Source organism: Congregibacter litoralis KT71, assembly GCF_000153125.2.
GTDB classification, from domain to species: Bacteria; Pseudomonadota; Gammaproteobacteria; order Pseudomonadales; family Halieaceae; genus Congregibacter; species Congregibacter litoralis.
The window spans coordinates 2,802,928-2,918,270 of sequence record NZ_CM002299.1 but is presented as its reverse complement, the minus strand read 5'-3'; the positions used below and the strand labels follow the sequence as shown (position 1 = coordinate 2,918,270).

The 115,343-nt window shown below is 56.9% G+C and carries 100 protein-coding genes and 2 pseudogenes (1 of these 102 running past the window's edge); 71 read left to right on the top strand and 31 right to left on the bottom strand.

The features are described from left to right. From recA to tnpC, 5 genes are all read left to right on the top strand, one after another. On the top strand, positions 1-749 hold the 3' portion of the coding sequence (gene recA / locus KT71_RS13300) for a recombinase RecA (RefSeq protein ID WP_008294857.1). 295 nt of this gene lie to the left of the window's left edge; only the last 749 of its 1,044 coding nucleotides appear in the window; its start codon lies off the left edge, out of view; the stop codon is at positions 747-749. 94 nt (positions 750-843) lie between these two features. Beyond that, the gene (locus KT71_RS13295) at positions 844-1,329 is read left to right on the top strand and encodes a regulatory protein RecX (protein WP_008294858.1); all 486 of its coding nucleotides are present in this window, start codon (positions 844-846) and stop codon (positions 1,327-1,329) included. A 577-nt stretch (positions 1,330-1,906) separates the two neighbouring features. Next, positions 1,907-2,266: a transposase gene (locus tag KT71_RS21395; RefSeq protein WP_008292793.1), complete on the top strand. Its 360-nt coding sequence runs from the start codon at positions 1,907-1,909 to the stop codon at positions 2,264-2,266. Continuing rightward, positions 2,242-2,625, top strand: coding sequence for an IS66 family insertion sequence element accessory protein TnpB (gene tnpB, locus KT71_RS13285; RefSeq protein ID WP_084566948.1), 384 nt, complete (start codon positions 2,242-2,244; stop codon positions 2,623-2,625). The genes KT71_RS21395 and tnpB overlap by 25 nt, the downstream gene beginning before the upstream one ends. Positions 2,626-2,704: 79 nt before the next feature. Next, on the top strand, positions 2,705-4,327 hold the full coding sequence (tnpC, locus tag KT71_RS13280) for an IS66 family transposase (protein WP_023659918.1): 1,623 nt from the start codon (positions 2,705-2,707) through the stop codon (positions 4,325-4,327). Here the strand turns inward: tnpC and KT71_RS13275 are convergent. The 4 genes from KT71_RS13275 to KT71_RS13260 form a co-directional block, all read right to left on the bottom strand. Further along, positions 4,317-5,306, bottom strand: a complete 990-nt coding sequence (locus KT71_RS13275) for a tyrosine-type recombinase/integrase (protein ID WP_008294862.1) — start codon at positions 5,304-5,306, stop codon at positions 4,317-4,319. The genes tnpC and KT71_RS13275 overlap by 11 nt on opposite strands. Positions 5,307-5,410: 104 nt before the next feature. After that, a complete protein-coding gene (locus KT71_RS13270; protein WP_008294863.1) occupies positions 5,411-5,935 on the bottom strand; it encodes a hypothetical protein in 525 nt (174 codons plus the stop codon). Continuing rightward, positions 5,928-7,931, bottom strand: coding sequence for a site-specific integrase (locus tag KT71_RS13265; RefSeq protein WP_023660049.1), 2,004 nt, complete (start codon positions 7,929-7,931; stop codon positions 5,928-5,930). Before KT71_RS13265 ends, KT71_RS13270 begins: the two co-directional genes overlap by 8 nt. Positions 7,932-7,935: 4 nt before the next feature. Next, positions 7,936-9,753: a hypothetical protein gene (locus tag KT71_RS13260; protein WP_008294865.1), complete on the bottom strand. Its 1,818-nt coding sequence runs from the start codon at positions 9,751-9,753 to the stop codon at positions 7,936-7,938. Positions 9,754-10,361: 608 nt separating this feature from the next. Between KT71_RS13260 and KT71_RS13250 the strand changes: the two genes are divergently transcribed. From KT71_RS13250 to msbA, 9 genes are all read left to right on the top strand, one after another. Further along, positions 10,362-11,437, top strand: a protein-coding gene (locus KT71_RS13250) for an IS3 family transposase (RefSeq protein ID WP_152025238.1) whose coding sequence is annotated in 2 segments (ribosomal slippage) — positions 10,362-10,608 and positions 10,608-11,437 — 1,077 coding nt in all. Because the reading frame shifts where the segments join, the coding sequence is not laid out codon by codon here. Between the two features lie 521 nt (positions 11,438-11,958). Next, positions 11,959-12,477: a DNA-binding protein gene (locus tag KT71_RS21390; RefSeq protein WP_008294868.1), complete on the top strand. Its 519-nt coding sequence runs from the start codon at positions 11,959-11,961 to the stop codon at positions 12,475-12,477. A 696-nt stretch (positions 12,478-13,173) separates the two neighbouring features. Then, the gene (locus tag KT71_RS13240; protein WP_008294869.1) at positions 13,174-14,526 is read left to right on the top strand and encodes a type II toxin-antitoxin system HipA family toxin; all 1,353 of its coding nucleotides are present in this window, start codon (positions 13,174-13,176) and stop codon (positions 14,524-14,526) included. Positions 14,527-14,735: 209 nt separating this feature from the next. Beyond that, a protein-coding gene (locus tag KT71_RS13230; RefSeq protein WP_152025237.1) for an IS3 family transposase occupies positions 14,736-15,820 on the top strand; the annotation gives its coding sequence in 2 pieces (ribosomal slippage) (positions 14,736-14,997 and positions 14,997-15,820; 1,086 coding nt in all). A gap of 226 nt (positions 15,821-16,046) precedes the next feature. Beyond that, positions 16,047-18,272, top strand: coding sequence for a TonB-dependent receptor plug domain-containing protein (locus KT71_RS13225; RefSeq protein WP_023660046.1), 2,226 nt, complete (start codon positions 16,047-16,049; stop codon positions 18,270-18,272). 392 nt (positions 18,273-18,664) lie between these two features. Then, positions 18,665-19,456 (top strand): MlaA family lipoprotein, encoded by a 792-nt coding sequence (locus tag KT71_RS13220; protein ID WP_023660045.1) that lies wholly within the window; start codon positions 18,665-18,667, stop codon positions 19,454-19,456. 405 nt (positions 19,457-19,861) lie between these two features. Continuing rightward, positions 19,862-20,224, top strand: a complete 363-nt coding sequence (locus KT71_RS13215; RefSeq protein WP_008294874.1) for a secreted protein — start codon at positions 19,862-19,864, stop codon at positions 20,222-20,224. 26 nt (positions 20,225-20,250) lie between these two features. Continuing rightward, positions 20,251-20,556 carry an outer membrane protein gene (locus KT71_RS13210; protein WP_023660044.1) on the top strand — a complete coding sequence of 102 codons (306 nt, stop codon included), beginning with the start codon at positions 20,251-20,253 and terminating at the stop codon, positions 20,554-20,556. Positions 20,557-20,861: 305 nt separating this feature from the next. Then, the gene (gene msbA / locus KT71_RS13205) at positions 20,862-22,703 is read left to right on the top strand and encodes a lipid A export permease/ATP-binding protein MsbA (protein ID WP_008294876.1); all 1,842 of its coding nucleotides are present in this window, start codon (positions 20,862-20,864) and stop codon (positions 22,701-22,703) included. A 161-nt stretch (positions 22,704-22,864) separates the two neighbouring features. On the opposite strand, the gene KT71_RS13200 is transcribed toward msbA, so the two are convergent. Together KT71_RS13200 and KT71_RS13195 are read right to left on the bottom strand one after the other, a co-directional pair. Beyond that, positions 22,865-23,908: a FecR family protein gene (locus KT71_RS13200; protein WP_023660043.1), complete on the bottom strand. Its 1,044-nt coding sequence runs from the start codon at positions 23,906-23,908 to the stop codon at positions 22,865-22,867. A 5-nt stretch (positions 23,909-23,913) separates the two neighbouring features. Next, complete coding sequence (locus KT71_RS13195) at positions 23,914-24,540, bottom strand: RNA polymerase sigma factor (RefSeq protein ID WP_008294878.1); 627 nt, start codon at positions 24,538-24,540, stop codon at positions 23,914-23,916. A gap of 132 nt (positions 24,541-24,672) precedes the next feature. On the opposite strand from KT71_RS13195, the gene KT71_RS21385 reads away from it, so the two are divergent. From KT71_RS21385 to KT71_RS21375, 8 genes are all read left to right on the top strand, one after another. Then, positions 24,673-25,512, top strand: a complete 840-nt coding sequence (locus KT71_RS21385; protein ID WP_084566987.1) for an FkbM family methyltransferase — start codon at positions 24,673-24,675, stop codon at positions 25,510-25,512. A 44-nt stretch (positions 25,513-25,556) separates the two neighbouring features. Beyond that, positions 25,557-26,561, top strand: coding sequence for a glycosyltransferase (locus KT71_RS13185; protein ID WP_238549423.1), 1,005 nt, complete (start codon positions 25,557-25,559; stop codon positions 26,559-26,561). Continuing rightward, a complete protein-coding gene (locus KT71_RS13180; protein WP_008294881.1) occupies positions 26,562-27,578 on the top strand; it encodes an ELM1/GtrOC1 family putative glycosyltransferase in 1,017 nt (338 codons plus the stop codon). Positions 27,579-27,623: 45 nt separating this feature from the next. Further along, the gene (locus KT71_RS13175) at positions 27,624-28,859 is read left to right on the top strand and encodes an O-antigen ligase family protein (protein WP_023660041.1); all 1,236 of its coding nucleotides are present in this window, start codon (positions 27,624-27,626) and stop codon (positions 28,857-28,859) included. After that, a complete protein-coding gene (locus tag KT71_RS21380) occupies positions 28,856-29,680 on the top strand; it encodes a glycosyltransferase family 25 protein (protein WP_023660040.1) in 825 nt (274 codons plus the stop codon). The genes KT71_RS13175 and KT71_RS21380 overlap by 4 nt, the downstream gene beginning before the upstream one ends. 18 nt (positions 29,681-29,698) lie before the next feature. Further along, on the top strand, positions 29,699-30,430 hold the full coding sequence (locus KT71_RS13170; protein ID WP_333782692.1) for a class I SAM-dependent methyltransferase: 732 nt from the start codon (positions 29,699-29,701) through the stop codon (positions 30,428-30,430). 154 nt (positions 30,431-30,584) lie between these two features. Further along, a complete protein-coding gene (locus KT71_RS13165; protein ID WP_008294884.1) occupies positions 30,585-31,451 on the top strand; it encodes a lysophospholipid acyltransferase family protein in 867 nt (288 codons plus the stop codon). Positions 31,452-31,624: 173 nt separating this feature from the next. Next, positions 31,625-32,344, top strand: coding sequence for a class I SAM-dependent methyltransferase (locus KT71_RS21375; protein ID WP_008294885.1), 720 nt, complete (start codon positions 31,625-31,627; stop codon positions 32,342-32,344). Positions 32,345-32,672: 328 nt separating this feature from the next. Here the strand turns inward: KT71_RS21375 and KT71_RS13155 are convergent. Together KT71_RS13155 and KT71_RS13150 are read right to left on the bottom strand one after the other, a co-directional pair. Further along, positions 32,673-33,404, bottom strand: a pseudogene (locus KT71_RS13155) (Tn3 family transposase); the annotation flags it as partial. A 36-nt stretch (positions 33,405-33,440) separates the two neighbouring features. Then, positions 33,441-34,525 (bottom strand): IS3 family transposase gene (locus KT71_RS13150; protein ID WP_434780714.1). Its coding sequence is split into 2 segments (ribosomal slippage): positions 33,441-34,270 and positions 34,270-34,525, totalling 1,086 coding nucleotides; the frame shifts between segments, so codons are not numbered across the junction. Between the two features lie 231 nt (positions 34,526-34,756). On the opposite strand from KT71_RS13150, the pseudogene KT71_RS13140 reads away from it, so the two are divergent. Both KT71_RS13140 and KT71_RS13135 read left to right on the top strand, forming a co-directional pair. Then, a pseudogene (locus KT71_RS13140) lies at positions 34,757-35,329 on the top strand (recombinase RecA family protein); the annotation flags it as partial. A 238-nt stretch (positions 35,330-35,567) separates the two neighbouring features. After that, positions 35,568-36,032 (top strand): regulatory protein RecX, encoded by a 465-nt coding sequence (locus KT71_RS13135; RefSeq protein WP_008294890.1) that lies wholly within the window; start codon positions 35,568-35,570, stop codon positions 36,030-36,032. Here the strand turns inward: KT71_RS13135 and KT71_RS13130 are convergent. The 7 genes from KT71_RS13130 to ppdK form a co-directional block, all read right to left on the bottom strand. Further along, positions 36,029-39,364, bottom strand: coding sequence for a mechanosensitive ion channel domain-containing protein (locus KT71_RS13130; RefSeq protein ID WP_023660037.1), 3,336 nt, complete (start codon positions 39,362-39,364; stop codon positions 36,029-36,031). The two genes, KT71_RS13135 and KT71_RS13130, sit on opposite strands and share 4 nt — an antisense overlap. A gap of 10 nt (positions 39,365-39,374) precedes the next feature. Further along, positions 39,375-40,295: a DUF3014 domain-containing protein gene (locus KT71_RS13125; protein WP_008294893.1), complete on the bottom strand. Its 921-nt coding sequence runs from the start codon at positions 40,293-40,295 to the stop codon at positions 39,375-39,377. 324 nt (positions 40,296-40,619) lie between these two features. Continuing rightward, positions 40,620-41,249, bottom strand: a complete 630-nt coding sequence (locus KT71_RS13120; RefSeq protein WP_008294894.1) for a flavin reductase family protein — start codon at positions 41,247-41,249, stop codon at positions 40,620-40,622. Continuing rightward, positions 41,236-41,712 carry a thiol-disulfide oxidoreductase DCC family protein gene (locus KT71_RS20145; RefSeq protein WP_008294895.1) on the bottom strand — a complete coding sequence of 159 codons (477 nt, stop codon included), beginning with the start codon at positions 41,710-41,712 and terminating at the stop codon, positions 41,236-41,238. The genes KT71_RS13120 and KT71_RS20145 overlap by 14 nt, the downstream gene beginning before the upstream one ends. A 113-nt stretch (positions 41,713-41,825) precedes the next feature. Beyond that, on the bottom strand, positions 41,826-42,068 hold the full coding sequence (locus tag KT71_RS13105; RefSeq protein WP_023660036.1) for a YgaP family membrane protein: 243 nt from the start codon (positions 42,066-42,068) through the stop codon (positions 41,826-41,828). Positions 42,069-42,161: 93 nt separating this feature from the next. Beyond that, entirely contained in the window at positions 42,162-43,100 is a 939-nt protein-coding gene (locus KT71_RS13100; protein ID WP_008294897.1) for an NAD(P)H-dependent flavin oxidoreductase, read from the bottom strand. A 108-nt stretch (positions 43,101-43,208) separates the two neighbouring features. Further along, positions 43,209-45,815 carry a pyruvate, phosphate dikinase gene (gene ppdK, locus KT71_RS13095; RefSeq protein WP_008294898.1) on the bottom strand — a complete coding sequence of 869 codons (2,607 nt, stop codon included), beginning with the start codon at positions 45,813-45,815 and terminating at the stop codon, positions 43,209-43,211. A 173-nt stretch (positions 45,816-45,988) separates the two neighbouring features. Between ppdK and KT71_RS13090 the strand changes: the two genes are divergently transcribed. From KT71_RS13090 to KT71_RS13065, 6 genes are all read left to right on the top strand, one after another. Beyond that, on the top strand, positions 45,989-48,385 hold the full coding sequence (locus tag KT71_RS13090; protein WP_008294899.1) for a TonB-dependent receptor: 2,397 nt from the start codon (positions 45,989-45,991) through the stop codon (positions 48,383-48,385). A gap of 270 nt (positions 48,386-48,655) precedes the next feature. Beyond that, positions 48,656-49,855, top strand: coding sequence for a tyrosine-type recombinase/integrase (locus KT71_RS13085; protein ID WP_008294900.1), 1,200 nt, complete (start codon positions 48,656-48,658; stop codon positions 49,853-49,855). Positions 49,856-49,991: 136 nt separating this feature from the next. Further along, positions 49,992-50,366 carry a type II toxin-antitoxin system RelE/ParE family toxin gene (locus tag KT71_RS13080; RefSeq protein WP_008294901.1) on the top strand — a complete coding sequence of 125 codons (375 nt, stop codon included), beginning with the start codon at positions 49,992-49,994 and terminating at the stop codon, positions 50,364-50,366. Then, entirely contained in the window at positions 50,356-50,661 is a 306-nt protein-coding gene (locus tag KT71_RS13075; protein ID WP_008294902.1) for a helix-turn-helix domain-containing protein, read from the top strand. The genes KT71_RS13080 and KT71_RS13075 overlap by 11 nt, the downstream gene beginning before the upstream one ends. A 25-nt stretch (positions 50,662-50,686) precedes the next feature. Beyond that, positions 50,687-51,505, top strand: a complete 819-nt coding sequence (locus tag KT71_RS13070; protein ID WP_023660035.1) for a TIGR02391 family protein — start codon at positions 50,687-50,689, stop codon at positions 51,503-51,505. A gap of 11 nt (positions 51,506-51,516) precedes the next feature. Further along, entirely contained in the window at positions 51,517-52,833 is a 1,317-nt protein-coding gene (locus tag KT71_RS13065) for a hypothetical protein (protein ID WP_023660034.1), read from the top strand. 45 nt (positions 52,834-52,878) lie between these two features. Here KT71_RS13065 and KT71_RS13060 read toward each other — a convergent pair whose 3' ends face one another. Both KT71_RS13060 and KT71_RS13055 read right to left on the bottom strand, forming a co-directional pair. Beyond that, on the bottom strand, positions 52,879-53,667 hold the full coding sequence (locus tag KT71_RS13060; RefSeq protein ID WP_008294905.1) for a hypothetical protein: 789 nt from the start codon (positions 53,665-53,667) through the stop codon (positions 52,879-52,881). Between the two features lie 6 nt (positions 53,668-53,673). Beyond that, positions 53,674-54,576 (bottom strand): BrxR family helix-turn-helix transcriptional regulator, encoded by a 903-nt coding sequence (locus tag KT71_RS13055; protein ID WP_008294906.1) that lies wholly within the window; start codon positions 54,574-54,576, stop codon positions 53,674-53,676. Between the two features lie 88 nt (positions 54,577-54,664). Between KT71_RS13055 and mblB the strand changes: the two genes are divergently transcribed. The 4 genes from mblB to radC all read left to right on the top strand — a co-directional run bounded on the left by mblB (position 54,665) and on the right by radC (position 60,097). Beyond that, positions 54,665-55,852, top strand: a complete 1,188-nt coding sequence (gene mblB / locus KT71_RS13050; RefSeq protein ID WP_008294908.1) for an anti-phage 6A-MBL system MBL-fold protein — start codon at positions 54,665-54,667, stop codon at positions 55,850-55,852. Beyond that, the gene (gene cap2-3, locus KT71_RS13045; protein WP_008294909.1) at positions 55,849-58,104 is read left to right on the top strand and encodes an anti-phage 6A-MBL system cap2_3 protein; all 2,256 of its coding nucleotides are present in this window, start codon (positions 55,849-55,851) and stop codon (positions 58,102-58,104) included. The genes mblB and cap2-3 overlap by 4 nt, the downstream gene beginning before the upstream one ends. A gap of 45 nt (positions 58,105-58,149) precedes the next feature. Further along, on the top strand, positions 58,150-59,220 hold the full coding sequence (locus KT71_RS13040) for a ComEC/Rec2 family competence protein (protein WP_008294910.1): 1,071 nt from the start codon (positions 58,150-58,152) through the stop codon (positions 59,218-59,220). A 367-nt stretch (positions 59,221-59,587) separates the two neighbouring features. Further along, positions 59,588-60,097: a RadC family protein gene (gene radC / locus KT71_RS13035; protein WP_008294911.1), complete on the top strand. Its 510-nt coding sequence runs from the start codon at positions 59,588-59,590 to the stop codon at positions 60,095-60,097. Positions 60,098-60,259: 162 nt separating this feature from the next. On the opposite strand, the gene KT71_RS13030 is transcribed toward radC, so the two are convergent. The 4 genes from KT71_RS13030 to KT71_RS13015 all read right to left on the bottom strand — a co-directional run bounded on the left by KT71_RS13030 (position 60,260) and on the right by KT71_RS13015 (position 65,102). Continuing rightward, positions 60,260-61,423 (bottom strand): DUF3800 domain-containing protein, encoded by a 1,164-nt coding sequence (locus tag KT71_RS13030; protein ID WP_008294912.1) that lies wholly within the window; start codon positions 61,421-61,423, stop codon positions 60,260-60,262. A gap of 289 nt (positions 61,424-61,712) precedes the next feature. Beyond that, the gene (locus tag KT71_RS13025; RefSeq protein ID WP_238549422.1) at positions 61,713-63,503 is read right to left on the bottom strand and encodes an ATP-binding protein; all 1,791 of its coding nucleotides are present in this window, start codon (positions 63,501-63,503) and stop codon (positions 61,713-61,715) included. An 8-nt stretch (positions 63,504-63,511) separates the two neighbouring features. Continuing rightward, entirely contained in the window at positions 63,512-64,687 is a 1,176-nt protein-coding gene (locus KT71_RS13020) for an SIR2 family protein (protein ID WP_008294914.1), read from the bottom strand. 127 nt (positions 64,688-64,814) lie between these two features. After that, complete coding sequence (locus tag KT71_RS13015) at positions 64,815-65,102, bottom strand: helix-turn-helix domain-containing protein (RefSeq protein ID WP_008294915.1); 288 nt, start codon at positions 65,100-65,102, stop codon at positions 64,815-64,817. A 285-nt stretch (positions 65,103-65,387) separates the two neighbouring features. On the opposite strand from KT71_RS13015, the gene KT71_RS13010 reads away from it, so the two are divergent. The 9 genes from KT71_RS13010 (at position 65,388) to KT71_RS12970 (ending at position 72,771) form a co-directional block, all read left to right on the top strand. Continuing rightward, positions 65,388-65,717, top strand: coding sequence for a DUF2958 domain-containing protein (locus tag KT71_RS13010; RefSeq protein ID WP_008294916.1), 330 nt, complete (start codon positions 65,388-65,390; stop codon positions 65,715-65,717). A gap of 322 nt (positions 65,718-66,039) precedes the next feature. After that, positions 66,040-66,837 carry a DUF2285 domain-containing protein gene (locus tag KT71_RS13005; protein ID WP_008294918.1) on the top strand — a complete coding sequence of 266 codons (798 nt, stop codon included), beginning with the start codon at positions 66,040-66,042 and terminating at the stop codon, positions 66,835-66,837. 83 nt (positions 66,838-66,920) lie between these two features. Continuing rightward, the gene (locus tag KT71_RS13000) at positions 66,921-67,205 is read left to right on the top strand and encodes a helix-turn-helix transcriptional regulator (protein ID WP_023660033.1); all 285 of its coding nucleotides are present in this window, start codon (positions 66,921-66,923) and stop codon (positions 67,203-67,205) included. A gap of 26 nt (positions 67,206-67,231) precedes the next feature. Beyond that, a complete protein-coding gene (locus KT71_RS12995; protein ID WP_008294920.1) occupies positions 67,232-68,077 on the top strand; it encodes a replication initiator protein A in 846 nt (281 codons plus the stop codon). A 286-nt stretch (positions 68,078-68,363) separates the two neighbouring features. Further along, positions 68,364-69,002, top strand: a complete 639-nt coding sequence (gene parA, locus KT71_RS12990) for a ParA family partition ATPase (RefSeq protein WP_008294921.1) — start codon at positions 68,364-68,366, stop codon at positions 69,000-69,002. Continuing rightward, positions 68,999-69,250 carry a hypothetical protein gene (locus tag KT71_RS12985; protein WP_008294922.1) on the top strand — a complete coding sequence of 84 codons (252 nt, stop codon included), beginning with the start codon at positions 68,999-69,001 and terminating at the stop codon, positions 69,248-69,250. The genes parA and KT71_RS12985 overlap by 4 nt, the downstream gene beginning before the upstream one ends. Further along, entirely contained in the window at positions 69,247-69,780 is a 534-nt protein-coding gene (locus KT71_RS12980) for a DUF2840 domain-containing protein (RefSeq protein ID WP_008294923.1), read from the top strand. The genes KT71_RS12985 and KT71_RS12980 overlap by 4 nt, the downstream gene beginning before the upstream one ends. Beyond that, positions 69,777-70,364 carry a S26 family signal peptidase gene (locus KT71_RS12975; protein ID WP_023660032.1) on the top strand — a complete coding sequence of 196 codons (588 nt, stop codon included), beginning with the start codon at positions 69,777-69,779 and terminating at the stop codon, positions 70,362-70,364. Before KT71_RS12980 ends, KT71_RS12975 begins: the two co-directional genes overlap by 4 nt. Positions 70,365-70,776: 412 nt before the next feature. Beyond that, positions 70,777-72,771 (top strand): relaxase/mobilization nuclease domain-containing protein, encoded by a 1,995-nt coding sequence (locus KT71_RS12970; RefSeq protein WP_008294925.1) that lies wholly within the window; start codon positions 70,777-70,779, stop codon positions 72,769-72,771. An 83-nt stretch (positions 72,772-72,854) separates the two neighbouring features. Here the strand turns inward: KT71_RS12970 and KT71_RS12965 are convergent, their stop codons facing one another. The 5 genes from KT71_RS12965 to KT71_RS12945 all read right to left on the bottom strand — a co-directional run bounded on the left by KT71_RS12965 (position 72,855) and on the right by KT71_RS12945 (position 77,603). Next, on the bottom strand, positions 72,855-73,373 hold the full coding sequence (locus KT71_RS12965) for a flavin reductase family protein (protein ID WP_023660031.1): 519 nt from the start codon (positions 73,371-73,373) through the stop codon (positions 72,855-72,857). A 3-nt stretch (positions 73,374-73,376) separates the two neighbouring features. Further along, positions 73,377-74,264, bottom strand: coding sequence for a sugar phosphate isomerase/epimerase family protein (locus KT71_RS12960; RefSeq protein ID WP_004350834.1), 888 nt, complete (start codon positions 74,262-74,264; stop codon positions 73,377-73,379). Beyond that, entirely contained in the window at positions 74,248-75,195 is a 948-nt protein-coding gene (locus KT71_RS12955; RefSeq protein ID WP_008294927.1) for an LLM class oxidoreductase, read from the bottom strand. The genes KT71_RS12960 and KT71_RS12955 overlap by 17 nt, the downstream gene beginning before the upstream one ends. Before the next feature lie 83 nt (positions 75,196-75,278). Further along, a complete protein-coding gene (locus KT71_RS12950) occupies positions 75,279-76,556 on the bottom strand; it encodes an ISL3 family transposase (protein ID WP_023660030.1) in 1,278 nt (425 codons plus the stop codon). Between the two features lie 12 nt (positions 76,557-76,568). Next, a complete protein-coding gene (locus tag KT71_RS12945; RefSeq protein WP_023660029.1) occupies positions 76,569-77,603 on the bottom strand; it encodes a permease in 1,035 nt (344 codons plus the stop codon). 111 nt (positions 77,604-77,714) lie between these two features. On the opposite strand from KT71_RS12945, the gene KT71_RS12940 reads away from it, so the two are divergent. Continuing rightward, positions 77,715-78,029, top strand: a complete 315-nt coding sequence (locus KT71_RS12940) for an ArsR/SmtB family transcription factor (protein WP_008294929.1) — start codon at positions 77,715-77,717, stop codon at positions 78,027-78,029. Positions 78,030-78,293: 264 nt separating this feature from the next. Here KT71_RS12940 and KT71_RS12935 read toward each other — a convergent pair whose 3' ends face one another. Next, positions 78,294-78,899, bottom strand: a complete 606-nt coding sequence (locus tag KT71_RS12935; protein WP_023660028.1) for a TetR/AcrR family transcriptional regulator — start codon at positions 78,897-78,899, stop codon at positions 78,294-78,296. Positions 78,900-79,040: 141 nt separating this feature from the next. On the opposite strand from KT71_RS12935, the gene KT71_RS12930 reads away from it, so the two are divergent. The 18 genes from KT71_RS12930 to KT71_RS12845 all read left to right on the top strand — a co-directional run bounded on the left by KT71_RS12930 (position 79,041) and on the right by KT71_RS12845 (position 98,835). Continuing rightward, the gene (locus tag KT71_RS12930; protein ID WP_008294933.1) at positions 79,041-80,243 is read left to right on the top strand and encodes an efflux RND transporter periplasmic adaptor subunit; all 1,203 of its coding nucleotides are present in this window, start codon (positions 79,041-79,043) and stop codon (positions 80,241-80,243) included. A gap of 19 nt (positions 80,244-80,262) precedes the next feature. After that, positions 80,263-83,430 carry an efflux RND transporter permease subunit gene (locus tag KT71_RS12925; protein ID WP_023660027.1) on the top strand — a complete coding sequence of 1,056 codons (3,168 nt, stop codon included), beginning with the start codon at positions 80,263-80,265 and terminating at the stop codon, positions 83,428-83,430. Beyond that, positions 83,402-85,024, top strand: coding sequence for an efflux transporter outer membrane subunit (locus KT71_RS12920; protein ID WP_237754127.1), 1,623 nt, complete (start codon positions 83,402-83,404; stop codon positions 85,022-85,024). The genes KT71_RS12925 and KT71_RS12920 overlap by 29 nt, the downstream gene beginning before the upstream one ends. A 14-nt stretch (positions 85,025-85,038) precedes the next feature. Then, positions 85,039-85,983 carry a LysR family transcriptional regulator gene (locus tag KT71_RS12915; protein ID WP_004350822.1) on the top strand — a complete coding sequence of 315 codons (945 nt, stop codon included), beginning with the start codon at positions 85,039-85,041 and terminating at the stop codon, positions 85,981-85,983. Next, complete coding sequence (locus tag KT71_RS12910; RefSeq protein ID WP_004350821.1) at positions 85,980-86,240, top strand: EexN family lipoprotein; 261 nt, start codon at positions 85,980-85,982, stop codon at positions 86,238-86,240. Before KT71_RS12915 ends, KT71_RS12910 begins: the two co-directional genes overlap by 4 nt. Positions 86,241-86,476: 236 nt before the next feature. Further along, entirely contained in the window at positions 86,477-88,474 is a 1,998-nt protein-coding gene (locus KT71_RS12905) for a conjugal transfer protein TraG (protein WP_008294936.1), read from the top strand. Further along, positions 88,471-88,959 carry a ribbon-helix-helix protein, CopG family gene (locus KT71_RS12900; protein WP_008294937.1) on the top strand — a complete coding sequence of 163 codons (489 nt, stop codon included), beginning with the start codon at positions 88,471-88,473 and terminating at the stop codon, positions 88,957-88,959. Before KT71_RS12905 ends, KT71_RS12900 begins: the two co-directional genes overlap by 4 nt. Then, positions 88,956-90,026, top strand: a complete 1,071-nt coding sequence (gene trbB / locus KT71_RS12895) for a P-type conjugative transfer ATPase TrbB (RefSeq protein ID WP_008294938.1) — start codon at positions 88,956-88,958, stop codon at positions 90,024-90,026. The genes KT71_RS12900 and trbB overlap by 4 nt, the downstream gene beginning before the upstream one ends. Beyond that, entirely contained in the window at positions 90,023-90,409 is a 387-nt protein-coding gene (locus KT71_RS12890; protein WP_022960600.1) for a TrbC/VirB2 family type IV secretion system protein, read from the top strand. Before trbB ends, KT71_RS12890 begins: the two co-directional genes overlap by 4 nt. Further along, positions 90,406-90,675 (top strand): VirB3 family type IV secretion system protein, encoded by a 270-nt coding sequence (locus tag KT71_RS12885; protein ID WP_003462917.1) that lies wholly within the window; start codon positions 90,406-90,408, stop codon positions 90,673-90,675. Before KT71_RS12890 ends, KT71_RS12885 begins: the two co-directional genes overlap by 4 nt. A gap of 12 nt (positions 90,676-90,687) precedes the next feature. Further along, positions 90,688-93,138 carry a conjugal transfer protein TrbE gene (trbE, locus tag KT71_RS12880; protein ID WP_008294940.1) on the top strand — a complete coding sequence of 817 codons (2,451 nt, stop codon included), beginning with the start codon at positions 90,688-90,690 and terminating at the stop codon, positions 93,136-93,138. Then, complete coding sequence (gene trbJ, locus KT71_RS12875) at positions 93,135-93,878, top strand: P-type conjugative transfer protein TrbJ (RefSeq protein WP_008294941.1); 744 nt, start codon at positions 93,135-93,137, stop codon at positions 93,876-93,878. Before trbE ends, trbJ begins: the two co-directional genes overlap by 4 nt. A 12-nt stretch (positions 93,879-93,890) precedes the next feature. Continuing rightward, on the top strand, positions 93,891-94,205 hold the full coding sequence (locus KT71_RS12870) for a hypothetical protein (protein WP_008294942.1): 315 nt from the start codon (positions 93,891-93,893) through the stop codon (positions 94,203-94,205). Continuing rightward, positions 94,202-95,590, top strand: coding sequence for a P-type conjugative transfer protein TrbL (gene trbL, locus KT71_RS12865; protein WP_008294943.1), 1,389 nt, complete (start codon positions 94,202-94,204; stop codon positions 95,588-95,590). Before KT71_RS12870 ends, trbL begins: the two co-directional genes overlap by 4 nt. Positions 95,591-95,607: 17 nt before the next feature. Then, complete coding sequence (trbF, locus tag KT71_RS12860) at positions 95,608-96,312, top strand: conjugal transfer protein TrbF (protein ID WP_008294944.1); 705 nt, start codon at positions 95,608-95,610, stop codon at positions 96,310-96,312. Continuing rightward, positions 96,309-97,313: a P-type conjugative transfer protein TrbG gene (trbG, locus tag KT71_RS12855; RefSeq protein WP_008294945.1), complete on the top strand. Its 1,005-nt coding sequence runs from the start codon at positions 96,309-96,311 to the stop codon at positions 97,311-97,313. The genes trbF and trbG overlap by 4 nt, the downstream gene beginning before the upstream one ends. 2 nt (positions 97,314-97,315) lie before the next feature. Further along, positions 97,316-98,593, top strand: a complete 1,278-nt coding sequence (locus tag KT71_RS12850) for a TraB/TrbI/VirB10 family type IV secretion system protein (protein WP_008294946.1) — start codon at positions 97,316-97,318, stop codon at positions 98,591-98,593. Then, complete coding sequence (locus KT71_RS12845; protein ID WP_008294947.1) at positions 98,590-98,835, top strand: DUF2274 domain-containing protein; 246 nt, start codon at positions 98,590-98,592, stop codon at positions 98,833-98,835. The genes KT71_RS12850 and KT71_RS12845 overlap by 4 nt, the downstream gene beginning before the upstream one ends. Before the next feature lie 414 nt (positions 98,836-99,249). Here KT71_RS12845 and KT71_RS12840 read toward each other — a convergent pair whose 3' ends face one another. Both KT71_RS12840 and KT71_RS12835 read right to left on the bottom strand, forming a co-directional pair. Continuing rightward, entirely contained in the window at positions 99,250-99,510 is a 261-nt protein-coding gene (locus tag KT71_RS12840; RefSeq protein WP_008294948.1) for a hypothetical protein, read from the bottom strand. Positions 99,511-99,601: 91 nt separating this feature from the next. Further along, entirely contained in the window at positions 99,602-101,038 is a 1,437-nt protein-coding gene (locus tag KT71_RS12835; RefSeq protein WP_023660025.1) for an amidohydrolase family protein, read from the bottom strand. 30 nt (positions 101,039-101,068) lie between these two features. On the opposite strand from KT71_RS12835, the gene KT71_RS12830 reads away from it, so the two are divergent. After that, entirely contained in the window at positions 101,069-102,571 is a 1,503-nt protein-coding gene (locus KT71_RS12830) for a sulfatase family protein (protein ID WP_008294950.1), read from the top strand. Positions 102,572-102,602: 31 nt separating this feature from the next. Here KT71_RS12830 and KT71_RS12825 read toward each other — a convergent pair whose 3' ends face one another. Together KT71_RS12825 and KT71_RS12820 are read right to left on the bottom strand one after the other, a co-directional pair. Then, entirely contained in the window at positions 102,603-104,528 is a 1,926-nt protein-coding gene (locus tag KT71_RS12825) for a gamma-glutamyltransferase family protein (RefSeq protein WP_008294951.1), read from the bottom strand. Positions 104,529-104,571: 43 nt separating this feature from the next. Beyond that, the gene (locus KT71_RS12820) at positions 104,572-105,834 is read right to left on the bottom strand and encodes a mechanosensitive ion channel family protein (RefSeq protein WP_008294952.1); all 1,263 of its coding nucleotides are present in this window, start codon (positions 105,832-105,834) and stop codon (positions 104,572-104,574) included. Between the two features lie 145 nt (positions 105,835-105,979). On the opposite strand from KT71_RS12820, the gene dinB reads away from it, so the two are divergent. From dinB to urtE, 8 genes are all read left to right on the top strand, one after another. Continuing rightward, positions 105,980-107,101, top strand: coding sequence for a DNA polymerase IV (gene dinB / locus KT71_RS12815; RefSeq protein WP_040363239.1), 1,122 nt, complete (start codon positions 105,980-105,982; stop codon positions 107,099-107,101). A 136-nt stretch (positions 107,102-107,237) separates the two neighbouring features. Next, positions 107,238-108,713, top strand: a complete 1,476-nt coding sequence (locus KT71_RS12810) for an agmatinase family protein (RefSeq protein ID WP_008294954.1) — start codon at positions 107,238-107,240, stop codon at positions 108,711-108,713. Positions 108,714-108,743: 30 nt separating this feature from the next. Further along, positions 108,744-109,544 carry a peptidyl-prolyl cis-trans isomerase gene (locus KT71_RS12805; RefSeq protein WP_008294955.1) on the top strand — a complete coding sequence of 267 codons (801 nt, stop codon included), beginning with the start codon at positions 108,744-108,746 and terminating at the stop codon, positions 109,542-109,544. Positions 109,545-109,713: 169 nt separating this feature from the next. Continuing rightward, a complete protein-coding gene (urtA, locus tag KT71_RS12800; protein ID WP_008294956.1) occupies positions 109,714-111,003 on the top strand; it encodes an urea ABC transporter substrate-binding protein in 1,290 nt (429 codons plus the stop codon). A gap of 46 nt (positions 111,004-111,049) precedes the next feature. Further along, positions 111,050-112,639 carry an urea ABC transporter permease subunit UrtB gene (gene urtB, locus KT71_RS12795; protein WP_008294957.1) on the top strand — a complete coding sequence of 530 codons (1,590 nt, stop codon included), beginning with the start codon at positions 111,050-111,052 and terminating at the stop codon, positions 112,637-112,639. Next, the gene (gene urtC / locus KT71_RS12790) at positions 112,639-113,724 is read left to right on the top strand and encodes an urea ABC transporter permease subunit UrtC (RefSeq protein WP_008294958.1); all 1,086 of its coding nucleotides are present in this window, start codon (positions 112,639-112,641) and stop codon (positions 113,722-113,724) included. The genes urtB and urtC overlap by 1 nt, the downstream gene beginning before the upstream one ends. After that, positions 113,714-114,484, top strand: coding sequence for an urea ABC transporter ATP-binding protein UrtD (gene urtD, locus KT71_RS12785; protein ID WP_008294960.1), 771 nt, complete (start codon positions 113,714-113,716; stop codon positions 114,482-114,484). The genes urtC and urtD overlap by 11 nt, the downstream gene beginning before the upstream one ends. Continuing rightward, entirely contained in the window at positions 114,478-115,173 is a 696-nt protein-coding gene (gene urtE, locus KT71_RS12780) for an urea ABC transporter ATP-binding subunit UrtE (RefSeq protein WP_008294961.1), read from the top strand. Before urtD ends, urtE begins: the two co-directional genes overlap by 7 nt. Positions 115,174-115,343: the final 170 nt, after the last annotated feature.

Here is a 115,343-nt window from a genome sequence, read left to right as displayed (position 1 = left end):
ATCCGAAGTATGCCGAAAAGCTGGGAGTGAATATTGATGAACTGATCGTCTCTCAGCCTGACACTGGTGAACAGGCGTTAGAAATCTGTGACATGCTCACCCGCTCTGGCGCCGTTGACGTCGTGATTATCGATTCGGTAGCTGCTCTAGTACCCAAAGCGGAAATTGAAGGTGACATCGGAGATTCCCACGTTGGTCTTGCTGCCCGGATGATGAGTCAAGCAATGCGAAAGTTGACTGGCAATATCAAGAATAACAACGTGCTTGTCATATTCATCAATCAGATCCGTATGAAAATCGGTGTGATGTTTGGCTCGCCCGAAACCACGACTGGTGGTAACGCTCTAAAGTTTTATTCATCTGTTCGTTTGGATATCCGCCGTATCGGTGCAGTTAAAGAAGGCGACGAGGTGATTGGTAACGAAACACGTGTCAAGGTGGTCAAGAACAAAGTTGCCCCCCCGTTCAAGCAAGCGGAATTTCAAATCATGTATGGTGCAGGTATTTACCGTATGGCAGAGATTATTGACTGGGGCGTGAAGCTAAACTTGGTTGAAAAGTCAGGCGCATGGTACGCCTATAACGGCGATAAAATTGGCCAGGGTAAGGCTAATGCAGCTAAGTTTCTGGAAGCCAATCCTGATGTGACCAGTGAAATCGAAAGTGCCATCCGTGCTGAAACCCTAAATATTGCCAAGCCTGAAGCGCCAGAGATGGATGCCGAAGAAACCGATGCTAAGCAAGCGTGATAGTGATCTATATATAAGGGTTACATAGCACTTCTCATGAGGCGCCGGGGCTCCCCTTATCCCATTCTTTGCCCCGGCGCCTCTCTTTTCACCTATGTCTGAATTTCTGCTCTACGATAACGTTAGCGACTCTTCTGAGCTAGCGAACACTAAACCACACGATATTCGTCTGGCCGCCGTAAACCTACTGGCCAGACGCGAACATTCGAGAAAAGAGCTAGAACAAAAACTTAAGAAGCGTTTTGATGATCACGGTGTCGTTAGCGAGCAATTAGACCGACTGACTGAGGAAGGTTTGCAGTCTGATGCTCGTTATGCGGAAAGCTTTGTCCGGCAACGCTATAACCGAGGTCATGGTCCCTTGCGAGTTCGTCAGGAAATGAGGCAGAGGGGGGTTCCAGACGAAGATGTTCAAATGGCGATGGAGTCAGCTGGTTACGACTGGAGTTCAAGTGCGTCGATTGTGCTCAAAAAAAAGTACGGCAACACTCCGGCAGGTGATGCCAAGGAAAAGGCTAGACGTAGTCGTTTCATGCAATATCGAGGGTTCTGCATAGAACACTTCATTGACAAATTCTAGCGCTTTCGGATTTCGTTCTGCGGGGTGTGCGCCGTTTGATCGAATGGATGTTGAATTTCGTGCAACTCTGACCCGTCTTTGCATCTAGCAGCTGCCCTGGGCAGAGCGCGGCGACTTGACGCTGTTTCAATGACTTAGAAGGCCGGAGCCGAGTGAATATTCGATGCAAATCCGTGGACCTATTGGGTAACTTTTAGGTGCAAATCAACACCCCTAGAAAGTTCTATGATTTGGTCGAGTATCTCTGCCTTGGATCGATCCGATACAGCGAAGTTAGCTTGAGCAATTAATGAATGAAGTTTGCGTTCTCGGGTTCTGAGATTGGAGTTTTGTTGTAGCTTAGTTTCGGAATTTTTGAATACGTCGAGCTCATGTATAGCGTCATCTACGTATACCCAAAGTGCTGAGTCAGACACGTGCCCGGTCAAAATTTTCACCTTCTTCACAATGAACTCTTCTAAATTCATCCCGTAATGGCCTTGACTCTCCTTAAGTGTAAACGTCCGGTAATCCCATCTTGCCTGCTGCGCGGGAGTCACTAGTTTAGGTGTCCACCTATTCTTAGTGGACACTTAGCATGGACGAGCAAGCACCTTCCTCTGATCTCACTTCCGCACCCATCAAGCAGCGCCGCCGGCGCTACCCGCCTGAGTTCAAGGAACAGGTGCTTCGCGAGTGTGAGCAACCCGGAGCCTCAGTCGCGGGCGTCGCCGTCAGCCACGGCCTCAACCCTAACCTGGTGCACAATTGGCGCAGGACACACAACATATTGGCACCCAGCGGTTTCGTGCAACTGCCGGCACCGGGTCCAGTAGTTGAGACATCGCCCACGATCGTCAGGATAGACGTCCCCACGCCCAAAGGCACGCTCGTCGTACACTGGCCGTTATCGGAGATGCCGCAGTCGGTCACATGGCTGCGTGCCCTCACACGATGAACCACCACGCCAGCACAGGCCCGTTCTTGCGCATCGACGAGATCTGGCTCTCTCGAGAGCCCCTCGACATGCGCTGCGGTCCCGAGACTACCCTGGCCCGGGTGGTTGAGGCTTTCGGTGCGGCGAAGCCGCACTGCGCCTATGTCTTCGCGAACAAGCGCGCTAACCGCATGAAGATACTGATCTGTGATGGCTTCGGAGTCTGGCTGCTAGCGCGTCGGTTGCACCGCGGTCGCTTTGTCTGGAGTGCTCTGCGCAGCGGCGAACCGGTGGCCTTGGATGAGCTGCAACTGCAGGCGCTGGCCTCGGGATTGCCCTGGCAATATGCCGGTGCTGACTTTGTTATCGACCGGCAGTAGATAACACCACACACGGGCGTTTCGATCTACGGAATTAGTGCTTCTGGCCATCGGCGAAAGCCGATGGCAGAGTGTCCCCATGCCTTCCGCGGTCGATATTACTAAGCTCAGCGAGTCCGAAGTGCGCCAGCTCGCGGCGCAGATGCAGTCAACCATCCAGCAACTACAGACTGAGCGGGACGCTCAGCTGCACGAGCGCGACACCGCGATACAGCAGCTAGAGGTCGAGCGAGACACTCAGCTGCAGGAGCGCGACGCTGCCATCCAGCGACTGACCATTGAGAAGGAGCGCCTCACGCATGAGATCGCCATTCTCCGACGGCATCGCTTTGGCAAGCGAAGCGAGCAAGGCAAGAGCCCACAGCAGAGTTTACTGAGCGACCTGGTGGACGAGGACCTCGCCGCCATTGAGAACGAGCTTGAGATGCTTGAACCACCCGTCGCGAAAGAGCGTCAGCGCTCAAAGCCACGGCGCCAGCCGCTGCCGCCGCAGCTACCCCGCACAGAGATCCACCACGACCCCGACTCCACGACCTGTGGCTGCGGTTGCAAGCTCACGCGCATCGGTGAAGACGTGAGCGAGAAGCTCGATTACGAACCCGGCTCCTTCTCGGTAGAGCGGCACATCCGCAGCAAGTGGGCGTGCAAGGCGTGTGAGACGGTCGTGCAGGCGCCCGTAGCGCCGCACATCATCGAGAAGGGCATCCCCACGACCAACCTGCTAGCTCAGGTCCTGATCAGCAAGTATGCGGATCACTTACCGTTATACCGCCAGGAGCAGATCTATGCCCGGGCGGGCGTGGAGCTGCCGCGATCCACGCTGGCGGACTGGGTGGGGCGCTGCGGGGTAGAGCTCACGCCGCTCGTGGACCGGCTGCGCAGCTGTCTGTTAGGCCATGCCGTTCTCCACGCTGATGAAACGCCAGTACCCATGCTCTCGCCGGGCAATAAGAAGACACACCGGGCGTATATCTGGGCCTACGCAACCCCACGTACCGATGAGCGACAGGCGGTGGTCTACGACTTCCAGCCCACGCGGTCCGGCAAAGCCTGCCGCGACTTCCTGGAAGACTGGCAGGGCCAGCTGGTCTGCGACGACTACAGTGGCTACAAGGCCGGCTTCGCCAAGGGGCTTACGGAGGTGGGTTGCTGGGCGCATGCGCGGCGGAAGTTCTTTGAGCTTGCCGAGCGTGGGAACAGCCCCATTGCCGACCAAGCGCTTGTTATCATCGGCAAGCTCTACGAGGTCGAGCGAGATATCCAGGAAAAACCACCGGATGAGCGACAGCGCGTTCGAGAATCGCTATCACGGCCGATCATCGAACACTTACGCAAGTGGCTGGTTCATCAGCGCAGCGGGCTTACCGACGGAACACGGACGACGAAGGCCATGGACTACAGCCTGAAACGCTGGGAGGCGCTCACGCGCTATCTCGATGATGGCGCGGTGCCGATCGACAACAACTGGATTGAGAATCAGGTTCGGCCCTGGGCGCTGGGAAGAAAGAACTGGTTGTTCGCAGGTTCACTGCGCAGTGGTCAGCGCGCCGCCAACGTCATGTCGCTGATCCAGTCGGCGAAGATCAACGGTATCGATCCGCAGGCCTACCTGCACGATGTGCTTGAGCGGTTGCCGACCCTCATGTACTCCGACATCGATACTTTGCTACCGCACAACTGGAGTTCGTCGATCAAGGTGTGATTACCGGACGGTTACCCTTAAGTGACGCAAGCCTCTCCTTGACGTGCAGGGTAATAAATCTGTTGCGGCAGAGGTGGGGGGAGGCGTCTGACTTTCTTAGTCCAGCAAAACATCTTACCTCTCTAAAATGGTCGCTGATTCTTTTTGCTCGTAACCGGTTTCCTCGCGTAGTGACAAATAGATAATCATGATCTATGCCGTTTTTTTTAAGGATTGGATTGCGATAATATTTTAAGTAGTCGCCAAGCTCTTTAACGAACTCTATTGGGACAGGCACTAATCGCGACTTTCCCGCGTTCTTACCTTTGGTCGTTGTTAACTTCAACCTTGGTTGCTTTTCATACTCAATTTCATTTAGACAACGCTTAACGTCTACCACGTGAATTTTTGCTACTTCGCTTACCCGTGCCCCAGTTAACTCAAGTGCTTGCAGTAAGTTGGCCCATCTAACCCGGGTAAAACGATTCTCAGTAAATTCGTATATTTTAGAGTGAAGGGTGTTAAGTGCTGCGTCTGAAATTGGCCGGCGTTTTTGCGCATTCTTGGTGCTCAATCTCGCAGGGTGGTAGTAATACTCGCGTTTGACTTTGCTTCCTTTAGGTACGAAGGCTCGCATCTCAATATTGACGTCAGCTCTCACCATTGGGTTAAAGCTAATTTTATCCGCATCGATATAGCCTCGTGCAGATAGATCCACCAGCACTTTCAAAAGCCTGGTTAAAATTTCGTTGACCTGGTTATTATCTGATGCCTGTCCAGAACCCGAATTTTTCGAATCTTGGAGAAAACTAGGGAGATCGAATAGGTCATCATCCGTTATGTCGTCGAACCAACGCGACGAATATTCGAGGAACGCTACTATTCGAGATAGTTGTCTGGCGTATTTTTCTAGAGTGCTCTTCGTTCCGCTTGGGTTTTCGAAATGATAGAACAGTAAGTAGTCGGTAGCTTCCCAACACACTGTGCCGTCGCTGTGCATGATGAGGGGAAGTCCTGAGTAGTCTCTCGCTTTACTTGGTTCGTGTGGATATCTAAAGCTCAGGCTGCAATCAACGCTCGATTTGCGGACTTTTTGGCTCGTGTTCACTTAGAGACTTTCCCAGTGCCAATGATGGCTTTTAGTCCGTGATCTTTTGCGTGTCTGCGTATCGCGTTCTGCAGTTGTTGGCCTTTTTTCTGCTTTGCACTTAAGTGGTCTCGGAGCTCTAGGTACGCCAAGCGAAGTGCGACGAGTTCATCCGTTAAGGTCTGACAGTTTGGGCAGGCGGAATTCGCTCTGGCTGTTTTTGACTCGCTTTTTTTGCTCTTTCCTTTCAGCTGGCTGTCAGTGGTGCTGTTTGCTTCGTTTGTCACAATTGCTTTTATTTGCAGTCTTAAGTCCTGCAGGGTACTCCACGCATCAGGATGCGAGTCTCTCGCAGTGTTGACGCCTATCTTATATATTCCGAGATCTGCATCGTGCCAATCCATTAAGGTTTTATTGGACTTATGTAGCTCGAATGCAGCCGGAAGTTGCCCAGAATCGATAGCCCCCTGAAGATATGTGATCCGCGCCCTTAAACTTTTCTCAGCCAAATGCCATCGCTGCGCACCTATAGATTTAGTCATTGTGTTCTTCCAGATAAACGACTTTGGCATGCTTATATCCATGCTTTACGATCCGATAGCCCTCTTGATATCTGTTTTCAAGGTAGCTCTCAAGAATGTCGATGTTAATTACTCGGAGGTCATCTACTTTGAAATATTCTTTAGCGTCTTCGGCCAAAACTTCGAGACCATCAATTGGGAATGAATTTGTTGTGTCTGTCAGGGCGGAAGCTGTAAGCCGTGCTTCCTCTTCAGGAAGTTCGGCCCCTGCGATTTCTTCCACGACATACCTCATTGTTTCTTCGGTACTGGAATGCCCCATAAGCCACGAAAGCGCGGAAAGGCCGGCGAATCGATCATGCCAAAAATAAGTGATGGCAAAAAAACGCCGTAGTTCGTGGCTGCGTAGATACCATCTTTCTCCGCGGTCGTTTAAAGGGATTTGTTCTACATCCGCATATAATTCAAGATGGTGATACATTGTGTGTTCACTTGCGAATCTCGGGGCTCGGCTCTTTAGACTTTCGGCATAGTCGTTTAAAAAAATTGGTTTACTTGAAGTGCTTTCGGGTAAGTCAATGCACGCCGGATAAAGGTCAACGAGTAGCCCGCAGGCTTTCTCTACGATGTCAGGGACCGGCCTGCCAACCTTTCGTAGGTTCTCGGAAGGGCTGGACTTCTTTAAGCCAAATACAAGCTCCCAGCCTCCATCGAGCGATGGGCGTATGGCTTCCTCACTAAGCGCTAAAACCTCCGAAATTCGTTTGCAACTGAAAGTTGATACTAAAATAAATGCCGCCGCTATAAGGCAAGAAACCGCATCTTCCAAAGTCATGTCTTCACGAATCTTGCGGTGAGTAGTGCCGGAGGAATATCTATTGTACCGGACTATATCGATGTTTCTTGTTGCCAACTTTTCCTTAAGCTCAATGGGTAAATCGATCTGTATTGTCCTTGCAGCTTCATCCTTTTTTTTGGTCACTTTACTCATCACGTGACGTAGCCTCTTGTCGTACTTTTTCTTAAGCTCGAGTAGCTCTGGGCCAATTTCTACTACCCAAAAAATTGCACTGTCTAGGTAGTGGAGAGCAATGTCTACCGGAATCGTGGGCGTGCGGTTTTTGGGTGTGAATCCAAGATCATATGCTAGCTCTGTAACATTGAATGACCTGCACCACTCTAGGCCGTTGAGCTCTTGCCAATTTTCGGCCAGTATGCCGAGCGTTCTCAGGCTTGAGAAAATCCCCATTAATGTACTGACGCTAACCGGAGTTTCGAGTAGCTCTTCGGTCCTTGTAGACCGCGTTGAGGGGTACTCCCTGCCAGCAGAGTACTTCTGGTCAATATGCTTTGGCATCGAGCAGCTTTCATAATCGTTCAGCGCTGCTCGCAGTCTTACAGAAAATGAACCGTTAGATGACGGCTCTCCTAGCTCTCTGAATATCGATCCAAAATCGAGCTCTCCTGTCCCCTGATGTATAAACGAGTGCAAACAATTGTTTGCCTTAGCGCATTCCAAAAGTTCTTTAATCGCTTCATAGGTACCGTCGGAAAAAGGCCTCCCTCTTAAGGCGCTCTTTGCAAGTTCTCGAAGAAATTCAGGGTCAATTGTTTTGAAGCCGGTTCGATCTGGTTCGCAGCCCTGCATTACAAGTCGCCGAATCAGCACGAGTAAACTCGAATATATGGAATATTGGTGTTTGGTGCGCGTCGTTTCGGTAGAGCCGCTGTGAGTTCCAAGCGCGCCTGACCTGCAAGAAAACACAATTTTTTTTGTTAGAGTTAGAAGATCTGCATACTTTTTTTCGCCGAGCCTTTCTCCGTTGTATAACGGTACATCCCAATAGAAAGATTTTGTTTTGCTTTTATCTGCCCCACGAGCCACAGTCCAAGTGTTGCTTTGAAAGTCAGAGAGCAGCCAGTCGGCCTTCAGATCGGATGTTTTTCCGCGCGTAATTGGGAGCGGGCCAAACTGGGAGGCAATATCGTCAAAGGCGTTCTGGTTGGCCGACTTCATTGAGTTAGGCTTGCAATTGCAGAGGCGATGACGAGCTCAGAGAGATGCCCTCGGCCATAATTATCTTTTGCGACCGTGTTCCGTGAGACTGGATGTAAGAAAATACCATTCCGCAAAACTGGGCCCATTTTTGCAGGCACTTAGTCTCCATTGAAGCGGTGCCGTCCATATAATTCTTTTTGGCAGCATCCAAAAAGGCGATATTTTGCGCAGAAAGAACGAATGTAATGGCGACCTCGGATGAGGGCCGTCCTTTAATCTGGTCAACTTTTGAGGCCTTAAGTCTGCTATAGAGGGCGCTTTCCTCGACTTGAGACTCGAGATAATTCGCTAGTTCTCTGCTCGAGCTAATATTTAATGCTCGCATTTGATAAGGCTGTTCATCGGTTGAGACTGCTATTAAAAGATGTTGAAACTGACGAATTTGCTTGCGATAAATGAACTCTTGCAACTCCTTTGGAATGTAGTTCGTGATCGTTACATTTACGGAATTCCCCAGGTACCTTGCTGCGGCTCTTGGGTTTCCGCCCGAGTTGTACCACTCAAGAAGTCCGCGAGATACCCTAAGTTTCTTTAAGTTTGGACCGCTCTCAATGAATGATTCCGATTTTGATCTTGCTACCAGTCGTCTTACCCCATTTTTCAATGCGGTGTCTGATATGGCATGAATCTCGCCCTCGGTATGACATCCATCATGAATTAGCAGTCGAGTGCCCGTATCAGGTGACGCAATCTCCCGATGGGCTTCGGTCATACTTGCGATCAGGCTGAAGCAATACTCGGCATTAATTTTGTGGTCACTTCTGGGTATGAGTCGGTTCTTGGGGCCACCGGCCCTGAGCTTGACGTAGCTAAAATAGTAACCGTCCAGCGTGTCATGAGGCGTGATGGTTCGGTGCCCTGGGTCGTATTCCATGCGATAGAAGCTTTGTGGGTTAATGCCAGTTTCGTCGATTACTATTACTGCGCAGGCGGCTGCAAGGTCGGACGATAGCCCTAGGTACTCTGACAGCTCCGTTCGTCCCCCAAACTTGTAGAGGTGGTTGTTGGCGCCGGCAAAGTCACGTGTTAGCAAGCCGTTTCTTTTGAAGTGTAAAAAAGCAACGAGATTTCTGAGGCCCTCGTTATCCGGGAGGTCTTTCGAAAAAAGGCTACAACGCTGGCCTCGGTGCCCCGGGATCCCATTTTGACTGAGTAACATTGGGTCATCGAAAATTGATTGATCGGTTTCGCGTAAGAACTCACGACCAAGTGCAAACCGATTGGCGGCTTCTGCTATGTAGTGTCTCGCTAATCTCAAGAATTCATCGCGAACGGCATGCTGATGTTCAAAGAATTGATTTAGATAGTCTTGATCGGATACGGCATATAAGGTGGTTCGACTAGCCTTTTGGTTGTCGCTTCTCCATTTGCAAGGGTCCATCGTGCCCAGGCAGTTCAGGATGCGTGTCTCATCGAGTAGCGGGCTGCTAGAGTTTAACGGCTGCGGTGCCCGACATTTTGGGAAACATTGAATTTGTACTAAATCTGCAATCAGGCGACGGAAAGCGCGGTAGTCGCTGTCGGCGGTTATTGTGACTGTGTTTCCTCTGTGAGTGTAAACACGATCTCTAAAATGCCCAAGAATTTGCTGAACATTCTCTTCTGACACGAAGCCATAGTCGCTTTCCGCGAGCTCCTGAAATCGCCTGAATATACGCAGCTTGCGACTTCGCGTGGAATCTTGGTACTTCTCTAGAACGCGGTTTATTCCATGCTCAATGTGAGCGGCAAGCTCACCAAATACTTCTTTACTGACTATTTGTAACTCTATTTGGTCCATTGATATCGATCTATGTTTCAGTAACGAAGTTTTCGTCTTGGTGCCTATGTAGCTTAGGTGGCGTGAAAATCACCGAGATAGCGTCACGTTAATAGTTGTTAAGGATTGATAGTTTAAAAATATCGCACTCTTATTAACCTCCCCTAACTGTCTGAATTTAATAGTAAAATTTGCGTTGACGTCAAGGTTTTTAGAAGGCTACGTGAAAATAAGTTTGAGAAGCCGTGAGTGTGGCGTGCCAGCCTCCTCAGTGGCTGGGGCGGAGGGGTTGATTTGTAGTTGTTGAATTGTTTCTAAGTTTGGCTCCAGCAGTTGTGCTGAATATTGAGTCACCACCATCGAGCGAAAGGTTGAGATTATTCTAAAAAATTGACTCAAGCTTGGGTCAAACATCTAATGTAAATATCTTAAAAAGTGGGTCAATCGAGCGTGCAATTCAAGAGGTCTCTAGTTGTTCGGGCCACAGATAGGCGGGTGTCGAATTGCCTGCAATTTCGCCAAGCAATACCTAAGCTCAGGCCCGAGGTCTGGTGATGACCTATCCCCTGATATTAACGCCATGAACACGATGAGATTTCCAGCTAACCTAGCACCATGGAGATTTCACGATGAAGAAGCGATACACCGAAGAACAGATCATTGGCGCCATCAAAGAGCATGAAGCCGGCGCCAAAGTCGACGATATCTGCCGCTCGCTCGGCATATCGACAGGCACGTTCTACAACTGGCGCAGTAAGTACGCTGGGCTCGAGGTAAACGAGGCCAAGCGCCTGAGAGAGCTTGAGTCAGAGAACAGCAAGCTTAAGAAACTTTTGGCGGAGAAGCTGCTCGAGAACGAGGCCATGAAGGATGTGCTGCAAAAAAAGTGGTAACGCCTGCCGCGCGGAAGCATGTTGCTACTCATATGATTGAGGTCTGTCATTTGAGCCAGCGCACAGCATGCAGTTTGGCGGGCGTCAGCAGAACAGGTTATCGGTACCAGTCGAAGCCGGCTCGTGACGATACCTTGAGGTCCCGACAGAAGGCCCTAGCGGTTGAGCAGTCAGCGTACGGCTACCTGTTATTACACGGGATCCTGAAGAACGAAGGTCTCGTTGTGAATAAGAAGCACACGTATCGCCTGTACACCGAGGAAGGGCTCCAGGTGCGCACTAAGAAGCGCAAAAAGCTCCAGCGACCAAGGCAACCAATGGAGGTGCCGTCACGCGTTAATCAGCGGTGGTCGATGGATTTTGTGTCAGATCAGCTAAGTAGTGGCAGACGATTCCGCGTACTGAATGTCGTTGACGACTTCTCGCGTGAAATGGTCGGACAACTCGTCGCTGTCTCTATCACTGGCTCGCAGGTCGCTCGCTTTTTAAGTGAGCTATTTGAAGACCGGGGAAAACCGCAGAAAATCACTTGTGACAACGGCACCGAATTTACCAGTAAAGCGATGTTTTTCTGGAGCCAAGAGTCCGGCGTAAAGTTTGGGTTTATCCAGCCAGGCAAACCAACACAAAACGCCTTTGTGGAAAGCCTCAACGGCAAGTTCAGGAATGAGTGCCTAAACCGTCACTGGTTCCGCTCACTCGACGACGCAGAGACCGAAATCATGCTGTGGCAACACCAATACAACAACGTTCGACCGCATAGCTCGCTGAACTATTTACCGCCGGTTGCCTTTGCGAGGCAAGCAGCATAAATTCTGGAGATCTCATCCACGTATTGGTTTTAACTTGGGGGAAAGGTCAGTGAAACGCACTAAAGTTGGAATGTGTGGAAGTTTTAAACGGTTGAGGTGTGCTGTTGCTCACGAATCATCTATGTCGGCGAGCGGAGCAAATAGGCGGCCAAATATCCAGCTGCAGTCCTCTTGCGATTTAGAATAGATTTAGGGTGGCAACGTTACGCTCGCCACTTTCAATTACCGCGTAGCATGTTCGATCTAGGTCATAGTGTGATGCGAGCGCCTCCTGCGAGGGGACTGGTCGAAATTCTGTGTCAATCCAGACTGCTAAATTCTGTTTTATAGGAATCAGTTCTGTTAACGCCGCTCCTGCCAAATTAGGTCGGCGGCTACCTATGCGGGTGCTCGTCACATACTTGCCAGAACCTGCGTTTGACGATGTGCATGTCTAATCTGGATCAATAGATCGGCCAAGCATGTATTGACATGCGGAATACCGTAATGCATCACGTGTAATACAGTACAGTGGAAAGCGCATGGCTCGAGCAATCGCTACTAAAGAGTCTGTGCAGCGCGCTGCGGATGAGATTCTGGCGGCAGGAGCTATGCCTACCGCCGACAGTGTCCGGGATCGTATCTGCGGGGGATCCTACTCTACTATTAGCAAGCTCTTGAGGGAGTACATCGAGGCGGCGGAGCACGCAAACGCGGTGACTTCGGAGCTACCGGAGGCGGTGTCTAGGGTGATTCACGATGCGATCGTCAGAGTGGCGAACGCGCTCGATATAGAATCTAGAGAGCGAGTGGACGCAGTCGTCCGTTCGGCCACAGAAAAGCAGCAGAAGATGCGTGGAGAGCTCGATGCTGCAAGTCGCGAAATCGAAAGGTTGGAGCAAGCGTTAGCAGGTAGTGAGCATGAAAAAGGCAGCTCGCCCAGGATGCGCAGTCAGCTGCCGAAAACCTCGAGGCAGAGGCAATCGGCAGTTTCAAGGCCACAAGTGAGCAAGTTACGATTCTTTCGGCACTCCTCGAGACGAGCAGGAATGATCATCTAAAGAGAGTTAGCGGAGGAGCGCGACCAAACTCGCTGGGCTGAATCCAGGGCAAGCGCAGCCGAGCAAGATGCGGCGGAGCTGCGAGGTCGTTTGCAGCAGTGTCTCAACAGTGAAAGACCGAAGGATTGATGTCTTTCACGCAAGTTAACTGTGCTCCTCGCTGGGTGTTTCAAAAAAATATCGGCAATTCTCTGAGAATATGGTCTTTCATCACAAATGTTTACTCCACAACTCACCGATAGTGTTGGCTCTCACGCTATGTGGAGTTTTCTCACCACATTTGAACAACGCAACTCGAGAAACGGCAGCTCGCATCTGCGGGAGCGGTCTCTGGCGATGCCTGAGAGCCTATCCGAAGCCAATATATATGTGATAATATATTATCAAATAGAGCTATTAAAATCTGATAATTGATATGGTTATATCTTCTTTAAGCCCATTCGAAGTGCAGCTAGATTTGGCTTGCAAGCTAAAGTCAGTCCGGAAGCGTCTGGGCCATAGTCGCAGTGAGGCCGCCCACAGAAGTGGTGTGCCAGCACCTACATTGCGACGATTTGAAGACACGGGTGAGATCTCGCTCCGCCAGTTCCTTATGCTATGCGCTGTTTATGGCGCGTTAGACGTGATCCCGCAGGCCCTTCCCGGATTTACTGCTACCACGATGGATGAACTGATCGAACAATCCGGCAGACCACGATGAAGGTACTCAGCGTATTCTTTCATGGGTTTCACTCAGATGAGCCAGCGCCCATGGGTCGGATCGCGTACCAGCGTGGCATGGCTTCCTTTGAGTTTCGGCCTGAATTTCTCTTGCGCAATATCGAGGTCTCCCCCTTTACGCTACCCCTCCGTAAAGGCCTTATTAACGCTGAGCGTGGCCTTCTGGAAGGGCTCCACGGATTGTTTCACGATTCGCTGCCGGACGGTTGGGGCTTACTCTTGATGGATAGAGCCTTGCAATCTCAAGGTATAGACACGAGCACGCTATCGCCTATTGACCGTCTCGCTCTCATCGGCTCTCGGGGTATGGGGGCGATTTCATACGAACCCGACGAAGGCGCCTCGAAGACGGGAACCACTGTGCGTGATTTCGATCTCACCAAAGCGGGGAGTGAGGCGACGCGCATCTACGAAGGCTCCCTGGATGAGGTCATCGACTATCACACGATACATGGGACGCCCTCAGGTGGCGCGAGACCAAAACTGTTGGTTGGGATCAGTCAGCAGGGTAATGCTATAGCTGGCTCGGAGGATTTGCCTCCGGGTTACGAACACTGGATTGTCAAATTCCCAACAGGCGCAACGCCCGACAAAAAAGCTGAAGGCGCTATGGAGTATATCTATGCGCAGATGGCGAAAGCGTCCGAGATCAACATGGCGGAATGTCAGCTGATACCTGCGGACGACGGCAATGCTTATTTCGCCACGAAGCGATTCGATAGAGACGTCAACAACAGGCGTAATCATGTGCACAGCGTTGCCGGCTTATTAAACGCGACCTTTAGGGAGCCAAATTACGACTACGTCAAACTGACGAAGCTGACTTTAGAATTGACGAAGTCTGTCGCCGAGCAGCGAGAGTTATTCAAAAGAATGCTGTTTAACATCGTGTCAGGTAACAGAGACGACCATACCAAAAACTTCGCATTCATGATGAAACCCGAGGGCGCCTGGGTGAACTCCCCTGCGTACGACATCACCTTTAATCAGGGTATAGCCGGCGAACACAATATGACGATCGCTGGCAAAGGAAAGGATGTAACTCTGGATGACCTGTTGGCGGTTGGTAGGCATGCATCGTTAAGAAAGACAGACATTCTCAGCTTACTAGATCAGGTTAGACAGGGAACCGCTCAGTTTGCAGAGCTTGCGAAGGATTACGACCTGCCGAACACTATTCAAAAGCAAATATCGACATACATGTGTAAGCGGGTTGATTCGCTATCACCTCTGCAAATCTCCAGCTATGAGCAGCATGTCAAATCGGTTGGTACTGATTTGGGGGCTGCGACTGATCGCAAGGCTTCAAAGGGACCGCGCATCGGATGACTTTACGGGCGAAAGTGGCGGTTGTGACAGGGTCGAACAGCACCGGTGTCAACGGCAACTTAACCATCTGCGGCCAGGCTTCGATCGGCGCGATTCCGCAATAGCGTAGGTTTCCACTTACTTTAAGAAAGGACGGTTTTGTAATCCCCCCAAGAAATAGTCGAGGTTTTAAGTAGAGGCTTTTATGATGCTCAAACAAGGAGAGCGGAATGAGAAAGTCTCGATTCACCGACAGCCAGATCCTGGCGATATTGAAGCAAGCGGAAGCTGGCGCTCCGGTAACAGACTTGTGCCGCGAATACGGCATGAGCTCAGCGACGTTTTACAAGTGGCGCGCCAAGTTTGGCGGCGTGGATGCCTCGATGATGAAGCGCCTGAAGGAACTGGAAGCGGAGAACGCCCAGCTCAAGAAAATGTATGCCGAGGAGCGCATCAAGTCCGAGTTGCGTCAGGAAGCCCTAGAGGGAAAGTTGTAAGGCCATCCGCGCGTCGCGAGATGGCCCGCAGAGGTGTCGCCAAGCATGGGATTAGTATTCGCCTGGCATGCGTCGTGTACGGCATTAGTGAGACCTGCTACCGCTACCGTGCAAAGCTGGACGGTGAGAATGCGCTAGTCGCTGATTGGCTGCTGCGCCTCACTCAGACTCACAAGCGCTGGGGTTTTGGGTTGTGCTTTTTTTACCTGCGTAACGTGAAGGGCTATCGCTGGAATCATAAGCGCGTGTACCGAATTTACCGGGAGTTGGAGCTTAATTTACGGATCAAACCACGCCGCCGCATTCGCCGCGATTACCCCGGCGAACTCGATGTCCCACGAGCGCCAAATCAGGTGTGGTCTATGGACTTTATGTCTGACGGGCTAAGAGACGGCAGAACGATTCGAACCTTCAATGTCATCGACGACTACAACCGAGAAGGCTTAGGAATTGAAGTGGACTTCTCGTTGCCGGCACCACGCGTGATACGGGCATTAGATCAGATCATCGAGTGGAGGGGTAAACCTGCGGCAATTCGCTGCGACAATGGCCCGGAATATATCTCCCAAACGTTAGTGGCGTGGGCCAACGAACATCGGATTACACTGATCTATATACAACCCGGAAAGCCGACACAGAATGCCTACATCGAGCGTTTCAATCGAACAGTACGGCATGAATGGCTTGATCTTCATTCGTTCATTTCGCTGGATCATGCTCAAGCTTTAGCTACACAATGGCTTTGGCAATACAATAATGAAAGACCGAATACCGCCATTGGCGGCGTGCCGCCCAGGCAGTTAATGATGGCGGCTTAACCCTCTACCGAAAACTGCGGTTATAAATGGGGGGATTACACTATGTATCGATTCAGAGCAGCATTTGCCCTAAAATTTAGCAAAGCCGTCTGTCGCCGAGCATGGTTAAGAAGGTGATCTCTAGCTTATTTGGAATAAACGGACCTCTCGCGTCGAAATGAGAACGAATCTCACTGTTGCTTGCTTAGTCTTCTTAATCTCAGCAGTCGAAGCTGCTGAGACCACGATGACACTTGGCGAGCTGATTGGTTTGCTGGAAGTGGAAGGGGCGCGCATTGTCTATAGCACCCAGCTTGTTCCTGAAGGCAAAACGGTATCGCTAGATTCGCCGACACTTGATGTGCTTGAGGAGGCATTAAAAGAGCTCGGACTAACTCTCCGATACCAGCAAGGCGTTATCGCTATTGTCCGAGGGCCTGAGTATGTACCCGTCGCAGAGGCTGAATCTGTAGCTAGCGCTTTAGAGGATGAACCGCAATTGGAAACGGTGATTGTTACTGGCAGTCGCCACCGATTCTTCGGGCCCGAGACTACAAATCCAACACGGTCTTATTCTTCGAGCGAAATTGGCGCTCAACCGTTGTTTGCTTCCGACCCGTTAAGAGTCACGACTCGATTGCCGGGAGTATCGACCCTAGGCGTTTCTGCCAGGCCACACATTCGCGGTGGATTGAGTGATGAACTTCTGATCATACGAAATGGGATTGAGTTGCTCGAACCCTTTCATCTAGCCGATTTCCACAGTGCCTACAGCGCGATTGACATTAGTAGCCTCGATTCTCTTGATATCTACACCGGCGGCTTCCCCGCGAGATACGGTAACCGAATGAGTGGTGTCATGGACCTGCAAACCCGCGAGCGATCGGAGCAGAGGAATCTAGACATTGGGTTTTCAACCTTCGCAACAAGGGTCGCCTTGTATGGGGATGTTGATTTTGCCGAAGGAGGCAACTTTTTGCTGTCATGGCGCGGAGGAGATTTGGATGACGTCGCTTCGTTCATTGAGCATGAGTCAGGGGTTCCAGAATACAGTGACTTATCAGCAAGTTTTCACGTAGACCTTACACCTGACAGCAGTGTCGCCTTTGGTTTTACTCAGGCAAAGGACGACATTTTGTTTGTCGGGGATCTGGTCGGCCAAGAAACAGCGCTTTCGAAAGTGGTAACCGATCATCTTTGGGCAGAATACCTAGTTGATGGCCTTGGAAGGTGGCGCACGCGTTTAACGGGTTCAGCAATAGACCTTTCCAGGCGGAATGAGCAATTTGACAATGAGGAGATTGAGCAGGATCAAGAGGGCGGTTTCTTGCAACATCAGCAAGATGTCCTTCGAGTGGCGGTTCGAAATGACTGGATCCGCGATGGACTGGGAACTACTTACGAGCTCGGTTGGCAAGCAGAGTTCAATAGGGGCAGATACCAGCATCAAAGTGAGATTGAGCGCGGTGTAATTGCAGATTTAATCGGAACTCCACGTAACGAATCTAGAGATATCAACCTGAAGCCAGAAGGTTGGTCTGGCGGCGGGTACGTCCAAATGCAGGTGCCCGTGGGTGAAAGGTTGGTCATCCAGCCGGGAATGCGTATTGATTTTCAGGATTACTACATTGACCGAGGATTTGAAACACAGTTGTCTCCTAGACTAGGTGTTGCCTACACCGTGAGTGATGAAATGACAGTTCGATTGGATCTCGGACGCTTTCAGCAGCCAGAAGCCGTACAGGAGCTACAGGTGCGGGATGGCTTGGATCGATTCTTCCAGCCACAGATTGCAGACCAAGTTGCCGTCGCGCTGGAGTGGCGGGGTGGTTCCCTGTTACTGCGCGGGGAGGCGTACTACAAGCAATACAGACGACCCAAAGGGCGATTTGAGAATCTGTTTAACCCCTTCGTCTTGTTGCCCCAACTCGAAGAAGACCGCGTGGAAATTCAACCAGATCAGGTCTACGCCAGTGGTTTTGATGTCTCTGTTGAGCGTGCCTTCAGCCGGTCTATTACCGGTGATCTAAGCTATAGCTATATGGATGCAAAAGACCGAATCGAGGGTCGAAGCATCCCGCGTCGATGGTCGCAGCGTCACACCATGAATCTAGGCATGCGCTATGAATTGGGAGATTTTAGTCTTGCCGGCGCTCTTACCTGGCATTCCGGATGGAACAGTACCGCGCTCCCAAGTTTTATTGCGGATGGAGATGTAGTGCCAGTGTCTTCGATACTGAATAACAGCGAATTGCCTGAGTTCTTATCACTCGATGTTTCAGCACGCAAAGTGTGGGATTTTCCAAGAGTGAGGATTGAGGTTTTTGCTGATGTGAGCAACCTGACAGACCGCAAGAATATTGCAGGCATTGATTTTGACGAGCGACGGGTGGAAGGCGGCTACGCTTTGGAGCCCGAGCGCGAGTTTGTTCTGGGGCGGGTTACCTCGCTTGGCGTCACACTTTCCTTCTAAATCTACTTTGATTTTGGATTTAAGCGCCGAACTATCACTATCCGTCGCCAAGTGAGTAGGAAAGGCAGCAAACCGTGCACTTGATATCCTTGTGGAATGCATTCTGACTTGGAGTGAGAGCCGCACAGTGGTCGTTCATACTAGACTTGAGCCAATCGGGCTCTGAATTACTGCGTTGCCGAGCGACAGATTTTGCGAGAGAAGTCCCTCTAACTGAGAAGCAACAAGATCTCGATCACCTTGGAGGGCAGTTACGTGATGGCGTCGGAGGGAAATCGTTCCTATGCGCTAGCAGAAATGGCTGATTCGGCTCCCATAAAAATGGGCGCAAAGCGCGTCAGCTGCCAGCGTGAAACCCAACCTGTAGTACTTGCTCAGCATAGCGGACCGGTATGAATCTACCTATGGTCGCCGCGAAAACCTCCGTGGCCAGTCGTGGTACGCGCTCTGGTGCTTCACATTCCCGTCGAGGCGCGCAAAATCGGCTATGCGCGTTGCTATTCGCTATCCTGCTCATTCCCTGCCAGGGGGCGGCGGCCGCACCTGATTCGGATCCTCTGGAACCTTTGAATCGTGGCGTCTTCGCGTTTAACGAGGTTGCCGATCGCTGGGTATTGCGTCCCGTGGCGAAGACGTACAGTTTCATTTTACCAAGCGTGGTCCGACGAGGCGTCGCGAATGCTCTGCGCAATCTGCGCGATGTCAACTACGCGGTCAACGCAGCCTTGCAGGGTCGGTTCCGTGATGCTGGAACAAATGGCGCCCGCTTCGCGATAAACACGACCATCGGCCTCGTTGGGGTCTTCGATGTTGCAACCCATCGTGGGTTTGTTTCGTCCCCTGCCGACTTCGGTGAGACTTTGGCGACCGCCGGACTACCGGCAGGGCCTTTTATTGTCCTTCCCGTCATCGGGCCTAGCACGATGCGCGACGGTGCTGGGTTCGCAGTGGATGCTGCAGTGTTGTCGGTACCGTCGCACATTGATTCCTCAGACGTGCGCGCGGCGATATGGGGCACCGGTATTGTTCAAGCGCGGTCAGGATTTCTTGATATGGATGATCTTCCCACCGGCGATAGCTACATATTCGCGCGGGAAGCGTATCTACAACGCCGGGCGGCTCGATTGGGCGAAGCAACCTTCACAACACCAGGCAGCTTCTGGGAGTTCGAGGAAGAATTCTAGCCACAGCGCCACAGTGATTCGAGAGGGCGGTTACCCACGTGACCACAACTCCGATTGATTCTTCCGCAGCACGGTGCCGAACACGGTCCCGCAACTTCAGACGTAGACCTGGATGAAACGTCGGTGCGCTGCTCCGTGAGTGTGCACCCGTCAACTGATTCGATTTTCGCACCGTTTTTATCCTGACAAACGATATCTGACTTGGTCGCTTTTTGCCTATGGCGGTGATTGGTGTACGCCGTGCGACAGATTTTTGGCTTATGAAGCCTCTAAACACATAGCGGGTGTTGTGTTCACTTTGCAGCATCGCGTGGAACCTCACTGCCAGGACGACAGTCGGCAATATAAATACAGACGGCGCGGCGACGCCCGTTTTCACCTTCACGCTTAAAGCAAGGAATATGCATGTCTTTCAGAACTTACTTGGCTCTTCTGGTCACTGCGCCGCTCATGGCCCCTGTCATGGCTCAGGCGGAAGACCGAGGGCGCTTTTATGTCGGCGCGGGCGGCGGCGTGGTTTTTGCAGGCAACACACGTGCCGATGGTGTATTCACTGGCACAGGCTCTTCGCTCGATGGTCAACGTCTCGGTCCAAAACCGGGAAGCACAGCTAAAGGAGACTTCGATGCGAGCCCAACGGTTAATCTTACTCTCGGGTATGACTTCGGGAAGCAGCGCTACGGGCGCCTGCGCCTGGAAGGTGAGCTATTTTACCAGCAGGCCGATACCGATAATTACAAGGGGGAACTCGATGGTAGGGGGAGCTAGATCCCGTCGGAAAAGTTGAAACATCTATGTCTGGCCTTGTACTAAATGCGCTTTACGACATCGGGCAGTTTTCCAACGTGACACCTTACTTTTTGCTTGGGTACGGTCGGGCTTCGGTGGATACAAAGTACGATTTTCCCAACCGTGGGCGCGCAGAAATCGATGGTAGCAGCGAGATTATTCAGGCGGGCTTCGGGGCGGACATATTCTTCGACGAACGCACGACGTTTGACGTGAAGTATCGGTTTCGTCGTGCGGGGTTGAATGCCGGCGGACTTGATGCCGACATTGACGCACATATTCTTGAGCGGGGAATCCGCTACGCGTTTTGAGTGTGCTCGCCAGTTGATTGGTTTGTGTTGCTTGCGAACCAGATAGACCATGGTTTGACTTAGGTTATGCTGCTTTAGAATCAAGCCAATTTGTTGTTCTGTGAGGTGCTTCATGTGTGGCTTTCCTTGTCGATACGACAGATGGGAAGTCCACGTCCAACATGGCTCGAACTACGGGAATTCGCTTACCCGGGCGTCAACGCTAGTTACCATGTAGAGCCTGATCACCGAATTCCGTACACTTTCGGAAAGAAGGCAGACGCTCTAGTACATCACTTCTTATTTCTAAAGAAGGAATCCTCCAATTGATTCAGCCGTTCGACACTGATGGCGTTCCGGGTACACAACCGCGGCCATCGACCTACAGGCGGCTGTTGGCTTACGTTTGGACGCTATGGCCCGCATTCGCAATCAGCATTGTTGGCTTTGTTTTGTATGCGCTTACGCAGTCGGCGTTTGCGAGCTTAATGCAATATTTGCCTAACGCCTTCGATACGATGCCGGCGAGCCAGCGCCAGCTATCCGATTGGGAGTTGAGTCTTGGGTTAGATACTGCCGAGGGAATTAGGTTGTTTCTACCTATCGCGCTGGTGACTATTGTCGCATTCAGAGAAATAGGTTCTTATTTGGGTGGCTACTACATTACCTTTGTTGCGCGAAACGTCGTTTACCAGCTTCGGCAAGATTTGTTTATGCACCTCACGAGACTGCCGGTCAGCTTCTTCGCTAATCACAACTCGAGTGAAATCATTGCTGTTATCACATTCAACGTAGAGCAGGTGACATCGGCGACGTCAAACGCGATCAAAACATTAATTCGGGAAGGTTTAACTGTGGCGGCGCTGCTTGGCTACTTGTTTTATGTTAACTGGAAGCTGTCTCTGCTATTTTTAGCAGTGGCGCCGCTGATTGGGCTAATTATCACTTTTACCTCGAAGCGGTTTAAAAAATATAGTCAGCGCATACAAACTTCCGTTGGAGGTCTGACTCAAGTGGTATCTGAGGTTACGCGTGGGTTGTTAGTGATGCGTAGCTTTGGTGGTGAGGACTACGAGCGGGAGCGCTTTAGTCGCCACAATTCATACTCATTGACTCAGGATCTGAAGCTAGCAAGAGCGAATGAAATTAGCCTACCCATTATTCAGCTCCTGACGTTTGTGTCGTTGGCAGTACTGTTTTGGCTTGGGCTGGACCCCACCTTACGTGCGGGCATGGACGAAGGCCAGTTCCTATCATATGTAACGGCGGCCAGTTTGGTAGCTAAGCCGCTGCGTCAGTTGACCAGCGTTAACGCCGGCATTCAGCGCGGTTTAGCGGCTGCGGAGAGTGTCTTTGAAATCCTCGATGAGAATCTTGAAACGAATAACGGACTCGAACGATTATCTGGATTACGAGGTGACGTAGAATTTCGTAATTTATCCTTTAGTTATCAAAAAGACGGTAAGCCCGTTCTCAAGCAAATTAATCTTAAGATCAATGCTGGTGAAACTGTAGCCCTCGTGGGCCGCTCAGGTGCCGGCAAATCTACGCTTGTTAACTTGGTTGCTGGTTTTATTCCGGCGCCTGTAGGAACTTTGTTCATCGATCGTGTACCAGAAGAAGAGATTCAGCTTGATTCGCTTCGACGACATGTTGCCGTGGTGAATCAGCAAACAGTGTTGTTCGAAACCTCTATCGAAAACAACATAGCCTACGGAGAACTTCGTAGTTCTAGTCGCGAGGCGGTCGAGCAAGCAGCAGCGCAAGCAAATGCACTTGAATTCATACGCCGATTACCTGATGGCTTGGATACTTCTCTTGATGAGGATGGTGCCGATTTGTCGGGCGGCCAGAGACAAAGACTAGCCATTGCACGCGCATTCTTGAAAGAAGCGCCTATCCTTATTCTAGATGAGGCGACATCAGCACTCGACTCACAGTCCGAGCAGCTCGTTCAGGCGTCGCTTCAAACGCTAAGTGATTACCGCACCACACTCATAATCGCACACCGCTTATCGACTATCGAAAACGCTGATCGAGTTGTTGTTATGGACGACGGGCAGATTATTGAAACCGGTACGCATCGGGAGCTGCTTTCCGCTGACGGGTACTACGCTCAGCTATATCATCGCCAGTTCAACACTGGAGCTACTGCGGAAATGGAGTAAGTCTTGGGAAGGGCAGTCTAAGGGTTCGTAAAAAAGCGGCAGCGCACAGCGTAACGCTTTAACGAGAAAGATTGTCATACTAGTTTGGGGATTGGGACACCACTTTGCTGCTCACATCGAATTGCTGGTGATTGAGCGGTGGGGTTGTTGTGCTCCCGATGCTAGCTAGATGTCACAGTCAGACCACTTTGGATGTCGCGCTCAGCGCGCCACACGGTCAGGACTCCGTTCTCGCTCAGCTTTGCTCGAAGCTCGCTGCTCTCCAGCACCACGTCGATTGTATTTTGAGGGTTAGTCACTATGACGTTTCCGCGCAGTATGCTGAACTCAGCTCGGCGTTCGGCGGCGGCGGATAGAAACTCTAGACTTGCACCCATTTCTTTGGCCGCCCATTCCAGGAGTTCCAGTGCGCTTCGTCCGTCGATAGCGAATCCTTCTCTCGCGTTATAAATCCAATCCCATTGGGACCCACGCGCATCGGCTGAAATGATCTCTATCGTAGAAGATGCACCTAGGGTCGCCTGTCGCGCTTCGCGCGATCGCGCTGAGATTTCCACTTCGGATTCGCCGTCATCCACGCGAATTTTTCCGTTTCTGACGGTCGCTTCCGTTCGCTCTGCAGAGGCCCGAACTAGGAACTGAGTGCCTATGTCTCGGATGCTTCCATGAGGCGTGCGGAGAAAAATTGATTGCGAATTCGACTGGAAAGAGCTGTCCAGGTCATCGGAAATGTAGATCTCTCCTTCAAGCAGTACCAATTCATCTGTCATGATCTTGACGTTAGTATTTTCGTTGATTCGAACTTCATGATCCCTATATGTAAATGTAATGAACGAGTCTTCACCGGTAACGGCATCAGAGTTGTTGGCTAAAACAGGTTCGACAGTGTTTTTAGTGTCACTTTTAGCGTACTCGACGGCACACTCGCCTTCGGCGTGGAGAAGGACTGCATATACTTCTGTGGTATCCGTACTTTGCAGCAGGTACGTAGACCCGATGGCAACTGCCACCACCGTGGCTGCTATAGCTGACAGTTTGCGGAAGTAATGGGATTTTCGTTGACGCCGATCTAATTGAACCTTGGCGAGCTCTTCGCGCGTATGCTGCTCCCATTTAAGCTTCAGATGCTCCGGTAACTCTTCGCGGGCACCTCCAAAGCGCAGCAACTTGCTCAAGTCTTCATCATTGTGGTCAGTTTGTGGCATTGCCATTACCCGCCTTGCGTCGCAGAAAGAAGCGATTCGCTATAGAGTTCTTTAAATGCACGCCGTGCGCGCGCTAAAAGTGATTGGGTTGCTGAGTCACTCAGAGATAACTTGCGCGCAATCTCCATAGAGCTTCCCCCAAATATGTATTTCATTTCCAGGGCGACTGCGTAATTTTCGGGCAGTTGATCGAGCGTGAATCGAATCAACTGAGCAACCTCGGCTCGTGCGGCCATTTGCTCTGTAGCTTCGTCCTCTTCGAGTTCGATCATTTCCACCGTTGACCGAAGGAGCTCGTCACTCAGAAACGGCTGCATTAGATCTCGACTTAATGCGACTTCTTTGAGTTCTTTAGAAATCTCATGTCTGCAGATTGTTATGAGCCAAGTTAGGAGGGTGGATTCGCCACGCCAGGTCTCAAGTCGACGAACTGCCTGTGACAACGCGGCCTGCACAACATCATCGATATCTGAGGGGTTTGCTAAGCGATGTCGCGCATATCGATAGAGTCGAGGCAAATAGGTGTCGAAAAACACCCGGAGTGCTTTTTCGTCACCCTCAAGGATGTCCTTAACGAGTTTTCTATCTCGACCTAACTGCAGCGAGGCTGGGATTTCGTGTTTTTCGTCCATGGTTAAGAAGTCAGAGGGAGTGCGAGGCCATTTTCTGTTGCGATATTGAAAAAAAAACAGACGAAGCGCGACAGATTTTTTCCACAGCCTCCCTCTAAAGAAAGGTCTAGTCAACTAAAGTCTCACTCAATCATGGCTCAACCGCTTCCTGCACATACATCTGCACAGACTCAGAATACAAACTTATTCGCGCCCCCAAAGGCTTTTGAGTCTGTCGAATGTCGGGAAGAGGGCGATCGGCTTCCCCATCCAAAATACGAAGCACTCCAGCGGTTTAAAAGACGTCTTTTGCCGAAAAAGCTATATATGCGTTATCAAGCTACGCGCTATGCAAGGCGAACAGAGCCTGAACTTAACGTCATCCCACACCTTGTACCGGCAGGTTCCACGGCCATTGATGGCGGCGCGAACAAGGGTGTCTGGAGCTGGTGCTTAGCACAGCATTGCAGTTCGGTGCACGCTTTCGAGCCTAATCCAGTCATGTTTGACTACCTCAGCCACGCGGTCCCGTCGAATGTCAGGGTATATCGGCTAGCACTGTCCGACCGTTTGGGATCTGAGGTCTTCTTCGTTCCGCAAAGTGGCGGCAAAGTACACCACACCCGTGGATCATTGTTCGATACACCAGCCGCCTCCGAGTCACGGTCGTTTGAGGTGGAAATGATTTGTCTTGACTCACTCAAATTCGAGAACTTGGGGTTCATCAAACTGGATGTCGAGGGGGCTGAGCTGAGCACACTGAGGGGCGCTCAATCCACATTGGACGAACATAGGCCCGTGGTAATCGCTGAAGCGCACGGGATTGGAGAACACACCCCCGAAGAACTCATCGACTTTATGTGTGAGCGCGATTACCAACCACTAGTCCTAAATGACGATGTGCTTGAGTACCACGGGAATTGTGGCGCAGAGATTGATGTGAAGCGAAACCTTCTCTTCCTGCCTAATCGCAAGCGTAGGGCTGCTACGTAATCTGCTGTAGCAGAGCACGCGATACTCAAATGCATGTAGTCCATGTGCTTGCAGGCGACGAAGAAGGAGGGTTAGAGAACCATGTTGTTCAGTTAGCTAATCATCTTGTGCAGTTGGGAATTAACGTATCTGTCGCGGCTCATGCGAAGTACGAGAAGCGATTCTCTGCGGATGTAAATGTGGTTCCCGTCGATCTGTCACGCTCAAGGAACAATCCGCTTGCACTTTTTGAGGCAGCGCGGGCTTTGCAAGCCATCCAAGCTGACATCGTCCATGCGCATGCAAGTAAAGCGGCAGCCATTGTTAGCCGCTTGAGTTCATGGGCTCCTGGGAAAACAGTCGCAACTGTGCATAGTGTGAAAAGGAAAACCAGAGCTTTTGAGTCCATGGACGCGCTGATAGGGGTAAGCCAAGGCGTGCTGCGGGCAATCAATCACGACAAGAAGTACGTGGTGTTCAACGGTCTAGTTCGAGGGAAAGCTGAGCAGGTCGAGCCGGCGTCGCTTCGCGCGCAGTTAGGGATTGATGACGATCTTCCTGTTTCCCTAGCTGTTGGCAGGCTTGTCTCAGTAAAGAGATTTGACCGTCTGATTCGCGCATGGAAGCCATACTTCGGTCACTTGCTGATAGTGGGTGATGGGCCTGAAAAGCGTCATCTAGAGTCTGAAATTCGGAAGCGAAACCTTCAACGCGTGGTGAGATTGCTTGGCTATATTGATAATGCGCGTAGCCTGATGTCGGGCGCCGATCTTCTCATTTGTTCGTCGGAGCGTGAGGGCTTCAGTTACACCCTGGCTGAGGCACTGGTTTCGAAACTCCCGGTTTTATCCACCCGTGTCGCGGGTGCCGAGGAAGTTCTACCAGGTGCCTTTGTCGTAGAACATAAAGATTGCTCGCTGCAACAGGGTATAGAGCGCTGCCTGTCGGACCTAGAACGGTTAAACACAGACTATGAGCCAGTTTTTACTTGGGCGAGTAAACATCTTACGGTGGAAAATATGGCTGCTGAAACTTGTGCGGCTTACAGAGACATTATGGCGGCGGCTTGAATGTCCGAAACTCCTATCAAAGTGGTTGTTGTTACCGACGGGGTCGTTGGTCATGAAAACCAATCTATTGGACTGTGTAAATGGCTAGAGCGTCGCTGGAACCTGGATGTATCCGTGGCGAACGTGCAGCTTCGGGAAAAAGCGCTGTCGCGCTTGCTGCTTCCAAAACTATTACCAGAGGACAGTCGGGCCGCTAGACGAATACTCAAGTTGTTTTATGAGACGCCCGAGCTTCCCGACGAAGCCGATCTCGTAATATCTACCGGCGGCAACTCCTCTTTCGCCAACATACTAGTGGCTTCTATGCTGGGGTGTCCGAATATTTACCTGGGCTCACTACGTCGACTAAACCCGCGTCGAATAAACGTACACATGACCTTAGAGCCTACTGGCTACAAAAACAATCTTGTGATGACGATGAGCCCGAATCTAGTAGATCCTAAGGCCGTACTTGATGCAGGCAGCTCCTTACTCAAGCGTCGTAAGCTCGATGGCACGTTGTGGACATTAATCATAGGAGGTACTGGCGCCGGATTTGACTATGGCGAACAAGAGTGGCGCCTGCTGGCCACGTGGGCCAATTCAATGGCGGAAAAGTATGGGATTCGATGGCTGCTAACAACGTCGCGGCGCACCGGGGGAAAGGGAGAGTCTGTGCTGAAAGAACATCTGAAGCCCGAGCACATAGCCTACGCAGTTTGGTGGGACTCTGAGCCAAAGAAAGAATTGCTTGCACTGATCGGAGCTGGTACTCAGGTTTTCACAACTGCCGATAGTATGTCGATGATGACTGAGAGTATCGCAAGCAGCAGACCCACCACGGTAGTAGCACTACCCACCCACCGCGCAAATGAACGCTATCGCGCGGCAATGGACCGCTTTGCGCGGCTTGGGTTATGTCGACTGATTCAATTAAGCGACGAGACTTATTGTCCGCCCATTCCAGCGATGTCATTCGATCTTTCTACAGTAATTGACCAAACATTGGATCAATTGGAGTACCGGCTTGCCTGTTGAGAAAATTTGTTTTGAGCCTGTTGGTCGCCACACACTGAGGGAAAAGTGTCTTCGATTCTAAATCTTGGTGTCATTGTTCGATCTAAGGAAAACAAAGCGGCAATTGCTTCGATAATGGTCGCTTACTTGATGTGCACCCTACTAAGTAGCTCAGAGCTGCAAGCGAGTTCTCTTGGAGTGCTCGCTGTTCTTAGTGTTTTCTCGTTCGGCGCGAATTCACTCTTTAAAGATGTCGCAGCGTTAAAGGGGGGCTTGAGTTGCTTGATGATAGCTTTGATCGTTGGAACAGTATTTTCCGAGGACGTTAGTCGATCCGCGAAAGGTATATACGATCTGATTCGTGGCGTGCTGCTTTTTTTTGTTGGGGCATGCTTTTATCGTTGCTTTAGACGATATGAGGTCACGTCAGTGCTGCTCGGTTTCTTCAGCATATCGGCACTTCTGGGCATTGGAGTGGCTGTCGCAGCAGCCATGATCCAAGGAGCCCCCTGGTTGTTGGAAAACCCAGTGCTGGAGTTGCTCTTCCATGAAACTCATTTGTTTGCGAATTTCATTGCCATGATTTGCCTTGGCCTGCTGGTGTTGGTGTTGGTGGGCGTTACGAGTGCTAGTTACTGGATTGGTTTCGTATGCGTTTGCTTGTTTGCGACATTAATAGCACTGCAAGCCAAAGGAACTCTACTGGCCTTGCTCCTTTCGGGCAGCTGGTGTTTCTCTGGAAGCCATCGGAGTGCGTTACGTAATGTGTGGTACGCCGCACTGGTGCTAGTCTTAGTGTCCCTGACAGTTTTGAGCTTTTTTCCAGCCCTTGATTTAATTACGCATTTTTCCCTTCCACCTTCGCTGCTGGAGCGCCGCCGCATTTACGCAGAACTTCTTCTGCAGTTGTGGGAATCCCCTTTTACGGGCTTTGGTTTGAATACCTACAAGGATTTGGTGCTTCAGTTCGGCACTGCGCCGCACTACACGATGCCTCATTCGATTTATCTCGAATCGCTGTTTTCATTCGGCTTCGTCGGTTCAGCATTCTTACTCGCTGCTGGCTTATTGGTCGCGCGTAAAGCCTGCTCTCCTGTTTCTAGCATCGAAAATCAAGCCTGGAAGTTTTGGCGTACTTTCGCAGGTGCGGCGCTTATCTTCACAGCGATCAGAGGTTTGGTCGATATGAGACTGGGCTACGGCGTTTGGGGCAGCTTTGCGTTGCCGCTAGGTATTCTGTTTGCCTCGACCGCTACAAGCATGGCTTCGCGCGATATTCGCGTTGACTCGGCCCATTTGTGAGCATTGTAGAGCCAGCCAAACTTCAAAGGACCCATCACTGCGAACGAGTCCCAGCGCGGGTCATAAACTTGAGAAGCGAGGCCACGCGTCGCACTCGTATTTTGGGCGATCTTGAGGCGGCGGGGGGCTTTAGAGTTTCACTAGTAGAGGCTGTCGATGGAAAACTACTTCCCGACGACGATTTACTAAGGAACACTAGTGTCCAAGAAATCCTAAATCGAAGCGGGCGGCGGATGACCCGAGGTGAGATTGGTTGCTCATTGAGTCATCGAGCCGCGTACCACGACTTGCTAGACTCTTCCGATCCTTGGACGCTAGTCCTTGAGGATGATGCAAAGCTCGATACCGATGCGGCTGCCGTTCTTGCGGCCGCAGATCCATGGTTGACCGATACTCATCCTCGCTTGCTTCTGCTTACTCCCCTGCGAGGTTTCCTGAGAAAGTCTGGTGTGCCATTAACCAATAGAGTTCAAAGGGTACAAGTCACTCGCGCCTGGGACGGTGCTGGTTATGCTTTAAACAGGGCGGCGGCGGCGGTGTTAGCGGAATTGAATACACCCGTTTCCTTGATGGCCGATGATTGGATTGCGTACAGAGGTCGCTCAAACTTGGAATTGGCGGGTGTAGACCCGTTTGTGGTTTGGCAAGGCGCCTCTATCCGCTCTACGATGGAAGCCGAGCGGATAGTGAGTCGAACTAGTAAGCAGCGCACATTGATGTATCGATTGCAGAGACTGCAACAAAACGTTAGGCGAGTGGTATTGGAGCGTCTCTGGTGGCGGCCTTTTTGGGGCCACGATACTCATAGATCACGTGATTAATTTAGGAAGCGTTGTTCGGTGAAAACAAGTTCTTGTGCAGTTTGCGATTCACAAACGTGGTTAGACTTTGGCCGTAAAAACGGCTTTGATCTCAAAAAGTGCAGCGACTGCGAACTTGTATTTGTGCATCCAACACCCTCGACGGATGAACTGGCTAAATTCTACTACCGGTATCATAAGACCCATCAGTACACGGCGAAGCTAAACTCGAAGATTCGTAGAGCAAGGCGACGGATTCGAAGAATGGCGGGTAGTCGCATCGGTGGTTCATTTCTCGACGTAGGGTGTAACGCAGGCTTTGCGGTAGCAGCCGCCCACACTCTAGGATTTAGTGCCACCGGAATAGATATCGATGCGGCGGCCATTGCAGAGGCCCAAAAGAACTTTCCTGATGCAAATTTTGAATGCGCCGGCGTAGAAGAGTTTGCGCGCGGTGAAACTTACGACTTCATCTACTGCAGCGAAGTAATAGAGCACCTACCGTCACTCGAAGGCTTCCTCACAGAAGTGAGGTCGCTCATGCATAAAGACAGTCTTTTACTACTGACGACTCCAGATTTAGGTCATCCAAGTCTACGCTGGCCAATGCGACGTACACCCATCATAGAGTGGGACTCTATCAGGCCTCCTGAACATCTTTTCTATTTCAACAAGCAGAACCTCAAAAAAATACTGAATCAACACGGGTTTAGTCGAATCAAATGTGCGTTAAACACCAAGCCAACCATCAGGGCTTTAGTTCAATTGTGATGTTTAGATTCCACTTTTCTTATCGAGCAAAATCTGCCTCTTTTGGGTGGGGCACCGAACAAGCTGAGGGGGTGAAGCAAGGTGTGGTGTATAGGTCGATTGGCTATCTGAGGGGCGAGAAACATCTACGTTATTCCAAAAGACACGCGTGGCGATGACGTCCCCAAAAGCTTCGCTTCAACCGACTTTGTGGCGCGTACTTGACACCGTGCTGCGAGCAGCGGGTTGGTCAACGTTTCTGATTGTTTATGGTCTGTGCAGATACCGAACTCATCTCGTTTCCGAAAATCTGAGCCACGCGTTCCCAAACCTTAATGATGCTGAGCGGCGCGAGTTATCGAAGAAGTTTTATCGATTCTTAGCGAACATTGCCGTTCAGGTGGCCGTCGCTCGATTTCTGCCCAGCGGCTACTTGCGACAGCGTGTATTGATCAAGAATCCGGAGCTTCTCGCTAAAGTTACTGATGATTTTAGTAAACAAGCTGTGGTGTTACTTATTCATCAGGGAAACTGGGAGTGGGTGTCACTTGCCAGCTCAATTCATCTGCCGGTGAGGATTGACCCGGTATACAAGCCTCTGCACAGCGCCTTTTGGGACAAGTATCTGCTTCGAACCCGCTCGCGCTTTGGCGCCAGCCCTATTGCTATGAAAGACGTTGGTCGCAACCTACTCCAAAGAAGGAGGGAACCGCGCTTAGTAGGACTAATCGCTGACCAAGCCGGAAACACGCAACAAGGCTACTGGACGACATTTATGCACCGACCAGCAGCTTTCTACCGAGGCGCGCAGAAGATATCGGGAGCATTAAACACTCCTGTCGTTTTTGCCCAATGCTCGACAGTTGGTGCAACCCAGTACCAGATCGAGTTTATAGAAATGGGCGTTACGCGTGCCCTCAACGAAGAAGATCAGATTGTGAGAGAGTTTGTAGCACATGCCGAACGTAGTATCCGCGAGCAGCCGCATACATATCTTTGGTCTAATCGACGTTGGAAACAAGTACCAGCAGAAGCTGAGTGAACGATTAGGTCAGTTTGGTCCACACCGTTATGGATGGACGGCGTAGCGCTGGTGCCTCTTTTACCCCAGATTGAGCAGGCGCTTCCTTGAAGACGTTGGAGTATCGATTGAAAGGGCTTCGAGCCCCCCTCTATCGCATATGGCATCGAAAGCAACAGTTTTTTGAATGCCCAGTGTGCGGATTTAGCGGGCCCTTTCTAAAAAAGCATCAGCGGTTGCACGCAAAGTGTCCAAAGTGTGGCGAGGCGGAGCGGGTCAGACTGCAGGCGCTGGTGCTTCAACTCCTTCTCAGCAATCGTGTCTGCGACCATCAATCGGTTCTTCACGTTGCACCTGAGAATGCCCTCCGAAAACAGCTCGATCAGACATTCGGAAACTATGTGTCAGCCGACTTAAACCGTAGGGATGTTGATCACCGATTCGACATCCAGGACATACCGTTTGAAGACGAGAGTTTCGATTTGGTGTTCGCGTCGCATGTTCTTGAATATCCAGACGACGACGTTCGGGCGATCAAAGAAATTCGTCGCATATTGAGACCGGACGGTATCGCTATCCTACCCATACCAATTATTCACGAGCAAACCAAAGATTTAGCCCAAAGAGACCCTAGCACCCGGCTGATGCACGAGCCAGGTCTGGACTACATTGAACGCATGGCACCTTACTTCAGTGATGTGAGAGTTTTTTCTTCTGACGACTTCCCGTCAAAGCACCAACTCCACGTTTATGAGGGGGCGCGTGCTGACAAGCATCCACTATCAGTCGGAAAAGGTGGCGCCAAGATTGGGTGCCGGTTTGTACCGTTTAGGCTTCTGTACATGAGCCGGTGCAGATTCCCGTTCAGGTGCCTTAAGTCATTTAAAATTCTGATAATGGCTCTAAGTTTCTAGTCAGCCAAAACTTTCTTCCTTTTCGCCGATTTGTAGCGCGCCTTCAGCTCAATTGACAGTGTAGAGTTTTATTCTCGCGAAGAGATCGCAGAAAAATTGCTGATGCGCCCACGCAATACATCGACAATGCCCAATGAGACCGGGAGACTGCGTGTCCAAGTGACGTTGCCAGCTCTGGGCTCTGCCAATGTCCGAATCTACGGGATACGAGGCCGATAGACCCAGATTTTAGCCGATGGTCTGCCACTATATGGGGTACTAGAGACATCCCCGCCGCAATTTTCACTTCGCCCTGAAGCGCGCGCCTGGCAAGGCTTTCAAAGGGGGGCTACTTTTCGAGTTCCCTCACTTTACCGGTCAGCGGGCTGAGAATCTCCGCCATATTGATCACGTTTTGCTCAAACGTGAAGCTGTAAGTGCCATTGAGATTTACATTCAGCCAGGCCACAGGAGACACTCTTTTCACCAGTTCCAAGCTTTCCTGCTCCCCGGTGCTCCGGTAGTACACTAATAATTTGCTCAGTATGAGTGAGTTGAAGTAGATAATCGCGTTCGTCAGCAGCCGGGCGCACTCATTCCAGATGTCGATTTCCTGGTCCGAGGAGCCGCGGAAGCGATTCCCGTTGACCGAGGCGACCGCTCTTCGCAGCTGATGATAGGTTTCTCCCCGGTTCAGCGCCCGTTGTACATAGTTGCGCAAGGCCGAATCGTCGATGTAGTTCAGTAGATAGCGGGCCTTGATCAAGCGGTCATACTCCGTCAGAGCCTGCACGAGCGGGTGTGTATTGCTGTACGTGGATAGTTTCCGGATCAGTGCTGCTTGTGACGTGGTTTTCCGCTGAAGCGAGATGACGATGCGTTGGATCGTCTCCCATTCCTGCACAATGGCGTCCTCGCGGATCGACTTTTTTAGAGACAACAAGGGCTTATCGTCATCACTGACGTTGACCGTGAACATACCCTCAATGACCCGCCCGACCTGGGCGTAGCGCGGCGCGAAGGTATAGTCAAAGAGGTCGAGCAACGCAAAGTTCACGTGATTCACGCCGTGCGTGTCTGTAATCCCCCCATTCCCCGAAACAGTTGTTCGTAGAGTTTAAGCCGCTTGCAGCAGCTGTCGTGGAGGCACGCCTCCTATCGCCGAGTTGGGCCGCTCATTGTTGTACCTCCAAAGCCACTCAGTAGCCAGCGCCTGTGCTTGCTCAATCGATTCAAACAGGTGCATATCCAACCATTCATGACGGACCGTACGGTTGAACCGCTCGATGTAGGCATTCTGGGTTGGCTTTCCAGGCTGAATATACATCAAGGTAATCTGACGTTTGTTCGCCCAATCAATCAACGCTTGCGCGATGTATTCCGGCCCATTGTCTAGGCGAATCGCGCTCGGCTTCCCGCGCCATTCGATTATCTGGCTCAAACTACGAATGACTCGACTACTGGGGAGCGATTGGTCGACCTCGATCCCCAAACCCTCCCTGTTGTAGTCATCCAACACGTTGAATGTGCGAAGCAGCCTTCCGTCACTCAGCGCATCGCTCATAAAATCGATCGACCACACTTGGTTGGGCGCAACCGGCACAGATAATGCGTCAGGCTTGTCGCGCTTGATCCGTCGTTTTGGCTTTATCCTGAGGTTCAATTCGAGCTCATGATAAATGCGATAGACCCTTTTGTGGTTCCAGCCAAACCCCTTCACGTTGCGAAGGTACAGGTAACACAACCCAAAACCCCATCGCTTATTTGTCATTGTCAGCCTTAACAACCAATCCGCGATGCGCTGATTTTCAATAGACAGTTTGGGACGGTAGTAATAGGTCGCCACGCTGATGTCCAAGCATTGGCAGACAAACCGAACACTGACGCCGTACCGATCTCTCGCGGCGATCGCCATCTCACGACGCTGAGATGGCGTTACAGCTTTCCCTCGAGTGCCTCCTGGCGAATCTCAGCCTTGAGCCGCTCTTCGGCATACATCTTTTTAAGGCGTCGATTCTCGTCCTCTAACTCCTTGAGGCGCTTCATCATGGACGCGTCCATGCCACCGTATTTGGAACGCCATTTGTAAAACTGCGCAGAACTCATACCGTGCTCGCGGCAAAGCTCTGGAACGGCTACGCCGTTCTCATTCTGCTTCAAGATCGCCACTATCTGGCTATCGCTGTATCTCGATTTGCGCATAGAAAACTCCTTCGTTTCATATTAGAAGAATTTTCTACGAATAACCGTTCCGGATTTATGGGGGGATTACACTGCGATCTATACGCCGTTGGAATTTGGAAACCTTATTCATCTGATAGTCTCTGATAATAAATTGGGTGTTTATAGAGGGTTTATCTATTATATGATATTGATTTTAAAGGAAAAGTATTTATTGCGTTCTATCTGATAGTTTTTGTGACAAGTAAGAAATTGCAGGCGCGTCTCCTGAGTCAGGCGATGCGCAAACTCACCGCGACCATCAAGCAGACGAACTGCCTGGTGATCTTTATTAACCAGATCCGCATGAAGATTGGTGTGATGTTCGGTTCGCCCGAAACGACCACAGGCGGTAACGCGCTCAAGTTTTACTCTTCCGTGCGCCTGGACATCCGTCGTATCGGTGCGGTCAAGGAAGGTGACGAGGTGGTGGGTAATGAAACCCGCGTCAAGGTCGTTAAAAATAAGGTGGCGCCACCGTTTAAACAGGCGGAATTCCAGATCATGTATGGCCGCGGTATCTACCGCACCGCTGAGGTCATCGACTGGGGTGTGAAGCTGAACCTTATCGACAAGTCCGGTGCCTGGTACGCCTACAAGGGCGACAAGATCGGTCAGGGTAAGGCGAATGCGGCGAAGTTCCTTGAAGACAACCCCGCTCTGGGCAGCGAGATTGAAGGCTTGATCCGGTCACAGTTACTCGACCTCGACGCAAAGAAAGAGGGGGATGCTGCGGCCAAGGACGAAGCAGCCGCTGAGGCCGCTGAAAGCAAGGCCGCCGACTGATTGCATTTTGTCTGGTTTGGGGGGGCGAAAGCCTTCCCAGGCGATCTATCTGAAAGTCATAGGCACACGTACGCACGGGCAAAGGCCAATGGCTGCGCCGGAGAAGCGGATCTGCCAGTAATCTCCGCCGGTGTCCTCGATACCGGCTTCACTCTCCGGGTGCTGGGGTACCACTTCCCCTTACCACTGCTCCAGCACCCTTTTTTTGCGACGCACTAGCCAGTAATCTTTCCCCGCTATGACGCGCTCATCCCAAGCTCCCCAAAGTCCCCGCAACGCCGCGATGAATCTCCTGGCGCGCCGGGAGCATTCCCTCAGCGAATTACAGCGAAAGCTCGCCCGTCGATTCGACAGGGAAGAGCTGGATGCCGCCCTGCAAAAGCTGGCTGATGAAAATCTGCAAAGTGATGAGCGTTTTGCCCAGAGTTTTACCCGGGAACGCATGCTCCGCGGTGTCGGTCCCCTTCGTATTGAATCGGAACTCCGTCAGCGGGGCGTGCGTTCATCGTATATTGATCACGCGATAGCCTTTGTGCCCACTGAAGAGGGTCTCACCTGGCGTGGTGTTGCCAAAGACGTGTTGGAGCGCAAATTTGGCTGCGAACCACCAGCGGATCTGGCGGAGAAAGCCCGCCGTTTGCGTTTCCTCGGCTATCGCGGTTTTGGCGAGGAAGCGGCGGGCCTGGTACCGGATCTTGCTTAGGCGTCCGTCGCCGGTCCCTGCTCTGATGACAGGATACGAATAGGCAGGGGCTCCGAGGCATCCAGATGAACGTCGCGCTGAGGGAAGGAGATGCTGATGCCCGCCGCGTTGAACTCCCGATAAATGATTTGTCGCAGCTCCGTTGATACCCGTGGGTAATCCCGCAGCGCGTAGCAGCGGAGCCAGAGCACCAGCGCGTTGTCGCCAAAGTCCTCAAAGCTGACGTAGGGCTCGGGTTCATCAATGATTTCCGGGTGAGCGAGAGCTACTTCACGGAGTTTTGCCATCGCGGCGTCAACGTCCGATCCATAGGCAACGCCGATGGGGATTACCAGCCGAAGCTTGGAATTACTCAGGGACCAGTTGGTGACCACGCTGGTAATCAACTCCTTGTTGGGAATCATCAGTTCTTTCCCTTCAAAGGTTTCGATCACCGTCGCGCGGGCGTTGATGCGCGTGACAACGCCATCAGCACCGCCCGCATGAATGATGTCGCCCACGCGTATGGGACGTTCGAACAGCACGATAAGACCGGAGATGAAGTTGGCGACAATTTCCTGCAAACCAAAGCCAATACCGACGCCAAGCGCGGCAACCAGCCATTGAACCTTTTCCCACTGGAAACCCAGCATAACCAGGGCGGTGGAGAGACCCACGCCCAAAACCAGGTACTGCATGAGCATGCCCGCTGCGTAGCGACTGCCGGGGGTCACATTGGTCCACTCCGCCAGCACGACATTGACCAGGGGCGGCAGATGACGGGTGATCAGCGATGTCACGGCAATAATGATCAGCGCCAATAGAAGCACAGACAGCGTGATGGCCCGGAGCTCACCGTCGGGCAGGGTGGCGTCGGTGGTCGTCCAAAGGGTGATGGAGTCAAAGATGGAGAGCGCGGGAAGTGCCGGCGCCCAGATCCACCACAAAAGCGCCCCCAGGGTGAGGAGGCGGGTTACCACCAGCAGTTTTGAGTAGGCCTCGGAGAGGGAGGACACCGCCTCCATGTCGCTGTTTTCGGGCTCTTCCCCCTCGTCGCTGTCCTCATTCTCCGCCCGATTACGAAGTTCTTCCCGGGCTTTGCGCTCCAGTCCCGTGCGGAAAATGATCAGTAAGCGCTGGAGAATGTTGGCCACAAGCAGCGTGCCGGTGACGGCTGCGACAGAGCCCGACAGTGCTCTTAAATAAAGGTGCGCGGCAAAGAGTTGACCGCTGAGGTGCATAAAGACAATCGATGCTGCTATCAGGGCGCCGATTTGCAGGCTGTAGCGGAGAATACGGTCGTAATGGAATTCTCCCGATCGCAGCATGCGCAGGAGCACGATGAATATGAAGCTTGCCGTTGCCAGGCTGCCAGCTGCTGCCAGGGAGCCGCCGCTGTCTGTAGGAGAGGCGGCTCTGCCCAGAATGGTGACGGCGACGGAGGAGGTGACGGCCACCACAAACCATGGAAGATCACGGGTAGCGGCATCGACCCGGGTGTTGTTCCATTTTAGCAGGCGGCGGCCCAGACCCAGGCGATCGGCCATACGCCGGAGACTGTCGAGGACAAAAAGAATCATTCCCGCGGAAGCCAGGGCACGTCCCATGCCCATCATGACGGGGTCACCCGACGCCGCAATGTAAAACCCGCGGCCCGCAAGAAGCAGCAAACTGGGTAGGGCCAGGGCCGCCAAAAGGGTCAGCGCCAGCGTTTTGAAGATCAGAGAGGCGCTCTCGTCTCGCGGCCTGATGGGTTTACCGAGTGTATTGTCCAGGCTGTTAGTGATTCTGCGATGCTGCAGGGCGCTCAGACAAAACACCAGTAGAACCAGGAACAGGGGGTCGCTGACGATTTTCTGCCACTGCTCCTTTAAGCGGAGCAGAGGGCGGGATCTCACCAGGGTGTGAAGCTGTTGGGGGACTCGTTTGGGGTCTGCATAGGCGTAGTTGCGCACCCAGAGCAAATTGGCGGTGAGCAGGGTTTCGTAATTGCCGACGAGGGTCGCCAGCTCTTCGTTGGTCTGGTTGGCGTCAACCAGAAGGCTGAGGAGCGTGTTTCCCGCCTGCATGTTTTCCTGAAGCAGCTCCCGGCGCTGGAGATAAAGACGTTCCGCATTGCGTTTCTCCGCAGCGCCCCAGGATGCCATGTCGCCGAAAGTCGCCACGAGAAAACCACTGCGATCGCCCAGTTCCCGCAACGCCTGCTCTGTGTCGATGGCCTGTATGGATACGGAGGCAATTTGCTCGTTACGATCGGAGTTCCGACTGAGAATTACCCGCGGATCGGGAAGGCTGGCCAGCCGCGTCAGCATCACTTCTCCGAGTTTTGATTCCAGGCCCGCAACGTTAAGGCGCCGCTCCGTGAGATTTCCGTCCTGCTTAATCTCCTCAATGCCCTTCCGCGTCGCCGCGACGCGCTGACGGGTCTCCTCAATCTGCGTTGTGAGGGACTCGAAGCTGCTCACCAGGTTGAGGTTTTCTCTGGCCATGGCCTGGAGTTCCGGCCGTGCGCCGCTCAGTTGCGACAGGAACCGGCGCGCTTCCGTGGCACGCTGGGTCGCTGCGCCCTGGCGCTTTTTCGTAGCGGCCTCCAGGAGTTGAGCGAGGAGGGTGTCCGCTTCGGCAATCGCCGCATCCAGCCATGCGATGCGCGCCGTGCGAATGCTGTTAAGCGTCGGCCCGCTGCGCAGACGCAGCTCCAAAAGGGATTGCTCGGCGTCCAGGGACCGGTGGTGAATAGACGCAGCCAGATTATCGATACGATCTGCAATGTCTGATTCGTCCGCCTCACTGGCAATCCGGGGTGGATCGTCCGCGCGCCGGCGGCTGATCTCCGCCACTCGATCTCGCGCTGCTGTCTCGGTCTTTGCGACGTTGGAAAGGGCATCCAGCGCTTCACTGCGCTCCTGGGCCCAGGCATCCCTCTGGCTTTGGACGATGCTGATTTCCGTTTCTATGTTTGCCAGTGAGGGGTTCTCCCCCAGGCGTCGCTGAATGCTCGCAGGGGCATTCTGAATGTCGCGCATGCGCTCCTTGTAGTCGGCAATCAGACGGTCGCTGTTTTGCAGCTTGTCTTCCAGCTCGCTGCGGGCAGCCTTAAATTGCTCGAGTTTGGCGCGATCCTGGGCAGCAGCCTGCAGCTTTTCTGACAACGCCGCACGGCGCTCGTCATTGATGGCGAGGTCCTCACTGAGTGCCGTTTGAAGGCCTTCCAGAGTGTCTGCGGCCTCCAGATCCTGGGCGCGGAGCTGGGAGGCGAAGAGTCCGCTGAGGATCAGCAAGGCTAATGGCCAGAAAAAGTGCCGGGACGCTCCGCCCGGCAGGGCGGCGCGCTGGAGCTGTGTCCGAATCATCGTGTATCCGTCAGTAGTTGAGGAGTGCGTCCCGGAGACGCGCCGCCCACTGTTGCAGGGCTTCGGTGTTGGCCGGTCCCGTTCGCAGAAGCTGCTTGTGAAGATCGCTGGCATTTTCAAGTTGAGGATCGGCGTAGGCCCAAAGAGCGCCCTTGCTTACCAGAGCCGGAGGTTGCTCCCGGGTGGGGGCTGCAATAATGTTATCCAGCGCAGCAATGAGCGTGTTGTCCAACGCGTCGGCCGGGTAGCCAAGGGCCGCGTAGGCATCCTGAATGAGCTCCCGCTGATCGTGAAAAAGAGACGCCAGCGTGTCGACGGGTAGCGCGGTGATCGCAGCTACCAGTTTGTCGTAGCGGCGATACCCCTCTGTGTCGACAGCGTAGTCGGCACCTTCCTGGGTTGTTTTAAAAGCGCCCGAGGGTCGTGCCATGTTGCTGGTACGTGTGGGGACCAGTCCCCGGGCGAGCTGATCCAAGCTGCTGACACCGCGATCCAGGAGGTAGGGCGCAGCGTAGGCGGTGCCCAGAGGCGCGGGAGCGGACAGTCCTGCAGCGCGCACGTCTTCCCGTAACTGCGCATCGAGCTCTTCCGGTGTCGGTGGAGGAGGCGGCGTTTCCGCGTTCTGGGCAAGAGGCGTTTCCTCCGGCTCCGCACTCGCCACTTCTTCAGTTTCAGCCTGGGGAATATCGGGCGCAGCCAGGATGCTTTCCTCCGGTGTAGGCCGGGGAGCTGTCACCGGGCGTAGGGTCGGCTGCTCATTCATCGCCGGGGTGGCTGCGGGTTCCGCGGCCTCTTCTTCGCTGTCGCCGGGCATAAGCAGATAAGCGCCCCCCGCGAGAATGATGACTGCAATGGCGGTGACGAGTGTCTGGGTGCTGTGGCGGCCTGATCCTTCGTTGGTGCTGATACGGTCATCACGGTCGGCTTGCATACGGGCTCCCTTGAATCAAATTGGCTTGGCTGTTTGCTCCGGGCATTCTAGGCGACATTCTAAGCGACTTTCTTATCCGCTTTCTTATCCGCTTTCTCAGTCGCTTTCTCAACCACCCTCTCGCACTCTCTCAACCACTCTCTCAGCAATTCTCTTATCGTCAACGGGGGGCGCTTTTTGTGCCGGGTCTTTGCCGCGTGGCTCGCGTTCCCTGAGAGCCTTTTTCTGTGACCCCTATCACTAGGGCAACGGGAGCGCACAATGGTTCAAAAGCCTGTGCCGGGTAGAGCTGTTGAGGCTATGCAGCGCTGGCAAGTCCTCGCCTTAGAGGCGCCGCGGTTTCTCCTCAGGCTTGGCGTAGGCCATGCGTTGCACCAGGGTGCTGCGGTAGTAACTGTCCAGGCCCGCAATAGCAACGGAGTCTGCGAGGGATGGATCCAGGGCGCCGTCGTCGTTAATCGCGTCGCCGGGGACGTCCAGCGTCAGGATTTCGCCAATGACCATATGGGTGCCATTGATTGCCAGGGGAATTTCTTCCCGGATTTCCATCCCCATACGGACGACGGACTGCGACAAAAAGGGCGCCGAGAAGCCTTCCAGCCAGAGTTCATTCAGCCCTGTAGCGGCAAATTCCGACACTTCGCCGGGGTAACGTGCGGCAGTCTGATGGGCAGCGTCGATGATGTCGCCGTGGACATGGTTAACCGTGTACTGACCCGTTTCGCGAATATTGTCCAAGGTGTGCCGTTCCGTATTGTCCGGCCGGAAAATCAGGGCCAGGAGCGGCGGATTCGAGCCGATGTGCACCAGAGAACTCATGATCGCGAGGTTACTGACGCCCTCAGCGTTCACCGTGCCCACGAGGTTCGCCGGCTTGTATCCCGTGATCGAGTTGATTAGGGCCGCCCGGCGCCGGCGTTCAAGGGCGTTTATGTCACTGCTATTGAGGTGCATGCTTGCTCTCGTCAAATTGCTTGCCATAGAGTCGTCGATAGCGCCAGCGGGCCCACAGGGTGTAGACCACATCGACGACGTGTCGGATCACCGGCCATCGCAGGACGCTCAGGATCCGACCGTGGCGCGTCCCTTCCCAGGCTGCGACATTGGCGTCGGCGCTTTGCAGCCATACCCCGTCGGCACGACGGAGATGGAGCACACGCAAGAGTTGATCCTTGTCGGGCGCGGCGTTTTGACTCAACGGGTGTGGGGGTTGTGGATCCTGATAAGCTTTTCCTGAATCGTCTTCTTGTAAGGCTTCCCGGGAACCCCGGAGAGGCCCTTCGCCGTCGGCAAGGTCGTGGATATCCACGATCTGCAGGGCATCGCCGCGGGTTTTGCGCAGCTGGGCTATTTCGCCCGCACACAGGGGGCACTGCCCGTCGTAAAACAGCGTATCTTTGCTGGGGTTCACGTCCATGTACTTACTCTGGAAAATATTGCCATTGAGAGCTTGTGGGGTCCATGGGGTTATGAGTATTCAAAAAACGAGACGATCGACGCCTGCTAAGCGTTCGTCACCATTGCCTTATCTCAGGCGGTGGAATCGCCACCACCGGCGGAGCAGTCATCGTTGGGACCGCAGCTGGAGAGCCCGAGCCAGCCCCAGAGATAACAGCGGCCAAAAATACTGTTCCATAGCAGGGCAAAGGCGATAAGCACCGCACCTCCCTGAGCAAGGCCAAAGCGCTCCGAGCTCAAAATCCAGCCCACGACAATGACTGCCAGTGCGAAACGTATAACTCTCTCTACAGTCCCTATATTCCGATTAATCATGTTTAACACATGTCTTGCAGGTTCAACTTGTAGGGATATACGGTCGCCTCAGGCAGCCGGATGGCTTATATCCGACTAATTTAGTTGGTTTTTTTAGCGAGGGTAGGTGGAGTCCAGGCGGTTCAGGGTTTCCTCAAACTCTGCGCAAATCTCAGCGAGAATGTCGGCGACGGGCCGGACCTCATCAATACGCCCACAGACCTGGCCCGTGAGGGGGATCGCGGATTCCATGTCGCCACCAAAATACAGGTCCCGGGGATTGCCGAATTCCGCCATGGCGTTCACATCGGGCTGTTTTTCCAGGGCGCTGGTGCGTTCGGTTCTCAGAGCGCGCAGTCCCGGTGATTGAAAACGGTTGAGAAAGACGGTGTCGGTCTCTTTTGCGCTGACGATCGCCTGTTTCCAGTTGTCATGCACGGGAGATTCCAGCGCCGACACCATGCGTGTGCCCAGCTGCACGCCCTCGGCACCCAGGGCGAAGGCTGCGGCCATGGAGCCGCCGTCCACAAAACCCCCGGCGGCAATGATAGGTACATCGACTCTGGAACGGACAAGGGGCAGGAGCACCATGCTGGCGACGTCCTGGGGATTCTTGAAGCCACCCCCCTCGCCACCTTCTACGATAAGACCATCAACGCCGTACTCCACGGCCTTGACCGCTGCTTTGAGGTTGGGAACGACATGGAAGACCGTCAGCCCCGCAGACTTCAGCAACTCCGTGTAGCGCTCGGGTGAGCCCGCGGAGGTGGTCACAAAGCGCACGCCCTGATCGATGATGAATTGCGCGATATCCGGATCCCGGACAAAGGCCTGGGCGATATTGACTCCAAAGGGCTGGTCCGTAAGTTCACGCATGCGCAGAATTTCTTCGCGGATGACATCCAGCTCCCCCGAGGAAGTTTCAATGATGCCCAGTCCGCCGGCATTGCACACTGCCGACGCCAGTTGTGAGCGGGCGATCCAGCCCATGGGCGCCTGGACGATGGGGAGCTTGGCGCCGGTCATTTGCGTGACGCGGTTATCAAATTTCATAGCGTGGTTTCCTTAGCCAATCCTTAAAAAATCTGAGATCGGCAGTCTTGTAATGATGATTGTTCCTGAGCTTACAGACAGGGTTCACAGGCTACCCCGGCGGAGCCATCAGTTATCGATGTCTGCCAGAACCCGTGCCTGTGCTGCAGCAACACGCGCTACGGGCACGCGGTAGGGGCTGCAGCTGACGTAGTCGAGGCCCAGATCATGGCAGAAGCGGATTGAGCGGGGGTCGCCCCCGTGTTCGCCGCAGATGCCGTACTTGATACCTTTTTTCGCCTGCCGTGATTCCTGCACCGCCATGCGCATGAGTCGGCCCACGGCTCGCTGATCCAGGGACACAAAGGGGTCATCCTCAATGATCTTGGCGTCAAGGTATTGAGGAATAAAGCGCCCCGCATCATCCCGGGAGAATCCGTAGGTCATTTGCGTGAGATCGTTGGTGCCAAAACTCATAAATTCCACCGCGGAAGCCAGGCGATCGGCGCCCAGGCAGGCTCTGGGGGTTTCCATCATGGTGCCGATCTTGTAGCGCAGGGATACAGACTTCTCCTTGGTGACCTTGGCAATGCCCCGATCAATGACCTCACTGATCAGGCGGATCTCCCGCACGTTAACCACCAGAGGAATCATGATTTCAGGCAGGGGATTCAGCCCCTCTTCCCGGGCCTGCAGCGCAGCACCGATGATGGCGCGGACCTGCATGCGGGTGATCTCCGGATAAACCACGGAGAGACGGCAGCCGCGAAAGCCCAGCATGGGATTGACCTCCGCGAGGTCGTTGCGGGCCTGGTGTATCTCCGCAGGATCCTTGTTCAGCCTTTCCGCCAGGGCTTCCGCATCGGCTTCATCGTGGGGCAGAAACTCATGGAGGGGCGGATCCAGCAGGCGGATGGTGACCGGGAGTCCATCCATCACGCGGTAAAGCTCGAGCATATCCGCGTGCTGAAACTCCTGGAGTGTTGCGAGATGGCGTTTTCGCTCCTTGCGGTCCGTCGACAGAATCATGGCGCGCATGTGATCGATGCGATCGCTGGCAAAGAACATGTGCTCCGTGCGGCATAGGCCGATGCCCTCGGCCCCGAGCTCTCGTGCTTTAGCTGCGTCCTCGGGCGTTTCAGCGTTGGCCCGAACCTTCAGGCGGCGATGTTTATCTGCCCAGGACAGCAGGGTTTGAAAGTCGTCGGAGGTGCTGGCCTCCACTTTGGGGATGTCGCCGAGCATGACGTCACCCGTGGCGCCATCAAGGGTCACGGTATCGCCGCGCTTGATAACCGTACCGTCGGATGCCGTAGCTGTTCCGTCCTGCACGGAGACCCGCAGCTCACCGCAGCCGGTGATCGCACAGACACCCATGCCCCGGGCCACCACCGCCGCGTGAGAGGTCATGCCGCCGAGTTCCGTGAGAATCCCCTCAGCGACGCGCATACCGTGAATGTCTTCGGGGGTGGTTTCCCGTCGTATGAGGATCACCTTCTTGCCGTCGGCTTCTACGCTCACAGCTTCGTCCGCGGAGAATACCGCCACGCCCGTCGCGCCGCCGGGGCTGGCTGGGAGGCCGCTTGCAACCACGGTTCGCTCAGCATCGGGGTCCACCATGGGGTGCAGGAACGACTGCACGTGTTCCGGCGAAACGCGCAGGAGGGCTTCCTTTTCGTTGATCATGCCCTCGCGCACCATGTCCACGGCGATTCTTACGGAGGCCCGCCCCGTGCGTTTGCCGCTTCGGGTCTGCAGGAGATAAAAGCGTCCTTCCTGCACCGTGAACTCGATGTCCTGCATGTCACGATAGTGGGACTCGAGCAGGGCCTGGGATTCGAGCAATTCCTTGTAGGCGTCGGGCATGCGTTCTTCCATGGCATCCACGGAGAGGGGGGTGCGGATGCCTGCAACAACGTCTTCGCCTGCGGCGTTAAACAGGACTTCGCCAAAGAAATGACGCTCCCCCGTCGAGGGGTTGCGCGTGAAGGCAACGCCGGAGCCCGAGTCATCGCCGAAGTTGCCAAAGACCATGGATTGCACGGTGACAGCGGTGCCCAGGGAATCAGGAATATTATTCATCTCCCGATACACATTGGCCCTGGGGGTATGCCAGGACTGGAACACCGCTTCCACCGCCAGGCGCAGCTGTTCGAAAGGATCCTCCGGAAACTTGACCATGGTTTTAAAAGTGGCGATCACCGCCTGCCAATCCTCAGCCTCCATGGCGACGTCTGTCTCGTAGGCCTTGGCCTGTTTATAGTCCTCGATGACCTGTTCCATGGCGTGAGTGTCTGCCCCGAGCACTACGTCGGCGAACATCTGAATAAAGCGGCGATAACAGTCGTAGGCGAAACGGGGGTTGTCAGTCTTACGCGACAGGCCCTCGGCAATCTCGTCGTTGATACCGAGGTTGAGAATAGTGTTCATCATGCCGGGCATGGAGATGGGGGCTCCGGAACGCACGGAAAACAGCAGAGGGTTTTCCGGATCACCGAAACGCGTGCCCATTTGCTTTTCTACCAGATCCAGGGCGACGCGATACTCCTGTTCGAGAAGCGTCGGCAGCTTGTTGCCGTTTTCAAAGTACTCGCGGCAGGTGGGTGTTGTAATCACAAAGCCAAAGGGCACGGGCAATTTCAATGCCGTCATCTCACAGAGGTTTGCACCCTTGCCACCGAGGAGGTCCCGGTCGTCTTTACTGCCCTCAGAAAACAAATAAACGCGCTTCGCCATGGACTGTTTTTTCCTTTGTTCGTTGGCCCCAGGGTAGCCATCTTACCCGACCTTGCTTCACCGCTCCCTGTCAACAGCCATAAATGTGAATGATCCACGCTGAGGGCGTTGACCCTGTGTGTCAGCCGTATGAGAATTGACATTGTCAACATAACTCAAAAAAGGTGACCCCCATGCCCGCTCTAAAATCTCTCAAAGCAATTCCCGCCGCACTTGCTGCCGCCGGCTTTGCCGCATCCGTGTCTTTGCCCGCCATGGGGCAGGGTGCGGGAATGCTCGAGGAAGTGATCGTGACCGCTGCCAAGCGTCAGCAGACACTGCAAGAGATTCCCATCGCCGTATCCGTTGTGACCGCAGAGGCCATTGAGCAGTCCCAGGTACTGGATGTGAAGGACCTGCAAACCCTGGTGCCCAGCCTCCGTGTTACCCAGCTCCAGGGGAGTGCCCAGACCAACTTCATCATTCGTGGTTTTGGGAATGGCGCCAACAACCCGGGCATCGAGCCCTCCGTCGGTGTGTTCATCGATGGTGTGTACCGCTCCCGTGTGGGTAGCGCCCTGAACGACCTGCCCAAGCTGGAGCGAGTCGAGGTGCTTCGCGGCCCCCAGAGCACCCTGTTTGGTAAGAACGCATCTGCCGGGGTTATCAACGTGGTCACCGCCAAGCCAGACCTCCTTGGCCACAGCGGTGAAGTCGGCGTCACCGTCGGGAACTACAACCAGAAAATTGTGAAGGGTTATCTGACCGGTCCGATCTCCGACAATCTGGCCTTCAGCGTTTCGGGTGGCATGAACCAGCGTGACGGTTATTACGACAACCTCGAGTTGGACACCAAGCAGAACGAAATCAATCGCTGGAATATGCGCGGCCAGCTGCTGTGGAATCCCACAGACCGCATGGAGGTTCGCTTTATTGCCGACGCCGACAGCCTTGATGAGGTGTGTTGCGGCGTCGCAAACCTGGTGAACGGCCCCACGGGCGCTCTGGTGCAGGCCCTGGGCGGTAACCTCGTCCCTGAAGAGCCTTTTGCTTACGAAGGTTTCTACGACTTTGATCCGCAGAACCGTATTGATACTCAGGGCGTGTCCATGCAGATCGATTACGACTTTGATAGCTTTACCCTGACATCGATCACCGCCATGCGAAAGCTCGAGCAATTTGATCTGGGGGATGTGGATTACACCAGTGCCCGTCTGGTCACCCCGGATGCGGCAAACCAGCGAGATCTGGAGATTGATACCTTTACCCAGGAATTGCGTCTGACCTCAGCGACGGACGGTCCCCTGCAATGGATGGTGGGCGCCTTCTATTTCACGGAAGAGCTCGAGTCTGACGGTGCCTTCGGTTATGGCGATCAGTTCCGTGCCTACGCCGATGGACTTACCGGTGGTGGTGTTTCTGGGGTAGAGGCAGCCCTGGGACCCATCCTGGGTATACCCGCCGGGACCTTCTTTGCAGAGGGAGCGGGTTTCCCCAGTGAAGTAGCGACCCTCGATGACGACACGCTCTCGCTCTTTGCGCAGATTGATTACGACATCACCGATGCGATGACCCTGACTCTGGGTGCAAACTATACCGAGTCCCGGAAAGAAGCATCCGTGAACATCGTCTCTACGGACGTGTTTTCTTCGCTGCCCCTGGGTGCTTTCGGCCTTGAAGCTCTCCAGCCTCTGCAGTTCCTGCCGCCTTTCCTGAGCTTCCCCAACGCCGTGGAAGATGGCGAGACAGACGACGATGACATCACTTACACCGTGCGTCTTGCCTATGACCTGACGCAAAACATCAACGTCTATGCGGGTGTGAGCACCGGTTTCAAGGCATCGTCCTGGAACCTTTCCCGCGACTCCCGGCCTTTCCCGGAAGATATTGCGGCGCTGGGCGCGGCGGGGTTGTTAGTACCTAACCTGACTTCGGGTACCCGTTACGCCGGACCCGAGGAGTCCACCGTCTACGAAATCGGCCTGAAAGCTGAATTCGATACCGTCAGCGTGAACATGGCGATCTTCGACCAGACCATCGAAGGTTTCCAGGGTAACGTCTTTACGGGCACGGGCTTTGTACTGGCGAATGCCGGTGAGCAGTCCACCGACGGTTTAGAACTCGATGTGAACTGGGCACCCATTGATGGCCTGCGTCTCTCCTTTGCGGCCACGTGGCTGGATCCTCTTTACGATGACTTCCAAGGCGCGACGGGTCCCGACGGTCCTATTGATCTCTCCGGAGAGCAGCCCTCGGGTATTCCCGAGCTGTCGACCAATACCTCAGCCACCTACAACTTCAATATTGGCAACGCCATGTCCTACGCGCGCATCGAGCACGTGTACGAGGAAGAAGTGCAGGCGGTGGACAATATCTCCGCTGATGTCGCTTCCCGGGAAATCAATATGTTCAACGCCAGCTTTGGTATGACCTTCAGCAACGGCGTGGAGCTGAATTTCTGGGGTCGTAACCTGAATGGCGATGAGTATCTGCTTTCCGCGTTCCCATCCGTGGCGCAGGCAGGCAGCATCAGTGGCTATCCCAACCAGCCGCGCACCTACGGTGCAACGCTCAAGTACAGCTTTGAATAAGCGTTAGATGTAAAAAAGCCCCGTCAGGGGCTGCCTTTCGGGGCTGTTTTGTAAGTTTAGAAAAAAGGGCGATCAATGGATCGCCCTTTTTTTATTTCACCATGACTCCAGCACCGTACTTCGCTGGACTACGCCTAAGCTCGCTACAGCAGGTTTATCAATAACTTAGGCTAATTCATCATATGCCGGTGCTTTCCGAAACTTGACCCGGCTTCCATCCGCTTGGCTCCTAACAGGCTCCTGGAAACGGGTCTTTCCAAGGAGTCAGCTATGGCTAAGATCAAGCTCACCAAGTCCGCAGTCGATGCGGCAAAACCTCAGACGCAGCCCGTTGAGCTGCGTGATACCCTCGTCCCCGGCTTCCTCTGCAAGATCACGCCTGCCGGTCGCAAAGTCTTCATGCTCCAGTACCGGACAAACGCCGGTGAGCGGCGCAAGCCCGCATTGGGTCTGTATGGAGAACTGACGGTCGATCAGGCTCGCTCATTGGCGCAGAGTTGGTTGGCTGATGTTCGCCGGGGTGGCGATCCAGGAGCTGCCAAGGCGGAAGCGCGCAAAGCGCCCACCGTCAAGGAACTGTGCGTGAAGTTCATGGAGGACTACTCCAGGCACCGCAACAAACCCAGTACTCAGAGGGGCTACCAAGGCAATATTGACCGCAACATCATCCCAATCCTGGGTCGTTTCAAGGTAAAGGATGTGAAACGTGCCGACGTGGCGACAATGATGAAGAAGCTCGATTATAAGCCAGGCGAGGCCAATAAAGCTCTGTCCGTCCTGCGTAAGATGTTCAACCTTGCTGAGATTTGGGGGTACCGCCCGGATGGCTCGAACCCGTGCCGACACATTCCGCTGTACACCGGTGGCAAGACAACCCGGCTCATTACTGACGGAGAGATGGCCAAGCTATTCAAGCACCTCGACCAAGTTGAGGCTGAACGCTTAGTGCCTTATGTCATCCCGCTGGCAATTCGTCTGCAATTCGAGTTCGCTGCCCGGCGTTCTGAAATAGTGCTGCTTGAATGGGAATGGATTGACCTGGAGAACCGCCGGGTGGTCTGGCCCGACAGCAAGACCGGTGGTATGTCAAAACCCATGAGCGAGGAAGCCTATCGACTGCTTTCCACGGCACCTCGACAGGAAGGCGGACGTTATGTGCTGCCATCGCCGCGTAACCCGCTCACCCACTTGACCTATGGGGAGTATTACGGCGGCTGGACCCGTACACTCAAGGCGGCTGGCGTCACTCACGTCGGCACGCATGGCATCCGACATCGCTCGGCCACAGACATCGCCAACTCGGGTATTCCAGTCAAAGTCGGTATGGTACTGACAGCGCACAAGACTGTGACCATGTTTATGCGCTACATCCATACCGAGGATGATCCGGTTCGTGAGGCGGCCGAACTCGTAGCGAACCGGCGTAAGACAATTATAGGGGCTCCGCGTGTCAAGGGAGCCTCAGTATGAGCAGGGTCGGTGTACAGGTTTGCCGCTCAATAGTCGCAATAGCGGTGCGACTATTGATCGTGGGCGACCATTGGGGGCTCCTGCGAGGGATAGACAATCATGCCCGTTACGGGTATAGTTATTGGGGTGGATGTGTATGAATGTCTTGAAGCGAAAGGATTTTGCGCGGTGGCAAGCGGGCGAGAAACTGTCCGATACGGCCCTGTGCAAGGCGGTCCAGGAAATGGAGAACGGGCTAATTGATGCCGACTTGGGCGGCCACCTTTATAAGAAGCGGGTAGCTCGCCCTGGTGCGGGTAAGAGCGGTGGCTACCGCACCTTGTTATCGGCCCGTGTTGGCCGCCGTTATGTATTCCTGCACGGGTTCCCGAAAAGCGACAAGTCGAACATCACGCGGGAAGAGAAAAAAGCGCTGCAATATGCCGGCAAGGTATTTCTAGAGCTGTCGGCTAAGGAATTGGTGAAGGCATTGCAGGCTGGTGTTCTATTGGAGGTATGTTGTGACAAGTAAAATCATTGAATCCTTGCGCGGTGATCTGGCTGCATTGCAAGACGCTGGCGCGATCAGCAAAGTGACGATGCGTGAATTCGACGCGATCTGCCCACCGCCGGTGCGCGAGTTCAGCGCGGACGACATCAAGCGTCTGCGTGAAGCGTTGCATTTCAGTCAGCCAGTGTTCGCCCATCACCTGCACACTACGGCTTCGACGGTACGCAAGTGGGAACAGGGTGAAACGCACCCAGCAGGCCCGGCGCTCAAGCTACTTAACGTCATCGCCGACAAGGGTTTGCAGGCCATTATCTGATGAATGTGCGACGGAGGTACAGATAGTGGCTTCACAAATTGCCCCGTTCAGCTCCCAGCACCTGGAAGCTGCCTGCCGCGTCCTTGCCGACACCGCACAAGGTCTGACTGGCACGCAGATCGGGCGGTTGTTACAAGAGGTCCAAGTAGCCGACTCATCCCCAGACATGACCAAGTGGAAACGGCTGTTCAATGCGTTGGCTGGCGCGCAGAACCAGCATAAGGTTGGTAACCATCTCATCATGTTCATCAATCGCGCGATGAATCCGGTGAGCTATGCCAGTAATCCTGGAGCATTCGCGTGGCGCCGAGATGAACTCAATGTTGTCTTGGCCTTTTCGGGTTTCTACGTGCGTGAAGACGGCAAAGTTGGATATGCCGATAAGGCCAATACGCTGGATGAGGCCCGAGCCCGAGCCGGGCGCCTCAAGGCGGCGCTGGAAAGTCGGACTGTGCATGCAGAAGTCCTGAACTACTGTCGTGCGGAGCTAATGGAAGAGAACTATTTTCACGCAGTCTTTGAAGCAACCAAGGGCGTCGCCGAGCGGATTCGCCAGCTCTCAGGCCTGAGCGGCGATGGTGCTGACCTTGTGAATAAGGCTTTTGCGGGCCAACAACCCGTTCTTGCCTTAAAGACACTTACCTCGGAGTCCGAAAAGAGCGAACAGAAAGGTTTTGCAAACCTGCTGGTCGGTCTGTTTGGAGCGGTACGCAATCCGCTTGCCCATGCTGCGAAGACGAATTGGCCGATGTCCGAACAAGACGCCCTGGACATCCTGACGCTGGTGTCACTGATTCACCGCAAGCTGGATGGCGTCACGAGGCTTGCTGCTGTGCCTGCGTAAAGGGGGAGCCAATGGACGAGGCGATTGTTGTTTTTTCCCGGAAAGGGCTTTTCCAGACCACGATTGCGGCACGTGACGTCCGTAGCCGGGAACATGCGCGCAAGCTTTGGCCATTGGTCTCTTCCGATGGATCGCGGCAAATGGTGACGTGGGTCAGTCCTTCCTTTGAAAATGGCAAATTGCGCCGACGATCCCATTTTCGAGTACTGCCTACTCAGCACACCTTTAAGCCTAAAGCTCACTTCGACGATGAAGAAGCTAACCGATGGAGTGCTATTCAGGAAAGCCCTGAACACCGGCGGGCGAAAGAACTTGTCGCGGACGAGCTCTCAAGGCGCTTGCGTGCTGGGCTTGCAATGCCCTGGTCGTTCAGCGATTTGGATTCATCGGATTATCCGCTGGAGGGGAACTTGCTGCTTGGCGCCGACCGAGTGGCAACTGAGCATCCTCTAGAGACGCCTTTCGGCAGCAAGTTCCGGCTCGATGTGGCTGTGCTTGGACCGCCGGTCCAGGCTGAACCGATGGTGCTTGGCGGTGTTGAAATCGAACTTGGCCACGCCTTTGACGGTCGGAAGGCGCTGATCGGAAAGTCTCTCGGCTTCCCACTCATCTCCATCGATATCACCGAAATGACCCTGCCCGAACTTACTCCGAAATGGGCACAGAAAGTGTTGACGGCAACCACCCGTAACCATGAACAAGGGCGACGACAGACCTACATCTATATCCATGACTTGCTATACCCACTCTATGCGCAATTGCCGGCGTTTCTCGACGACGATCAGCGCCATCAGTTCCTCGTGTTTGCCGACGATAAAACGCTGAACAAGCTGGTGAGCTGGATGAATCTCCTGGCCGAAAAGCTGGAGTATCCGAAAGGGACGGTTGCTGTGGCGATAGTCAACGGTAAGAACGACCAGGCCCGCAAGATGCTGGAGCGTGCCGGGCAGGTCGTCGGTCCTGATTGGAAGGACTTTAATGATCAGAAATGTCTCCGCTTGACCCTTCCTCGCCCCAAGGGGCCAGCAGATCTTCAGGCGCACCGTTTCCACATGACCATGGCGCGTATCCTGCTATCGCATACCGATGCCCTTGTTGGCTATAAGTATTGCAACGGTGTTGACAATAATCACCCCGAAGACGATGTCTGGGTTGCGAAGCGATGGATCGCCAATGAAAAAATCTTTTCCGAGCACCGTGTACTACCGAAGCGATTGGCCGAGCCGGTCAATAGATTGATCGCCGTAGTTTCGGATCTCAGACATAATCACGCTGCGGCCCGCTACGAGGAAACGTCCCGTACCGAACCAAATAATTCTGCAAGCTAAAGCTCGAGTCGAGCCAAATGGCTTGTCTGGAGATTGACTCGAACCTCAGTCTCTAGTTGGTGTTGAGACCCATTCCAATGGTGCTGAAGAAGGCAAAATCGGCAAGCACTCAAACAGGCGTTCTGCATAAACGAACCCCATTCGCCTAACTGCGCTCTTATCGAAATACAATAGCCAGCCAGCAAGTAACGCCATAGAAGTAAGCAACGTCAAGCCTGCGGCAAGCCCCGGCTCTGCAAGATGTGCCGGGACAAAATGGGGCGGTATTACCTGCAGAACTTTTGCAATCACTAATCCGTAGGCGATACCCAAAAGGCACGATACGATGCCAACCGGTTTCATCGCCAGCATATTGCGGTGAAATCCATAGGCAATGTTCTCTTTTAGCAAGAGCTTTTTATTAGAGCGCGTCAGCTCACGAAGCCGCCTGGTTGCACCAATATAGATATCATCCGCCTTGTCAGGGTTTGCTGATTCTTCTTCTGCTGTCGGCATAGCAATACCGAGCTTCTCCGTAATTGCAGTGTGGTAACGTTGTTTGCTGACACTATCAAGAAACCTATCACGATGACGTAACGCGATGGTTGTTGGCATGCCGCCCCATTTTGCAACCAGCATCTCTTCAAGTTTTTTCCCGCGCCCACGAGCAACACTTGCAAGGGCATAAATAGCACCGCAGCCGCCGAGCAGGCCAACCACACCTGTAAGCACAGGATGCTTAGCTCCATAGACGCACAGTAAGGGGACTAACAATGGCAAGGCCACAAGAAGTCCTGGGGTAACGCGCGCTTTACGCTCATAGGGGTCTTTGACCAGTTCGAAAATTGTTGTCATGAAGAGTCAGGCCTGCGTTGTCAATCCATCAATGTAGGGTTGAATTTCATTTCGGTTTTTCAGCGTGATCTGTTGCGTGAGAGGGTCAGGAGCTTCCTTGGTGTGCAAGCCCAAACGCCTCAATGTGTAGTACAGAAATGCTTGGCGGCACGGAAGTTTGACCTCGCCATCTTCCATGCCGTAATCCAATTCCAAGACTCGCCTCTTGGCTGTCGGCAAATCGGGGTGCGGCGCAAGGACAAGCGTCAGTACAGTATGCCAATGCGCATCCTGGCTGAAGTCCACTTGGCTTGCCTCGAAACCGTCGATGCGCAAGATTCGAGCTAGGACAAAATCACTAAAGCGCTGGCGTTTGTGGCAAAACGCGCGCACGTGCCAGCGAAAACCGTCGTTGCCAAGCGCGTGAGGGGACAGCAGGCGAATCGATTCGTCCAAGGACGTCATGGACTGGTAGCTCACCCGAATCGCTTCCTGCTGCCGGATTGCCCGGACTACTGCTTCGACGGTCTGCTCATTGATCGTGCGCCAGGGGGAAGGAGCCCAATCTGTCTCCGGCGCGGAGCCGATGAAGCTGGCCGCCGGCTCGACAACTCCCATTTTCGTCGCCAGCAACTCCGCTAGATAGCGTTGGCCCGAACTTCGTTGGTAAAGCGGGCAAAAACTCGGTGATGCCGTGTAAGTCTTGGAACTGCGGTCGTAAGTCAGGTTGCTCGGTGCCAACTCAGTGTACTTGGCAATATCCAGTGATGCTTGGGGAACCGATATGCCGAAGTGCTCGGTGAGGTCCATGCGGTTAATGCGCCGCTCCCAGCGCAGACGGAAATCAATAAATTGAAGCCTACTCTCCAACCCCCAGCTTAGTCCCTTGGGCTCAGTTGGTTCGACAGTAGTGATAGGGGTTTCTCGCATCGTTACGCCTATAAAGTAGACGGGTATAAAAAATATCCGTATAATAATTATACTCGATTACTTTTCGGCCGTCCACCCGGAGACCTGTATGCCTACAACCATCACGTTTTTCCCCGTCGACAACGGGGACATGACCCTCATCAAATTCGGCGATCTCGACGCGACGACGCTGCTGATCGACATCAACATCCGACAAGACGCCGACGACCCCGATAAGGACGTGCGCGATGTTGCCAAGGACTTGCGCGAACGGCTGAAGAAGGATGAGAACGGCAGGCCGTATGTCGATGCCTTCCTGTTGAGCCACCCGGACCAGGATCATTGCCGTGGTTTGGCGCGGCATTTCTACCTAGGATCGTTGGACAAGTACCCGGATGACAAGAAGGACGACAAGGACAAGAAGATCGTGATCCGCGAGATGTGGTCGTCCCCGATTGTGTTTCGACGCGCCAGCAAGACGCACACCTTGAGTGACGACGCTAAAGCATTCAACACGGAGGCACGTCGACGTGTACAACTGAACCGCGACCAGAACTTCGCCGTTGCAAACGGTGATCGCATTCAGATCATGGGCGAGGACATCGACGGAAAAACTGATGATCTCACCTCGATTTTACGGAAGGTGGACACGCGCTTCTCGACGATCAATGGAAAGAGTTCCGCATTCTTCTCCGCGTTCCTTCTGGCGCCTCTGGATGCCCAGGACGACGACGAAGAGTGCCTGGTCAAGAACCAGTCCAGTGTGATCCTGAACATCACATTGGCCGCTGATGCACAGACGCCAGATGGCGCGAAGTTCCTTACTGGTGGCGATGCTGAGGTATTTATCTGGAACCGCCAGTGGCAGCGCCACAAGGCCGAAGCCGATGCGCTTGAGTACGACATCATGCAGGCACCACATCACTGCTCTTGGCGTTCACTGTCCGAAGACAGTTGGTCTACCCTCCGCGAAAAGGCCAAGCTCGATACCGATGCCCGCAGTGCGCTTTCGCAGACCCGTGACGGCGCTGTCATCGTCACCAGTAGCAAACCGATTAAAGATGACGACAGCGATCCGCCCTGCATCCGCGCAAAGCGTGAGTACGTGGCAATCGTGGACGAGGTAAAAGGCGAGTTCTACTGCACCGGCGAGTACCCGAGCGAAAAATCCGTGGAGCCTCTCGTTTTCACCGTCACCGCTCAGGGGGTGCAGCCTCCATCGAAGAAGGAAGCAGGATCAAAGGCTGCCGCCGTGATCACCTCCGCGCGCACTCCCATGCCGCACGGGTCATCATGACAGACGCCATCGCAGACGCACTGCATCAACTTCAACGTCATCGTGGCTTGATCCGCGTTGGCGAGCCAAAGGCAAGCGGTGTATCGACACAGATAGAGGTCGATGTTGCCGTTCAACTGCCAAGCAGGTCTCGGCGTAACGGCGTCTCCCAAACTGGCGTACGTGCCGTCGAGACATGCGTTCTGGTATTCGATAATGACTGGCCCCTATTCGCCCCCAAGCCCTTCTTGCGTGCAGACTTCCCGCTCAACTTGCCGCACATCAACCCCCATCAGGAAGGCGAGTTGGTCTCGCCGTGCCTGTTCGAGGGGTCGTTGGACGAGTTACTGCATCGGTTTGGTCTGGACGCCATTGTCGACCAGTTGATCGATTGGCTGCACAAGGCCGCAGCCGGAACATTGCTGGATTTGGAGCATGGGTGGGAGCCGACGCGCCGAGACAGTTGTCCTTCCACCGTCATATTCAGTGCCGAGAAGGTCGCGGCCAACGCTCCCGTTGACGGCACGATTCTGGTAGTTCCCGCACGCTATGTGACGATCGATGGCGGTATGTACGCCATCATCAATACCGAACTGACCGCGCAATTCGATACTGTTTTCTCGCAGGATGTTCACAACGACAAGTTGGGGAAGTGGGGGAATGGCCATGCCGCAGCCTTCATCGCGCGGGCGCCAATGACCGGCAATCACCCGTATGTGGTCGGGCGCTATCAACCGGAGACGGTTGTCGATCTCGCGACGCTGCTCGATAGAGCAGTGGAACTGGGCATAGATCGTGACGCTTTGGCCCAAAGCCTGGATGGCTACTACGGACGTTCGATCCTGGATATGCAGCAGGACTCGCGTGGCTGGGTGTATGGCTTGTACGCGATTGTTATTCTGACTGTGCAAAGGCCAGTGTCGCTTGTGGGCTCACCAGGGAGAAGCGTCGAAGTATTGCCCTACATTGTGCGCTATGAACTCAACGCGCGATCACTCCTGGAGCGAAACGCCACGGTTCATTCAGCCTTTCACGCGCATGCGTTGTCTCCCGAGCTGCTGGCAAGGGCGTCCGGCATTCCAGCAGCAGCCACATCGCAGCCGCTGGTCATGCTCGGCTGCGGAAGTTTGGGATCGAAAATCGCGATGCAACTGGGGCGAGCGGGCTTCGGTTCGATGACTTTCGTCGATAACGAGTCTATGTCGCCTCACAATGCGGCGCGGCATGCGCTCATTGAGCGGGGACCGATGCTGGTTCCACCTCGGAAGTCGACGCTGATGAAGACGGCCTTTGAGGAGCTGTCGCATCTTCAATCGCGCGCGTTCGACGCTGACGCAGTGACCCTACTGGTCGATCCTGAACAGTTCGCCACAACGGTCCCGCAGGATGCGTCGCTCATCGTGGACACAACGGCTTCGCTTCAGGTGCTGGCCGCTGGAACACAATCGGCAGCATTGGATCAATCCCCTGCCCGACTGGTACGGGTCGCGATGTATGGTCAGGGTCGCTGTGTCGCGGTTCTGCTCGAAGGATCTGGCCGCGCCGGTCGGGTTGACGACCTCACTGCATTCTTGTTCGAGTGCTGCCGATTTACGCCGGAATTGCGTGCGTCGATTGCTGGTGATACGTCTGAGCCGACGCGCATTTTTGTGGGTGACAACTGCCGTTCACTGACGATGCCAATGTCTGATGCCGTTGTTTCGCGGTCTGCGTCACTGGCTGGGCTGCAACTGGAACGCTGGCTCGTTGATGGGCTTCCGGAGGAAGCGACGCTTTGCGCCGGGTTCTCGGATGCGGAAGGCCTCGGCATGGCATGGTCCCGCACAAGCCTTGGTTCGACCACTGTGCTTGATGTGGCAGACGACGGTGGCTGGAGCATTAGGATTCTGTACCCGGTCGAGCAAGCGATTCATGCTGATGCGCTGCGCTGGGGCGCTCTAGAAACAGGCGGCGCCTTGGTCGGTCGCATCTCGTTTGAAGATCGAACCATCATCATTGCCGGCCTTGTTGAGACACCGCCGGACAGCGTTCGAGAGGCCGCCCGTTTCATCCTCGGAACCAATGGGCTTGTTCAGAGTTTGCGCGCTGCGAACGAGGCCTCTTTGGGATATCTAGCCTTCATCGGAACGTGGCACAGTCACCCGAAAGGCGGTGCACATTCGGGCATCGACCGAAATACATTGCGCAGCATCGCCGAGGATGCTGGTGGTCTTCCCGCCGTATCGTTGATATGGACTCCGACAGGACTCAGGTGTGCGGTGGATCGCTGGTAGGAACAAAGTTGCCGGCACTTTGTTGGCATAAAACGGGAGGAACGTATGGCTGACTACTTCGAGATTGATTTTCTTGGCGTCGAAACCGCGAAAAGCGGGGATGCGATCACGCTGCGTTATTCGGTGAATGGCACTGAGGGTGTGCACGTCGTTGACGGTGGATATCTGGATACGGGAGATCAGATTGTCGAGCACCTGAAAACCTATTACGGAACAACTGTCATCGACCATGTGATCCTCACGCATCCAGACCGCGATCATGCCAATGGGCTGCGAAAAGTCCTAGAGCAATGCACGGTCAGAAATCTTTGGATCAACAGGCCGTGGATATACGCGGACCAGTTGATTGTTCGATTCGAGAACTATGAATCAGCTGAAGCACTGAGACGAAAGTTGCGATCCATCTATGATGCCACGGCAATTCTTGAGGACATTGCGCTGGAGAAGGGAATTCCAATCCATTCTCCTCTTCAGGGGCAGAGCATCGGTCCCTTCGTGGTGATGGCGCCCACACTGTCTCGCTACTTCGACCTGATTGTGGATTCCGCAAAGACACCGGAAGCTGTTGAGGAAAGTGCTTCAGATAGCGTGCTGAGCAGCATATTCCGGGTTGTGAAGGCCGCGACCACCTATATGAAGTCCCTGTGGGGGGAAGAGTATTTTCCACCAGAGCCGACAAGTCGTGAAAACGAAATGAGTGTGGTGCAGACGGCCATCCTAAACGGCCACAGCGTCCTGCTTACTGGCGATGCTGGGCGTGAAGCGCTGCAAGAGGTAATCGACCACGCGCCTGTTGCTGGACTCGCATTGCCAGGTATTCGATACTTTCAGGTGCCTCATCATGGCGGACGACACAACGTTTCGACGGAGATTATGGATCAACTTCTTGGTCCACGCCTGAACGCAATGCCTGACAAACACCACTGGAATGCTATATGCAGTTCCGCCAAAGCAGACGAGGATCATCCGAGGAAATCGGTGATTCGAGCTGTACTGCATCGGGGTGGGCATTGGACTGCAACTGAAGGCCAGAACATACGCATCGGCGCTGGCATCACTCGTGATGGCTGGGTGCCGATTCCCCAAGCTCCATATCCTGAAGATCAAGAGAATTGATTGCGGTTGAAGATCAGTATCATTTTGACTTTCCGCTAACGATATTTCTTGTGTCCCGGCGTGACGCCGTCGGGCTCGCGGGCTACGCCCCACGCTTCGTACCGAATCGCGGCCATCCGGCTTTGATCCCTGAAACCTCCGGCCCATGAGGGTCTGCGCGCTCCGCTTGCCAAGGGCGAGAGTGTGTAGTGGGTAGGGTATGGGCGGTCTTGCTGTTCCCTTCACCGTACCACGGCGTTCTCGCCGTCAAGGGCTGCGCGTGCTCGCACGCTTGCGGCCATGGCCGTTCATGACCCTGTGACAGCTTGCGCTGCGCCGTGCTGACGCCGGTTCCGGGCAATTCCGCCCGAGCAACCGGAGCACGATCATGACACAACTGTCCTTTTCCTCGTTCGATTCCTCTCTGCTGGTCCGTGACGCGCAAGGGCGCTACCTGCCGGCGTCGGTAGATCAGATTCTTGGCGCCGCGCGTCAGGTCATCGACCAGAAAATACAGCGGGGTATGTCCTTCACCTCACCGGCACTCGTCAAAGAGTACCTGTGTGCCAAGCTGGCTGGTTTCGAGCACGAAGTCTTCGCAGTACTGTTCCTCGACTCGCAGCATCGCTTGATCGAATACACCGAGATGTTCAGGGGCACCATCGACAGTGCTTCGGTGTATCCACGCGAGGTGGTCAAGGAAGCCCTGAGGCTCAATGCGGCGGCGGTGATCTTCTCGCACAATCATCCCAGCGGAAATCCCGAGCCGAGCCGCGCCGATGAGGCCATCACTAAGCGGCTCAAAGAGGCGCTGGCACTGGTGGACGTGCGCACGCTGGATCATGTCATTGTCGCCGGTAGTGACACTACGTCGTTTGCAGAGCGTGGCCTGATCTGATCCTGGGGGCTTCGGCCCCCTTTTTGCTTCGACTTATGCAGAAGATTAGTGTTCGGTTGTGACCCCTTGCAGACCATCGCGCACTAAGAAAGAGTACAACTAAGCGTCAGAGTTGATCGTCGCACGGTAGGCAGGCGCGCAGATCTGGCCTCTCTGGCAACGTTAAACCAGATGGTCGGGCAAAGTACGGTCATGCAAGAAGTAGTCATTCTTATAGTCACTATCCATCGGAGAGATTCGGTACATGAATCCATTGCTTTGAGTGTCGGAGATGTCTATAAGTTTGCGGAGCAAGGAGAGAGTCTGGCGTTGGACAGGGTTGAGGTTTTTCTTAATCTCAATCAGCTCCTCAACAGAATGCTCCTCCAAGAAATTGAAGTGGCTACCCAGCAATCCACAGATGCCATCCGACAATTGAATCTCTATGCAATCTCGGGAGTCCACGAAGGAATATTCTACGAACCTTCCCTTGTATCCAATCTGAGTGTTCCCCAGCGCCTCCTGAACCTCGGTTTCGTTGTCAAAGGTATGAGAGCTTGTTGGGTAAATGTACAAGGGTCGCAGGAATAGACTGTCGAAGCTATCAATGAGCACGTCATCTTCGTTGTCCACAATGAAGGGTAACTCTGGAAGGTTTGCCGCTTTGCGAACCATGTATATAACCAGTTCGCTGATGTCAGATTGTGGCTTCTTGGAGACTGATTCAAGAAGGTCAGAAAATTCCGTCATGAACGAAAAACTTGCATTTCGCTGAACATTTGGAAATCGATATTTTTTTAAAATTGGCACCAACCGATCTAAATCCGCATTGGCAAGGTTGAAGAGTTCGCCCTTGATGTGCATGACATACGGCATGTACTGGCGCAGCTCGGGCTCATCCCAGAGCGAATCCACAATGTCAACCAGTGACCAATAGAGAATATTGAAGTTTGTGTAGTGGATGAACACCCCATTGGCACTCAGCCACTCCAAAAGCGTCCTTATTTTCCTGGAGTTCAGCACGCCGAGATAGCTACCCGTAGCAAGCTGATTGAACTTGATTTCCTTGGCGGACTTTTGGATGTGCAGCGATTTGACCAACTCATCAAGCCCGGTTAACGGTTCGGATTTTTTGTGGGCAATTCCACCTAAGACAAAGTTCTTCGGCTGCTCGTTGAAACCGTCATCCCTGATCCAGAACTTGCGGATGTTATTGGTTTCATCGTAGAAGAAAGCATATTCTTCGTCTAGACCGTAGAGGGGGTTCCCTGCAAAGATGTTTAAGAGCATGCTTGCTCTAAGTTCTTCTGCATTCAGGATGATAGGATTTGGCTGCTCTTCACTCACTACAAACCTTTTGCAATCTTGTGAAACTCTTATCTACAGGTTGTACCTGGTAGGCATGAAACCAGATTCTCACAGTTTTACTGGCAAAAGCCAACAGGGGAACGACTTCGTTGAACATGAGCGGATCGTTGTTGTGATCGGTGGACGAATGTTCCCTATTGGATGATGGCAGTCAATCCATACAAATAGATAATAAGCGAAATGCCTCCTTGCGTCTCCGCTCTGCGGATCGCGCTGCTCCAGGTTTGCTATCCGCTTATCCTTGAAGGGACTAGCTATTACCATCGAACTAGCTACAGGCATCCTCATTGCCATTAGCAGGTGTGTTCCAGAGCTTTTCAAGGTCTACGTCCTCACTGCTAGGTTGCTTATTACTGGGCAAACGGTCTACTTGTATAACCATTGGTAAATCGAAGGCCGTACCTGTTACCACACAGCAACCTTGAGAAAGCCCTGGAATGAGGCTTCGTGACAGGGAATCCAGCGTTGAAATCGTATTGTCGATCAGGTATAGGTCTCGGTCATTCACTAACCGATGGATGAAGAAGTTGTGCAGTTGGGAAATAATGGTCGGGGAGATGTCGGCGGGGCGCTGACTAGCGATCGTGACAAACATTCCAAACTTGCGCCCCTCTTTGATGATTTCCTCGAACTGCTCTAGTCGATAATCCTTCCAACTTTCGCTTTCTCGAGTGGATTGGTCAGATAGGATGTTGTGAGCCTCATCGACAATGACATGAATCGTTCGGTCGGGAGGAGTATCTACAGCTGCCTTGTGTGCGTTGTAGTAGTGCTTGGCAAATAGCAACGGTAAGACTTTTTTGACTTCGTTGTTGCAGCGGCGTAGAGAAACGACCGTTAGTAACCTTTCGGGTTGTGGAGCATCTCCAATCACAATGACTTTGCGTATACTGGATAACGACGACTCAACGCGCTTGAGTAGTGGCTGAATATGCTCGAACTGGACATAACCTGCATTCAAGTCAGACATCAATTGCAGGTTGACACGAAGAACGAGCTCATCAAATTCGTCGAGACCTTGAATATCTAGTGTGTCTACGGTCGGTGCGATGTGTGCCGCGTATTGATTTCCATCGGGGTCAATGAACGCCCTACAATGGAAACGACCATTGCGGTACCACGTAACCTCCGCCAAGAGATCCTGAACGGCTTGGTTGTTCATGCGCCGAGCAACCGTCCGCATAAGATCTAGCGTTGCGGGTTTAACTTCGCCTGCGCAGAATGACTGGCGGAACTTCATTTTTGCGTAGTTCGCCAATGCAGCACGGTTGCCTCCGTACTTAAGTTTCCCGGAAATGACCCGATTTAGGAATGGTCGCTGCGTGTTGGTGGTCGCTTGGAAAAGTAATGATAGTGTCTCAATATCCCAGAACTCTTGCGGTGCCAATGGGAAGCGGGCATTGAGGTCTTCAGGATCAGGATTTATCAGTGTAGAGAGCTGATAGACAGTTTTGTGTTCCGCTGGGGCTAGCTGCTCGCCCCCATATTCTCCGTTGAAGTCGAGAATAATGAAACGGCTCTTCCCAGCAATTAGCTGAAGTTTTTCATCAAATAGTACGGAGTAGAGCTTCGCTAACGTATTGGATTTACCGCTTCCAGTATTTCCAAATATGCCAATATGACTGTTAAAGAGGCGTTTCCATGGAAGCCCGATTGCGATCTCCTCTTTAAGCATGTGCCCGATTTTGAATTCGCCATCAGACTTTCGGTCGAAAATGGATCGGATTCGCTCCTCTGGCATCAGGAATGCAGGGTCCTGAATCATCGGTAAGTACTTTATCCCTTGGGAGAAGCCTGTATGGTCAAAGAATCCGATAGGCCTAACCTCAACCTTCCGCACATAAGACGGCTTACCGTTCCGTGTCTCAATTCGGCTTTCGTCAAGGTATTCACCTTCAACCATGCATATGATGTCCCGAAAACCACGCTGGATAGAAAGATATTCGCGGATAGATACACCTTTGTATTTTTTACCACCGTGAAATAGCGTCTCTTTACTGGACTGTTCGTCGATCTTAAGAATCACCTTAGTGCCATGAACAGCGATGACATCACCCACGCGGATACTCATACGCTTGCTTCGGCTCCATCATCGATTACATCAGATCCTGCCTCAGCCGCAGGCTGTGCCGTTTTGATGGATGCCTCTGGCCATGCCAGAATCTTCTTATTAAACGTTGAGAAATCTATGGTTTCCCCATCGATGCCAAGACACTGGACGTTGCGGTAGCCCTTGAATTTCTCACACATCACTTGGTATTCAGCAGTATTAAAGCAGCATACAAATACTTGTAGTCCCGGATTTGACAAAGAGCGCATCACAAGATTGAGGATGTGCTCGTCAGCGAAGGAAAAACCGAAGGTAATAAGTACTGCATTTGGCTTCTCAAGTTCATAACTGAGCAATCGGAGCATCTGGTAATAGTGCTCCTCATACACGGTTTCATGGAATTTCCACTTAGTCGGGTTGACGATGGGCATCTGTTCATACTTCGCCCAAAATACAGACAGGGCATCGTCATCAAAATCTGGCTCTTGCAAATCTTCTAGCGTGGCGGTGGAGCTATCGAGAACGTCAGAAAACTGCTGCAACGCAGTTGTCAAATCCTCGCTCAACAAGGATTCTTTGGACAAAATATCGTAATCGACCAAGATGGCCCCGTCTGTTTTGCTCCAGTACACCGACCCGTGGAGATGGATCAGGTTGATCTGTGGGATGCTGGTTTGATAACGGCCGAAGACACCAGTTTGGCAAAGGTAAGAACCGAAATTTCGAGCCTGTAATATCCGCTTAGTAAATCCACGCGAACCATCGTTCAAGATAAAGTCCGTGTGCCCCTCTTTGAGCAATTGGTCGGCCACAAGCGGAAAGCATCCATCGTAATTCGTTGTGAAGACGTTGCAACAGCGATCCAATGCCTTTCGCCGCTTGACCATCTCTAAAATCGTAGTGAGAAAAGTACGATAGTTCTCAATGACCTGGTTACCGGAGTCGGTAGCCGTTGCTGTTTCGAGCGTGAGTTGTTCTGCGGGCCTGATGCAGGTGGAATAATAGTGCATGAACAACGGAACGAAACGTCGGTCACGTTCTTGCTCGAATTTCGTCGCCAGTTCCTCTAGCGTGAATTTTTCACCATTCTCATTAGATAACTGGAGTTGCAGCGTGGGAAGAAGTCCAAATGAAGCCCCTGAGCCAAACAAAAAATTGACGTCCTTATCGTAAATGTCGCTGATAGAGATCACTTCTTCCTCCAGTATGATTATTTTTCGTCGGCCTACGTGATGTTAGTGATCGATGATTTGTACGCGCAGTCACACCAGTCTGAAGTGTTTACGCACTTTGCGACAGCAAATAGTCAACCTCAGTTACCTAAAGATTGTTTTCAGTAATCTCTTCCAATTCCTGCCGTACTTGTGCAAGGAGTTGATCGGCTTGGTCTTCGCTATCACCAGTATATGCCAACGTCAACAACGTAAGCGGATGCACCTCCATCACCTCGCACAGTTCGGCCAGCTTGCTGAGGGTCGGGCTTTTCAGATCGCGTTCCAAGGTGCTCATATAGGTACGGCTCGACACGTCGGAAAACGCTTCCTGGCTCAAGCCACGCGCTTTCCTGACTGCTTTCAACGCCCTCGCCAATGAGTACTCTGCCGCCACCTATGGTTTCCTCTCAAAAACCAAGATGACAACCTATTGCATCCTATAGGGCTACAATCTATAGTGTTCATTTTGTATTGATTCCCAGTTCCGCGCTTTTACAGAAATCCGGTTTTGCGGATCTCGCCAAATTCGAGGAGTCGTATTTGTGCCTTTCCAGACCTACGCCAATGCGCCTTCACGCTTCTACGCTTCGGCTGATTCGTGGGGTTGCGCTTTTGAGTTTTCACGTACAAATGGTGAAGCGGTTTGGTGGTTCTGCTCCTTTGAGGAAGGCGTGCGGCCATGACTCTGCTCATCACCGACGCGGAGCGTGCGCAATTGATCACCAACGGCGACTCCCTGGACCCGATGCCAGTCGTGCGGCTGTTCACCCCGGACGCTCACGCTACCTGGCTGCTGGCCTCGCTCGATCCTGCTGACGGGGACACAGCCCATGGCCTGATCGACCTAGGGATCGGGATGCCTGAGTTGGGAACGGTGAAGTTGTCTGATCTGGCGTCCATCGTCGGGCCGCACCGGCAGCCCGTGATGCGCGATCACTACCTCCAGCCGGTGCGGCGGCTGTCGGAATACCTGCGGCTGGCTGAGGAGAACGGCTCGATCATCGACTGAACAATCAGAGACAACGCCAGCGCATTGTGTCTTTTTGGGTCTGGCCTCAGACCGGTTGGGTCTCAATGGCCGGCCTTGCATAGAAATGGTGCGCACCTGATCGAAACGGTCATGATGTCTGGTGCGGCTTTTGGCAGGCTGGCCGATGCGGCACGCCATTTTGGGGCAGGCCGCCGTCGCATTCGGACGAAACTTGCAATAGCTCGGAGCCAATCGGTCTTGACACTAACAGTTTATCGTTGGACCCATGACATTCTGATGATCGCTCCATAGCACGAGTATCCGCCGTGGCGACGTACCTCAAGCCGAGGGAGGTTGCGCCATGGCTGATCGCAGCTCTGAGTATTGGTATCCAGCGGCGGCCTATCTCTATGCTCTGCACTTAGATGGCCCCGCGCTGGCGTGGGAATACCTGCGCCGTCATCCTGACTATCGCCAAGACTGGCTACGCCGTCGGCGCCGGTCGGACGCGGCGCTGCGCTGGGGCTTACGCCTGCTGGAAAACCCGGCGGTGGATGCGCGCGAAGCGCATCCAGCTTGGTTTCCCGATCACGATGCAGTACTCCAACTCTATCCAGATGTCGACCCACCGCTCGATACGGAAGTCTTCACGCTTTGGCGCCTTCCGGGCCACAAGCACCTGATCCATGATGGGCGGCGATTGATACTGGTGGCCCGCTGGCCGGGTGCCTGTCTGCACTTCGCTTTGGCGCCCGACCTGGCCGATGGCATGGCTTACGCCTATGCCATTCGAGCATCCGGCACGTCCCGCGCACGCTGCCAGGTGTTGTCGGCCTCGCTGGGTAAGTTGGCAACCGTCACCGGCATCCCTCCTGTCGCGCTGACAGGACCTCGGCCATCTCTGGCGCCTCTGTTGGAACTACACACCTTGCAGGCACTCGACGCGACCTTGGCCGGCGCGTCATTGCGTGAAGTAGCCGAAGGGCTCTTCGGGGCCGATGCCGTCGCCGATGACTGGCATGCCGACAGCGCTTTGCGCGCCCGCGTGCGTCGACTGGTTCGCCGGGGTAATGCGCTGATGCGCGGCGGCTATCGCCGCTTGGTGCAACTTCCTCCGGTTGAGCAGGGACGCGCTGCGGTTACCGCAAAACGTCCCTGAACAAGAGTCCCATGTTTCTTGAGACTGCCTCCATCCGGTCACGCTGTGTGGCCGGTCGTTTTCAACCGATGGAGGTACATCCCATGCGACCCGCTCCTTTACGACCCGCCGCCGTTACTGCCGCTGCGCCCGCGCAGCCACAACGCTACCTAACCAACGACGAAGCCGCCGAATATCTACGTCTGTCGCCGCGTACGCTGGAAAAGCAGCGCGTGATCGGTGGCGGGCCGAAGTTCCGTAAGTTTGGCCGCCGTGTCATGTACGCTGTGGCCGATCTTGATGCGTGGGCCGATGCGCGCAGCTACGAGGCCACCTCCGACCCCGAATACGCCGAACGCCACGCGGGTGACTACCGTGATGGCCGCTGATCAACGGCTCGCCGGTGGCCGTCTCTATGTCCAGTCCATCGCTGCCACTCCGGCAGCAGCGAGAGCAGCTCGACCTGTTCCGCGCACTGCCAGCCGAGGATATGGCACCGCGCGACGCCCAGGACTTGATGGCCTATCCGTTCTTCTCGCTGGCAAAGTCGCGGCGCACAGCGCCGATCGACTTTCGCAGCGGCAAGATCACCATTCGTGTCGAGGGCACGCAGGAACACGGCATCGCCACTATCTGGGATGCCGATATTTTGATCTGGGCCGCCAGCCAGATTGTCGAAGCCCGCGATGCGGGCATCCAGCCGTCACGTCGAATGCAGGCCACGCCCTACGAGATCCTGCGCTTTATCGGGCGCGGTACGTCGCTGCGCGACTACCAGCGCCTCAAAGCCGCATTCGACCGGCTGCAATCGACCACGGTGGCCACCTCCATCCGCGAGACCACCGGGCGGCGCCTGCACCGGTTTTCCTGGATCAACGAGTGGAAAGAACTGGCCGATGCCAACGGCAAGCCGCTAGGCATCGAGCTGATCTTGCCGGACTGGTTCTATGCGGGCGTACTCGATGCTGCACTGGTATTGACCATCGACCCGACATACTTTCGGCTCACCGGCGGTATAGAGCGCTGGCTGTACCGACTGGTACGCAAGCATGGTGGTCGGCAGGCAAACGGTTGGCAGTTCGATGTTCCTTACCTGTATCGCAAGTCCGGCAGCTTGGCGCAGCCGCGCGATTTTGCCCGCGATCTGCGCGCCCTGGTAGCGAAGCAGTCACTGCCTGGTTACGAGCTGTCCATCGAACGCTGGCCCGGCGAACCGGAGATTCTCGCCTTCCGGCCCGTGCCGCAAACGGCACGGGGATAAGTCTGGGGATGGCAGCAGAACAAGCTGTGAACGGGCTCGTGCTATCGGACGCGCTAAGACTCGTGCTATCAGGCGCACCGGTATCGTGCTATCAGCCGCGAGAATTTAGTCTAACAAACTGGTTTATAAATACTTTTTCGGCCCTTAACTTTATATCTAACTTAAAAACTTATCTAACCAATAATAATAAACAGCTATTGAATCGGTGGATAACCGTCAACCAGCAACGACAAAAGCGTTTTTCAGGCTGTTCAAGGTATTACTTTCCTGTACGGAGGGCCGCGCCATGATCGTTGCTTTGCTCAATCAGAAAGGCGGCGTAGGCAAGACTACGCTCGCTACCCACATCGCCGGCGAACTAGCGCTGCGCGGTCAGAACGTCATTCTGCTGGATGCCGATCCGCAAGGATCATCACTGGACTGGACACAGCGCCGAAGCCAGCAAGGTTTGCCCAGGCTATTCAGTGCCGTGGGTCTCGCCCGTGAGACCTTGCATCAAGAAGCGCCAGAACTCGCCAGAAGGGCCGATCACGTCATTATCGATGGCCCGCCCAGGATTGCCGCCTTGGCGCGCTCCGCACTGCTGGCGGCCGAGCGGGTGCTGATCCCGGTGCAACCGAGCCCCTACGACCTATGGGCTTCTGCCGAGATGATGGCGCTGATCCGCGAGGCACAAATGTTCCGCCCGCAGCTCACTGCGGCCTTCATCATCAATCGGCGCGTCAGCACCACGGTGATCGGGCGTGAAGCACGACAGGCACTGGCCGAACAGCCGTTGCCCGTACTGCGCGCTGAAGTGCGCCAGCGTATCGTTTTCGCCGACAGCGTGGCCGCTGGCCGATTGGCACGCGAAACGGCGCCAGACAGCATCGCCGCATGTGAAATCATGGCGCTGGTGGATGAACTGCTGCGGTGGCCGTTATGAGCAAGGCGCACAGCAAACGCGTCGGCATCGGTGCGCGTCCTCCTGCCAATCCACAGGCGGAGGCATGGATTCGCCAAGGCGACGCCGACGCACTCAACAAGGGCGATCTCTACACCGCCCGATTGACCCTCGACATCACGCCTGCCATGCGGGCGCGCATCAAGGTCTCAGCCTTCACGCAGGGCGTGACCGTGGCCGAGTTGCTGCGTGCCTTGCTGGAACGCGAGTTCCCGGAGAACCCATCATGAACACACAGTTTTCTGCCACCCCGGCTGCATCGCCACCGCCGCTCGCCACGCTCCCCGGTCAGGCCGACAGCGCACCGCTGACGCGCGTCTCGCTGGCCTATCTCGAATCCCGCTTCAAGCTTTACCTGCGCTTCGGTGAACCCGTACGCATCATTCGATTCGATCGCTGGCGGCGCGTGGCGGGGTTCCTGCCAAACGCCATATTCTGCCGCATCCGCTGGCAGGCTAATGACTACGGCACTGTGCGTTGGCAACTCATGGTGATGCAGTCTGGTCTGCCGCGAGATGCCATGCAGCGTATCCCTGGTGTGAAGCCCGGCGCGCGTCTTCTGCTGCACACGCAAGGCGACCACAGGGTGCGCACTATGCTGGAACGCATCGACGCTATCGAGGCACAAGATATTGCACCGGCAACGGTGCCGCCCGCGTATTGGCGTACGCTCGCCAATAGGCTTGCTGCGCGTTTACCGTTGCCCGAGTACACCGCCGAGCGGCATGCCGCCTGGCTGGCCGGGAGGGCGCTGCAATGACCGTCGTGTCTAATACTGGCCCCGCATTGCGTTCTCGCTCGCCCTTGAGCGTGCGCATCTTGCTGATAGTTCTTTCCGTCTGCGGTTTAGCTGCATTGGCCTGGGCGTCCTTCGTGCAGCCGTTGCCGCGCCTGATCTACAACCCGTCGGACAGCGTGCCCGTGGGTTGGTATCGCCTCGATCCGCTGCAACACTCGTCCGATTCGCTGTCACATCGGCTGGAAGTCGGCAGCATCGTCCTGACCACATTACCGCCAGAAACGGCTGAGCTCGCCGCGCGGCGTGGTTACCTGCCAGACCACATTCCATTGCTGAAACGTGTGGGTGCAGTCGCACCGCAACATGTATGCATTTCGGCCGATCAGATACGCATCGACGGTGTACTGGTGGCGACTTTGTTGCACACCGACCGGCTTGGCCGGGAGCTACAAGCCTGGCCGCACTGCCGGCAGCTTCAACCTGGCGAACTGTTCCTGTTGAGCGTGACCAACCCAGCGTCGTTTGACAGTCGCTATTTTGGTCCGGTCAGCGTGTCTGCCGTGATCGGTGTTGCGAGCCCTGCCTGGCTGGAGAAACGTCCATGATGGCCGCCGATTTACTGTGGTTCAGCGTGACATCGAAGCTCTTCCTTGATGGCGCGTCGCCGTGTTATCGCGCGTGCAGTGCGCGCGCATCCGTGCTGCCTTCCAACGTGCAGACGTCTTGCCTCGAACATGCCCGACCTGTGGTCGTGGCTCTGTTCGCCGGCGCGCTGGCTGCTAGCAGCATAGCGCCGCCGGGCCGCCGCTGCCCGGAGCGACAGCGAAGGGCAAAGGCGGAAGGCAAGACAAAAGGACGCGGCACCAGGCCGCGTAGAAAGCCTGTCTGCACATGGGGGTGGCGCGGCACGGAGCGGCTTCGCCACCGTGCCGCTTGGGGCGCGAGGCCCGCGCCAATGCAGGCATGTCCCCGTGCTTCGCACGACAGGACACGCCAGAGCTTGCAGGGAGCGCAGCCATGACCGCCCGCCGCGACGACGATTTCCGGGTGCGTCCGAGCGCCCCGAAGAACCGGGGCAAAGGCCAGGGCCAGAGCTTCGTTTCCAAGGTACTCAAGCAGGCGGGCAAGGCCAGCGGCGGCAAGTCCTCGATGCGCCATTCCGCAGCCGGCGGCAGCGGCGCACGCGCCGGCCAGCGGCCCGGCTCGCGCCTGGGGCGCGGCCATACGGCGGCGCGCTTCGCCGGGGCGAAGCTGACGTCCATGTCGCGGCGCGTGACCATCAAGACCCTACTGGTCAATCAACGCAACGCCAGCCCGCAGTCGCTCGCCAAGCACCTGCGCTACATCGAGCGCGACGGCGCCGGCCGCGATGGCGAACCGGGCCGGGCCTACGGGCCGCAGATTGACGATGCCGACCTCGATGCCTTCAAGGAGCGGGCCGACGACGACCGGCACCATTTCCGCTTCATCGTCTCACCGGAAGACGGTGCCGAGCTTGAGGAGTTGCGCACCTACACCCGGCATCTGGTGAACCGGATGGAAGCCGACCTGGGGACGCGGCTGGATTGGGTGGCAGTCGATCACTGGAACACCGACAACCCGCACACCCACCTGATCGTGCGCGGGCGCGACGACACCGGCAAAGACCTCATCATCGCGGGCGACTACATCGCCCACGGCTTCCGCCATCGCGCCGCCGAACTGGCGACGGAATGGCTGGGGCCGCGCACCGAACTGGAGATTCAGCAGACCTTGCAGCGCGAGGTGGAACAGGAGCGGTGGACGAGCCTCGACCGCACATTGCAGCGTGAGGCCGGCGAGGATGGCCGGGTGCAGATCGAGCGCTTCAATGAGCCCCGCCTGCAACGCCAGCGGCTGCTGCTGATCGGCCGACTCCAACGCTTGCAGCGCCTGGGCCTGGCTGACGAGACGCAGCCCGGCACCTGGGCCGTGCATGCCGACGCGGAGAAGACCTTGCGCGCCTTGGGCGAGCGTGGTGACATCATCCGCACCATGCAGCGCGCCATGAGCGGCCAGCCGCGCGAGCTGGCGGTGTTTGAGCCCGGCGACGACGGCCGCACCATCGTCGGCCGCGTGGCCGGCAAGGGGCTGGCCGACGAGCTGCACGACCGCGGCTATCTGGTCATCGACGGCGTGGACGGCAAGGCCCACTACGTCGCTTTGAACGCCCGCGTCGAGCTGGCGAACTATCCCACCGGAGCCGTGGTGGAGGTACGCGGTTCCACCGAGGTGCGGGCGGCCGACAAGAACATCGCCGCGCTGGCGAGCGATGGCCTGTACCGCGCCGATCATCACCTGGCGATCGAGCAAGGCCGAGCCAAGCCCGGCCGCGACCCGCAGGAGGTCGTCGCGGCCCATGTCCGCCGACTGGAAGCCCTGCGCCGGGCCGGCATCGTGGAACGTGTGGCTGATGGACTATGGAAGGTGCCGGACGACCTGGCCGAACGTGGCCGCCAGAACGACGCACAGCGCCTGGGCGGCGTGGCGGTGGAGCTGAAATCGCACTTGCCCATCGAGCGGCAGGCCCGCGTGATCGGCGCGACCTGGCTGGACCAGCAGTTGATCGGTGGCGGTAAGGGGCTGGGCGATCTGGGCTTTGGCGGCGAGACGAAGGAAGCCTTGCAGCAGCGCGCCGACTTCCTTGAAGAACAGGGGCTGGCCCAGCGGCGTGGGCAGCGGGTGATCCTCGCCCGGAACCTGCTGGGGACGCTGCGGAATCGGGAACTGGCAAAGGCCGCCAAGGATATTGCCGCCGAAATCGGCCTAGCGCATCGGCCCGTCACCGACGGGCAGCGCGTGGCTGGCATCTACCGGCGCAGCCTCATGCTCGCCAGCGGGCGCTACGCGATGCTAGACGACGGCATGGGGTTCAGTCTGGTGCCGTGGAAGCCGGTGATTGAACAGCGACTGGGGCAGCGACTTGCCGCGACGGTGCGCGGTGGCGGCGTGGCGTGGGAAATCGGACGGCAGCGGGGAATGGGCATTGGCTAATGCTCGAAGAGTCTCAGCCACATAACCCGGCAGGCTGTCTAGAGATATGCCGAGGCAGTTGTGAAATTCTTCGCTGCATATCTTCAACGGGTTGGATCTATGGCCCGGAAGCGGCCATCCAGATAGACGAGTGGATCGGCATATGCAGATGTGAGCACACGCTCGACACTGGCCAGCATTACCGAGTGGGTGCCGACTGCATGGTGTTCAATCAGCTCACAGAACAGCGAAGCCTGCGCCCCTTGCAGATAGGGCAACCCATTGACTTCATCAAATCGCCAGGCTTCATGATCGAAACGGTCGGTCCCCGTGGCGCTACGGCAGTGCACCGCAAGTACCTCCTGTTCTGCGCGGAGTACATTGATGCAGAACCGTCGAGAAGCCAGCAGCGGCCCATGGATACGGGTTTGCTGACCAATGCACACTAGAACCGTGGGCGGCTCCAGTGAGACTGATGCGAATGAACTGGCGATCATTACGTGTCCGTGGCCATCGGGAGCGATCGACGTGATTAGCGTCACCGTGGAGGCCACGCCGCGCATCGCCTGCCTCAATTGGGCAGCAATCAAAGGGTGTTGGGACATGTAGATGTGCTCAATCATGGGTTACGGGTGTGTTTCACGCTTAGCCCAACCAGGGTGCTTTGTCAGCAAACCCAACATCTCGTCCATCGCGTCATAGGAGCGTTTGAGCGTGCTGTATGGATTCCCCCCGACCAATGTGCCATCATAGCCGACGGGGCCGGTATAACCGAACGACTTGGCAAGTCCAAGAAGTGCGAAGTTGTCGAGTTCTCCTGCATCGAGCGCCTCGAAAGTGGCAATACGACTCCAGCCAAGTGGGCTGCGGGTTGCGCCGCTGAGAGTCAATTCCCGCATGAAGGGTGTTGACGCCATTAACGCTGGCGTCGGGTCTACGGCCTGATAGCCCTCCGTCGGGCTGCCTGCATTGGTTTCGTAGCCATACCAGTGATAGCTTGGAAACACGATGCCGAGATTCGGATGGTTCACGACCGAGCAGATCTGTGCCGCAATGGAGTAATGATCCATCCAGAAGCCCAGATGAAAATACAGCAGGATGTCAATTCCGCGCCGTGCGCAAATCTCAAGTGCCCGACCAAGGAAGTCCTGCAATACCTTGTCGTCCGGTGCCTTTCGATGATTTGAACCGTGGCCTGCCGTCCTGATTCCAAGATTGACAGCCTTCACGCCTTCCATCTCCTCAAGCATCCGCAAGAGTCCTGCGTTGATGGGATGCTGTGGGCCCTGATCCAGGTCGATCACCACATACACGCTAAAGACCTCCAAACCGAAACGATCTTTCACGGTGGATAGACGCTTTGCGGTTTCCCATCGGCTCCCTGACCAGACGGCATAGGTCAGGCCGTCATAACCGATGTCAGCCAGCATTTCGCATTGGACATCGAAGGCATAGGTACCAGCCGAAGAAGTAAAAGCGAGATCCCAGGCAAAAATTTTATGACCGTGCAGCATCCTGCGCCTCCTCCAAATGGGCAGTAGCGTGCGCCGGAAAGTGCGGTACGACATGCTCGCCAAGTTCCTGAACAATCTCATGCGCCGGACGTGTCGCGTATTTCAGGTTGAGGCCAATATGATTAACCCCAATATCGCGCAAGCGGCTGAAGTAGTCAGTAAAGAATCGGTGACCAGCCCGAAACCCGAGGAAGATGGGCGATGGGGGTTCATCGGGATTCTCCGACAGGTCAATATAGAAGGATTGCGTGAAGGGTTTGAATCTTGGTGTCAGCGACCGCCAATTCTTGATTGTCATGGCTTGCTGCGCGATATTTTGGGGATAGTAAAGCCAGCCATCCCCATGCTCGGCAATCCATTCGACCGACTGGCGTGAATGACCAGTCACCATCACGGGAATGTCTCTCAACGCCGGTTTCGGCAGCGTATCTGCACCCGACAAGTTCACTCGGGGCGTGGAGATTTCCGGGAAGTCCTCACGCCAGGCTTGACGCAACACAGTCAATGCTTCTTGGAACAACGTGGCTCGCGCATCCATTGTCTGACCGAAGGCCGGGAACTCTGTTGGCCGATCACCCGTGGCGATACCTAGCACCAGGCGCTGATTTGACAAGCGGTCGATCGAGGCTGCTGCTTTGGCCACAAGCAAGGGATGACGCAGAGTGGTGATGACGCTGCCAGTTGCGAGCGCGATGCGCGACGTCTGTGCCGTGACGTAGCCCATGAATGGCCACAGGTCATGGATGTGACCCACGTCGCCAAAAGACGGGACATTGAGAAATACATCCCTGAAGTAAAGGGCTGCAAAGTTATGAGCTTCAGCCAATTGTGCCGTGCGAATCTGCTGTGCCATGTCCATCTCAGGAATGGCGCCAGGGTAGGACTCGATGGCGAAGAAAAGACCCAGCGTCAGGCTTCCTTCCTGATACATGGTCGAGTATCCACGATGATTTTTGGGGTATACGGATTTAATGGTTGATGGGGCACCTTTACCCCACCAACCTGATACCATTATCAGATGGTTGATAGATCGACTCCGTAGTTGAGTTCCTCTGCGAAGTCCGGCAGTCCGTAACCGATGGTTTTCTTGTAGAAAGGAGAGACCTTCGCAGTCGGTGCCTTCTTCTTGTGCTTCGTGGTGTAGAGCATTCGTGCCCGCATCACCTCGAAGGAGTAACCGCGCCCTTCACGGTTCTTGTCCTTGGCCAGTCGGTTGATGGACTCCGTGTAAGCGTTGGTGACGGGCATGTCCGTCTCGAAGTAGGTCATGGTCTCTTCGCGCCAGTTTCCCACTGCCCTGACCAGATCGCTCCAGACTTCCTTTTGGCCCTTCGGGATGGTGGCTATCCACTCGTCCAGGGCGGCTTCTGCCTGGAGCCGTGGGGTGGCGTCCCAGATGCCGTAGAAGCGCTCCTTGTGCTCGTAGGCGGCCAGCAGTTGCGGGAACGCGCCTGTCCAGGTCTCCATGATGAGGCGCTCCCGGTCTGAGACTTCGTGAGCGCGTTTCAGCAGGATTTTCCGGTCTCCCTTGAGAGTCCGGCTCTGGGACGGTTTCAGCTCCTTTCTGAGGCCCTTGCGCACTCTCTCTAGGGCATCGTTGGCCATGCGCACCACATGGAACTTATCGACCACGATACGGGCCTGGGGCAGCACAGCCTTGACCGCTGCCCGGTAGGGGTTCCACATGTCCATGCTGACGATCTCGACCTTCTGCCGGTCTTTCAGCTTCATCAGGTAGTTGGTCACCACGTCCTGGCGGCGGGTGGCCAGCAGGTCGAGCAGGGTTCGCTCCTCAATGTTGGTCAGAATGCAGCGGTAGCGCTTGTTCAGGTATAGCTCGTCAATGCCCAGGATGCGGGGCGTCTCGAAGCGGTGCCAGCGCCCCAGGAACTCGGCGCGGGCGTTGAAGATGTCGCGCACCGTCTTCTCGTCCAGGCCGGTCTGTGCCGCCACAAAGGTGTAGGGGTGGTTGAAGGATTCCTTCTCCACGTACTCATGCAGCCGCAGTGTCATACGGAATCCGTCCACCATCTCTGGTAGCTGGGGCCTGAATGTTGTCTTGCAGGCCCGGCAGGTGTATCGGCGGCGGACCACCCAGAGAGTGACCCGCTTGCCGTGGATGGGCAGATCACGATAGGGAACGTCACGCTTGCCGAACCGTACGAACTCACCCTGCACGCCGCACCCCTCGCAGGCTACTGGTGTAGGTGCTTCAAGCCGAAAATGTATGTCTTCATTCTGCTCATCAGAATCCACCAACTGGTACCCAGGAAGGCTTAACGAATTAATCATCTCCCGCCTTGATCAGAAAAACAGGTAGGTGGCGTAACCGGCAATCATCGCCATAGCAAAAATGACTGCTAAAAACGCCGCTAAAAGCTTCAGCGTGAACAAAGAGCGCAACAGAATGAGCTCAGTCAGGCTGGCTCCGGCACTGCCGATGATCAACGCTAGCACCGTCCCGGCACCCACGCCTTTGGCCATCAGAGCCGCTGCCAGAGGTATGACGGCTTCAGCGCGAATATACAACGGCACGCCGATGACAGCGGCAACTGGAATGGCAAAGGGATTATCTGGGCCTGCATACTGCTCCAATAAGTCAGTGGGCATGAAACCATAGATCACGCTGCCAATCGCAATACCGATGAGCAGGTAAGGCAACACATCGATAAAGTCCGACCAAGCTTCCCGCCACACACCACTGTACTTCCCTTCTTTCTTAACCGTGACAGTGGGTTGACTGTCACAGCATTCGCTAGACGTAGAGACTGTTGTCTTCCTATCAGCCCCGCAAGAAGCCGTCTTCGGAGTGGTGTCGCAGCTGTTGGTGCCGCAACTCGATGCGGTCGATGTAGCACTGCACGGGCTTGCTGATGAACTACATCCACTGCTCTCTTGTGTCGCCGTCCGGCGCACATAACGCTCGAAGCCAAGCGTGTGAAGCAGCCATCCGGCACCTACCGCGACCACCAAAGCGGCGAGCACATAGATAGCAGTAAGTGTCCATCCAAACGTGGCAACCAGCAGGCCGACGACGATAGGATTCAGCAACGGAGATGAGAAAAGAAACACCATCATCGGCCCAAAACCGGCCCGTGCCCGAATCAACCCTTTCAACATGGGGATAGTCGAGCAACTACAGAAGGGCGTTATAGCTCCTAAACCAGCAGCAAGAAAATAGCCTCGCTTCCCACTGGAAGTCAGTAACGCTTCCACCTTGGATGGTGGGATGTGACGTTGAAGAACTCCGACCAGCAAGCTAATGCCAATGAATAAAACCGATAGCTCGATAGCGAGAAAGGCGAACATGCCTAGAGCGTCTTGGAGTTGAGGTGACATTCAATATTACTCCTATATTTCTAGTTTTATCGAAATGATGCACGCAGCCTACTTGCGTTTATCCGACCTGTCAACTATAATTCTAGAAACATCGAATTATTGGGGCGTGCTATGGATCACGAAAAGGTTGCAGCCAGCTTAGCTGAGCTAGGGAATAGTCACCGACTGTCCGTGTTCCGCTTTCTGGTCAAAGCTGGCCATGATGGGGCTTCGGTCGGAGATATCCAGAAGGGGCTGGGTATTCCTGCTTCGACGCTATCACATCACCTTGCGCGCATGGCCAAGGTAGGGCTGATCCGGCAGGAGAAACATAGCCGCACGATTGTCTGTATATCCGAGTATGGGCACCTAGAGAATTTGATCGGTTTCTTACAAGAGGAATGTTGTGCAGGTGTTCGGATTGCGCATGAACCAGAACCGCTTTGACGCTTGCCCAGCTCTCGCTGTCCTCCCTAGTCAGCATCGCTATGAAGACTCAGGCGAAGGTGGAAACAGAAAATTGGCAGTAGAGTAGGCTGAAGAGGATCAATCAGATAATCCGCTGAGAAAGATTTTCTTCTTTACATCTTTGGCATTTTATCAACCAGAAATTCCGGATACCCGATTTTTGAAAGGGTTCATGGTCAAAATCCAAATAGGTGAATGGTCAGGGTCAAAGAGTCCGGCCTGCCGGTCGGCACCTTTGGGCTGTTACGGCTGCGCGGGAGAGGTGTCCCGCCGCAAGCCCGCCACCAGTACAAGAAATCCCTGCACGGCTTTTTCGGAAGCGGCGCGTGGGTCGTCTGCGCTGGCGATCCACAGCGATGCGCCCAGCAGCGCCCCGCTTATCAGGTGGGCCGTCGCCAGGGGATCGACGGGGCGTATGACTGCCTCCTCGATCAACTTCTGGAGGCTGCGGCGCGTATTCACGATGCACACGTTCTGGCAGGGCCACTGGGAGGGATCGCCCAGAACCGCTGGCCCGTCCAGCAGGACGATCCGCTGGACTTCGGGCTCGACGGCCATCTTGATGTAGCCAATGCACTCCTGAACGAAGCCGTCCCAGGTGGACTCCGCCTCCTCGACGATGACGGCCAGTCGGCCAGATATCTCTGCATCAATCTGGGCGATGACCGCCTCCAGCAGCCCTTTCTTTCCACCGAAGTGGTGATAGAGCGCTCCGCGCGTCAGTCCGGCTTGGGCCGTCAGCTCATCCATTGAACTGTCCGCATACCCCACGGTTGCGAACGCAGCGCGGGCGGCACTGATGAGCTTGGCCCGCGTTTCCTCAATCATCTCTGCACGCTTTTGTGCCATTAGGTCGTCCTCCGATTTTTCACATACGAAGTGTATGTAAATGATTGACATACGTTGCGTATGAGTGGATGATAAATGGCATACGTCACGTATGTCAAATTTTATCAACCGGGTTTCGCCATCCCTTGGAGACTGAAAACAATGAGCACATTGCCTTACCTTGCGGTCCTGCCTTCCTGGCGCCGCGCCTTGCCGTTAGCTGCGGCGAGCTTGCTGGCGCTGTCCCTAGCTGGCTGCAATAGCGACGCCGCCGACGCGGTCGCCGCCCCTCCACCCACGGTCAGCGTGGCACCTGTGTCGGTGCGCAAGATCGTCCTATGGGATGAGTTCAATGGCCGCGTCGAGGCGGTGGAAAGCGTTGCGCTGCGGCCACGTGTGAGTGGCTACATCGACAGGGTCAATTACGAAGAGGGCCAGATCGTCAAACGTGGCGACGTGCTGTTCGAGATTGACGCTCGCAGTTACCGTGCTGCTCTGGCTCGCGCGGAAGCAGACTTGGCCCGCGCCCGCACGCAGGCCGCACTGGCACGTAGCGAAGCGGCCCGTGCTCAAAAGCTGGCTTCGTTGCAAGCAGCCTCCACCGAGGAGTTGGAGCAGCGCCACGCCGCCGCCGATCAGGCCCAAGCCAACGTGCAGTTCGCCCAAGCCGCAGTCGAGACCGCCAAGTTGGATCTGTCGTTCACCCAGGTACGTTCGCCCATCACAGGCCGCGCCGGACGTGCACTGGTCACGGCAGGCAACTTGGTGAGTGCTGACGGCCAGGCCAGCATCCTGACCACCGTAGTCTCGCTGAACCCGGTGCACGTGCATTTTGATAGCGACGAGCGTACCTATCTGCGCTACGCCCACATGGCTCGCAACGGAGAGCGCCCCGACCAGCGCAGCGAAAGTATCCCGGTGCAGGTGGGCCTGGTCGGCGAGAACGGCTATCCACACGCCGGAAACGTGGACTTCGTGGACAACCGTGTCGATGCGGCCACCGGCACCATCCGCGCACGCGCCACCCTGGTCAATCCCGACGGCCTGCTTACGCCGGGCCTCTATGCCCGAGTGCGCCTGCCGGGTAGCGGCAGTTTCGAGGCCATGCTGATCGACGACAAGGCCATCCTGACCGACCAGAGCCGCAAGTACGTGTATGTGATCGATGAGAACAACACCGCCCAGCGCCGCGACATCACGCTGGGACGCAAGGCCGAAGGCCTGCGCATCGTCGAGGAAGGTCTAAATCCCGGCGACCGCGTGATCGTCAACGGCATCCAGAAGGTTTCTGTCGGCATGCCAGTGACGGCCCAGGACATTGAAATGGCGCCTGCAGGCCGACAAATCGCCCAGGCGAGCGAATGAGCGCGGAGAGCCAGCCATCATGAACTTTGCCCGCTTTTTCGTGGACAGGCCGATTTTTGCGGCCGTGCTGTCCATCATCATTTTCGTGGTTGGGTTGATCGCGATCCCGCTCTTGCCCGTCAGCGAGTACCCGGAAGTCGTGCCACCCAGCGTACAGGTTCGCGCCACGTATCCTGGCGCAAATCCGCGCGAAATCGCCGACACGGTAGCCGCACCACTGGAGGCATCCATCACCGGCGTGGAAAACATGCTCTACATGAAGTCCGTGGCCGGTAGTGATGGCGTGTTGGTGCTGACCGTCACCTTCCGTCCTGGCACCGATCCCGACGACGCCCAGGTCAAGGTACAGAACCGTGTCGCCCAGGCAGAGCCGCGTCTTCCCGAAGCGGTGCGCCAGCAAGGTGTGGTGACCGTCAAACAGTCCCACAACGAAACGCTGGTCGTGCAGTTGCGCTCGCCGGGCGATCGCTATGACGCGCTGTACCTGCGCAACTATGCCGTGCTCCATGTACGCGACGAGTTGGCACGCATCCAGGGGGTGGGCGATGCCAAGATCTACGGCTCTGGCGACTACGCCATGCGCTTATGGCTGGACCCCGACAAAATTGCGGCGCTGGGTATGACCGCCGGCGATGTGGTCGAAGCCGTGCGCGAACAGAACGTCCAGGTCTCGGCCGGTCAACTAGGTGCGCCGCCCAACCCCTCGGGAAGCGACTTCCTCCTGTCCATCAATGCGCAGGGCCGGCTGGTGACGGAAGAAGAGTTCGGCGACGTCATCGTCAAGACCGGATCGCAGGGTCAGGTCACCCGGCTGCGAGATGTGGCGCGCGTGGAAATGGACGCATCCAGCTACTCGCTGATGTCGTTGCTCAACAACAAGCCTGCTGTCGCGATCTCTGTCCTTGAAGCCCCGGGCGCCAATGCCATCGAAATCTCGGATCAAGTCCGCGCGAAGATGGACGAGTTGGCCAAGCGCTTTCCCGAGGGAGTGGAATGGTCGGTGGAGTATGACTCAACTGTCTTCGTGCGTCAGTCGATCAAGGCGGTCGTCAACACTCTGCTGGAAGCCATCGGACTGGTGGTGCTGGTGGTGATCTTGTTCCTTCAGACTTGGCGTGCCTCCATCATCCCACTGCTAGCCGTGCCGGTGTCGGTGGTAGGCACCTTCGCCGTGCTGCTGATGCTGGGCTTTTCCATCAATACGCTCACGCTTTTTGGACTCGTGCTTGCCATCGGGATCGTGGTGGACGACGCGATCGTGGTGGTGGAAAACGTCGAGCGCAACATCGCCGAAGGGCTGGCGCCGCTGGCTGCGGCCCATCAGGCCATGCGCGAAGTCAGTGGCCCCATCGTCGCCATCTCGCTGGTGCTGTGCTCGGTATTCGTGCCTATGGCATTCCTGTCCGGCGTGACAGGGCAGTTCTACAAACAGTTCGCCGTCACCATTGCGATCTCCACGGTAATTTCGGCCATCAACTCGCTGACGCTGTCGCCTGCGCTGGCCGCGCGCCTGCTTCGCCCGCATGGTGCCGCGCCAGACCTGCCCACGCGGGTGCTGGATCGCAGTCTGGGCTGGATATTCCGGCCGTTCAACCGTTTCTTCCTGCGCAGCGCGGATGGCTATGGAAACAGCGTGTCGCGCATCCTCGGGCGGCGTGGTGCGGTGTTTCTCGTCTACATCGCGCTACTGGTGGCGACGGGAGCTGTGTTCAAGGCCGTCCCTGGCGGATTCATCCCCATGCAGGACAAGCTGTATCTCATCGGTGTCATCCAGCTACCCGAGGGTGCATCCCTGGAGCGCACGGAAGCGCTGGTCCGCCGTGTGAGCGACATCGCGCTCAAGACCGATGGCGTCTACAACGCCGTGCAGTTCCCGGGCATGAACGGCTTGCAGTCGACCAACACGTCCAATAGCGGCCTAGTGTATTTCGTACTCAAGCCCATCAATGAGCGCAAGCACACTGCAACCGAGATTGCGGAACAGTTGAACGAGCGCTTCGCTCAGGAGCAGGACGGTCTGGCCTTTGCCATCATGCCGCCCCCTGTCATGGGGCTGGGCGCGGGTTCCGGGTTCTCTCTTTACGTGCAGGATCGCAACCGTGAGGGCTATGCCGCATTGCAGACGGCGACCACCGAGCTGGCGACGGCCATCTCGCAAGAACCGGGATTCCAATATCCGATCAGTTCCTATCAGGCCAATGTGCCGCAGCTTGACGCCGTAGTGGACCGCACCAAGGCGAAGGCACAGGGCGTGGCCGTGACCGATCTTTTCGATACGCTGCAAGTGTACCTGGGTTCGGCGTATGTCAACGACTTCACGCGCTTTGGCCGCACCTTCCGGGTGATGGCTCAGGCGGACGCACCGTTCCGCAGTTCTGTCGAGGACGTGGTCAAACTGCGCACCCGCAACGCCAATGGCGACATGGTGCCCATCGGCAGCATGGTGGACGTGCGCAAGACATTCGGCCCCGATCCCGTCATCCGCTTCAACGGCTATCCATCTGCCGACCTGATTGGTGAGTCAGATCCGCGTCTGGTGTCGTCATCGCAGGCATTGCAGCAAGTGCAATCCATTGCAGACAAGGTGCTGCCGCCAGGCATGCAACTGGAGTGGACCGACCTCAGCTACCAGCAGGTCACGCAAAGCAATACCGCGCTGGTGGTGTTCCCGCTGGCGGTACTGTTGGTCTTCCTGGTGCTGGCGGCACTGTACGAAAGCTGGACGTTGCCGCTGGCCGTCATCCTGATCGTGCCCATGAGCCTGTTGTCGGCCATGACGGGCGTGTGGCTCGCGGGTGGTGACAGCAACATCTTCGTGCAGATTGGCTTGATAGTGCTGATTGGTCTGGCCTCCAAGAATGCCATTCTGATCGTGGAGTTCGCCCGCGAACTTGAGCGCAAGGGTCACAGCATCCTCGATGCCGCGCTGGAGGCATCACGCCTTCGTCTGCGGCCGATCATCATGACTTCCATCGCTTTCATCGCTGGCGTGGTGCCGCTGATGGTCGGTTCCGGCGCAGGCGCGGAGATTCGCCAGGTTATGGGAGTGACTGTGTTCGCCGGCATGCTCGGCGTGACCTTGTTCGGTTTATTCCTGACTCCTGTTTTCTACGTCGCCTTACGCAGGCTCGCGACGCGCAAGCCACGTCGCCAGGCAAATGTCGCCATGGAGGCCACCCATGACTGACTCCACAAGGACTGATTCCGTCATGCTTCAAACGCCATCCCGCATCCGACCATGCCTACGTCGGATGCCACATCTGGTACTGCTCCCTTTGGTGGCGTTGACGCTGGCAGCTTGCGCAGTAGGGCCGAATTACAAGGCACCTGCCGCGCCCCAGGCAGTGACGTATGCCCGCCAAGACCCCGTTGCCGTGTCCCAGCTTGTACCGGAGGCCGATGCGCAATTCTGGCGGGAACTGGATGACCCGGTGCTGCACTCTTTGGTGGAGAATGCTCTTCACGCCAATCACGACATCCGCATAGCACTGTCGCGCTACGAGCAAGCCAGCGCACTGTCGCGCGAACGTCGCCAAGACTACTATCCGACGCTGGGCGCGTCCGGTGAAATCAGTACCCAGCGCGCCAGTGCTGCACAAGCACCGGATGCGTCCCGCTCCGACCGGGATAACGATCTGCATTCGGCTGGCCTATCCGTGATCTGGGAATTGGACTTCTTTGGCCGAGTGCGGCGCAGCGTGGAATCGCAGCGCGCCGAGACCGAGGCCAGCGCAGCCGACCTGGCGGGCGTACAAGTGGCTATGGTGGCCGAGTTGACCGACGCCTATTTCCGCTTGCGCGGCTTGCAAGTGCAATTACAGGTCGCGCGGGACAACGAAATCAACCAAGCCGATACGCTGCGGCTGATCGAGGTCTTGTTCGAGAACGGCCGGGGCACGTCGTTCGATGCCGACCGCGCCCGCACGCAATTGGCGCTGACACGCTCGCGCATTCCGCCGCTTGAAGCTGAGGCTGCTGTGGCCGCCCACCGCATTGCCGTGCTCACTGGCCGCACGCCTGCGGCGATGGCCGAAGTGCTGGATCACCCCGCAGCCTTGCCTGAGCTGCCCGCCCAGATCAACGCCGGTGCACCGGGCGATCTACTGCGTCGCCGTCCCGATGTGGCTGCGGCAGAACGTAGGCTGGCTGCGGCCACTGCGCGTATCGGCGTAGCCATGGCAGACCTGTTCCCTCGCTTTACGTTGGGAGGGCTGATCGGCACGCAGGCGTTGGGCTTTGGTTCGTTGTTCGAGCGTGATAGTGAAACGCGAATGATCTCGCTCGGTGTGGGTGGTTCCTTCCTAGACGTGGGCCGGGTGCGGTCGCGCATCGCGGCGGCCAATTCAGCCACTGCCGAAAACTTGGCGGTATACGAGCGCACGGTGCTGCGCGCCATGGAAGAAACCGAGAACGCGCTGGTACGCCTATCGCGCGCGCAGACCGAGAACGCCATGCTGGTACAGGCGACCGAGGCCAGCCGCCGGGCAGCCAAGACGGCTCGCCTGCAATTTGAGGGCGGCGCCATCCATGTTTTGGATGTGCTGGAGGCCGAACGTTCACGCTTGGAGTCCGAAGACTTGCTGGCACAAAGCGCCACCCGCAGGGCGACGGCGTTGGTGGCGGTCTACAAGACGCTGGCCGGCGGCTGGTCACACGCCTTGCCCGGACCGCAGGGCGAGGCAGTCGCGCAGCGCCACAAAAGCGGCGACAGGCCTGAACTGGATGAACTCGGTGAGATGAGCGGCTACAACGCTGCGACTCTCAAACGGCCTTTGTACTGACAACAGGAGGCGAAATGGAGATTCGACACTTACGCTGCTTTCTCGCTGTCGCCGAAGAACTACATTTCGCCCGCGCGGCGGAGAGGCTGCACATCGAGCAGTCACCGCTGTCGCGCACTATCAAGGAGCTGGAGGAGAGCCTGGGCGAACAGTTGTTCATTCGTACCAGCCGCAGCACGCGGCTGACACGGGCGGGCAAGCTGTTTCTGGAGCATGTGCCGCGCATCTTCACCGCCTTGCAGCAGGCGCGCGATAGCGTGAATGCAGCCACCAACGGCTTCCACGGTCAGTTGCGTATCGCACTGTCCGACGGCATCACGCCCTCGCGCCTGCCGTCCTTGCTGGCGCTGTGTCGGCAGGAAGAACCCGAAGTCGAGATTCGCCTGTTCGAGGTACCCTTGTCGCAGCAGATCAAGGGACTGCATGACGACCTTTACGACGTGGGCTTTGCCCAGTCCGATGAAGTTGGAGAAGGCATCACTGCCGAAGCCGTTTGGAGCGATGCGCTGATGGTGGCGGTTCCTGCACGTCATCCGCTTTTGAAGCACAAGCGCATCCCGCTGGAAGAAGTGCTGCGCTATCCGCTGGTGTTGTGCGATCCGCACGTATGCGAAGGCCATGCTCGCCAAGTCGAGCGCGTACTGCGCCGGATAGATATGGAGCCGCTGATTGCCGAACGTGTGGCTTCGTGCGATTTGATGATGGCGTTAGTGTCGGCGGGCTTTGCGCTGGGCCTAGCCGGAGCGCCGCATATCGCAGGCAGCCGTGAGCCTGGGATTGTGGCTCGGCCGCTGGCGGGTCGCTCACCCATGCTGACCACTTATGTGCTGCACCGGGAAGGTGGATCCTCGGACGTGCTGTCACGCTTTATCGAGCGTGTGCAGGCCATCGAATCGCCGGACGGCATCAGAGCCACGCCCCCCCTTGAACCCGATTCCCAAGAGGAAGTCGAGTCATGACCATGAAGCAGATCGCCCCATTCCTGTTGGTCGCCGCGCTGTCCGCTTGCGGCCAGTCCGAAACACCGAAACAGGCAACCAATGTACCGACCGTGGAAGAGCTGGTCGCAGATCCTGCGCGCCTGAGGGAGCTGCGCCGCCAGTGCAAGACCGAACGCCCGACGATGGGAGACGTGCTGTGCAACCGGGTGGCCGAGGCGACGAACAAGCGCTTCTTTGGCTATGGAAACACGCCCTACACGCCGCCGAAGTTCTGATTGTTGGCTTTCTGCCGCGAATCTTGATTTTTCTTTCTCGACACGCCGCCGCGCGCTCACGCCTGCGGCGTTTTTACTGGTTTCGCCTCTGCATGACACCATGCTTTTTGCATCACCTTGCTGCCGATAACGGTCTTTGACCGGCACTGAACCGGCACCGATCCTGACGCCTGCGGCACGCCTTTGTGCCGCGTTTTCCACGGGGAATCAGCGCAGGAGAAATCGGAGGCCAGGGTATGCAAGCTCAGGGCGTGTTGTTCGGGCAGATCGCCGCCGTCTTCGGCATCGTGATCGCCGGTGTGTGGGGTGCCACGCAATGGACCGCCGCCGCCTTGGGCTACCAGCTACGCCTGGGCGCGCCCTGGTTCGACTTCCACGGCACGCCGGTCTATTACCCGTGGAAGCTGTTCGAGTGGTGGTTCTTCTTCGACGCCTACGCGCCGCAGGTGTTCGACACCGGCGGCATGATCGCGGCGAGCAGCGGCCTGCTGGCCGTGGTGGTCGCCATCGCCATGTCGGTGTGGCGCTCGCGCCAGGCGCGCAAAGTGACGACCTATGGCTCGGCCCGCTGGGCCGATGTCGCCGACATTCGCAAGGCCGGGCTGACGCAGCCCGCCGGCGTCTTTCTCGGCCAGCATGACGGCCACTACCTGCGGCACGAAGGGCCGGAACACGTCCTGACCTTTGCGCCCACGCGCTCGGGCAAGGGTGTGGGCCTGGTGGTGCCGACGCTGCTGTCCTGGCCGGCATCCGCCGTCATCCACGACATCAAGGGCGAGAACTGGCAGATCACCGCTGGCTGGCGCAGTCGATTTAGCCACTGCCTGCTGTTCAACCCGACCGATGCCAGTTCGGCGGCCTACAACCCGTTGCTGGAAGTGAGGCGCGGCGCGCACGAGGTGCGCGACGTGCAGAACATCGCCGATATCCTGGTCGATCCCGAAGGGGCGCTGGAGAAGCGCAACCACTGGGAGAAGACCAGTCATGCGCTGCTGGTCGGCGCGATCCTGCATGTGCTCTACGCGGGAGAGGACAAGACGCTGCGCGGCGTGGCGAACTTCCTCAGTGACCCGGCTTGCCCGTTCGAGCTGACGCTGCATCGGATGATGACCACGCGGCATCTTGGAGATGTACCGCATCCCGTTGTCGCGTCCGCCGCCCGCGAAGTGCTCAACAAGTCGGACAACGAGCGTTCCGGCGTGTTGAGCACCGCCATGTCGTTCCTCGGCCTGTACCGTGATCCGACCGTGGCCGCAGTCACGTCGCGCTGCGACTGGCGCATCGCCGATCTGATCGCGTCTGCATCCCCTGTGTCGTTGTATCTGGTGGTGCCGCCTTCGGACATCAGCCGCACCAAGCCGCTGATCCGGTTGATCCTCAACCAGATCGGGCGACGGCTCACCGAGTCGCTCGATGGCAGCGACGGCATTGAGCGCCGCCACAAGCTGTTGCTGATGCTCGACGAGTTCTCGGCTCTGGGGCGCCTGGACTTCTTCGAGACGGCGCTGGCCTTCATGGCCGGCTACGGCATCCGCAGTTTCCTGATCGCGCAGTCGCTCAACCAGATCGACAAGGCGTATGGGCAGAACCATTCGATTCTGGACAACTGCCATGTGCGCGTGACCTTCGCCACGAATGACGAACGCACGGCGAAACGGATCTCCGAAACGCTGGGCACGGCTACCGAACTGCGTGCGCAGCGGAACTACGCAGGCCATCGACTTGCGCCGTGGCTCGGCCACCTGATGGTGTCCCGCCAAGAGACGGCGCGGCCGCTACTGACGCCCGGCGAAGTCATGCAGCTTGCGCCAGACGAATCAGTGGTGATGGTGTCCAGCGTCGCGCCGATCAAGGCCAAGAAGTTGCGCTACTACGCTGATGCCAATTTCAAGCAGCGGGTACTGCCGCCGCCTGCGCTAACGGCAGGCCGCTATGCCGATGTGCCGCCTGCACGTCCCGATGACTGGAGCGGTTTGGCGATCCCGGCCGTGCCTGCGGCACAGGCCACGGCATCTGCCGATGACCTGGGTGGCTCCGACGACGGCGGCCCCCGCCGTCAGCCCGAGCTGTCCGAAACCGTCGCCTACGACCCCGAACCCGATTACACGCCCAGCGACTTGGCGCTGCTCGATGACGACGACATGCCCCCGCTGCTTCCCGGCCAGTTCGACCCCGCCCTGCAACGCACGGCGCGGCTGGCATCTCTCGACCCCAACGACGGAATCGACATATGAGCCAATACCGATTGAACCTGTTCATCCAGCACGAGCACGCCAAGCGTCTGGACGAGCTGGCCGCGAAGAAAGGCGTGTCAAAGTCCAGCATCGTCGCCGCTGCCTTGGCGTCCTGGCTGTCACCCGATGCCGGCGACCAGCGTGAGGCCGCCATCGCCAAACGACTGGATCGCCTGTCGCGGCAGGCCGAGCGCCTGGAGCGTGACCAGAACATCCAGATCGAGACGCTGGCGCTATTCGTCCGCTACTACCTGACCGTCAGCACGCCGGTGCCGGAGGCCCATCAGGATGCGGCTCGCGCGCAGGGCAAGGCGCGCTTCGAGCAGTTCGTCGAACAGTTAGGCCGCCACCTGCTGCGTGGCCGCAGCCTGGTACGGGACGTGGTGGAAGAACTGCATCCCCAGGATCGTGAGTTCGAGATGCGCATGGATGACGCGGCCGCGATGGCCGCCGCCCATGAACGCACTGCGGAGCGTGCGTCATGAGTGCCGTTCCTCAAATCCCGCCCGAACCGCGCTCATCCGCTGCAGCATCCCAGGATCGCCGCATCCAGATGCTGCGCACGGCGATGGGGCCGGTGATCGCCGCTGCGCTGGAAGACCCGGACGTGGTGGAAGTGATGCTCAACCCCGACCGGACATTGTGGGTGGATCGGCTGTCGTCTGGCCGTGCGCCGCTCGGCGTCGAACTGCCCGAAGCCGATGGCGAACGCATCATCCGCCTGGTCGCCGCCCATGTCGGTGCGGAGGTGCATCGCGGCCAACCGCTCTTGACCGCCGAACTGCCTGAAACCGGCGAACGCTTCGAGGGCATCCTGCCGCCCGCCGCACCCGGCCCGGCCTTTGCGCTGCGCAAGCGTGCCGTGAGCATCATCGGTCTGGATCGCTATGTGGCTGATGGCATCCTGACCACTGGGCAGGCCGAGTTTCTGCGTCATGCCGTGCGCGAGCGGCACAACATCCTGATCGCCGGAGGCACCAGCACCGGCAAGACCACGCTGGCCAATGCCTTGCTGGCCGAGATCGCCGCCACCGGCGACCGCGTGCTGGTGCTCGAAGACACCATCGAACTGCAATGCGCGGCCCGCGACCATGTGCCGCTGCGCACCCGCGCCGGCGTCGTGTCCATGACCGAGCTGGTGCGGGCCACGATGCGCCTGCGGCCCGACCGCGTGATCGTCGGCGAAGTGCGCGGCGGCGAAGCGCTGGATCTGGTGAAGGTCTGGGGCACCGGCCACCCCGGCGGCATCGCCACCATTCATGCCGGCTCCGCGTTGGGCGCGCTGCTGCGCCTGGAGCAACTGATCCTCGAAGTGGCGGTGAATCCGCCCCGCGCCCTGATCGCCGAGGCGGTCAATGTCGTGATCCACATCGCAGGCCGCGGCCGCAAGCGCCACGTCGAAACCATTTCCCGCGTCGTCGGTTTCGACGGCGCGGGCTACCGCCTGGCGGATTCGCTGGAAGCGACGCTTCCCGAGCTGCCGCCGGTTCCTCTTACAGCCGCTGCCGCTACGCCTTCCTCGATCCCTGAACAACCTGGAGAACTGCCATGACGCACGTTGATGCTTTCCGTCTTTCTGTAAACCCGCTTTCCCCGCTGCCCATGCTGGCGCGTTTGCATCGCCTGGCCCGACCCGCAGGACAAGGGTTGCTGCTCGCGGTGTTGATGCTGTTGCTGGCGGGCACGGCGCAGGCCGCCGGTTCCTCAATGCCGTGGGAAGGCCCGCTGCAATCCATTCTCGAATCCATCCAGGGGCCGGTAGCCCGCATCGTCGCGGTGATCATCATCATCGCCACCGGCCTGGCGTTGGCCTTCGGCGATACCAGTGGCGGCTTTCGCAAGCTGATCCAGATCGTCTTCGGCCTGTCCATCGCCTTCGCGGCTTCGAGCTTCTTCCTGTCGTTCTTCAGCTTCTCCGGCGGGGCCGTCGTATGAGCACGGCCACCGATCTTCCGGGCTTTGAAGTGCCGCTGCATCGCTCGCTGACCGAGCCGATCCTGCTGGGCGGTGCGCCGCGCACCGTGGCGATTGCCAACGGCACGCTGGCCGCCGCCGTCGGGCTGGGCCTGCAACTGTGGATTCCCGGCGTGGTGCTCTGGATCGCCGGCCATTCGCTGGCGGTCTGGGGCGCGCGCGTCGATCCGCAGTTCATGCAGGTCTTCGCCCGGCACATCAAGCACAAGCCGCTGCTGGACGCATAGGGGAGTGCCGACATGCTGAACCTTGCCGAATACCGCCAGCGGCCCGCACTGCTGGCCGACTGGCTGCCCTGGGCCGGGCTGATCGGGCCGGGCGTCGTCTTGAACAAGGATGGCTCGTTCCAGCGCACGGCACATTTTCGCGGGCCGGATCTGAACAGCGCCACGCAAGGCGAGCTGATCGCCACGTCGGCACGCTTGAACAACGCACTGCGCCGCCTGGGGTCGGGCTGGGCCTTGTTCATCGAAGCCGAGCGCTGCGCAGCGGCGGGCTATCCACGTTCCGATTTCCCCGAGCCGTTGTCCTGGCTGGTGGAGGAAGAACGCCGTGCAGCCTTCGAGGAATCCGGCCACCACTACGAGAGCGCCTATCACCTGACGCTGGCCTACCTGCCACCAGAAGAATCCCGCGCCCGTGCCGCCAAGATGCTCTATGAGAATGCGCCGGGCGATGGCGTGGACTGGCAGGGTCGGCTGGAAGCCTTCGTGGCGGAAACGGATCGCGTGCTCGACCTGCTCGACGGCGTGATGCCGGAGATTGCCTGGCTCGATGATGCACAGACGCTGACCTACCTGCACGCCACGGTTTCGACGCGGCGCTACCAACTGGCCGTGCCCGAAGTGCCTTTCCACCTCGACGCGCTGCTGGCCGATTCCGCCCTGGTCGGTGGCCTCGCGCCCATGCTGGGCAACCAGCACCTGCGCGTGGTGTCAGTGCGGGGCTTTCCGACCTCGACCTGGCCGGGGATTCTGGACGACCTCAACCGCCTGGGCTTTGGCTACCGTTGGAGCACGCGCTTTCTGTGCCTAGACAAAGCCGAGGCGGAAAAAGAACTGGGCCGCCTGCGCCGCCAGTGGTTCGCCAAACGCAAGAACGTCGTCGCGCTGCTGCGGGAAACGATCTTTCAGCAAGAAAGCCCGCTGGTCGATACCGACGCCAACAACAAGGCCGCCGATGCCGATGCCGCCTTGCAGGAGTTGGGAAGCGATCAAGTCGCCTTTGGCTACCTGACGGCCACCGTCACCGTCATGGATGCCGATGCTGCCGTGGCCGACGAGAAGCTGCGCATGGTGGAGCGCGTCATTCAGGGCCGGGGCTTCGTCACCATCCCCGAAACCCTCAATGCGGTGGATGCCTGGCTGTCGTCCATTCCCGGTAACGCCTACGCGAACGTGCGTCAGCCCATCGTCTCGACGCTGAACCTAGCGCACATGATGCCGTTGTCCGCTGTGTGGGCCGGGCCGGAGAGGAACGCGCATCTGGACGGCCCGCCGCTGATCGTCACCCGCACCGATGGCGCGACGCCGTTCCGGCTGGTGACGCATATCGGCGACGTGGGCCACACGCTGGTCGCGGGGCCGACCGGCATGGGCAAGTCGGTGCTGCTGGCCACGCTGGCGATGCAGTTCCGCCGTTATCCCGGTTCGCGCATCTTCGCCTTCGACATGGGGCGCTCGATGCGCGCCACCATCCTGGGGCTGGGCGGCGAGCATTACGACCTGGGCAATGACGGGACGATTGCTTTCCAGCCATTGGCCCGCATCGACCAGGAGGGCTACCGCACCTGGGCCGCCGAATGGGTGGAAGGCCGCTTGCTGCATGAAGGTGTCGCCATCGGCCCGGACGAGAAGGCAGCGATTTGGTCGGCACTGTGCAGCCTGGCCGGTGCGCCAGTGGAGCAGCGCACGCTGACGGGCCTGTCGGTGCTGTTGCAATCGAACGCACTGCGCCAGGCGCTCGCACCCTATGTGCTGGGCGGCGCCCACGGCAAGCTGCTGGACGCCGATGCCGACAGGCTGGGTTCCGGCAGTGTGCAGGGCTTCGAGATGGAAGAACTCATGCATAGCAAGGCGGCGGTACTGGCCGTGCTGGGCTACCTGTTCGCCCGCTTCGATGAACGCTTCGACGGGGCGCCCACGCTGCTGATCCTTGATGAAGCCTGGCTGTTCCTTGATGACCCGGTGTTTGCCGCCCGCATCCGGCAATGGCTCAAGACACTGCGCAAGAAAAACGTCAGCGTCATTTTCGCCACGCAATCGCTGGCCGACATCAAGGATTCAAGCATTGCCCCGGCGGTGATCGAAAGCTGCGCCAGTCGGATTTTTCTGCCCAACCCGCAGGCCACCGAGCCGCAAATTCGCACGATCTACGAGGGCTTCGGCCTCAACAGCCGCCAAATCGAGATCGTGGCGACCGCACAGCCCAAGCGCGACTACTACTACCAATCGCGTCTGGGCAACCGCCTGTTCGACCTCGACCTGGGGCCAGCCACGTTGGCCTTCGCGGGTGCATCCACCCCGCAAGACCAGCGCGACATGGATCGCGTGCTGCTGGACGCAGGCACACCGGGATTTGCCGGTGCCTGGCTGCGCCATCGCGGCCTCGATTGGGCCGCTGACCTGTTGCCGTCCTCACCGGCGGCTGCTTCTTTCCTCGCTTCTCAACGACCGGAGGTTTCACCATGAAGACCCAACCCCGTTTGCTGTCCGTCTCGCTCGCCGCCGTGCTGTCGGTATCGCTGCTGGCAGTGCAGCCCGCGTCCGCGCTGACGGTGTTCGATCCGTCCAACTTCGTGCAGAACACGCTGACCGCCGTGCGCACGTTGGAGCAGATCAACAACCAGATCAACCAACTCCAGAACGAAGCACAGATGCTGATGAACCAGGCGCGCAATCTGGCGAATCTGGACTTCAACATCGTCAATCGCTTGCGTTCGACGCTGGCGACCACCGAGCGGCTGATCGCCGAGGCTCGCGGCCTGGCCTACGACGTGCAGAGCATGGATGCCACCTTTGCCCGGCTGTACCCGGAGCAGTATGCCGCGACCGTCAGCGGCGACCAGATGCTGCACGACGCGCAGGAACGTTGGAAGAACACGCTGAACAGTCTGCACACCGCGATGCGGATGCAGGCGCAGGTGTCGCAGAACCTGGCGCAAGACGAAAGCGCGCTGTCCGACCTGGTCAGCCAGAGTCAGTCCGCCACCGGCGCGCTGCAAGCCATGCAGGCGACCAACCAGCTTCTGGCCTTGCAGGCCAAGCAGTCCATCCAGGCACAGCAGCTCCAGATCACGCAGGAACGCGCCGCCGCGCTGGAACTGGCACGCCAGGCGGCGGCTGTCGAACGTGGCCGGGAAGTGACGCGCCGTTTCCTGGGTGATGGCACGCCCTACACGCCGCAGCGCGTGGATTTCTACGGCAACTGACGGGAGACGGCCATGCGATGCGTTTCCTTGCTGCTTCCCGTGCTGCTGGTCGCTTGCAGTCAGCAGCCGACCGAAGACCTGGCCGCTGCCTTGGCCGCCGATCCCGTGAGACTCAAGGCTTTGCGTGCGCAGTGTGCGGCCGACAGGACGACGGCAGGCGAAGACGCCTGCCTGGCCGCGGCTGAGGCCTTCCGGCGGCGCTTCTTCGCCGGTGAAACCGGGTCTGACGAGTTCCGCACGCTGGCCGATCTGCCGCCGATCCCGCCGAGCTTCGACATACCCATCAGTGACCAGGACGCCATGCCCTTCGAGGGGGACGTGCCATGAATGACGTGACAGTGATCGACCGCTTCCTCGATACCTTCTCGCGCTACATCGACTCGGGCTTTGGGCTGCTGCAGGGCGAAGTCGCGTTCCTCACCGCCACGCTGATCGTCATCGACATGACCATCGCCGGGCTGTACTGGGCGATGAGCCACGCCACCGGCCAGGGCGATGATGTGATCGCCAAACTGCTGCGCAAGGTGCTTTACGTCGGCGCCTTCGCCTACATCATCAACAACTTCAACTGGCTCGCCAGCATCGTCTTCCGCTCGTTCGCGGGCCTGGGCCTGACGGCCAGCGGCTCGACGATGAGCATGGGCGAATTCCTGCAACCGGGACGCTTGGCCAAGACCGGCATCGACGCGGCGGCCCCCATTCTTGAGCAGATCAGCGACATGGCGGGCTTCCCCGAAGTGTTCGTGAACATGACGCCCATCGTGGTCATGTTCCTGGCCTGGGCCGTGGTGATCCTGTGTTTCTTCGTGCTGGCGATCCAGCTTTTCATCACGCTGATCGAGTTCAAGCTGACCACGCTCGCGGGCTTCGTACTGGTGCCGTTCGCGCTGTGGAACAAGACCAGCTTCCTCGCCGAGAAAGTGTTGGGCAACGTGGTGTCTTCGGGCATCAAGGTGCTGGTGCTGGCGGTCATCGTCGGCATCGGCTCGGGCCTCTTCGCCGAGTTCCAGGTGCATCCGGCCGAGCCGTCCATCGACCATGCGGTGGTCGTCATGTTGGCCTCACTGACGCTGCTGGCGTTGGGGATCTTCGGGCCGGGCATCGCCACGGGCCTGGTATCCGGCGCACCGCAGTTGGGTGCCGGCACGATGGCGGGCGCTGCTGTGGGTGCCGCAGGTGCGGCGGTGGCCGTAGGTGCCGCCGCCACCGGCGTGGGTGGTGCCGTGATGGCCGGGGCACGCATGGCACCGGCTGCCGCCAAGCTCGCCGGGGCTGGCGCGCGGGCCGCCACCTCGGCGGCTGGCAGTGCGAAGTCGGCTTTCCAGGCCGGTTCTGCCGCTGCGGGCGGCGGGGCCAAGGGCGCGATGGCAGGTTTGGGGAATGTCGCCAAGGGCGGTGCACAGGCGGCAGGCCAACGCGCCGGTGCTGGCATCAAGGCAGCAGCGGCCAAGGCGGTCGCGCCATTCAAAGCAGGCTGGCAAGGCTCTGGCGCAGAAGGCGGCTCAGGCGGTGGCACTGCAGGGCCAGCCGCCGCAGGCGATGCCGCTGGCAACACAGCCAACGCGCAGAAGCAGGGGCAACCCGGCTGGGCCAAGCGCCTGCAACGCCGCCAACGACTCACCCAGGCCACCACCACGGCCGCGCACACGCTGCGCGGTGGCGACGGTGGCGGTTCGGGCCAAGGCCCGAGCCTGAGGGATTCCGATAGCTGACTTTCAAGGAGAACTCCATGCGATTCAAACGACCGCAGGTGCGCTATGCCGACACGCCGCAGCCTGCCACTCCGTATCAAGCCGCTGCCCAAGTGTGGGACGAGCGCATCGGCTCGGCCCGCGTGCAGGCCAAGAACTGGCGGTTGATGGCCTTCGGCTGCCTGGTACTCGCGCTGCTGATGGCCGGTGGCCTGGTGTGGCGATCGGCCCAGTCCATCGTTACGCCCTATGTCATCGGGGTCGATCAGTCCGGCCAGGTACGCACCGTGGGCGAAGCAGCCACGCCGTACCGGCCCACCGATGCGCAGACGGCGCACCACATCGCACGCTTCGTGACGCTGGTGCGCTCGCTGTCCATCGATCCCATCGTTGTGCGCCAGAACTGGCTAGATGCCTACGACTACACCACTGACCGGGGCGCGGCGGTACTCAACGACTATGCGCGCACCCATGACCCGTTTGCCCGCATCGGCAAGGAATCGGTGACGGTGCAGATCACCAGTGTGGTTCGCGCCAGCGATGCGTCGTTCAACGTGCGCTGGACGGAACGCCGCTATGTCAATGGTGCGGCTGCCGGGCTGGAGCGATGGACGGCGGTGGTGTCCATCGTGCAGCAGACCCCGCGCACCGAAGAACGCCTGCGCCGCAACCCGCTGGGCATCTACGTCAATGGCCTGTCGTGGAGCCGTGAACTGGATTCTTCTGAAGGAGCCAAACCATGAATGCACGTTTCCGTAAGACCGCATTGCCGGTGATTCTGCTGGCATCGACTGTTCTGTTTGCGGGCTGCGCCACGCAGGGCAAACCGCCGCCGGCGATCTCGCTCGATGAGCCGGTGCAGGCTCAGCCATTGCCCGAGCCGCCCAAGCCCATCGAAGTCGTGACAGTGCCCGAGCCCTTGGCGCTGCCCGCACAGTTGAAGCCGCTGCAGGGCATTGATTCGGCCCCGACCACGCCGGAGCCTGCTGACGAGAAGGTGCGCGTCTCCCGCGCCAATGCAGAAGCACGCATCGCACCGACCCGCGAGGGCTACGTCAATGCGATCCAGGTCTGGCCGTTCACCGATGGCGCGCTGTACCAGGTCTATGCGTCTGTGGGCCGCGTGACGGTGATCGCGCTCCAGCCCGGCGAGGAACTGGTGACGGTCGCTGCGGGCGATACCGTGCGCTGGATCGTGGGCGATACCTCCAGCGGCAGCGGTGCCGATCTGCGCGTCAATGTGCTGGTCAAGCCTATCCGTTCCAGCTTGAAGACCAATCTGGTCATCACCACCAGCCGCAGGACGTACCTGCTGGAACTGACTTCGACTGACAAGGCATGGATGGCGTCGGTGTCCTGGGACTACCCCAAGGATCGGATGCTGGCCTTGCAGCGCCAGGCACATGCTGCTAGCGCTGCCGCGCCGGTCGATGCAGGCTTGTCGCTGGAGAACATCCGCTTTCGCTATGCCATCAGTGGCAGCAATCCGCCGTGGAAGCCGCTGCGCGCCTTCGATGATGGCGAGAAGGTCTATATCCAGTTTCCGGCAGGAATCGCCCAGGGCGAGTTGCCGCCGCTGTTTGTCATCGGTGCGCAGGGCGATGGGCAACTGGTGAATTACCGCTTTCGCTCGCCGTACTACATCGTGGATCGGCTGTTCGGTGCGGCAGAACTGCGCCTGGGGGCCGACAAGGGCGATGTGGTGCGCATCGAGCGCACGGATGGCATCGCCGGGAGGAACTGAGCATGAGCCAGGACGACATTCCCGACCTTGCGACGCAGCGGGCGGACAAGGTGGCACCCGAGGCGGTGGCGCTGCGCGCCCAACCGCGCCCGGTCACGCGCCTGAACCGGCGCACGCTGGCCATCCTCGCCGGCTGCTTGTCGATCGGCATCATGGGCGCACTGATCTGGTCGCTGCAACCGCAGCAACGCAGTGCAGGCGAATCCACGGAGCTGTACAACGTGGATCGCGTCTCGCGCTCGGAAGGGCTGGATGCGCTGCCGACGGACTATTCCAAGCTGCCAGCGCTGCCGCCTGACGTGCCGGAGCTGGGGCCACCGCTGCCGGGTGATCTGGGGCCAGCCATCGTGAACTCGCAGCAGCCGGTCGCCGCCACCTATGCCGCGTCGGGCTACGACCCCAACGATGCGCTGCGCAAGGAGGCAGAAGCGGCGGCAGCTTCATCGGTATTCTTCCGCACAGGTTCCCCGCAGGCCGCGCCCGTAGCGCAGTCGCAGGTCGCTGCCGCACCAGGCTTCGCCGCCAATTCCGCTTTCGATCCGATGGCCGCAGGCCCGGCCTCGACGGCGGCCCAGCCTGCTGATCCGACTGCCGTGCAGAACCGGCAAGACCAGAAAGAGGCGTTCCTAAAAGGTGGTTCCACGGAAACCCGTAATTCCGGCAATCTGACCCTGCCGGCTTCGCAGTATCAGGTCATGGCCGGAACGGTGGTCGCTGGGGCGCTGGTGACGGGCATCAAGTCGGACTTGCCGGGCGACGTGATCGCCACGGTGACGGAGCCGATCTACGACACGGCCACCGGCAAGTTCCTGCTGATCCCACAGGGTTCGCGCATCCTGGGCAAGTACAACAGCCAAGTCAGCTACGGTCAGAGTCGCGTGCAGGTGGTGTGGAACCGCATCATCCTGCCGGACACGTCTTCGCTCACGCTCGACAACCTGATCGGCACCGACCCGGCGGGCTACGCCGGTCTGGAAGACGACGTGGACTGGCATTGGGATCGGATCTTTGCAGGTGCCGTGCTGACCACGCTGCTGGGTGTCGGTGCCGAACTGGCTGCACCTGAGAACCGCCAGGACGGCGATCGCGTCATCATCGCCGGGCGCGACAGCCTGCAGGACACCGTGAACCAGGTCGGCCAGGAAGTGACCCGGCGCAATCTCAACATCCAACCCACGCTGACCAGCCGCCCCGGTTTGCCGGTGCGCATCATCCTCAACCGCGATCTGGTGCTACGGCCTTATCAGCCGCTGTTCTTCAACAAGGGGACTTCTCGATGAGCACGACCAAGAAACTGCGGCTGGGGCCGCTACCCAAGACCGAAAGCGTCAAGCTGACCTTCGCTTGCCCGGCCAGCTTGAAAGCCGATCTCGACCGCTATGCCGCGCTGCATGCGCAGGCGTATGGCGAGGCGGTCGATGCCTCGGCGCTGATCCCGCACATGCTGGAGGCGTTCATGGCGGGGGATCGGGGATTCAGGAAAGGAAACGGCAGCAAGGCCGTGCCACCGAAGCCAAGCTGAAGATGCACTAGAACCAGACTGACCATCCCTCGAACGCGCAGCCCAACGCTGCGCGTTCTTCGTTCTGGATAGGCTGCGAGGGAATCGGCTAAGATGACTGAACAAGCCTGCCAGCCATTGGCAATCTCCATCGCTGCAACGCGACTCGACTCTCTTTCTCCAGGCTCTTATGTGGCTCCCAGCCCACAATGCCGCATCCTCTGCGAACGGCATGAAACAGAGCTAACCTATTGCCCCGTATATGGTTTCAAGCTTCGCGTGATTTCAACACAATGCTTGACGCCAGCCATTTTTTATGGATGCTCTTCTGGAGTCGCTTACGGGGTCGCTGATGGACTCGTTGATGAAAACGCGGCTCAAGCGCCCGTTTATTAAGCATCCAGGCCCTCGGAGTTGAGGGTAGAACAGAGATCCTTATTTTTTGGGGTCCATGATGGCCGCTTTGGCCTTTTCCATGTCCACCGCCTCAGCGGCCTTCTCCATATCTACGGCTTCTGCCGCTTTTTTGTAATCCACGCCGTCGGTGCTTACGGCGGCTTTCGCTTTTTCCATGTCTACGGCTTCCGTAGCTTTTTCCTTGTCTACCGCTTCCATGAGTTTGTTCATATCCTGTGCCTGGGCAGCGGAGATAGAAAGCAATGTCGCAGCGGCGACGGAGGCAAATACTGTTTTCATAGCGTGTTCCTGATGTCAGTCGTGATTAAGGTGGCAATGGTTTTCGATGTGTCGGGCGCTTGGTCCCGGCACCCGGTCCTGGCACCTGGCCCTAGCGATAGTCGCGGACTATCTCTCCCTTGGATATTACAGCACGAATACCTCGGGAGTGGCGAATGTCCTCGAGAGGATTCCCCTCCAGGAGCAACAGGTCTGCGGCATAGCCCACGGCGATTTTTCCCATTTTCTCCTCCAGACCAAAAAACGCTGCGGGAACCAGTGTTGCCGCCGCGAGAGCGCTTTGATTGTCCAAACCCCCTTTCACCAGAATCTCAAGCTCACGATGGAGACTGTAGCCGGGAATGGCCCATCCAATGGGCGTATCTGTCCCGGCACCGATGGTCACGTTGTTGGCCACGAGACGGGGGAGCATGCTCAAGGTCCATTCCCCGGCAACTCTATAGCTTTGGGGATCCATGTAATCAGCAGCCTTGACCCAGTCAGTGCGAATGGTCGCCGGCAGGGCAGCCAGGGCCTCGGGCCAATCGGGCGCCTTGAAGGGCGGAAACTGCGTCATAGCGTTGAGCCGCGCCGTGGGAACCTGAATTGTATTGCGCAGGCTCGCCAGCACATGATTGCAGCGGCGGACGTCCTCATTCGCGATGGCTGCATTGCGCTGGGCACCGTGGATGCTTGCTCTGAGGCTCATGCCGTCGCTGTCCTGCTCACGACCCTCAGCGAGCATCGTTCGTCGTTCCTCAAGGAGTGCCTCGGCATTCTTTGCGCAGTCCAGCTCGATGTTGCGCAGGTGTTCCAGGGACTGCACCCGCGGTGCCGCCTCGGAGGCAAGCATTGATAGAGGTACGTGGGCAGCCACGGGCAGGGCGAGCTTCTCTGCTTCCTGAACAAAGGCGTCGAAAACATCGGGGCTGACCATCTCGTAGATCTTGATGAAGTGCACACCGGCCTTGTGCAGTGTTTGCACGCGAAGCCGCGCTTCTTCGACGCTGACGATGCTTTGTCCGATACCAGAACCCTCCTCTCCGCCGTAAACCACGGGGGTTCCATCGAGTAACGGGCCGGCAAAAAACACCCGGGGCGCCGATGCGGGGGAGGTGTAGTAAGCCTCCAGGACCGGCAGGAGGCGTTCGAGCTTGCCGCCAGTGTCGCGCACGCTGGTGATGCCATAGTCCAGAAACAGACTGGCCATGACGGGAGTAAGGCGATCGTCGTAGCTCAGGTGCACATGCATGTCCCAGAGCCCCGGGCTTAAAAAATATCCCGTGCCGTCTATGAGCGTGGCGGCGGGGGTTACTGCCAGCTCCTGTCCCAGGTCCGCAATTCGCCCATTAACAAGGAGTACATCCTGCGTCGCCATGATGCCGCTGTGCGCATCCAGGGGCGTGACGTTTTGGATGAGAAGGGGGGCAGGCGTTTGCGCGAGGCCCAGGGCCCCTGTGCCGGTGCCAAGGACAAGCACCGAAGTCATCAGCCATTGTCGGAAGCGTCGCCAACGGAGGCTCTTCCGTGTTCCCGCGCTATAGTGCATAACAAGCTCCCTTAGGAAGAGTCACGAACTATGCCGCCAGGAACCCTCCAAGTACACAGGGATGCCATCACGGGCACGGCGACTGCCGTTATCGTCCTCGCTGTCCTTTTGCTGGTCGCAGCGCTTTCGGGCGCTTCTGCATCAGCTCAGGCGGCAAGTGATCGACACAATGTGCTGGTGATTTACGTGGATGACCTGGGGTTCGGTGACACCGGCGTTTATGGCCACCGGGTTGTGAAAACACCACACATTGATGGACTCGCCGCGGAGGGCATCCGCTTTACCCAGTTCTACGCGCCCTCGGCCTTGTGCTCACCATCCCGGGCAGGACTTCTCACAGGACGTACCCCCTACCGCACGGGCGTGGAGAGCTGGATTCCCGATGATTCCCGGGTTCATCTCGGACGCAGGGAAACCACGCTGGCAGACCTCGCTAAAGCGCGGGGCTACCGTACGGCCGTTATCGGCAAGTGGCATCTCAATGGGGGCTTGCATATGAGGGACGTGCCCCAGCCTCGGGATTTCGGTTTTGATTATCAGTACGGTCTGGCAGCCTGGGTAAAAAATGCCTCGGTCGCGGATTCCACGGAGTTGCCCCGGCGGGGCCCCATGTTTCCCGACAATATGTATCGAAACAACGAGCCCGTTGGAGTCACAGACAAATACAGTGCGGAGCTTGTCAGTGACGAGGCTATTGGTTGGTTGCAGGCGTCATCGGATCCGTTTTTTCTGCTCCTGACCTACAGTGAGGTTCACACGCCCATCGCTTCGCCCCCTGCGTATCTCGATGCCTATCGCGAGTATCTAAGCGATGAGGCAAAGCATAACCCCTTTTTGTATTACTTCGATTGGCGTAACCGGCCCTGGCGGGGTCGTGGCGAGTACTACGCCAATATCAGCTTTCTGGACGCTCAGCTCGGTCGGGTGATTGGACATCTGCGGGATCAGAAGATACTTGATAACACCCTCATCGTGTTTAGCAGCGATAACGGCCCCGTGACCGATGCGGCGCTCACGCCCTGGGAACTGGGCATGGCCGGTGAGACCGGAGGTCTGCGGGGCAAAAAGCGTTTCTTGTTTGAGGGGGGTATTCGCGTCCCGGGGATTATCCGCTATCCCCATCGCATAGAGGCCGGTCGTGTAGAGCATCGCGCGGTGACGGCCCTGGATATCTTTCCCACGCTTGCCGAATGGCTGGATGTGGACGTCGAGCCCCGGGTTCCCCTGGATGGGCAGTCACTATGGCCCTTGATCGATGGCGACAGCTTTGAGCGGGATAAAGCCCTGTACTGGTCTATTCCGACACCCGATGGCATGGAGTTCGCCGTGCGCGAGGGGCCTTGGAAAATGATCCTGGACAGCTACGGCGTGCCCCGCCACCTTTTCGATCTGTCCAATGACTGGTACGAGGTAAATAATCTGCTAGACCGGGAGCCCGCAATACGAGAGCGGCTGCTCCTTGCCTATCGATCCATTAGACGGTCCGTAGAGAATGATCCTCTAGCAGCGGCAAGGAAGACCTCGCCGCGCTAAAGGGGGGTGCCCATGGCTACACGGGCCCTTGCTACCAGGCGATGCCGTAATCATCACCGTAGTCGCTGGCGCCCGCCTGAAACGTGCCTTGTTCGGGATCAATGAGGATCGCCGTGATGGGGCTGTAGGTACGGTCCACCACGTCGACCTCATAGCCCATGGCCTTGAGGCGGTCGCGGGTGTAGGGCGGTAATTGCCGCGTGACATCCAGACGGCCGGGTTCGCTGATGTGCGCACCAAAGGAGCTCTGCATCTGGTAGCTGGTGACATTGTGCGCTTCCGCGGCTTGCTGCACGTTCATCCCGAACTCGACGACGTTCAAAAAGAACTGCAGGAGGTTCTGGTCCTGGGTGTCACCACCCTGCACCGAGAAGGCCATGATGGGCTCGCCGTCTTTCAGCGCCATGCTCGGAGTGAGCGTGGCGCGGGGACGTTTACCCGGGGCGACGACATTAAACGGGTTGATGCGCTCGTCCAGAACGAAGCTCTGCATACGCTGACTGAGGCCGATGCCGCTGTCGCCGGCGATGAATGCGGGAATCCAACCCCCGGAGGGTGTGATGGAAACAACCCAGCCGTCCGCATCCGCGGCCTGAATTGACGTGGTGCCCGCGATAAAAGCCTCATCCTGATCGAGGGCAGCCTGCTGAAAACCATCAGAACCGTCTGCCTCTGCCGCGGGAGGAATCGGCGACCACTCCTCCAGAAGTTTTGTGAAAGGGTTTTTGTCACCCTGGAAAGGGTAGGGGTCCCCGGGTCGAGCTCCGGTGTCGTTCTTCTCCGGATTGATCAGGGCCCGGCGCTGCGCTGCATAGTCTTTACTCAGGAGTCCCTCGATGGGTTCCGCGGGGGGGAAGTAGGGGTCGCCGTAGTAAAAGTCACGATCCGCAAAGGCGAGGTTCATGGTTTGATAGAGCGTGTGAATATAATTGGCGCTGTTATACCCCATCCCCTTGAGATCCATAGGCTCCAGAATGTTCAGGGCCTGGAGCATCGCTGGCCCCTGCACCCAGGTAGTGAGCTTGTACACGTCGATGCCTTTGTAATTGGTGCTCACGGGTTCTTCGATGTGGACTTCCCAATTGGCAAGATCTTCCTCCGTAAACAGACCGCCTTGTTCCCGCGTGGCGGCAACGATTTCTTTGGCGATATCGCCGCGATAAAAACGCTCGTAGGCTGCGTAGATGGCCTCTTTACGGGACTTGCCGGCAGCCAGGGCTTGCGCTTCCGCGTCCACCAGTTTCTTCAGGGTCGCAAGCAGGTCCAACTGCCGGAAGAGTTCTCCGCCCTCCGGGGCGGCGCGCTGCTCGGCATTGTTCTCGTCGAGGTGGGGCAGGAATATGCGCCGGGAGTCCGGCCATTGAGCGATGATGTCCCGTCGGCGCTCAATGTTGTCGGCCTGGACGCCTTCTATAGGGTAGCCCTCGGCCATTTCCATGGAGGGCGCCAGCACCTCGGCGAGACTCAGGCGCCCGTATTCCGCGAGCATCACCATGAGTCCACCGGGCGTCCCCGGTGTGACCGCTGCCAGAGGCCCGTACTCCGGGGGGTACACCATGCCCTTGTCGCGGAAAAATGCGGGTGTTGCGCCGGTAGGGGCCACGCCCAGGGCGTTGATGCCGACGACCTTGCCGGTTTCCGGATTATGAATCAGTGCCTGGGTCTCGCCTCCCCAGCCCAGGGTGTCCCACATGGTGGAGGTCGTGCCCAGCATGGCGCAGGCCGCATCCACGGCGTTGCCGCCGCGGGCAAACATCATGGCGCCGGCACTTGCGGCCAGGGGCTTTCCTGTGACGGCGGCCCAATGGCGGCCGTGAAGTACGGGCTTCGCCGTGCTCTGAGCGTCAGCGGGCGCGGTCGCTGCAACGCCAAGCCCCGCAGCCAGGGCCACGGTTGCCAGGAGCCGGGTCTGCTTCGGCGCTGCGCTCGTAAATGGTCGGAATAGGCGGGCGATCATCAGGTGTCTCCGTTGATTATGTTTTAGATAAAAACTGAGGGGCCTACGTTACCGTGGGTGTCGGCGGATCATCGTTCGTAGCCACCCTTAGGGGGATAGCCGCGGCCGAGGCATCGCGGTTGGCGCGGTAGTGGGGTGACAGTATCTCGATGTTGGCGTCGCGGAAGTTGTCCTGAATATGGGCATGCATTTCTGATGCGATCTGCTGCTTTGCGGATGGGTTGCGAATATAGGCATTCAATTCATAGGCAACGTAATTGTCATCGAGACTGGTCTGCAGGACGAAAGGGGCTGGATCTTCCAAGACTTGCGTGGTGGCGATGGCCGCGTCGCACAGCAGTTGATGTACCTGAGGCCAGGGCACGTCGTAGCCGATGGTGACCGTGGTATGGAGCAGGACGCCCGCTTCCTTGGCCTGAGCGCTGAAGTTCACGATATGGTTGTTCATGACCATGGCGTTGGGAACCGACACTTCCTCATTTTTCGGTGTGCGGATCCGGGTCACAAAAGCACTGCGCTCTATCACATCGCCCTCCGTGTCGGCGATGCGCACCCGGTCGCCGATTTTGAAGCCCCGGGTATAGGTGATCACGATACCGGACATCACGTTTGCTACCGCGGATGTGGATCCCAGGGATACGAGGACGCCAAAGAATATTGATAAGCCTTGAAAGGCAGGGCTGCTGGAACCCGGGAGATAAGGAAAGACGATGACCAGGGTGATGGCGATGATCAGCAGTCGGGACAGACCGAAACTGGTTTCGGCCCAATCCGGATAAAACCCCGGCAGGGTGATGCGTTCGAGACGTATGCCATCAAAGATGCCTCGCACGGCGCGGATCACCAGTCGGGAAATCACAACGATGATCGCAATGATAAACAAGTTGGGGAGGTAGTTGACGACCGCCGCGGCAATTAACCCGAACTGCGCAAGAACAAAGGCGATGATGGCCACCGCGAGATCGCGGCTCCAGGCAAATTGGGTAAACACAAGGTTTAGCCAGCTGATGAGAAGGATCGCGCGCAGAAGGCGCCAGGCACCGTTGACGCCGATGTGCAGTGCTCTCGCCAGCTCCCGCTCGGTAAAAATCTGCTGATCCTGCACGGTGAGCGCCCGGGCCCCGGAGCCATCGGCATCGATCCAACGGTGGATGCTTTTTCGCCAGCGCTCAAGGAGGCGCCACAGAATCCAGACCAGCAGGGATACGAGCAGCAGCGCGCCAGCACGGGAGGCCATGTCGACCCAGAAGGCGTTGCCCATCCATTGGGCAAGCCATTGCTCCAGCGCTTTAAGGCTTTGGTTCATGATTCCTGACGGTGCTCCGAGGCTTTTGCCAAGAATGCTTTATGGCGCCGCGTATAGCAATTCCCTGCACCGCGCCCGCGCGGACAAAAGCGCTGGCGGGGCATACCCCTTGCCCCGGTGGAGCATGGTTCTTAGTATCAATGGAATGACCGAAAACGACCCTCCAGTGATGCGCAAGATTATCCACGTGGATATGGACGCGTTTTATGCGAGCGTTGAGCAACGGGATGACCCGGCCTTACGGGGAAAACCCCTGGCGGTGGGAGGGTCCGCAAAGCGCGGCGTGGTGGCAGCAGCCAGCTATGAAGCGCGGAAGTTTGGGGTAAAGTCGGCCATGCCCGGGGTGACGGCGCGGCGCCGCTGCCCGCAGCTGCTGTTTGTAAAGCCGCGCTTTGAGGTGTACCGCGCTGTGTCGCAACAGCTTCACGGCATCTTCGCACGCTATACCCATATTATTGAGCCCCTGTCCCTGGACGAGGCCTATCTCGATGTCACTGCGGATCTGGCGGGCTTGGGCAGCGCGACGGCAATCGCCGAGGCAATTCGTGGTGACATCCGCCGGGAACTCCGGCTGACCGCCAGTGCCGGTGTCAGTTACAACAAGTTTATTGCCAAGGTCGCCTCGGACCAGAACAAACCGGATGGCGTGTTTGTTGTGCGCCCCGAGGAGGGCGCTGCGTTTGTAGCGACCCTGCCGGCTCGCCGCTTCTTCGGCGTCGGCCCTAAAACCGCCGAACGCATGTCATCTCTCGGGATTCAGACCGGCGCGGATATCCGTGCCCAAACCCTGGGGTTTCTCGAGCAGCATTTTGGGAAGTCCGCACACTATCTGTACCGCGCAAGCCGCGGGGAGGACTACCGTGCGGTCAAAGCGGATCGGGAACGAAAATCCATTGGCGGCGAGCGTACCTATAGCGATGATCTGAGTACCGACGAGGCCCTTCGCGATGCCCTGGAGCACATCATTGATATCGTCTGGGAGCGGATTCATCGCAATAATGCCCGGGGACGCACGGTGACCATCAAGGTGAAGTATGCTGATTTCCAGCAGATCACCCGGGCACGGTCTGTCAGTCCCCCGGTGGATACACGGGAGGCCTTCGAACGGCTGTCCCGGGGTTTGTTGGAGGCGCTATTGCCTGTTCCCAAGGGGGTGCGTCTCCTCGGGCTGACCTTGTCGTCCCTGGAGTCTTCTCAGGAGCCGGCACATACGGGAGAATCCGGTGTTGCCGAGAGCGGGCCTGTGCAGGAATCCCTGGCGTTTTGACGGCTTGCCTGTGGCTGCGGGCCTCATCGCTGGTTTTTTACGTCGATGGGCATAGTAATTGCAGACTTAACATTAAGAAGCGAGAAGTAAGACAGCCGCATTTTTACCGCAGCAGCTCAATGCCAAGGATGACCAGATGAAGTACCCAGGAAGATCCGTTCTTTTCAGCAGTGCCCTCGTGGCTTTCGGTGTCGCCCAGTCCCTGGCCGATGAGGACATGCCCGACATGCCCGAGATTCCCATGCCGCTTGCCACGGTCATCGACGGCCTGGCGGAGGAGAAGCGCGCCTTCCTCATGGAAGAGGGCGAAGGTTTCGCCGGCACCTGGGAAAAGCTCTTTGTGCGTCTTCGCGGTAAATCCCTTGAGGAGGTGGAAGCCTTTGTGGACGCCATGCAATACCTCGAGAGCGCCAGCAAATTTAATCCCGAGACTGATATGGCGTCGATTCCCCTCAATACCGAGGCGGAGGATTTCAATTCCTGGAAGCTCATGAATCCCCGGGCGCTGGCAACGCAGCGGGAGCCCGGTCCCATCAATCTCAGCTACTACGCCCGGGGCGGACGTGGTGGTGTACAAACCTTTGCCGGTGCCCCCGTGGCTATTTACCCCGAAGACCTGGTAGCGGGAGACGTGGAAGTGGCAATTGTCGGCGCGCCTCTGGATATGGGGACTTATTACCGCGGGCAGCGTTTCGGACCCCAGGCCATGCGGACCGGCTATTACCAGGCTGGCAACGATATGGCGACCATGGTGAACCCCAGCAAAATCCTCAGCATCGTGGACTACGGCGATATCGCCATTGACAATATGAGTACAGAGATCAGCGTGCACCACGTCCGAGAGCGCATTGCCGAGATCGCCGAGACCGGTGCCATTCCCTTTATTGTCGGTGGCGATCACTCCCTGGAGTATCCGGATATCGCCGGTCTGGCGGATGTCCACGGCAAAGGCAGTTTTGGCGTGGTCCATTTTGATTCGCATTTTGATGCCGGCAAGGGACAGGCGCATTACATTACCCACGGTCAGCCGGTCTATCGCGCCATCAAGGAGGGGCACGTCAAGGCAGAGAACTTTATTCAGGTAGGTTTGCGCGGTCCCTGGCCCGGCGCCTGGGGTTTTGAATGGATGCGCAACAACGGCATGCGTTATCACCCCATGGCGGAGGTGGAGAAAAAAGGCTGGAAGCAGGTGATGGAGGATGCGCTTCGCGAAGCGCGGGAAGGCACGGAAAAGCTGTTTATCTCCTTTGATGTGGATGTCCTGGACCCTGCCTTTGTCCCGGGGACGGGCACGCCCGTGCCCGGTGGCCTGACCATGCGTGAAGCCATACCCATCGTGCGTGCCCTGTGCACCGAGAGCGACATGATTGGTTTTGAAATTGTCGAGCTTGATCCCCTGCTGGATAACACCTATCGCTCGGCACTCAATGCCAACTACATCATGCACGCCTGTCTTACGGGTATTGCCATGCGTAAAACGGGTATTACCGATGGCTCCTACCTGTCGGAGCTTTCCACGGAAGACCAGCAGCCCGGTGCGGGAGAGCAGGCATTGGAAGCGGGTGATGCGGAAGAGATCGATCCCGACTACGGTCGCCCTGACGCGAGGTAAGCCAGCCCATGCCCCTCGCTTCTCATTCCCATGGGTGAGTTCGGCGTCTCCCGCCGTTTTCTCAGGGATCCGCTATTCGCATTTTTTGCCATCGGCGGCCTGTGTTTTATTGCCTACACACAGTTGAACCGCGAGGCGACAACGCCCATCACTCTCAGTCAGAGCGCTCAGGCGCTCCTCGTCGCGGAGTGGGAGATGCTCACGGGGAAGTCGGCGCAGGCCGCCGACGTTGATGCCATTTTGAATGACTATTACCAGCGGGAGCTTCTTTATCGCGAAGGGATTGCATCGGAGCTCCATCTCAGCGATGCCAGCGTCCGCGAGCTGATAATCGAGCTCATGCAGCAGCGCGTCACCGGTGAAATTGCCGAGCCCTCGCCAAAAGATCTGGTGAACTTTTATGCCGACAATATCGAGCGTTATTACACGGAGGCGAGCATCAGCTTTTCCCAAAAGGTGTTTGCGTCGGCGCCGGAGAATCCCGAGGCGCTGCGGGAACAGCTGAATCAGGGCGGTGGACAAGCCGGGGCCGTGCCCTGGCAGGGCTCGGACTTTCCCGACTACGGCGTGAGTATGGTGCGCGGTCTCTTCGGACAACCGCTTTTGGAGATTCTTCAGAGCCTGGCATTTGGCGAATGGCAGGGTCCCTACGAGTCCCGTCAGGGGTGGCATTACTTTCGTGTCACGGCACGCAGGGCGCCGCAGCTTCTGCCCTTTGAGCGCGTTCGTGACCAGGTCCTTGCCGATTATCAGGCTGCTGCCGTGGCGCAGGCGGTTGCGGAGTTCACCGATGCGCGGCGACCCCAATATCCCTTCGAGATTGCTCCCTGACAGGCGTGCGCTTCGCACACTAATGGTGCGCTACTGGCACCGCTTGCCAATAATTGGTGCGTAACTGCGCGAGCACCGAGCGCAAGGCCTGACCTGCGGCCCGGCTGGCGATGGCTCGTGTTTTGCAAAGGTCACAGGATCACATGCCGATTGCCCGGAGTTATTTTCTATGCCCCTGTCACCTCTCAAAAGCCTGATCTTTCTACTGTTCTCGTATCTGTTTTCCGCAGGGGCAAACAGTCAGGCGCTGGAGCCCATTCGCGTCGGTGTGCTGCACTCGCTTTCGGGCACCATGGCCATCAGCGAAACCACCCTGAAGGATACGGTGCTGATGCTGGTGGAACAGCAGAATGCCCGGGGAGGTCTCCTGGGCCGTCCCCTTGAGGCGGTGGTCGTCGATCCGGCCTCGGACTGGCCGCTTTTTGCCGAAAAAGCGCGAGAGCTCCTGGTGCGGGAACAGGTCGACGTTGTTTTTGGGTGCTGGACCTCCGTGTCGCGCAAATCCGTGCTGCCGGTGTTTGAGGAGCTCAACGGACTGCTTTTTTATCCGGTGCAGTACGAGGGGGAGGAGTCGTCGCGAAATGTGTTTTACACCGGAGCGGCCCCCAACCAGCAGGCCATACCGGCGGTGGACTATCTTATGTCCCAGGGCGTGGAGCGCTGGGTCCTGGCAGGGACGGATTACGTTTACCCCCGTACGACCAACAAAATTCTTGAGGCCTATCTCACGCAAAAAGGTGTCGCGTCCGACGATATTCTTGTGAACTACACGCCCTTCGGGCATTCCGACTGGCAGAGCATCGTCGCCCAGATCAAACGCTTTGGCAGCACGGGCGCCAAGACTGCCGTGATATCTACGGTCAATGGTGACGCCAACGTGCCTTTTTATAAGGAACTTGCAAACCAGGGCGTGAGTGCCACGGACATCCCCGTCATCGCGTTCTCCGTGGGGGAAGAGGAGCTTTCGGGCATCGACACAGGCCCTCTCGTGGGCCACCTCGCGGCATGGAACTACTTTATGAGTGTCGAGGAAGACGCAAACTTCGACTTTATTGATGAGTGGCTGGCGTTCATCGGCGATGACAATCGCGTGACCAATGATCCCATGGAGGCTCACTACATCGGCTTCAATATGTGGGCCAAGGCCGTAGAGGCGGCGGGCACGACGGATCCGGATGCCGTACAGGACGCGATTATCGGCGTCAGCGTGCCCAATCTCACCGGCGGGATGGCCACCATGCAGCCGAATCATCACATCAGTAAGCCCGTGCTCATCGGCGAGATCCTCGACGATGGACAGTTCCAGGTCGTTTGGGAAACTCCGGAAACCGTGGCCGGCGATGCCTGGTCGGACTACCTGCCGGGATCCAGGGATCTCATCGCCGACTGGCGTGCGCCCCTGCGCTGCGGTAACTATCAGCAGGACGAGGAGCGCTGCCTGTCCCAGGACGCCGAGTAGACAAGACCGTACCCGACGCTTACGCGCGCCTGCCAGAGCTGCTCTCATGTTGATTCTTCGTGCCCTGTTGCTGTGCCTGCTGTGTACCGGTGCGGCACGGGCTGAGACGCTCCGGGACTGGGTAAACGCTCTGGGGGAGGCAGATGCCGCCGAGAAGCGGGAGCTTCTGGCGAAGATTGCCGCCAGCGGCAACGAAAAAACCGATGCAGTGTTTGACGCGGTGTCTCGCGGTGCCCTGTACCGAGACCGGAGAAGCAATGCCGTCGTACTGGCGGAGCGCGACGGCTCAAGCTATCAGCTCCGGGATGTTCTCAGCGGTGAGGATCTGGGAACAGCCGGTCGTCGCGACGTGCGTCGCGTTGCCATCGACAATAGTTTGCGAGCCGAGCTCCAAAGCCTCCAGGCCATAGCCCGGCTGTCTTCAGAGAGCGTGGAGCAACGGGCGGACGCCATCGCCGCTGTTCTCGCTGCGCCTACGGACGCCGCCTTGAAAGCCTTGGCCGCGCGGGAGCCTCTGGAGTCGGATGCGGCTCTACAGGACCAGATTGCTATTGGTCTGGCCCTCCAAGCCCTTTCCCGGGGTGACGCGCAAAACATTATGACTGCCCTGAAAACCCTTCGGGGACGTGTTGATCCCACGGTGCGCGCCGCGCTCCTGGCCCTGGAGTCGCGCCAGGAACTGCCGCAAACGGTTCGCGATGAGGCGAGCCGTCTTCTGTTGCTGGCCGAGAACCGGCTGCTGTGGCTGAGCCGTCTGGAGTCGCTGTTTTTCGGACTGAGTCTGGGCTCCGTGCTCCTCCTCTCCGCCGTCGGTCTCGCCATTACCTTTGGCGTGATGGGGGTTATCAACATGGCCCACGGGGAGCTCATCATGCTGGGCGCCTACACCACCTGGGTGCTACAGCAATGGCTTCCCGGTCAGCCCGGGGTCGCGCTGCTCCTCGCCATACCGTTCGCGTTTCTGGTCTCTGCGATTGTCGGCCTCATTATTGAGCGGGGGGTGATCCGCTTTTTGTATGGCCGTCCACTCGAAACCCTGCTGGCAACCTTTGGTATCAGTCTGATTCTGCAGCAGGCCGTGCGCTCAATTTTCTCCCCCCTCAACCGCTCGGTGCTGACGCCCGAGTGGCTTGCGGGATCCTGGGAAATCACCGCAGGCCTGTCCCTTACCTATAACCGCATGGCCATCCTGCTGTTTTCGCTGCTGGTTTTTGCGGGCTTGCTAACGCTTATGCGCTACACGCGCCTCGGGCTACAGGTGCGGGCCGTGGCCCAGAATCGCGCCATGGCCCGCGCCCTCGGCGTGCGCAGCTCGCGGGTCGATGCCCTGACCTTTGCCCTGGGTTCCGGGGTTGCCGGCGTGGCGGGCGTTGCGCTGTCGCAGCTGACGAACGTGGGTCCGAACCTGGGGCAGTCTTACATTATTGATTCCTTTCTGGTGGTGGTGTTTGGTGGCGTCGGTAATCTCTGGGGCACTTTGGTGGCGGCCTTTTCCCTGGGCGTGGCCAATAAAGTGATCGAGCCCCTTGCGGGTGCGGTACTCGCCAAAATCGTATTGCTGGTATTCCTCATTCTTTTTCTCCAGCGACGGCCCCAGGGTTTGTTCCCCGGTACGGGTCGTGAGGACAGCCATTGATGTCGGCCAGCGCTTTGTTTACCGGTGATCGAGCCAGCGGGCTGACCGTGACCCTGCTCCTGGGCCTGGCGGTTGTCGTGCCCCTGTTAAACCTCCTTTTGCCTCAGGAGTCCATGTTCGCTCTGTCCAGCTACAGCGTGTCGCTCCTGGGAAAATACCTCTGCTACGCACTCCTGGCACTGGCCTTGGACCTGCTGTGGGGATACGCCGGTCTCCTGAGTCTCGGCCACGGAGCGTTTTTTGCCCTCGGTGGCTACGCCATGGGCATGTATCTCATGCGACAGATCGGTAGTCGCGGTGTGTATGGGGACCCGGAGCTGCCGGACTTCATGATCTTTCTCGACTGGCAGGAGCTCCCCTGGTACTGGCTGGGCTTTGACAGTTTCCCCTTCGCCATGGCCATGGCGCTGTTGATTCCCGGAATCCTTGCCCTGGTCTTTGGTTGGCTGGCATTCCGATCCCGGGTCGGTGGAGTATATTTTTCCATCATGACCCAGGCCATGACCTTCGCATTGATGCTGGCCTTTTTTCGCAATGAAATGGGCTTCGGGGGCAATAACGGGCTTACGGATTTTAAGGACGTTCTGGGTTTTGATTTACAGTCGGACGCGGTCCGCTGCGGCCTCTTTGTGGTGACGGCACTCACTTTGCTGGGAAGTTATCTCGCCTGTCGGAAAATGCTGACTACGCGGTTTGGCAGCGTGATCATCGCCTTGCGCGACGGAGAGTCGCGGGTACGTTTTCTGGGTTACTCCGTCGCGAGCTACAAGCTGGTGGTGTTCGTGATCTCTGCCATGCTCGCGGGTCTTGCGGGTGCCCTCTACGTGCCCCAGGTGGGCATCATTAATCCCGGTGAGTTTGCGCCCCTGAACTCCATTGAGATTGCGATCTGGGTGGCGGTCGGGGGGCGGGGCACACTGCATGGAGCCATGCTCGGCGCCGTCATCATCGCGGCGGCGGAAACTTTGCTCACGGCGCAACTGCCGGAGCTCTGGCTGTTTGCCCTGGGCGCGCTGTTCCTGCTGGTCACCCTGTTCCTGCCTCGGGGCTTTGCGGGTCTTCTGGGAGGGCGGCATGATGACTGAGTCCATCGACACGCGGCATGGCGTGATTCTGTATCTTGAGGACGTGAGCGTCAGTTTTTCCGGATACAAGGCATTGAACAACTTGTCCCTAGCAGTGGACCGCGGCGAATTGCGCTGTCTTATCGGTCCCAACGGCGCGGGGAAAACAACGCTCATGGACGTGATCACGGGAAAAACCAAGCCGGACCAGGGATCGGCCTATCTGGGACAGGACATCAATCTTCTGGAGAATGACGAAGCGACCATCGCCCGGTTGGGTATCGGCAGGAAGTTCCAAAAACCCTCCGTGTTCCCCGTGCAGAGCGTGCGCGAGAACCTCGCCCTGGCGGTGAAAGGCCATCGTAGTCCCTGGGAGGCCCTGCGTTATCGACCGAGCTCGGAAGACGACGATCGCATTGCATCTTTGTTGACAACAATCGGGCTGGACGTCGTCGCCCACAAGCTCGCGGGTGGTTTATCCCACGGTCAGAAACAGTGGCTGGAGATCGGTATGCTCCTGGCGCAGGAGCCTTCGCTGCTTCTGATTGATGAACCTGTGGCGGGTATGACGCAGCAGGAAACGGAACGCACAGCGGCGCTCCTCCAGTCCCTGGTGCCCCAGCGGTCCGTGATCGTGGTGGAACATGACATGGTGTTTGTACGCTCCATCGCCCGCAAGGTAACCGTGCTCCACGAGGGCTCCGTACTCATGGAGGGCAGTATCGACGAGGTGCAGTCCGATGGGCGTGTGCGTGAGGTGTATCTGGGCGAAGCATGTTAGCTATCGAGGGACTCAATCAGTACTACGGCGCGAGCCATACTCTGCGTGACGTGACGCTCAGCGTCGACAGGGAACGCATATTTTGCCTTATGGGGCGCAACGGCGTGGGGAAAACCACGCTTCTCAACAGCGTCCTCGGACTGCTGCCTGCCTCCGGGGGAAGTATCACCCTCGCCGGGGAGCACATCGAGCAGCTTCCCACGGAAGAGCGGGTGGGGCGGGGTATTGCCTATGTGCCCCAGGGCCGCATGATTTTTCCGGAGCTGACGGTGATGGAAAATCTGAACGTGGCCCTGGCGGGACGCAGACGTCGCGGCAAAGAACTCCCCGAGCAGATCTTTGAGTTCTTCCCCGTGCTTGCAGAGATGGCTGACCGTCGTGGGGGGGATCTCTCGGGAGGACAGCAGCAGCAGTTGGCCATCGGCCGGGCGCTGGTCCTTGAACCAAAGATTCTGTTACTCGATGAGCCCTGTGAAGGCATTCAGCCCAACATCGTGCAACTCATCGGGGATGTGATCCAGCGTCTGCGGAGGGAGCAAAAGATCAGCGTGCTCCTCGTGGAACAGAAGCTTCCCTTCGCCCGCGCAGTGGCTGATGATTTTGCCATCATGGATCGGGGGCAGATTGTGGCCCAGGGGGCTATGGATGAGCTTTCCGATGCGCTGGTCGAAGAGTATCTAACCGTCTAGCCCAAGCTTTACAGCGGTCAGGTTTAAGCTTTAGATCGTTCACTGTATCGGCCAACTGGCTCGAATGGCTCCCTTCGCTGAGTTGGGGGACGCTCACTCCGCCACTCAAGCCAGTTGGCCTGAGTATCGAGCATGGGTCGGCGTTTAACTCTCGATAGGACATAGGGCTG

Coding starts and splice junctions, on each gene's coding strand:
- KT71_RS13085 (WP_008294900.1), top strand. CDS start 48,656: ATGGCTAAGATCAAGCTCACCAAGTCCGCAGTCGATGCGGCAAAACCT.
- KT71_RS12850 (WP_008294946.1), top strand. CDS start 97,316: ATGAGCCAGGACGACATTCCCGACCTTGCGACGCAGCGGGCGGACAAG.
- KT71_RS13000 (WP_023660033.1), top strand. CDS start 66,921: ATGCGACCCGCTCCTTTACGACCCGCCGCCGTTACTGCCGCTGCGCCC.
- KT71_RS13195 (WP_008294878.1), bottom strand. CDS start 24,540: ATGGACGAAAAACACGAAATCCCAGCCTCGCTGCAGTTAGGTCGAGAT.
- parA (WP_008294921.1), top strand. CDS start 68,364: ATGATCGTTGCTTTGCTCAATCAGAAAGGCGGCGTAGGCAAGACTACG.
- KT71_RS13265 (WP_023660049.1), bottom strand. CDS start 7,931: ATGAAGTCGGCCAACCAGAACGCCTTTGACGATATTGCCTCCCAGTTT.
- KT71_RS12835 (WP_023660025.1), bottom strand. CDS start 101,038: ATGCACTATAGCGCGGGAACACGGAAGAGCCTCCGTTGGCGACGCTTC.
- KT71_RS21390 (WP_008294868.1), top strand. CDS start 11,959: ATGGCTCGAGCAATCGCTACTAAAGAGTCTGTGCAGCGCGCTGCGGAT.
- trbG (WP_008294945.1), top strand. CDS start 96,309: ATGAATGCACGTTTCCGTAAGACCGCATTGCCGGTGATTCTGCTGGCA.
- urtD (WP_008294960.1), top strand. CDS start 113,714: ATGATGACTGAGTCCATCGACACGCGGCATGGCGTGATTCTGTATCTT.
- KT71_RS12955 (WP_008294927.1), bottom strand. CDS start 75,195: ATGTATCAGGAAGGAAGCCTGACGCTGGGTCTTTTCTTCGCCATCGAG.
- urtB (WP_008294957.1), top strand. CDS start 111,050: ATGTTGATTCTTCGTGCCCTGTTGCTGTGCCTGCTGTGTACCGGTGCG.
- KT71_RS13040 (WP_008294910.1), top strand. CDS start 58,150: ATGGCTGACTACTTCGAGATTGATTTTCTTGGCGTCGAAACCGCGAAA.
- KT71_RS12965 (WP_023660031.1), bottom strand. CDS start 73,373: ATGATTGAGCACATCTACATGTCCCAACACCCTTTGATTGCTGCCCAA.
- KT71_RS20145 (WP_008294895.1), bottom strand. CDS start 41,712: ATGGACGTGAACCCCAGCAAAGATACGCTGTTTTACGACGGGCAGTGC.
- KT71_RS13005 (WP_008294918.1), top strand. CDS start 66,040: ATGGCTGATCGCAGCTCTGAGTATTGGTATCCAGCGGCGGCCTATCTC.
- KT71_RS13220 (WP_023660045.1), top strand. CDS start 18,665: ATGAATCTACCTATGGTCGCCGCGAAAACCTCCGTGGCCAGTCGTGGT.
- KT71_RS13200 (WP_023660043.1), bottom strand. CDS start 23,908: ATGCCACAAACTGACCACAATGATGAAGACTTGAGCAAGTTGCTGCGC.
- urtA (WP_008294956.1), top strand. CDS start 109,714: ATGCCCCTGTCACCTCTCAAAAGCCTGATCTTTCTACTGTTCTCGTAT.
- KT71_RS13130 (WP_023660037.1), bottom strand. CDS start 39,364: ATGATTCGGACACAGCTCCAGCGCGCCGCCCTGCCGGGCGGAGCGTCC.
- KT71_RS13225 (WP_023660046.1), top strand. CDS start 16,047: ATGACACTTGGCGAGCTGATTGGTTTGCTGGAAGTGGAAGGGGCGCGC.
- KT71_RS13135 (WP_008294890.1), top strand. CDS start 35,568: ATGACGCGCTCATCCCAAGCTCCCCAAAGTCCCCGCAACGCCGCGATG.
- KT71_RS13055 (WP_008294906.1), bottom strand. CDS start 54,576: ATGCGAGAAACCCCTATCACTACTGTCGAACCAACTGAGCCCAAGGGA.
- trbJ (WP_008294941.1), top strand. CDS start 93,135: ATGAAGACCCAACCCCGTTTGCTGTCCGTCTCGCTCGCCGCCGTGCTG.
- KT71_RS12845 (WP_008294947.1), top strand. CDS start 98,590: ATGAGCACGACCAAGAAACTGCGGCTGGGGCCGCTACCCAAGACCGAA.
- KT71_RS13210 (WP_023660044.1), top strand. CDS start 20,251: ATGTCTGGCCTTGTACTAAATGCGCTTTACGACATCGGGCAGTTTTCC.
- KT71_RS12910 (WP_004350821.1), top strand. CDS start 85,980: ATGACCATGAAGCAGATCGCCCCATTCCTGTTGGTCGCCGCGCTGTCC.
- KT71_RS12950 (WP_023660030.1), bottom strand. CDS start 76,556: ATGATTAATTCGTTAAGCCTTCCTGGGTACCAGTTGGTGGATTCTGAT.
- KT71_RS12920 (WP_237754127.1), top strand. CDS start 83,402: ATGTCGCCATGGAGGCCACCCATGACTGACTCCACAAGGACTGATTCC.
- KT71_RS12975 (WP_023660032.1), top strand. CDS start 69,777: ATGACCGTCGTGTCTAATACTGGCCCCGCATTGCGTTCTCGCTCGCCC.
- KT71_RS12995 (WP_008294920.1), top strand. CDS start 67,232: ATGTCCAGTCCATCGCTGCCACTCCGGCAGCAGCGAGAGCAGCTCGAC.
- radC (WP_008294911.1), top strand. CDS start 59,588: ATGACACAACTGTCCTTTTCCTCGTTCGATTCCTCTCTGCTGGTCCGT.
- KT71_RS12960 (WP_004350834.1), bottom strand. CDS start 74,264: ATGCTGCACGGTCATAAAATTTTTGCCTGGGATCTCGCTTTTACTTCT.
- KT71_RS13215 (WP_008294874.1), top strand. CDS start 19,862: ATGTCTTTCAGAACTTACTTGGCTCTTCTGGTCACTGCGCCGCTCATG.
- tnpC (WP_023659918.1), top strand. CDS start 2,705: ATGCCTTCCGCGGTCGATATTACTAAGCTCAGCGAGTCCGAAGTGCGC.
- KT71_RS13100 (WP_008294897.1), bottom strand. CDS start 43,100: ATGAAATTTGATAACCGCGTCACGCAAATGACCGGCGCCAAGCTCCCC.
- KT71_RS12870 (WP_008294942.1), top strand. CDS start 93,891: ATGCGATGCGTTTCCTTGCTGCTTCCCGTGCTGCTGGTCGCTTGCAGT.
- mblB (WP_008294908.1), top strand. CDS start 54,665: ATGCCTACAACCATCACGTTTTTCCCCGTCGACAACGGGGACATGACC.
- KT71_RS12900 (WP_008294937.1), top strand. CDS start 88,471: ATGAGCCAATACCGATTGAACCTGTTCATCCAGCACGAGCACGCCAAG.
- KT71_RS12905 (WP_008294936.1), top strand. CDS start 86,477: ATGCAAGCTCAGGGCGTGTTGTTCGGGCAGATCGCCGCCGTCTTCGGC.
- KT71_RS13090 (WP_008294899.1), top strand. CDS start 45,989: ATGCCCGCTCTAAAATCTCTCAAAGCAATTCCCGCCGCACTTGCTGCC.
- KT71_RS13275 (WP_008294862.1), bottom strand. CDS start 5,306: ATGCACAGCGACGGCACAGTGTGTTGGGAAGCTACCGACTACTTACTG.
- KT71_RS13010 (WP_008294916.1), top strand. CDS start 65,388: ATGACTCTGCTCATCACCGACGCGGAGCGTGCGCAATTGATCACCAAC.
- KT71_RS13180 (WP_008294881.1), top strand. CDS start 26,562: ATGTCCGAAACTCCTATCAAAGTGGTTGTTGTTACCGACGGGGTCGTT.
- KT71_RS13060 (WP_008294905.1), bottom strand. CDS start 53,667: ATGACAACAATTTTCGAACTGGTCAAAGACCCCTATGAGCGTAAAGCG.
- KT71_RS21385 (WP_084566987.1), top strand. CDS start 24,673: ATGGCTCAACCGCTTCCTGCACATACATCTGCACAGACTCAGAATACA.
- KT71_RS12840 (WP_008294948.1), bottom strand. CDS start 99,510: ATGAAAACAGTATTTGCCTCCGTCGCCGCTGCGACATTGCTTTCTATC.
- KT71_RS13080 (WP_008294901.1), top strand. CDS start 49,992: ATGAATGTCTTGAAGCGAAAGGATTTTGCGCGGTGGCAAGCGGGCGAG.
- trbE (WP_008294940.1), top strand. CDS start 90,688: ATGCTGAACCTTGCCGAATACCGCCAGCGGCCCGCACTGCTGGCCGAC.
- KT71_RS13125 (WP_008294893.1), bottom strand. CDS start 40,295: ATGCAAGCCGACCGTGATGACCGTATCAGCACCAACGAAGGATCAGGC.
- KT71_RS12915 (WP_004350822.1), top strand. CDS start 85,039: ATGGAGATTCGACACTTACGCTGCTTTCTCGCTGTCGCCGAAGAACTA.
- KT71_RS13165 (WP_008294884.1), top strand. CDS start 30,585: ATGACGTCCCCAAAAGCTTCGCTTCAACCGACTTTGTGGCGCGTACTT.
- KT71_RS12805 (WP_008294955.1), top strand. CDS start 108,744: ATGGGTGAGTTCGGCGTCTCCCGCCGTTTTCTCAGGGATCCGCTATTC.
- trbF (WP_008294944.1), top strand. CDS start 95,608: ATGCGATTCAAACGACCGCAGGTGCGCTATGCCGACACGCCGCAGCCT.
- urtE (WP_008294961.1), top strand. CDS start 114,478: ATGTTAGCTATCGAGGGACTCAATCAGTACTACGGCGCGAGCCATACT.
- KT71_RS13105 (WP_023660036.1), bottom strand. CDS start 42,068: ATGATTAATCGGAATATAGGGACTGTAGAGAGAGTTATACGTTTCGCA.
- urtC (WP_008294958.1), top strand. CDS start 112,639: ATGTCGGCCAGCGCTTTGTTTACCGGTGATCGAGCCAGCGGGCTGACC.
- KT71_RS12940 (WP_008294929.1), top strand. CDS start 77,715: ATGGATCACGAAAAGGTTGCAGCCAGCTTAGCTGAGCTAGGGAATAGT.
- trbL (WP_008294943.1), top strand. CDS start 94,202: ATGAATGACGTGACAGTGATCGACCGCTTCCTCGATACCTTCTCGCGC.
- KT71_RS12980 (WP_008294923.1), top strand. CDS start 69,247: ATGAACACACAGTTTTCTGCCACCCCGGCTGCATCGCCACCGCCGCTC.
- KT71_RS12935 (WP_023660028.1), bottom strand. CDS start 78,899: ATGGCACAAAAGCGTGCAGAGATGATTGAGGAAACGCGGGCCAAGCTC.
- KT71_RS12890 (WP_022960600.1), top strand. CDS start 90,023: ATGACGCACGTTGATGCTTTCCGTCTTTCTGTAAACCCGCTTTCCCCG.
- KT71_RS13065 (WP_023660034.1), top strand. CDS start 51,517: ATGGACGAGGCGATTGTTGTTTTTTCCCGGAAAGGGCTTTTCCAGACC.
- KT71_RS12825 (WP_008294951.1), bottom strand. CDS start 104,528: ATGATCGCCCGCCTATTCCGACCATTTACGAGCGCAGCGCCGAAGCAG.
- KT71_RS12985 (WP_008294922.1), top strand. CDS start 68,999: ATGAGCAAGGCGCACAGCAAACGCGTCGGCATCGGTGCGCGTCCTCCT.
- tnpB (WP_084566948.1), top strand. CDS start 2,242: ATGGCTGCGTGCCCTCACACGATGAACCACCACGCCAGCACAGGCCCG.
- cap2-3 (WP_008294909.1), top strand. CDS start 55,849: ATGACAGACGCCATCGCAGACGCACTGCATCAACTTCAACGTCATCGT.
- KT71_RS12885 (WP_003462917.1), top strand. CDS start 90,406: ATGAGCACGGCCACCGATCTTCCGGGCTTTGAAGTGCCGCTGCATCGC.
- KT71_RS12930 (WP_008294933.1), top strand. CDS start 79,041: ATGAGCACATTGCCTTACCTTGCGGTCCTGCCTTCCTGGCGCCGCGCC.
- KT71_RS21395 (WP_008292793.1), top strand. CDS start 1,907: ATGGACGAGCAAGCACCTTCCTCTGATCTCACTTCCGCACCCATCAAG.
- KT71_RS13260 (WP_008294865.1), bottom strand. CDS start 9,753: ATGGACCAAATAGAGTTACAAATAGTCAGTAAAGAAGTATTTGGTGAG.
- dinB (WP_040363239.1), top strand. CDS start 105,980: ATGACCGAAAACGACCCTCCAGTGATGCGCAAGATTATCCACGTGGAT.
- KT71_RS13295 (WP_008294858.1), top strand. CDS start 844: ATGTCTGAATTTCTGCTCTACGATAACGTTAGCGACTCTTCTGAGCTA.
- KT71_RS12970 (WP_008294925.1), top strand. CDS start 70,777: ATGACCGCCCGCCGCGACGACGATTTCCGGGTGCGTCCGAGCGCCCCG.
- KT71_RS12945 (WP_023660029.1), bottom strand. CDS start 77,603: ATGTCACCTCAACTCCAAGACGCTCTAGGCATGTTCGCCTTTCTCGCT.
- KT71_RS13270 (WP_008294863.1), bottom strand. CDS start 5,935: ATGACTAAATCTATAGGTGCGCAGCGATGGCATTTGGCTGAGAAAAGT.
- KT71_RS12810 (WP_008294954.1), top strand. CDS start 107,238: ATGAAGTACCCAGGAAGATCCGTTCTTTTCAGCAGTGCCCTCGTGGCT.
- KT71_RS13120 (WP_008294894.1), bottom strand. CDS start 41,249: ATGCACCTCAATAGCAGTGACATAAACGCCCTTGAACGCCGGCGCCGG.
- KT71_RS13240 (WP_008294869.1), top strand. CDS start 13,174: ATGAAGGTACTCAGCGTATTCTTTCATGGGTTTCACTCAGATGAGCCA.
- ppdK (WP_008294898.1), bottom strand. CDS start 45,815: ATGGCGAAGCGCGTTTATTTGTTTTCTGAGGGCAGTAAAGACGACCGG.
- KT71_RS12830 (WP_008294950.1), top strand. CDS start 101,069: ATGCCGCCAGGAACCCTCCAAGTACACAGGGATGCCATCACGGGCACG.
- trbB (WP_008294938.1), top strand. CDS start 88,956: ATGAGTGCCGTTCCTCAAATCCCGCCCGAACCGCGCTCATCCGCTGCA.
- KT71_RS12820 (WP_008294952.1), bottom strand. CDS start 105,834: ATGAACCAAAGCCTTAAAGCGCTGGAGCAATGGCTTGCCCAATGGATG.
- KT71_RS12925 (WP_023660027.1), top strand. CDS start 80,263: ATGAACTTTGCCCGCTTTTTCGTGGACAGGCCGATTTTTGCGGCCGTG.